The 112570-nt window shown below is 70.4% G+C and carries 111 protein-coding genes, 4 tRNA genes and 2 pseudogenes (2 of these 117 only partly in view); 62 read left to right on the top strand and 55 right to left on the bottom strand.

Annotation, left to right across the window (positions count from 1 at the left end):
• The 4 genes from ACQP09_RS21575 to ACQP09_RS21560 form a co-directional block, all read left to right on the top strand.
• Positions 1–155: the 3' portion of a hypothetical protein gene (locus ACQP09_RS21575; protein ID WP_053559776.1), read on the top strand. 256 nt of this gene lie to the left of the window's left edge; only the last 155 of its 411 coding nucleotides appear in the window; the start codon falls outside the window, past its left edge; the stop codon is at positions 153–155.
• 209 nt (positions 156–364) lie between these two features.
• Positions 365–973, top strand: a complete 609-nt coding sequence (locus tag ACQP09_RS21570) for a phage tail protein (protein WP_432147180.1) — start codon at positions 365–367, stop codon at positions 971–973.
• 115 nt (positions 974–1088) lie between these two features.
• Positions 1089–1379, top strand: a complete 291-nt coding sequence (locus tag ACQP09_RS21565) for a hypothetical protein (RefSeq protein WP_019765136.1) — start codon at positions 1089–1091, stop codon at positions 1377–1379.
• Between the two features lie 65 nt (positions 1380–1444).
• Entirely contained in the window at positions 1445–1777 is a 333-nt protein-coding gene (locus tag ACQP09_RS21560; RefSeq protein WP_433402044.1) for a hypothetical protein, read from the top strand.
• A gap of 25 nt (positions 1778–1802) precedes the next feature.
• Here the strand turns inward: ACQP09_RS21560 and ACQP09_RS21555 are convergent, their stop codons facing one another.
• Entirely contained in the window at positions 1803–2207 is a 405-nt protein-coding gene (locus tag ACQP09_RS21555; RefSeq protein WP_433402042.1) for a hypothetical protein, read from the bottom strand.
• Between the two features lie 61 nt (positions 2208–2268).
• Here ACQP09_RS21555 and ACQP09_RS21550 point away from each other — a divergent pair, with 61 nt between their 5' ends.
• The 11 genes from ACQP09_RS21550 (at position 2269) to ACQP09_RS21500 (ending at position 13180) form a co-directional block, all read left to right on the top strand.
• Positions 2269–2940, top strand: coding sequence for a hypothetical protein (locus tag ACQP09_RS21550; RefSeq protein WP_433402040.1), 672 nt, complete (start codon positions 2269–2271; stop codon positions 2938–2940).
• Positions 2941–2999: 59 nt separating this feature from the next.
• The gene (locus tag ACQP09_RS21545; RefSeq protein WP_433402038.1) at positions 3000–4199 is read left to right on the top strand and encodes a phage tail protein; all 1200 of its coding nucleotides are present in this window, start codon (positions 3000–3002) and stop codon (positions 4197–4199) included.
• Positions 4196–5482: a tape-measure protein gene (locus ACQP09_RS21540; protein WP_433402036.1), complete on the top strand. Its 1287-nt coding sequence runs from the start codon at positions 4196–4198 to the stop codon at positions 5480–5482. The genes ACQP09_RS21545 and ACQP09_RS21540 overlap by 4 nt, the downstream gene beginning before the upstream one ends.
• Positions 5483–5524: 42 nt before the next feature.
• A complete protein-coding gene (locus tag ACQP09_RS21535) occupies positions 5525–6490 on the top strand; it encodes a phage distal tail protein (protein WP_433402034.1) in 966 nt (321 codons plus the stop codon).
• Positions 6491–6545: 55 nt separating this feature from the next.
• On the top strand, positions 6546–7748 hold the full coding sequence (locus ACQP09_RS21530; RefSeq protein WP_433402032.1) for a hypothetical protein: 1203 nt from the start codon (positions 6546–6548) through the stop codon (positions 7746–7748).
• A gap of 8 nt (positions 7749–7756) precedes the next feature.
• Positions 7757–8878: a hypothetical protein gene (locus ACQP09_RS21525; RefSeq protein ID WP_433402031.1), complete on the top strand. Its 1122-nt coding sequence runs from the start codon at positions 7757–7759 to the stop codon at positions 8876–8878.
• A 3-nt stretch (positions 8879–8881) separates the two neighbouring features.
• Complete coding sequence (locus ACQP09_RS21520) at positions 8882–9595, top strand: hypothetical protein (protein ID WP_433402029.1); 714 nt, start codon at positions 8882–8884, stop codon at positions 9593–9595.
• Between the two features lie 573 nt (positions 9596–10168).
• Entirely contained in the window at positions 10169–11629 is a 1461-nt protein-coding gene (locus tag ACQP09_RS21515) for a phage tail protein (RefSeq protein ID WP_433402027.1), read from the top strand.
• Positions 11630–11746: 117 nt separating this feature from the next.
• Positions 11747–12676: a peptidoglycan-binding protein gene (locus tag ACQP09_RS21510; RefSeq protein WP_433402025.1), complete on the top strand. Its 930-nt coding sequence runs from the start codon at positions 11747–11749 to the stop codon at positions 12674–12676.
• 19 nt (positions 12677–12695) lie between these two features.
• Positions 12696–12923: a hypothetical protein gene (locus ACQP09_RS21505; protein ID WP_019765124.1), complete on the top strand. Its 228-nt coding sequence runs from the start codon at positions 12696–12698 to the stop codon at positions 12921–12923.
• On the top strand, positions 12920–13180 hold the full coding sequence (locus tag ACQP09_RS21500; protein ID WP_432147192.1) for a hypothetical protein: 261 nt from the start codon (positions 12920–12922) through the stop codon (positions 13178–13180). Before ACQP09_RS21505 ends, ACQP09_RS21500 begins: the two co-directional genes overlap by 4 nt.
• Positions 13181–13260: 80 nt before the next feature.
• Here ACQP09_RS21500 and ACQP09_RS21495 read toward each other — a convergent pair whose 3' ends face one another.
• The 9 genes from ACQP09_RS21495 to ACQP09_RS21455 form a co-directional block, all read right to left on the bottom strand.
• Positions 13261–17160, bottom strand: coding sequence for a DNA-directed RNA polymerase subunit beta' (locus ACQP09_RS21495; protein ID WP_326704073.1), 3900 nt, complete (start codon positions 17158–17160; stop codon positions 13261–13263).
• A gap of 130 nt (positions 17161–17290) precedes the next feature.
• A complete protein-coding gene (gene rpoB, locus ACQP09_RS21490; protein WP_433402022.1) occupies positions 17291–20776 on the bottom strand; it encodes a DNA-directed RNA polymerase subunit beta in 3486 nt (1161 codons plus the stop codon).
• 622 nt (positions 20777–21398) lie between these two features.
• On the bottom strand, positions 21399–21782 hold the full coding sequence (gene rplL / locus ACQP09_RS21485) for a 50S ribosomal protein L7/L12 (RefSeq protein ID WP_010058811.1): 384 nt from the start codon (positions 21780–21782) through the stop codon (positions 21399–21401).
• A gap of 84 nt (positions 21783–21866) precedes the next feature.
• Positions 21867–22424, bottom strand: coding sequence for a 50S ribosomal protein L10 (rplJ, locus tag ACQP09_RS21480; RefSeq protein WP_018510603.1), 558 nt, complete (start codon positions 22422–22424; stop codon positions 21867–21869).
• A 401-nt stretch (positions 22425–22825) separates the two neighbouring features.
• Positions 22826–23548 (bottom strand): 50S ribosomal protein L1, encoded by a 723-nt coding sequence (gene rplA / locus ACQP09_RS21475; protein ID WP_355880213.1) that lies wholly within the window; start codon positions 23546–23548, stop codon positions 22826–22828.
• A gap of 80 nt (positions 23549–23628) precedes the next feature.
• Complete coding sequence (rplK, locus tag ACQP09_RS21470) at positions 23629–24063, bottom strand: 50S ribosomal protein L11 (protein ID WP_003967000.1); 435 nt, start codon at positions 24061–24063, stop codon at positions 23629–23631.
• A gap of 175 nt (positions 24064–24238) precedes the next feature.
• Positions 24239–25117, bottom strand: a complete 879-nt coding sequence (nusG, locus tag ACQP09_RS21465; protein WP_433402019.1) for a transcription termination/antitermination protein NusG — start codon at positions 25115–25117, stop codon at positions 24239–24241.
• 74 nt (positions 25118–25191) lie between these two features.
• The gene (secE, locus tag ACQP09_RS21460; protein ID WP_030561924.1) at positions 25192–25479 is read right to left on the bottom strand and encodes a preprotein translocase subunit SecE; all 288 of its coding nucleotides are present in this window, start codon (positions 25477–25479) and stop codon (positions 25192–25194) included.
• A gap of 106 nt (positions 25480–25585) precedes the next feature.
• Positions 25586–25658 (bottom strand) — tRNA-Trp (locus ACQP09_RS21455).
• A gap of 212 nt (positions 25659–25870) precedes the next feature.
• Here ACQP09_RS21455 and ACQP09_RS21450 point away from each other — a divergent pair.
• Together ACQP09_RS21450 and ACQP09_RS21445 are read left to right on the top strand one after the other, a co-directional pair.
• Positions 25871–27097, top strand: a complete 1227-nt coding sequence (locus ACQP09_RS21450) for a pyridoxal phosphate-dependent aminotransferase (protein ID WP_018510607.1) — start codon at positions 25871–25873, stop codon at positions 27095–27097.
• Positions 27098–27212: 115 nt separating this feature from the next.
• A complete protein-coding gene (locus ACQP09_RS21445; RefSeq protein WP_018510608.1) occupies positions 27213–28226 on the top strand; it encodes an adenosine deaminase in 1014 nt (337 codons plus the stop codon).
• Here ACQP09_RS21445 and ACQP09_RS21440 read toward each other — a convergent pair.
• Positions 28219–28809: a TetR/AcrR family transcriptional regulator gene (locus ACQP09_RS21440; RefSeq protein ID WP_433402016.1), complete on the bottom strand. Its 591-nt coding sequence runs from the start codon at positions 28807–28809 to the stop codon at positions 28219–28221. The two genes, ACQP09_RS21445 and ACQP09_RS21440, sit on opposite strands and share 8 nt — an antisense overlap.
• A gap of 61 nt (positions 28810–28870) precedes the next feature.
• Between ACQP09_RS21440 and ACQP09_RS21435 the strand changes: the two are divergent.
• A pseudogene (locus ACQP09_RS21435) lies at positions 28871–29107 on the top strand (NAD(P)H-binding protein); the annotation flags it as partial.
• A gap of 32 nt (positions 29108–29139) precedes the next feature.
• Here ACQP09_RS21435 and ACQP09_RS21430 read toward each other — a convergent pair.
• The 6 genes from ACQP09_RS21430 to ACQP09_RS21405 form a co-directional block, all read right to left on the bottom strand.
• Complete coding sequence (locus ACQP09_RS21430) at positions 29140–30195, bottom strand: UDP-N-acetylmuramate dehydrogenase (protein WP_433402014.1); 1056 nt, start codon at positions 30193–30195, stop codon at positions 29140–29142.
• Positions 30196–30346: 151 nt separating this feature from the next.
• Complete coding sequence (locus tag ACQP09_RS21425; protein ID WP_432147196.1) at positions 30347–30775, bottom strand: MaoC family dehydratase; 429 nt, start codon at positions 30773–30775, stop codon at positions 30347–30349.
• On the bottom strand, positions 30775–31227 hold the full coding sequence (locus ACQP09_RS21420) for a MaoC family dehydratase N-terminal domain-containing protein (protein ID WP_018510613.1): 453 nt from the start codon (positions 31225–31227) through the stop codon (positions 30775–30777). Before ACQP09_RS21420 ends, ACQP09_RS21425 begins: the two co-directional genes overlap by 1 nt.
• Positions 31228–31344: 117 nt before the next feature.
• Positions 31345–31509: a 50S ribosomal protein L33 gene (gene rpmG, locus ACQP09_RS21415; RefSeq protein WP_003956487.1), complete on the bottom strand. Its 165-nt coding sequence runs from the start codon at positions 31507–31509 to the stop codon at positions 31345–31347.
• Between the two features lie 88 nt (positions 31510–31597).
• Positions 31598–31670 (bottom strand) — tRNA-Met (locus ACQP09_RS21410).
• A 45-nt stretch (positions 31671–31715) separates the two neighbouring features.
• Positions 31716–31788: transfer RNA gene (locus ACQP09_RS21405), tRNA-Thr, on the bottom strand.
• Positions 31789–32075: 287 nt separating this feature from the next.
• On the opposite strand from ACQP09_RS21405, the gene ACQP09_RS21400 reads away from it, so the two are divergent.
• From ACQP09_RS21400 to darG, 4 genes are all read left to right on the top strand, one after another.
• Positions 32076–33353, top strand: a complete 1278-nt coding sequence (locus tag ACQP09_RS21400; protein WP_433402011.1) for an amidohydrolase family protein — start codon at positions 32076–32078, stop codon at positions 33351–33353.
• A 34-nt stretch (positions 33354–33387) separates the two neighbouring features.
• Positions 33388–34044, top strand: coding sequence for an SDR family oxidoreductase (locus ACQP09_RS21395; protein ID WP_432147199.1), 657 nt, complete (start codon positions 33388–33390; stop codon positions 34042–34044).
• A 244-nt stretch (positions 34045–34288) separates the two neighbouring features.
• A complete protein-coding gene (gene darT / locus ACQP09_RS21390; protein WP_161264889.1) occupies positions 34289–35005 on the top strand; it encodes a type II toxin-antitoxin system toxin DNA ADP-ribosyl transferase DarT in 717 nt (238 codons plus the stop codon).
• Positions 35006–35037: 32 nt separating this feature from the next.
• Positions 35038–36102: a type II toxin-antitoxin system antitoxin DNA ADP-ribosyl glycohydrolase DarG gene (gene darG, locus ACQP09_RS21385; RefSeq protein WP_161264888.1), complete on the top strand. Its 1065-nt coding sequence runs from the start codon at positions 35038–35040 to the stop codon at positions 36100–36102.
• 149 nt (positions 36103–36251) lie between these two features.
• Here the strand turns inward: darG and ACQP09_RS21380 are convergent, their stop codons facing one another.
• Positions 36252–37001 carry a hypothetical protein gene (locus ACQP09_RS21380; RefSeq protein ID WP_433402008.1) on the bottom strand — a complete coding sequence of 250 codons (750 nt, stop codon included), beginning with the start codon at positions 36999–37001 and terminating at the stop codon, positions 36252–36254.
• A 211-nt stretch (positions 37002–37212) separates the two neighbouring features.
• On the opposite strand from ACQP09_RS21380, the gene ACQP09_RS21375 reads away from it, so the two are divergent.
• A complete protein-coding gene (locus ACQP09_RS21375; protein WP_161264886.1) occupies positions 37213–37989 on the top strand; it encodes an NUDIX domain-containing protein in 777 nt (258 codons plus the stop codon).
• Here the strand turns inward: ACQP09_RS21375 and ACQP09_RS21370 are convergent.
• Positions 37973–39106, bottom strand: coding sequence for a helix-turn-helix domain-containing protein (locus ACQP09_RS21370; protein WP_433402006.1), 1134 nt, complete (start codon positions 39104–39106; stop codon positions 37973–37975). The genes ACQP09_RS21375 and ACQP09_RS21370 overlap by 17 nt on opposite strands.
• 624 nt (positions 39107–39730) lie before the next feature.
• On the opposite strand from ACQP09_RS21370, the gene ACQP09_RS21365 reads away from it, so the two are divergent.
• The 9 genes from ACQP09_RS21365 to ACQP09_RS21325 all read left to right on the top strand — a co-directional run bounded on the left by ACQP09_RS21365 (position 39731) and on the right by ACQP09_RS21325 (position 45346).
• On the top strand, positions 39731–40000 hold the full coding sequence (locus tag ACQP09_RS21365) for a DUF6284 family protein (RefSeq protein WP_161264885.1): 270 nt from the start codon (positions 39731–39733) through the stop codon (positions 39998–40000).
• Positions 39997–40863 carry a protein spdB gene (locus tag ACQP09_RS21360; RefSeq protein ID WP_433402004.1) on the top strand — a complete coding sequence of 289 codons (867 nt, stop codon included), beginning with the start codon at positions 39997–39999 and terminating at the stop codon, positions 40861–40863. Before ACQP09_RS21365 ends, ACQP09_RS21360 begins: the two co-directional genes overlap by 4 nt.
• Positions 40863–41207, top strand: coding sequence for an RRQRL motif-containing zinc-binding protein (locus ACQP09_RS21355; protein WP_433402002.1), 345 nt, complete (start codon positions 40863–40865; stop codon positions 41205–41207). Before ACQP09_RS21360 ends, ACQP09_RS21355 begins: the two co-directional genes overlap by 1 nt.
• Positions 41208–41226: 19 nt before the next feature.
• The gene (locus tag ACQP09_RS21350; protein ID WP_433406700.1) at positions 41227–41622 is read left to right on the top strand and encodes a DUF3307 domain-containing protein; all 396 of its coding nucleotides are present in this window, start codon (positions 41227–41229) and stop codon (positions 41620–41622) included.
• Positions 41623–41829: 207 nt separating this feature from the next.
• Complete coding sequence (locus ACQP09_RS21345; protein WP_433402000.1) at positions 41830–42201, top strand: DUF6251 family protein; 372 nt, start codon at positions 41830–41832, stop codon at positions 42199–42201.
• 75 nt (positions 42202–42276) lie between these two features.
• Positions 42277–42600: a hypothetical protein gene (locus ACQP09_RS21340; RefSeq protein WP_161264882.1), complete on the top strand. Its 324-nt coding sequence runs from the start codon at positions 42277–42279 to the stop codon at positions 42598–42600.
• A gap of 79 nt (positions 42601–42679) precedes the next feature.
• Positions 42680–44755 (top strand): cell division protein FtsK, encoded by a 2076-nt coding sequence (locus ACQP09_RS21335; RefSeq protein WP_433401998.1) that lies wholly within the window; start codon positions 42680–42682, stop codon positions 44753–44755.
• Positions 44756–44906: 151 nt separating this feature from the next.
• A complete protein-coding gene (locus ACQP09_RS21330) occupies positions 44907–45167 on the top strand; it encodes a hypothetical protein (RefSeq protein ID WP_433401996.1) in 261 nt (86 codons plus the stop codon).
• A complete protein-coding gene (locus tag ACQP09_RS21325) occupies positions 45158–45346 on the top strand; it encodes a hypothetical protein (protein WP_161264880.1) in 189 nt (62 codons plus the stop codon). Before ACQP09_RS21330 ends, ACQP09_RS21325 begins: the two co-directional genes overlap by 10 nt.
• Here ACQP09_RS21325 and ACQP09_RS21320 read toward each other — a convergent pair.
• Positions 45343–46359 carry an HNH endonuclease gene (locus tag ACQP09_RS21320; RefSeq protein WP_433401994.1) on the bottom strand — a complete coding sequence of 339 codons (1017 nt, stop codon included), beginning with the start codon at positions 46357–46359 and terminating at the stop codon, positions 45343–45345. The two genes, ACQP09_RS21325 and ACQP09_RS21320, sit on opposite strands and share 4 nt — an antisense overlap.
• Positions 46360–46465: 106 nt before the next feature.
• Between ACQP09_RS21320 and ACQP09_RS21315 the strand changes: the two genes are divergently transcribed.
• The 6 genes from ACQP09_RS21315 (at position 46466) to ACQP09_RS21290 (ending at position 52262) form a co-directional block, all read left to right on the top strand.
• Positions 46466–47161 carry an SAM-dependent methyltransferase gene (locus ACQP09_RS21315; RefSeq protein ID WP_433401992.1) on the top strand — a complete coding sequence of 232 codons (696 nt, stop codon included), beginning with the start codon at positions 46466–46468 and terminating at the stop codon, positions 47159–47161.
• A complete protein-coding gene (locus tag ACQP09_RS21310) occupies positions 47158–47823 on the top strand; it encodes a DNA cytosine methyltransferase (protein WP_345942978.1) in 666 nt (221 codons plus the stop codon). The genes ACQP09_RS21315 and ACQP09_RS21310 overlap by 4 nt, the downstream gene beginning before the upstream one ends.
• Entirely contained in the window at positions 47820–48647 is an 828-nt protein-coding gene (locus ACQP09_RS21305) for a DNA primase (RefSeq protein WP_433401990.1), read from the top strand. Before ACQP09_RS21310 ends, ACQP09_RS21305 begins: the two co-directional genes overlap by 4 nt.
• A 3-nt stretch (positions 48648–48650) precedes the next feature.
• The gene (locus ACQP09_RS21300; RefSeq protein WP_433401988.1) at positions 48651–50135 is read left to right on the top strand and encodes an ATP-binding protein; all 1485 of its coding nucleotides are present in this window, start codon (positions 48651–48653) and stop codon (positions 50133–50135) included.
• Positions 50136–50594: 459 nt separating this feature from the next.
• Positions 50595–50783 carry a helix-turn-helix transcriptional regulator gene (locus tag ACQP09_RS21295; RefSeq protein ID WP_010056813.1) on the top strand — a complete coding sequence of 63 codons (189 nt, stop codon included), beginning with the start codon at positions 50595–50597 and terminating at the stop codon, positions 50781–50783.
• 66 nt (positions 50784–50849) lie between these two features.
• Positions 50850–52262: a tyrosine-type recombinase/integrase gene (locus ACQP09_RS21290; RefSeq protein ID WP_433401986.1), complete on the top strand. Its 1413-nt coding sequence runs from the start codon at positions 50850–50852 to the stop codon at positions 52260–52262.
• Between the two features lie 134 nt (positions 52263–52396).
• On the opposite strand, the gene ACQP09_RS21285 is transcribed toward ACQP09_RS21290, so the two are convergent.
• Positions 52397–52478, bottom strand: a tRNA-Tyr gene (locus ACQP09_RS21285).
• 167 nt (positions 52479–52645) lie between these two features.
• Here ACQP09_RS21285 and ACQP09_RS21280 point away from each other — a divergent pair.
• From ACQP09_RS21280 to ACQP09_RS21270, 3 genes are all read left to right on the top strand, one after another.
• Positions 52646–53134: a YajQ family cyclic di-GMP-binding protein gene (locus ACQP09_RS21280; RefSeq protein WP_018510616.1), complete on the top strand. Its 489-nt coding sequence runs from the start codon at positions 52646–52648 to the stop codon at positions 53132–53134.
• A 260-nt stretch (positions 53135–53394) separates the two neighbouring features.
• Positions 53395–53925, top strand: a complete 531-nt coding sequence (locus tag ACQP09_RS21275) for a methylated-DNA--[protein]-cysteine S-methyltransferase (RefSeq protein ID WP_433401984.1) — start codon at positions 53395–53397, stop codon at positions 53923–53925.
• A 50-nt stretch (positions 53926–53975) separates the two neighbouring features.
• Positions 53976–54623, top strand: coding sequence for an alpha-ketoglutarate-dependent dioxygenase AlkB family protein (locus ACQP09_RS21270; RefSeq protein ID WP_433406698.1), 648 nt, complete (start codon positions 53976–53978; stop codon positions 54621–54623).
• A 13-nt stretch (positions 54624–54636) separates the two neighbouring features.
• On the opposite strand, the gene ACQP09_RS21265 is transcribed toward ACQP09_RS21270, so the two are convergent.
• From ACQP09_RS21265 to ACQP09_RS21195, 15 genes are all read right to left on the bottom strand, one after another.
• On the bottom strand, positions 54637–54909 hold the full coding sequence (locus tag ACQP09_RS21265) for a GlsB/YeaQ/YmgE family stress response membrane protein (protein WP_433401982.1): 273 nt from the start codon (positions 54907–54909) through the stop codon (positions 54637–54639).
• A gap of 106 nt (positions 54910–55015) precedes the next feature.
• A complete protein-coding gene (locus ACQP09_RS21260) occupies positions 55016–55582 on the bottom strand; it encodes a nucleotidyltransferase domain-containing protein (RefSeq protein ID WP_433401980.1) in 567 nt (188 codons plus the stop codon).
• 52 nt (positions 55583–55634) lie between these two features.
• Complete coding sequence (locus ACQP09_RS21255; protein WP_433401978.1) at positions 55635–56027, bottom strand: YccF domain-containing protein; 393 nt, start codon at positions 56025–56027, stop codon at positions 55635–55637.
• Positions 56024–56887, bottom strand: a complete 864-nt coding sequence (gene htpX, locus ACQP09_RS21250) for a zinc metalloprotease HtpX (protein ID WP_433401976.1) — start codon at positions 56885–56887, stop codon at positions 56024–56026. Before htpX ends, ACQP09_RS21255 begins: the two co-directional genes overlap by 4 nt.
• Positions 56888–57174: 287 nt before the next feature.
• Positions 57175–57630, bottom strand: coding sequence for a large conductance mechanosensitive channel protein MscL (gene mscL / locus ACQP09_RS21245; protein WP_433401974.1), 456 nt, complete (start codon positions 57628–57630; stop codon positions 57175–57177).
• A gap of 116 nt (positions 57631–57746) precedes the next feature.
• Entirely contained in the window at positions 57747–59315 is a 1569-nt protein-coding gene (locus tag ACQP09_RS21240; RefSeq protein ID WP_433401972.1) for an NADH-quinone oxidoreductase subunit N, read from the bottom strand.
• Complete coding sequence (locus ACQP09_RS21235; RefSeq protein WP_433401970.1) at positions 59312–60997, bottom strand: NADH-quinone oxidoreductase subunit M; 1686 nt, start codon at positions 60995–60997, stop codon at positions 59312–59314. Before ACQP09_RS21235 ends, ACQP09_RS21240 begins: the two co-directional genes overlap by 4 nt.
• Entirely contained in the window at positions 60994–62994 is a 2001-nt protein-coding gene (locus tag ACQP09_RS21230; protein ID WP_433401968.1) for an NADH-quinone oxidoreductase subunit 5 family protein, read from the bottom strand. The genes ACQP09_RS21235 and ACQP09_RS21230 overlap by 4 nt, the downstream gene beginning before the upstream one ends.
• Positions 62991–63392: an NADH-quinone oxidoreductase subunit NuoK gene (nuoK, locus tag ACQP09_RS21225; protein WP_433401966.1), complete on the bottom strand. Its 402-nt coding sequence runs from the start codon at positions 63390–63392 to the stop codon at positions 62991–62993. The genes ACQP09_RS21230 and nuoK (ACQP09_RS21225) overlap by 4 nt, the downstream gene beginning before the upstream one ends.
• Positions 63392–64051: an NADH-quinone oxidoreductase subunit J family protein gene (locus ACQP09_RS21220; RefSeq protein ID WP_433401964.1), complete on the bottom strand. Its 660-nt coding sequence runs from the start codon at positions 64049–64051 to the stop codon at positions 63392–63394. The genes nuoK (ACQP09_RS21225) and ACQP09_RS21220 overlap by 1 nt, the downstream gene beginning before the upstream one ends.
• Positions 64048–64632: a NuoI/complex I 23 kDa subunit family protein gene (locus tag ACQP09_RS21215; protein ID WP_433401962.1), complete on the bottom strand. Its 585-nt coding sequence runs from the start codon at positions 64630–64632 to the stop codon at positions 64048–64050. Before ACQP09_RS21215 ends, ACQP09_RS21220 begins: the two co-directional genes overlap by 4 nt.
• Entirely contained in the window at positions 64632–65600 is a 969-nt protein-coding gene (locus tag ACQP09_RS21210) for a complex I subunit 1/NuoH family protein (RefSeq protein WP_404064824.1), read from the bottom strand. The genes ACQP09_RS21215 and ACQP09_RS21210 overlap by 1 nt, the downstream gene beginning before the upstream one ends.
• Positions 65597–66982, bottom strand: a complete 1386-nt coding sequence (locus ACQP09_RS21205) for an NADH-quinone oxidoreductase subunit C (protein ID WP_433401960.1) — start codon at positions 66980–66982, stop codon at positions 65597–65599. Before ACQP09_RS21205 ends, ACQP09_RS21210 begins: the two co-directional genes overlap by 4 nt.
• Positions 66979–67656, bottom strand: coding sequence for an NADH-quinone oxidoreductase subunit B (locus ACQP09_RS21200; RefSeq protein WP_433401958.1), 678 nt, complete (start codon positions 67654–67656; stop codon positions 66979–66981). Before ACQP09_RS21200 ends, ACQP09_RS21205 begins: the two co-directional genes overlap by 4 nt.
• Positions 67647–68063, bottom strand: coding sequence for an NADH-quinone oxidoreductase subunit A (locus ACQP09_RS21195; RefSeq protein WP_432147620.1), 417 nt, complete (start codon positions 68061–68063; stop codon positions 67647–67649). The genes ACQP09_RS21200 and ACQP09_RS21195 overlap by 10 nt, the downstream gene beginning before the upstream one ends.
• Positions 68064–68366: 303 nt before the next feature.
• Here ACQP09_RS21195 and ACQP09_RS21190 point away from each other — a divergent pair, with 303 nt between their 5' ends.
• The 5 genes from ACQP09_RS21190 (at position 68367) to ACQP09_RS21170 (ending at position 75412) form a co-directional block, all read left to right on the top strand.
• Positions 68367–69557, top strand: a complete 1191-nt coding sequence (locus ACQP09_RS21190; protein ID WP_433401956.1) for a sensor histidine kinase — start codon at positions 68367–68369, stop codon at positions 69555–69557.
• Positions 69558–69721: 164 nt separating this feature from the next.
• Positions 69722–71113 carry a sensor histidine kinase gene (locus ACQP09_RS21185; RefSeq protein WP_433401954.1) on the top strand — a complete coding sequence of 464 codons (1392 nt, stop codon included), beginning with the start codon at positions 69722–69724 and terminating at the stop codon, positions 71111–71113.
• Positions 71114–71374: 261 nt separating this feature from the next.
• The gene (locus tag ACQP09_RS21180) at positions 71375–72034 is read left to right on the top strand and encodes a LuxR C-terminal-related transcriptional regulator (RefSeq protein ID WP_404065511.1); all 660 of its coding nucleotides are present in this window, start codon (positions 71375–71377) and stop codon (positions 72032–72034) included.
• A gap of 350 nt (positions 72035–72384) precedes the next feature.
• On the top strand, positions 72385–74346 hold the full coding sequence (locus ACQP09_RS21175; RefSeq protein ID WP_433401952.1) for a 2-oxoacid:acceptor oxidoreductase subunit alpha: 1962 nt from the start codon (positions 72385–72387) through the stop codon (positions 74344–74346).
• Entirely contained in the window at positions 74339–75412 is a 1074-nt protein-coding gene (locus tag ACQP09_RS21170; RefSeq protein ID WP_433401950.1) for a 2-oxoacid:ferredoxin oxidoreductase subunit beta, read from the top strand. Before ACQP09_RS21175 ends, ACQP09_RS21170 begins: the two co-directional genes overlap by 8 nt.
• Before the next feature lie 111 nt (positions 75413–75523).
• Here ACQP09_RS21170 and ACQP09_RS21165 read toward each other — a convergent pair whose 3' ends face one another.
• Entirely contained in the window at positions 75524–75946 is a 423-nt protein-coding gene (locus ACQP09_RS21165) for a winged helix-turn-helix transcriptional regulator (protein ID WP_433401948.1), read from the bottom strand.
• A gap of 93 nt (positions 75947–76039) precedes the next feature.
• Between ACQP09_RS21165 and ACQP09_RS21160 the strand changes: the two genes are divergently transcribed.
• The 3 genes from ACQP09_RS21160 to ACQP09_RS21150 all read left to right on the top strand — a co-directional run bounded on the left by ACQP09_RS21160 (position 76040) and on the right by ACQP09_RS21150 (position 78563).
• The gene (locus tag ACQP09_RS21160) at positions 76040–76900 is read left to right on the top strand and encodes an SDR family oxidoreductase (RefSeq protein ID WP_433401946.1); all 861 of its coding nucleotides are present in this window, start codon (positions 76040–76042) and stop codon (positions 76898–76900) included.
• Positions 76901–77054: 154 nt separating this feature from the next.
• Positions 77055–78029 (top strand): EamA family transporter RarD, encoded by a 975-nt coding sequence (gene rarD / locus ACQP09_RS21155; protein ID WP_433401944.1) that lies wholly within the window; start codon positions 77055–77057, stop codon positions 78027–78029.
• 66 nt (positions 78030–78095) lie between these two features.
• Positions 78096–78563, top strand: a complete 468-nt coding sequence (locus ACQP09_RS21150; protein ID WP_433401942.1) for a hypothetical protein — start codon at positions 78096–78098, stop codon at positions 78561–78563.
• A gap of 13 nt (positions 78564–78576) precedes the next feature.
• Here the strand turns inward: ACQP09_RS21150 and ACQP09_RS21145 are convergent, their stop codons facing one another.
• Together ACQP09_RS21145 and ACQP09_RS21140 are read right to left on the bottom strand one after the other, a co-directional pair.
• Positions 78577–78966, bottom strand: a complete 390-nt coding sequence (locus ACQP09_RS21145) for an SRPBCC family protein (RefSeq protein ID WP_433401941.1) — start codon at positions 78964–78966, stop codon at positions 78577–78579.
• A gap of 68 nt (positions 78967–79034) precedes the next feature.
• Complete coding sequence (locus tag ACQP09_RS21140; RefSeq protein WP_433406697.1) at positions 79035–79610, bottom strand: CGNR zinc finger domain-containing protein; 576 nt, start codon at positions 79608–79610, stop codon at positions 79035–79037.
• Positions 79611–79692: 82 nt separating this feature from the next.
• Here ACQP09_RS21140 and ACQP09_RS21135 point away from each other — a divergent pair, with 82 nt between their 5' ends.
• The 7 genes from ACQP09_RS21135 (at position 79693) to ACQP09_RS21105 (ending at position 84011) form a co-directional block, all read left to right on the top strand.
• Positions 79693–80148 carry a VOC family protein gene (locus tag ACQP09_RS21135; RefSeq protein WP_433401939.1) on the top strand — a complete coding sequence of 152 codons (456 nt, stop codon included), beginning with the start codon at positions 79693–79695 and terminating at the stop codon, positions 80146–80148.
• A 50-nt stretch (positions 80149–80198) separates the two neighbouring features.
• Positions 80199–80588 (top strand): VOC family protein, encoded by a 390-nt coding sequence (locus ACQP09_RS21130; RefSeq protein ID WP_433401937.1) that lies wholly within the window; start codon positions 80199–80201, stop codon positions 80586–80588.
• A gap of 278 nt (positions 80589–80866) precedes the next feature.
• On the top strand, positions 80867–81355 hold the full coding sequence (locus ACQP09_RS21125) for a hypothetical protein (RefSeq protein ID WP_433401935.1): 489 nt from the start codon (positions 80867–80869) through the stop codon (positions 81353–81355).
• 43 nt (positions 81356–81398) lie between these two features.
• A complete protein-coding gene (locus tag ACQP09_RS21120) occupies positions 81399–81626 on the top strand; it encodes a DUF397 domain-containing protein (RefSeq protein ID WP_433401933.1) in 228 nt (75 codons plus the stop codon).
• Between the two features lie 77 nt (positions 81627–81703).
• Positions 81704–82177 (top strand): hypothetical protein, encoded by a 474-nt coding sequence (locus ACQP09_RS21115; RefSeq protein WP_433401931.1) that lies wholly within the window; start codon positions 81704–81706, stop codon positions 82175–82177.
• Positions 82178–82252: 75 nt separating this feature from the next.
• A complete protein-coding gene (locus tag ACQP09_RS21110; protein ID WP_433406695.1) occupies positions 82253–83059 on the top strand; it encodes an HAD family hydrolase in 807 nt (268 codons plus the stop codon).
• A gap of 49 nt (positions 83060–83108) precedes the next feature.
• A complete protein-coding gene (locus ACQP09_RS21105; protein WP_433401929.1) occupies positions 83109–84011 on the top strand; it encodes a DUF4240 domain-containing protein in 903 nt (300 codons plus the stop codon).
• A 7-nt stretch (positions 84012–84018) separates the two neighbouring features.
• Here ACQP09_RS21105 and ACQP09_RS21100 read toward each other — a convergent pair whose 3' ends face one another.
• From ACQP09_RS21100 to ACQP09_RS21070, 7 genes are all read right to left on the bottom strand, one after another.
• Positions 84019–86112 (bottom strand): SpoIIE family protein phosphatase, encoded by a 2094-nt coding sequence (locus tag ACQP09_RS21100; protein WP_433401927.1) that lies wholly within the window; start codon positions 86110–86112, stop codon positions 84019–84021.
• Between the two features lie 205 nt (positions 86113–86317).
• Complete coding sequence (locus ACQP09_RS21095) at positions 86318–87403, bottom strand: barstar family protein (RefSeq protein WP_433401925.1); 1086 nt, start codon at positions 87401–87403, stop codon at positions 86318–86320.
• A 247-nt stretch (positions 87404–87650) separates the two neighbouring features.
• Positions 87651–88241 carry a TetR/AcrR family transcriptional regulator gene (locus ACQP09_RS21090; protein WP_433401923.1) on the bottom strand — a complete coding sequence of 197 codons (591 nt, stop codon included), beginning with the start codon at positions 88239–88241 and terminating at the stop codon, positions 87651–87653.
• A 272-nt stretch (positions 88242–88513) separates the two neighbouring features.
• Positions 88514–89458, bottom strand: a complete 945-nt coding sequence (locus ACQP09_RS21085) for an ABC transporter permease (protein ID WP_433401921.1) — start codon at positions 89456–89458, stop codon at positions 88514–88516.
• Positions 89445–90458, bottom strand: a complete 1014-nt coding sequence (locus tag ACQP09_RS21080) for an ABC transporter ATP-binding protein (RefSeq protein WP_433401919.1) — start codon at positions 90456–90458, stop codon at positions 89445–89447. Before ACQP09_RS21080 ends, ACQP09_RS21085 begins: the two co-directional genes overlap by 14 nt.
• Before the next feature lie 188 nt (positions 90459–90646).
• Entirely contained in the window at positions 90647–91903 is a 1257-nt protein-coding gene (locus tag ACQP09_RS21075; RefSeq protein WP_433401917.1) for a LolA family protein, read from the bottom strand.
• A 290-nt stretch (positions 91904–92193) separates the two neighbouring features.
• Entirely contained in the window at positions 92194–93204 is a 1011-nt protein-coding gene (locus ACQP09_RS21070) for a polyprenyl synthetase family protein (RefSeq protein ID WP_404064884.1), read from the bottom strand.
• A 158-nt stretch (positions 93205–93362) separates the two neighbouring features.
• Between ACQP09_RS21070 and ACQP09_RS21065 the strand changes: the two genes are divergently transcribed.
• The 4 genes from ACQP09_RS21065 (at position 93363) to ACQP09_RS21050 (ending at position 99048) form a co-directional block, all read left to right on the top strand.
• Entirely contained in the window at positions 93363–94862 is a 1500-nt protein-coding gene (locus ACQP09_RS21065) for a peptide MFS transporter (protein ID WP_433401915.1), read from the top strand.
• A 65-nt stretch (positions 94863–94927) separates the two neighbouring features.
• Entirely contained in the window at positions 94928–96922 is a 1995-nt protein-coding gene (locus ACQP09_RS21060) for a CocE/NonD family hydrolase (protein WP_433401913.1), read from the top strand.
• Positions 96923–97099: 177 nt separating this feature from the next.
• Positions 97100–98329: a fumarylacetoacetase gene (gene fahA / locus ACQP09_RS21055; protein WP_433401911.1), complete on the top strand. Its 1230-nt coding sequence runs from the start codon at positions 97100–97102 to the stop codon at positions 98327–98329.
• A complete protein-coding gene (locus tag ACQP09_RS21050; RefSeq protein WP_433401909.1) occupies positions 98326–99048 on the top strand; it encodes a GOLPH3/VPS74 family protein in 723 nt (240 codons plus the stop codon). Before fahA ends, ACQP09_RS21050 begins: the two co-directional genes overlap by 4 nt.
• 25 nt (positions 99049–99073) lie before the next feature.
• Here the strand turns inward: ACQP09_RS21050 and ACQP09_RS21045 are convergent, their stop codons facing one another.
• Positions 99074–99766, bottom strand: a complete 693-nt coding sequence (locus ACQP09_RS21045) for a response regulator transcription factor (protein WP_433401907.1) — start codon at positions 99764–99766, stop codon at positions 99074–99076.
• Positions 99767–99968: 202 nt separating this feature from the next.
• Positions 99969–101087, bottom strand: a pseudogene (locus ACQP09_RS21040) (sensor histidine kinase); the annotation flags it as partial.
• 344 nt (positions 101088–101431) lie between these two features.
• Between ACQP09_RS21040 and ACQP09_RS21035 the strand changes: the two are divergent.
• Together ACQP09_RS21035 and ACQP09_RS21030 are read left to right on the top strand one after the other, a co-directional pair.
• The gene (locus ACQP09_RS21035) at positions 101432–102895 is read left to right on the top strand and encodes an alpha/beta hydrolase (RefSeq protein ID WP_433401905.1); all 1464 of its coding nucleotides are present in this window, start codon (positions 101432–101434) and stop codon (positions 102893–102895) included.
• A 107-nt stretch (positions 102896–103002) separates the two neighbouring features.
• Positions 103003–103611, top strand: a complete 609-nt coding sequence (locus ACQP09_RS21030; protein WP_433406694.1) for a Uma2 family endonuclease — start codon at positions 103003–103005, stop codon at positions 103609–103611.
• Positions 103612–103638: 27 nt separating this feature from the next.
• On the opposite strand, the gene recQ is transcribed toward ACQP09_RS21030, so the two are convergent.
• The 7 genes from recQ to nuoI form a co-directional block, all read right to left on the bottom strand.
• Entirely contained in the window at positions 103639–105708 is a 2070-nt protein-coding gene (gene recQ, locus ACQP09_RS21025; RefSeq protein ID WP_433406693.1) for a DNA helicase RecQ, read from the bottom strand.
• A gap of 184 nt (positions 105709–105892) precedes the next feature.
• Complete coding sequence (gene nuoN / locus ACQP09_RS21020; protein ID WP_433401903.1) at positions 105893–107557, bottom strand: NADH-quinone oxidoreductase subunit NuoN; 1665 nt, start codon at positions 107555–107557, stop codon at positions 105893–105895.
• Positions 107554–109125: an NADH-quinone oxidoreductase subunit M gene (locus ACQP09_RS21015; RefSeq protein ID WP_433401901.1), complete on the bottom strand. Its 1572-nt coding sequence runs from the start codon at positions 109123–109125 to the stop codon at positions 107554–107556. Before ACQP09_RS21015 ends, nuoN begins: the two co-directional genes overlap by 4 nt.
• A gap of 4 nt (positions 109126–109129) precedes the next feature.
• The gene (gene nuoL, locus ACQP09_RS21010) at positions 109130–111025 is read right to left on the bottom strand and encodes an NADH-quinone oxidoreductase subunit L (RefSeq protein ID WP_433401899.1); all 1896 of its coding nucleotides are present in this window, start codon (positions 111023–111025) and stop codon (positions 109130–109132) included.
• Between the two features lie 13 nt (positions 111026–111038).
• Positions 111039–111338, bottom strand: a complete 300-nt coding sequence (gene nuoK / locus ACQP09_RS21005) for an NADH-quinone oxidoreductase subunit NuoK (RefSeq protein WP_031127582.1) — start codon at positions 111336–111338, stop codon at positions 111039–111041.
• Positions 111335–112201, bottom strand: a complete 867-nt coding sequence (locus ACQP09_RS21000; protein WP_433401898.1) for an NADH-quinone oxidoreductase subunit J — start codon at positions 112199–112201, stop codon at positions 111335–111337. Before ACQP09_RS21000 ends, nuoK (ACQP09_RS21005) begins: the two co-directional genes overlap by 4 nt.
• Positions 112198–112570, bottom strand: the 3' portion of a protein-coding gene (gene nuoI, locus ACQP09_RS20995; protein ID WP_432147254.1) for an NADH-quinone oxidoreductase subunit NuoI. It continues 308 nt past the right edge of the window; the window shows 373 of its 681 coding nt (coding positions 309–681); the start codon falls outside the window, past its right edge — the gene reads right to left on this strand; it ends in the stop codon at positions 112198–112200. Before nuoI ends, ACQP09_RS21000 begins: the two co-directional genes overlap by 4 nt.

The raw sequence follows: 112570 nt of genomic DNA, 5'->3' as shown, positions 1-112570 counted from the left end.
CCGAACTGCTCGCCGCGGTCGGCCGGCGGTACGGGACGAACATCGTGATCAGCGATGTCGTCGAGTCGGACGGCCCGCGCTGGCTGCCCGAGTACCTGTACCCGGCGGCCAACCGCTACCTCTGCGTCCTGCGCGTCTCGCTGCGCATCGGCTGACGCGGTACGCCGGTCCCGTACGCGTCGGACCGGTCCCGTACGCCTTCGAGGCCGTACGCCGGCAAGTCCCCCCGTACGGCCACCGGCCCGTACGCCCCACAGACCAGGCCCTGCCTCTCCGGCGGGGCCTTTGCCGTACCCGGTACGGCACGCACCACCCGGCACCACACCCGCCCCTACTCAGGGACCAACCACCCAAGGAGCCATCCATGGCAGGCAACAACGCCTCCGAGATCCGCGTGGCCGGAACCGGCCGCATCCTCGTCGCCGAGATCGACGCGCCGCTGCCGGAGGCCTTCTCCGACAACCCGGCGGCCGACTGGGGCCCGGCCTGGACCGACCTCGGCTACACCTCCACCGAGGGCGTGACCTTCGCCAAGAAGGACAAGCTGGACCCGGTCGAGACGTGGCAGTCCATCAGCCCGGCCCGGTTCGTCTACGCGGACCGCGATCTGACGCTGAAGTTCGCGATGCTCCAGTTCAACGAGGACACGCTGCCGTTCTTCCTCGGCGGCAAGTCCACGGACATCCGCAAGGACGGCGACGCCGCGAACGTCTTCCAGTTCGACGTCCCGGACGGCCCGACCTTCGACGAGCGGGCCCTCGGCCTGGAGTTCACCGACGGCTCCGAGGTCACCTACCGCTTCGTCATCCCGCGCGGCCAGGTCACCGCGACCGACGACATCAAGCTCGCCCGGAAGGCGGCGGCGCAGCTGGGCGTCACCTTCACCGCGCTGTCGCCGGGCGACGGCCAGGCGCTGGCGACCTTCGTCATGAAGGACGCGGCCTACACGGTGCCGACGGTCCCGGCGCCGTAACACCCGTACGCCCGCAACACCCGCCGGGGCGGGGCCGGTTCACGCCGGCCCCGCCCCGGCACCTCACTCCCCACACCCCCGCACCCGAACCCCGCACCTGAGACGGAGACACCGCATGGCTTCCTTCGACGTGAACGCGGCGCGCGCCCAGCGCCTGGAGGCGCTCGGCCGCACCTGGTCCTTCGACCTGGACGGCGACACCTTCGAACTGCCCACCGAACTGACCCGCGCCACCGCCGCCGCGCTGCGTTCGCTGGACGACAACGACGTGGACGGGCTGCTGCGGCTGCTGCTCGGCGAGGAGCAGTTCGGCCGCTTCGAGCGCCACGACATCACCATGCAGGACATCGCGGCGCTCCTGGAGGCGTACGGCAAGGAGACCGGGCTCGGCCTGGGGGAAGGCTGAGCCTCGACGCGTTCGTCACCGAACACGCCGAGGCCCTCGAAGCCGACCTGCTGCGGCACTACGGCGTGGACCTGCTGGACTGGCACCGCGGCCGGCTGACCTCCCGCCGGCTCGCGGTGCTGGTCAAGCACATGCCGCGCGACAGCGCCGTCTCCCGCGAACTGGACGGGGACGGCGCGGAGTGGACCGTGACCGACTACCTGCTGGCCGCGGCGGTGGACCATCTCGCCGCCGCCAACTGGATGTTCGCCTCGGTCAACACGGACGAGGACAGCGAACCGCCGGAGGCGCCGGTGCCGGTGCCGAGACCGGGCGACCGTACGGAGCCCGAGGAGACGCCGGAGACGCTCAACGCCGGGCTGCCTGGCCGCACCGAACTCATGAAGTTCTTCTCATGACCCTGCGGAATTCCCTGCCCAGCGGTCAGAAGATCAAGGATACGACCGCCACACAGCCGGGGACCACGAAGAGCACAAATATCCCCACCGCCAGTACGCTCCAGCGGAATTCCCGCTTGATCTCCGCAGCAAGCTTGGCATTTCCTGGCCGTTTGGGGTCGTAAACAACGTCCACCTGGTCCCCCTCATCCAGCGCGGAAATGAATCTGCCCCCTCCGATCACTCGGCAGATACTCCCGTCCGGCCGGGAGAATTCGACCACGGGGCTCGAGCCGTAACGTCCGTAGGCGCGGTCCACACAGGTACCGACCGTGCCGATCCCCCTCCTCCCCAACTGGATCACCCCCACCATGTTCCACAGAAATCCCCCGAAACAGAGAACCAAGGTTCCGAGAACCGCGACGACTACCCAGACCTCCACCAGTTGCATGGCCGGACTTTAGCAGCCCAGAATTCATTTCGGAATCTTTCACGCCAAGGCAGGAGCAGCTATGCCCCTCGAAGACGCAACTCCTTCTCCCTCGCCAGGCCCTCCACCCACGCCACCCTCTTCCTCGCAGCGGGAGGAGATATCTGATATCCAGAAGGCGATCACCGAGGCAAAGGAGGCACAGAAGAGGATTTCGGCCACCTACCAGGATATTTACTGGAGCATCCAGACCTGGAAGGTCGACCCAAGCATCGGAACGTTCGCGCCGGAGGTCATGACCTTTGACCCGACCGCTCTGGAAGTGGATCCGAATCTCATCAGAGTCAACGAGCGCGGGCTGTCGATCGCGGGTGTCGAGGTTCTCAAGAACCCTCTGACGACATGGCTGGAGGGAACGGCCCTCGCATCGGACACCCGCACCCGACACAGGGAAGGCGAGCCTCCGACCAGTGGCTGGCGACAGGGGATCGACGACAAGCTGGCCGAAGCCTTCGCCACCCTGCGTGCGCACGGCCGGCGAATCGAGACCCTGGCTCGCGGGCAACAGACGCTGGCCAGGCACGCCGGGTCCGGTGTAGCCGAGCGCCGGTCCGCCGCGGAGAGCCGCCGTCAGGCCACTCGATTCCGAGGCAGGCCAACGCCCGCTGCGCAGGAGGCCCAGCGTCTGCGACAGCTCGAGTCCGCGCTCGCCGGCGTCGAAGCGCAAGCGAAACAGCTGGCGCGCGCCCTGTGACGGACTCGCCTCCCGCCCGTCGCCTCTCACCTGCGCCCAGCGCACCATGGAGTTGACCCATGTCTCTTTCCTCAGCAGCAGGGCGGGCCTCGACCGCCCTGCAGCGGCTCAAGGGCCAGACCGACGCCGCCGCCCGCTCCGCCCAGGGGCTCGGGCGTTCCGCGCAGACCGGCGACCGCGAGCTCAAGAAGATCCGCGCCTCCGCCCAGACCTCCGCCCGCGAGCTGACCACCCTGCAGCGCTCCGCCGACAAGGCCGAGCGGTCGCTCGCCAAGGCCGGGACCACCGGGCAGAAGAGCGGTACGCAGATCGGGACGTTCAAGTCCGGCGCCGACAAGGCGTCCAAGGGCATGAACGGCCTCAACAAGTCGATGCGCGGGAACATCGTCGGGCAGCTGCTCTCGCTGCTCGCCCCGCTCATCGAGCGGGTCGTCGACATGGCGGCCCGTTCCAAGACCCTGCAGAAGGTGCTCAAGGTCGCCTTCGACGCGATCAGGAAGGTCATCAGTACGGTCATGAAGGCCGTCGGGCCGATCATGACCAAGGCCGGCGCCCTGATGAAGTCGGTCTGGAACGGCATCAAGAAGGCCGTCACCGTGGTCGTCAAGGCCGTCGCCACCGTCATCACGACCTACTTCAACGCCTGGCGCAAGCTCATCACGACGGTGATGAACGCCATCCGGAGCGTCATCTCCAGCGTCTGGAACGGGATCCGGAAGGTCATCACCCCGGTCGTCAACTGGATCCGCAACACCGTCCCGCAGGCCTTCAGCCGGGTCAGGGAGCGGCTCTCCGCCGTCTGGGGCGGGCTGAAGGACATCGCGGGCCGGGCCTTCGGACGGATCACGGGAGCGGTGAGGGGGCCGGTCAACGCGGTGATCCGGCTCATCAACTCCGCGATCGACCGGCTCAACCGCATCAAGGTCTCCATCCCCGGCTGGGTCCCCGGCGTCGGCGGCAAGAGCTTCGGCATCAGCCTGCCGAAGATCCCGCAGCTCGCGGCCGGCGGCATCGTGCAGCCGCGCAACGGAGGCGTGCACGCCATCGTCGCGGAGGCCGGTGAGGCCGAGGCCGTCCTGCCGCTCTCCAAGCTGGACCGGCTGCTGCGCCACACCGCCCGCCGCTCCCGGGCGGACTCCGTCAACGCCACGGCCGGCGCGGTCTCCGGCTTCCAGATCGAGCACTACTACGAGGCGTCCTCCGCCGACCTCCAGGAGACCGCCGCCGCCCTGCTGTTCCTCTCCAAGGCGCGCGGATGAGTACGGCGGCGATCAGGGCGGGTGCCGACCCGCTCGCCGGTGTGGCCGGTCCGCTCTCCGCCTTCCGCACTCAGCTCGGCGCGGCCGGCACGTCCCTCCGGAACGCCCTGCGGGACATCGGCCGGGCCAGGTCCGCCGCCGACGGCATCCGGGGCGGCGCGGCCTCCGCCGACCCGGCGCTGCGGCAGCTGAGAACCGGCGCGGACGCGGCCGGGAAGGCGGTCGCGAAGACCGGCCGCACCGCCGGGGTCACGGCGACCCGGCTCCGTACCGGCAGCGGCGGGGCCCGGTCCGCCTCCGCACCGCTCGGTCCCCTCTCCACCGGCTCCACGGCCTTCGGAGGCGCGGCCGGGATCCTCGGCAAGGGCACCGGCACGGTCTCCGGGCTGATGGGCTTCTTCGGCGGGGCGCTCACCGTCGCCGGCGGTGCGGTGATGGCCGTCAACGTGGCGATGCGGGCCAATCCGTTCGGGTTCGTCCTCGGTCTGATCGTGCCGCTCGCGGGCTTCCTGATCGAGTACGCGCTCAGCTCGCAGACCGGCCAGAAGATCATGAAGCAGGTCTTCGACCAGGTCCTGGCGGTCTTCCGGACGATCGGAAAGTTCCTCGGGCCGGTCGTGCAGGCGTACGCCAAGGTGGTCTCCGCGCAGTTCACCGCCGTACGCACCATCGTCACCGCGGTGCTCAAGGGGATCGGCTCCGCCCTGTCCGCCGGCTTCAACGGCACCCGTACGGCGGTCGGTTCGGCGACCCGGGCGGTGACCGGGCTGGTCAGCGGGGCCTGGAACGGCTTCCGGCGGGTGATCCAGCCCACCCTGGACTGGATCACCCGGCGCATCCCGGCCATGTTCACCCGGGTCAGGGACGCCACCTCGCGCACCCTGCGCGGCATGGGCGACTTCGTCTCCACCGGCATGCAGGGCGTCATGGCCGCCGTCACCGGGCCGGTCAAGGCGCTGATCTCCTTCGCCAACTGGGTCATCGACGGCCTCAACAAGCTGAGCTTCTCCGTCCTCGGCAAGAAGTTCGGCGTGGACCTGCCCAAGATCCCGCAGCTCGCCGAAGGCGGTGTCGTCCAGCCCGCCGGCCGCTCGGGCGCCGCCTCCGTCCAGCCGCTCTCCGCGCTGAGCCGGCTGCGCCCGGCCGAGGCCGGCCCGCGACCGGACCGTACGGCCGCGGGATCTCCGGAGCGGGCCCGGCTGCACACGTACCACGCGTCCGGGCGCGGCGGCCCGCTCGCCATCGCCTCCGACCTGCTGTTCCTGTACGGGGCGGCGGCATGAGCCCCCAACCGCCCCACGAATGAAGCGAGGTGACGGCCCCTCATGGCCGAGACCACAACCACATACGCGTACGAGACCGCACCCGGCTCACTGATCACCCGCGACGGGCAGATCCAGTGGGCCGGACTGCTGATGGGCCCCGGTACCCCGTACGAGATCGACCGCACCGGCATCACCGGCTGGGACGACCTGCCGACGCTCGACAGCGGCGATGTCTCCCGTCCCGACCGGCACGGCGCCTGGCCCGGCGCGCAGTGGGCGCAGTCCCGGCTCGTCGGGGCGACCGTCTGGCTGCTGCCCCGCACCGCCGGGGAGGCCCGGGCCGTGTCCGCCGCGTTCCGGGACGCGACCGGGGCGGACGGGGCCGAGGACTGGCTGGCGGTACGGCTGCACGGGGAGACCCTGGCCGTACGGGCCCGGATCAGCCGGAAGGTCGTACCGCAGGACCGGTCCTTCCTGGTGCACGGCGCCTCGAAGACCAGCCTCCAGTGGACGGCCACCGACCCCCGCCGCTTCGGCGCCGTACTCCTGGAGTCCCGCGCCCGGCTGCCGGTGCCCGAGCCGGGGCTGCTCTGGCCCGAGGAGGCCGGGGAGGACGGGATCGGCCTGCGGTGGCCGCTGGAGTGGGGGGTCGCGGACCCGACCGGGACCGGGGCCAACGCCTCCGGCTCCTGCACCGCCGTCAACGGCGGCTCGGCGACGGCCCACCCGCTGATCGAGTTCCGGGGGACGGTCCGGCAGCCGACGCTGACCCGGCTCACCGACGGCCGGCAGCTCCAGTACGACATCGTGCTCGGTCCGCAGGACGTGCTGAGCGTCGACACCGAAGCCGGGACCGTCCTGCTCAACGGGACCGCGTCCCGCCTCTACACCGCCACCTCCGCCTCCGCGCCCGAGCAGCTGTTCGGACTTGCGCCGGGCGCCACCGAGCTGGCGTTCCGCTCCAACGACACCACCCCCGACCCGGGGGCCTCCGTCACCGTCCGGTGGCGCGACGCCCACTGGTGAGCCGCGCTCCGGCCCACCACGACCACCTCATCCGTCTTGTTCCCAGGAGGACCCCATGCCCGTACGCAGCGCCTGGCTGATCAACCGCACCGAGACCGAATCCGGCCAGTCCCGCGCCGACACCCGCCTCTCCCCGCTCGGGACGATGGCTCCGACCGGCCCGCTGACCAGCGCCGGCGGGGTGATCCCCGGCGCCGAGAACGGCGCCTACCTGATGTCCGGGCTCTATGTGTACGGCGAGACCGCGGGCATGCGGGCCACCGTCGTGCCGGGCCGGGCCGTGATCCAGGGCCAGGGCCGGGCCGGGGCCTACCCGGTCGTGCTCACCGACTACACCGACGTCGGCTTCGACGACGGCGACGCCGCCAACCCGCGGATCGACCTGGTGGTCCTGCGCGTCCGCGACGCCCAGTTCGACAGCGGCAGCAGCAGTACGGAAGCCACTCTGGAGGTCGTCAAGGGCGAGGCGAAGAGCTCCCCCGAGCCGCCGCTTGTCCCGGAGGCCTCCCTCCCGCTCGCCCGGGTCCTGGTCCCGGCGGGCGCCTCCGTCGGCACCGGCGGCATCGACTGGGCCAACGCCGTGTACGACCTGCGCGTGCCCACCGTGGCCGTCGGCGGCATCCTGCCGGAGTCCTGGAACCGCGACGTGCCCGGCGGTTACGTCGGCCAGTACCGGGACACCACCCGGGAGCTGCAGCGCTGGGACGGCACCCGCTGGGCCGCCTACCCGCGCCAGACCGGCGGCGTCGCCCCGCAGGGCGCGCTCGCCCGGGGCGAGTACACCGGGCAGTACCGCGACGAGGGCGGGCGGCTCCAGCGCTGGGACGGCACCGTGTGGCGGGCCGCCGCCCCGGCCTCCGTCTGGGCCGAGAACACCGACGGCGGCTACTGCGCCAGCACCACCTGGGTCGAGGCGGTGGCCGAGACGGTCGGCCCCACCATCACCGCCGCGTTCACCGCCCCGGTCTCCGGCGCGGTCTTCGTGACCGTGGGCTTCCTGGGGAACACCGCGGTGGAGGGCCAGTGGGCCCGGATGAGCGCCAACATCCGCAAGGACGGTGTGCTGGTCGTCCCCGCCGACGAGCGGCGTACGGCCCAGGTCGGCACCAAGTCGTCGGTCTCGGTGTCTTCGACGTTTCGGGTCACCGGGCTCCAGGCCGGTGCCGCCTACACGGCGGTCTCCGCCTACTGCACCTCCGCGACCACCAGCCGGGGCTGGTACGACAACCGCTTCATCCGCGTCGACCCGGTCCTGTGAGGCGGCTGATGACTCCTCCCTCCTCCTCCCTCTCCTCCCCCGAACCCGTCTACCGGGCCCTCTTCTGCGATCTGCGCACCGACCGGCTGCTGGACGTCCTGCCCCTGACCGAGACCAAGTTCGACGACTTCATCGGCAAGCCGGGCTCCCTCTCCGCCACCGTCCCCCTTCCGCAGGGGGCGCTCGCGGCGCGGGCCCGGGAGGCGCTGCGGCCCGGCCGCACGGCGGTCTGGCTGGAGCGGGACGGGGACATCTGGTGGGGCGGGGTGCTGTGGACCTGTACGCCGGCCTCGGACGAACAGGGCCGGCTCACCGTGCAGTTCCAGGCCGGGACCTTCGACTCCTACCTGGACCACCGCATCCTGAGCCAGGACCTGGCCGGCACCGGGCTGGACCAGTTCGACATCGCCCGGCTCCTGGTCGCCCACGCCCAGGAGCAGCCGGGCGGGGACATCGGGATCAGCCTCGGCCATGAGCGGTCGGGGATCGTACGCGACTACGCCCACGCCTACTCGGCGCTCGCCCGTATCCGCGAACTCCTCGACAAGGCCGGTCAGTTGAACGACGGCTTCGAGTGGCGCATCCACTGCTACCGGGATGCCGAGGGCAACCGCGTCAAGCGGCTCCAGCTCGGCCACCCGCAGATCCGCTCCGGCCACAACGATCTCGTACTGGACCATCCCGGTCCCGTCCTCACCTACAGCCTGCCCACCGACTCGACCGTGCAGGCGAACGTCTGGGTGGCCCGGGGCGAGTCAGCCAACACCGACCAGTCCCAGGAGTCCGAACCGCTGACGGTCTCCGAGGAGCTGCCCGAGGAGTTCGCGCAGGGCTGGCCCCGGCTGGAGCTGACCTCCGACCACGGCGGGGTGGCCGACGCGGCGACCCTGCGCTCGCTGGCCCGCGCGGAACTGGCCCGGCAGCGGCGGCCCGAGGTCATCCCGGAGCTGACCGTACGGCTGGACGGGCGGGTCACCCCGGCGCTGATCGGCTCCCGCATCCGGCTGCGCGTCCACGACCTGTGGCACCACGAAGGGCTGGACGCGCACTACCGGATCGTCGGGATGGCGGTCACCCCGCCGCAGCGCGCCAAGCAGGAGACCGCCGTCCTCTACCTGGAAGGAGTGTGACCCGTGGCGATCATCCCCACCGACCTGCTCGACCGCATCCGCGCGCTGGAGCGCCAGGTCAGGGAGTTGATGGGCAGCGCCAACACCACCCCGGCGCTGAACAGCATCGCGGGCGGCGAGGTGGTCATCGGTGAGCGCGGCCGGCTGCGGGTGCGCACCGCGGGCGACCAGGACCTGCTCTACCTCGGCCGGGTCGCGCCCGACCGCGACGAGAAGACCCCGCAGCAGGGGCTGGTCGTCCGCCGCGACGACGGCTCGCTGGCGCTGACGGTCTGGACCGGGGCGCCGGACCAGCAGGCGGTGCAGCCGGTACGGGTCCTGGACCGGCGGGGCAACGTGGTCCTCGCCGACGACACCGTACGGGGCGGCCTGGCCCGCCCGTACATCCCCTTCGCCCTGCCGGCCCCCGTCGGCACCGCCCGCTGGGAGTCCACCGGCGCCACCACCTGGACCACGCTCCACCGGGGCCCCGGCCTCGTCCAGCACCCGCGCCTGCACTGCGAGATCGCGGCGGACGGCGCGCCGGGCGAGGTCCGTCTGCTGGTGGACGGCGTCCAGCTGGGCCCGGTGGGCGGGCCGGGGGCGGGGCTGGTGCTGACGGAGCGGGTGGGGGCGGAGTACGGGGCGACGGTGACGTTCGAGATCCAGGCCAGGGTCACGACGTCCGGCACCACACTCCGCTGCCAGCCCCTGACCCTGTACGGCCTGGAGTCGTAGGGCCCCCGCCCCCACCAGCACCCCCACGTCCAGCCCGCCCGACGAGCCCCTTTCCAGCCCGCCCGACGAGCCTCTTTCCAGCCCGTCCGACGAGCCCCTTTCCAGCCCGTCCGACGAGCCCCTTTCCAGCCCGTCCGGCGTTTGAGGACGGAACCCCGGCGGGGGACGAGCCCGCACCTTCCCAGACCGGGACACGCATCTCCAGCCCGTCCGGCGCTTGAGGACGGAACCCCCGCGGGGGACGAGCTCGCACTCACACCCGCCCGCCCGCAGGGACCTCCCTCCCCCACCCCCAGGCTTCCGTCCTCAAACGCCGGACGGGCTGAGGGCGGCCGCCCTCCCCCGAACACCGGACGGGCTGAAGGGGGTGCCGGTCCGCCGGCAAACGCCGGCCGGGCTGAGGGCGGCCGCCCACCCCCGAACACCGGACGGGCCGGGGGTGGCCGCCCACCCCCAACCGCCGGACGGGCCGAGGGTGGCCGCCCACCCCCAAACACCGGACGGGCCGAGGGCGGCCGCCCACCCCCGAACGCCGCCCAGGCCAGGGCCCCGCACACCACCCAAGGAGCCACCGTGCTGCCAGAAACCATCCCCACCGTCACCGTCACCGCCCGCTACCTCACCCCCGACGGCCGCCCCATGAGCGGCACCGTCGACTTCCGGCCGCCCGCCCTGCTCACCCACGCCGAGGAGGACCTCTTCCTGGGCGGCCCCACCCGCGCCACCCTCGACTCCGAGGGCCGCCTCCACGTCGTGCTGCCGGCCACCGACGCGCCGGGCTGGAACCCCGCCGTGTGGACGTACACCGTCACCGAACGGCTCTCCGGCCTCGGCCGCACCGCCCGCAGCTACCAGATCGTGCTGAGCGCCGGCCACCCCACCGTGGACCTGGCCGACATCGCCCCGGCCGACCCGGCCAACCCGCAGTACGTCGCCGTACCGGGCCCGGCGGGACCGCCCGGCGAACTCGGCCCGCAGGGACCCGCCGGCCCCGCCGGAGCCGTGCACTCCGTCAACGGGAAGACCGACGCGGACATCGTGCTCACCGCCGCCGACGTCTCCGCCGTGGACGCCACCCGGGCCGGCGCCCCCGGCGGAGTCGCCACCCTCGGCGCCGACGGCCTGGTCCCGGCCGCCCAGCTCCCGGCCGGCGGCGGTGCCGTGGCCTCCGTCAACGGCAAGACCGGCAACGTCACCCTCGCCGCCGCCGACGTCGGCGCCCTCTCCCAGGCCGCCGGAGACGCCCGCTATCTGGCCGTCGACGGCTCCCCCGTCACCTCGGTCAACGGCCACACCGGCGCGGTCGTCCTCGACGCCACCGACGTCTCGGCCGTGGCGAGCGGCGACGCCGTCCTGCTCACCGGCAACCAGACCGTCCAGGGCACGAAGACCTTCACCGCTCCGCCGCTCACCACGGCCGCCCCGACCACCGCCGACCAGCTCACCCGCCGCGGCTACGTGGACGCGGTCGCCTCGGCCGGCAGCTGGTCCCCGTCCGCCGTCGGGTTCGCCGGCTGGGCCTTCGACCCGGCCTGCGGCTCCGCCACCAGCGCGCAGTACTGCATCAACGGCTGGGTCTACCTGATCGGCGTCCCGCTGCACGCGCAGACGGTCGTGAAGAACATCGCCTTCTACGTCCCCGGCTACGTCGGCAACACCCTGGGCGCCGCCTCCTTCGCCGGCCTCTACACGAGCGCCGGAGCCCTCGTCGGCGCGACCGCCGCGCTGAACACCCTGTTCACCGCGACCGAGGGCCGCACCGTCGTCTGCCCGCTCACCGCCCAGTACACCGCCGCCCCGGGCAACTACTGGGTCGCCCTGCTGATCAACGGCCCGAACCCCAGCAACACCGGCCCCGCCTTCCTGCGCGGCGCCAGCGTGGGCCAAGCCCCGGGCGGCAGCGCCCGGATGCCGAACCGCTTCATCCGGCACGGCCGCCTCAGCACCACCGGCCAGACCTCGCTGCCCGGCAGCTTCACCCCGAGCACCGTCGTCGCCGACTCCAACGCGATCTGGGCCGCGCTCGCCCCCTGACCCACCCGCACCCCGAGCCCCGTACCGGACGAACCCCCTCCGGTACGGGGCTCCGCCGTGCCCGCGCCCCGAACGCAACCCCGTACCCACTCCCGTACACCGGAAGGACCGCCACCCGTGGCCACACCACTCACCGCCGACCGGCTGCTCGCCGCGCTGCGCGCCGAAGGCGTCACCGTCGTCGAGCACCCGGGCTGGCGCACCCACCACCGCAACCACAAAGGCGCCTGGGGCCCCGTCAACGGGGTGATGATCCACCACACCGTGAGCAGCGGAAGCGCCGCCTCCGTCGCCCTCTGCCGCGACGGCTACGCCGCCCTGCCCGGCCCGCTCTGCCACGGCGTCATCGACAAGGCGGGCACCGTCCACCTGATCTCGGCCGGCCGCGCCAACCACGCGGGCGGCGGCGACCCGGCCGTGCTCCGGCGCGTCGTCGCGGAGGACTACGGCGACCGCCCGCCCGCCCCGCGCGCCCACGACGGCAGCGCGGGCGCCGTCGACGGCAACGCCCGCTTCTACGGGTTCGAGTGCGTCAACCTCGGCGACGGCAAGGACCCCTGGCCCGCCGCCCAGCTGGAGGCGATCGAACGCGCCTCGGCGGCCCTCTGCCGGGCCCACGGCTGGAGCGCCCGCTCGGTCATCGGCCACGCGGAGTGGTCGGCCGCCAAGATCGACCCGCGCGGCTTCACCATGCCGTCGATGCGCACCCGCGTCACGACCCGCCTGACCACCGCACCGGGAAAGCAGCCGGCGCGGCCCTCCACGCCGGAAAAGCCCGCCACCCCCCGCCACCAGCCCTTCCCCGGCGCCTCCTTCTTCACCGCCCGCACCAGCTCGCCCGTCATCACCGCCATGGGCCGCCGGCTGGCCGCCGAGGGCTGTGGAACGTACGCCGTCGGGCCCGGCCCCCGCTGGACCGAGGCCGACCGGCGCTCGTACGCCGCCTGGCAGCGCAAGCTCGGCTTCCGCGGCGCGGACGCCGACGGCCGGCCCGGCCGCACGTCCTGGAACGCGCTGAAGGTCCCGTACACCACCAAGGTGCCGTAGAGAGAGTGAGGAACCTGCCATGTCCGACGCCGCCCGGCGTACCGCCCGTACCGTCCTGCAGACGGCCCTCGCCCTTGCCGTGCTCCTGCCCGCACTCGTGGACGCGTCCGGCGTCCCCGCGACCCTGCCCCGGGTCGCCGGGGCCCTGGCCGTCGCGGGGGCGGTGACCCGGGTGATGGCCGTGCCGGGCGTCCAGGCCCTGCTGCCGCGCTGGCTGCGCACCGAACCGCCGGAGGGCCGCCCATGACCGATACCGACCCGAACAACCCCGTGGCCGTCGCCCTGGAACTGGAACGCATGCGCGGCAGCCTGGAGGCCGGCTTCGCCCGCGCCGACGGGCAGCTCGCCCTGCTGGTCCAGCGCAGCGACCAGACCGACAAACAGCTCGCCGACCACGAGGCCCGCCTCGACCTGCTGGAACGCTCCCGCTGGCCGCTAGCGAGCATCGCCGCGCTCACCGCGACGGCCGGATTCGCCATCGCCGTCTGGGAGACGCTCCGCTGAACCGGCCGGCCCCGCACACGCCGAAGGGCGGCCACCCCGTCACGTACGGGATGACCGCCCTCAGGCGTCAAGCGACTCGCTTACTGGTTGTACGGACCGTAGTCGTAGTCCTCCAGCGGGACGGCCTGGCCGGAGCCGGTGCCGAACGGCGAGTAGTCGATGTCGTCGTAGCCGACGGCCGAGTACATCGCGGCCTTGGCCTCCTCGGTCGGCTCGACCCGGATGTTGCGGTAGCGGGACAGGCCCGTACCGGCCGGGATGAGCTTACCGATGATGACGTTCTCCTTGAGGCCGATCAGGGAGTCCGACTTGGCGTTGATCGCCGCGTCGGTCAGAACCCTGGTCGTCTCCTGGAAGGACGCCGCCGATAGCCACGACTCGGTGGCGAGCGAGGCCTTGGTGATACCCATCAGCTGCGGACGGCCGGAGGCGGGGTGACCGCCCTCGGTGACCACACGACGGTTCTCGGTCTCGAACTTCGACCGCTCGACCAGCTCGCCCGGAAGCAGCTCCGCGTCGCCGGACTCGATGATCGTCACGCGGCGGAGCATCTGCCGGATGATGATCTCGATGTGCTTGTCGTGGATCGACACGCCCTGCGAGTTGTAGACCTTCTGGACTTCGCCGACCAGGTGGACCTGGACCGCACGCTGGCCGAGGATGCGCAGCACGTCGTGCGGGTTGGTCGCACCGACGGTGAGCTTCTGGCCCACCTCGACCGGGTCGCCCTCGCCCACGAGCAGACGGGCACGCTTCGAGATCGGGAACGCCGTCTCGTCGCTGCCGTCGTCCGGGGTGACGACGAGCTTCTTGGTCTTCTCGGTCTCCTCGATCCGCACGCGGCCCTTGGCCTCGGAGATCGGGGCGACACCCTTCGGCGTACGGGCTTCGAAGAGCTCGACGACTCGGGGCAGACCCTGGGTGATGTCGTCACCGGCCACACCACCGGTGTGGAAGGTACGCATCGTCAGCTGGGTGCCGGGCTCACCGATGGACTGGGCGGCGATGATGCCGACCGCCTCACCGATGTCGACCAGCTTGCCGGTGGCGAGCGAGCGTCCGTAGCAGAAGGCACAGGTGCCGACCGCGGACTCACAGGTCAGGACCGAGCGGGTCTTGACCTCCTCGACGCCGGCGCCCACCAGGGCGTCGATCAGGACGTCACCGAGGTCGACGTTGGCAGGCGCGATGACCTTGCCGTCCACCACGACGTCCTCGGCGAGCATGCGGGCGTAGACCGAGGTCTCGACGTCCTCCGTCTTGCGGAGCACGCCGTCGGCGCCCTTGACCGCGATCTTCAGCTTGAGGCCGCGCTCGGTGCCGCAGTCCTCCTCGCGGATGATCACGTCCTGCGAGACGTCCACCAGACGACGGGTCAGGTAACCCGAGTCGGCGGTACGCAGGGCGGTGTCCGCCAGACCCTTACGGGCACCGTGCGTGGAGATGAAGTACTCCAGAACGGTGAGGCCCTCACGGAAGGACGCCTTGATCGGACGCGGGATGGTCTCGTTCTTCGCGTTCGACACCAGACCACGCATACCGGCGATCTGCCGCATCTGCATCATGTTTCCTCGGGCACCCGAGTCAACCATCATGAAGATGGGGTTGGTCTTGGGGAAGTTCGCGTTCATCGCCTCGGCGACCTCGTTGGTCGCCTTGGTCCAGATCGCGATGAGCTCCTGCGTGCGCTCGTCCTTGGTGATCAGACCGCGCTCGTACTGCTTCTGGACCTTCTCGTCCTGCTCCTCGTACCCCTTGACGATGGCCTTCTTGGCCTCGGGGACGACGATGTCCGCCACGGAGACGGTCACGCCGGAACGGGTGGCCCAGTGGAAGCCCGCCGCCTTCAGGTTGTCGAGCGTCGCCGCCACGATGACCTTGGGGTAGCGCTCGGCCAGGTCGTTGACGATCTCGGAGAGCTGCTTCTTGCCCACCGAGTAGTCGACGAACGGGTAGTCCTCGGGCAGCAGCTCGTTGAAGAGCGCACGGCCCAGGCTGGTCCGCAGCCGGAAGGTGTCGCCCGGCTGGTACTCCGGCTCGCCCTCCTCGGCGACCGGCGGCACCCAGCCACGCGGCGGCATGGTGCCGACCGGGAAGCGGATGTCGACGGACGACTGGAGCGCCAGCTCGCCGGCGTCGAACGCCATGATCGCCTCGGCCGTGGAGCCGAACGCGCGGCCCTCGCCCTTGGTGTCACGGAGCTCACCGTCGGTGGTGAGGAAGAACAGCCCCAGCACCATGTCCTGGGTCGGCATGGTGACGGGACGACCGTCGGCCGGCTTCAGGATGTTGTTCGAGGACAGCATCAGGATGCGGGCCTCGGCCTGCGCCTCCGCGGAGAGCGGCAGGTGCACGGCCATCTGGTCACCGTCGAAGTCCGCGTTGAACGCGGTGCAGACGAGCGGGTGGATCTGGATGGCCTTGCCCTCGACCAGCTGCGGCTCGAAGGCCTGGATGCCGAGGCGGTGCAGGGTGGGCGCACGGTTCAGCAGCACCGGGTGCTCGGCGATGACCTCTTCGAGGACGTCGTACACGACGGTGCGGCCACGCTCGACCATGCGCTTGGCCGACTTGATGTTCTGCGCGTGGTTCAGGTCCACCAGGCGCTTCATCACGAACGGCTTGAAGAGCTCCAGCGCCATGGCCTTCGGCAGACCGCACTGGTGCAGCTTGAGCTGCGGACCGACGACGATCACGGAACGCGCGGAGTAGTCCACACGCTTGCCGAGGAGGTTCTGACGGAAGCGTCCCTGCTTGCCCTTGAGCATGTCGGACAGCGACTTCAGCGGACGGTTGCCGGGGCCCGTGACCGGGCGGCCGCGACGGCCGTTGTCGAAGAGCGCGTCGACGGCCTCCTGGAGCATGCGCTTCTCGTTGTTCACGATGATCTCGGGCGCACCGAGGTCGAGAAGGCGCTTCAGGCGGTTGTTGCGGTTGATCACGCGGCGGTACAGGTCGTTCAGGTCGGAGGTCGCGAAGCGGCCACCGTCCAGCTGCACCATCGGACGCAGGTCCGGCGGGATGACCGGCACGCAGTCGAGCACCATGCCCTTGGGCTTGTTGCTGGTCTGCAGGAACGCGGAGACGACCTTGAGGCGCTTGAGCGCACGGGTCTTCTTCTGGCCCTTGCCGGTACGGATGATCTCGCGGAGGCGCTCGGCCTCCTCGTCGAGGTCGAAGGACTCCAGGCGCTTCTGCAGCGCGGCGGCGCCCATGCAGCCGTCGAAGTACGTACCGAAGCGGTCACGCAGCTCGCGGTAGAGCAGCTCGTCGCCCTCCAGGTCCTGGACCTTGAGGTTCTTGAAGCGGCTCCACACCTCGTCGAGACGGTCGATCTCGCGCTGCGCACGGTCGCGCAGCTGCTTCATCTCGCGCTCGGCACCTTCGCGCACCTTGCGGCGTACGTCGGCCTTGGCGCCCTCGGCCTCCAGCTCGGCCAGGTCGGTCTCGAGCTTCTTGGCGCGGGCCTCCAGGTCGGAGTCGCGGCGGTTCTCGGTCTGCTGGCGCTCGACGGAGACGTGCGCCTCCAGGGACGGCAGGTCGCGGGTACGACGCTCCTCGTCCACGAACGTGATCATGTACGCGGCGAAGTAGATGACCTTTTCCAGGTCCTTCGGCGCGAGGTCCAGCAGGTATCCGAGGCGCGACGGGACGCCCTTGAAGTACCAGATGTGGGTGACGGGAGCGGCCAGCTCGATGTGGCCCATCCGCTCACGACGCACCTTGGCGCGAGTGACCTCGACGCCGCAGCGCTCACAGATGATGCCCTTGAAGCGGACACGCTTGTACTTGCCGCAGTAGCACTCCCAGTCCCGGGTCGGACCGAAGATCTTCTCGCAGAAGAGTCCGTCCTTTTCGGGCTTGAGCGTGCGGTAGTTGATGGTCTCCGGCTTCTTCACTTCGCCGTGGGACCAGGTCCGGATGTCGTCCGCGGTGGCAAGGCCGATCCGCAGCTCGTCGAAGAAGTTGACGTCGAGCACTTGTCGTCAATCCCTCTTTCGGGGGTTCGAGCCCCCTCGCTCGGAAGCGAGAAAACGGGGCACTTCAGCAATGGTCTGAACGGGTCCGGGGAGAGCCGGCCGGATCACGGGGATCCGGCCGGCGAACCCGTCAGACCTCTTCGACGCTGCTCGGCTCTCGCCGGGACAGGTCGATACCGAGCTCCTCCGCTGCGCGGAAGACGTCCTCGTCCGTGTCGCGCATCTCGATGGACATGCCGTCCGAGGACAGCACCTCCACGTTGAGGCAGAGCGACTGCATTTCCTTGATGAGCACCTTGAAGGACTCGGGGATGCCCGGCTCGGGGATGTTCTCGCCCTTGACGATGGCCTCGTAGACCTTCACGCGGCCGGTCACGTCGTCGGACTTGATCGTCAGCAGCTCCTGGAGGGCGTACGCGGCGCCGTATGCCTCCAGCGCCCACACCTCCATCTCACCGAAGCGCTGTCCACCGAACTGGGCCTTACCACCCAGCGGCTGCTGGGTGATCATGGAGTACGGACCGGTCGAACGCGCGTGCAGCTTGTCGTCGACCAGGTGGTGGAGCTTGAGGATGTACATGAACCCGACCGAGACCGGGTCCGGGAACGGCTCGCCGGAGCGGCCGTCGAACAGCTTGGCCTTGCCCGAGGGCTGGACCAGGCGGTCGCCGTCGCGGTTGGGGATCGTGGCCTCGAAGAGACCGGAGATCTCGTCCTCGCGCGCACCGTCGAAGACGGGCGTGGCGACGTTGGTGCCGGGGGCGACCTGGTCGGCGCCGATGGACTGCAGGCGCTTGGCCCACTCGTCACCGAGGCCGGAGACGTCCCAGCCGCGGCTGGCGAGCCAGCCGAGGTGGATCTCCAGGACCTGCCCCGGGTTCATTCGGGACGGGACACCCAGCGGGTTGAGGATGATGTCGACCGGGGTGCCGTCCTCCAGGAACGGCATGTCCTCGATCGGCAGGATCTTCGAGATGACGCCCTTGTTGCCGTGACGGCCGGCGAGCTTGTCACCATCGGTGATCTTGCGCTTCTGCGCGACGTAGACGCGGACCAGCTGGTTCACGCCCGGCGGCAGCTCGTCGCCCTCTTCGCGGTCGAAGACGCGGACGCCGATGACCTTGCCGATCTCACCGTGCGGCACCTTCAGCGAGGTGTCGCGCACCTCGCGCGCCTTCTCACCGAAGATCGCGCGGAGCAGGCGCTCCTCGGGGGTCAGCTCGGTCTCACCCTTGGGCGTGACCTTGCCGACGAGGATGTCGCCGGCGACGACCTCGGCACCGATACGGATGATGCCGCGCTCGTCGAGGTCGGCGAGGACCTCTTCGGAGACGTTCGGGATGTCCCGGGTGATCTCCTCGGGGCCGAGCTTGGTGTCACGGGCGTCGACCTCGTGCTCCTCGATGTGGATCGAGGAGAGGACGTCGTCCTGCACGAGGCGCTGCGACAGGATGATCGCGTCCTCGTAGTTGTGACCCTCCCACGGCATGAACGCCACGAGCAGGTTCTTGCCGAGGGCCATCTCACCGTTCTCGGTGGCCGGGCCGTCGGCCAGCACCTGGTCGGCGATGATCCGGTCGCCCTCGGAGACGACGACCTTCTGGTTGACCGAGGTGCCCTGGTTGGAGCGCATGAACTTGGCGATGCGGTACGTGGTGTACGTGCCGTCGTCGTTCGTGACGGTGATGTAGTCCGCGGAGACCTCCTGGACCACACCGTCCTTCTCGGCCTTGAGGACGTCACCGGCGTCGGTGGCGCAGCGGTACTCCATGCCGGTGCCGACGAGCGGGGCCTCCGACTTGATCAGGGGCACCGCCTGACGCATCATGTTCGCGCCCATGAGGGCACGGTTGGCGTCGTCGTGCTCCAGGAACGGGATCATCGCGGTGGCGACGGACACCATCTGGCGCGGCGAGACGTCCATGTAGTCGACGTCCGTGCCGGGCACGTAGTCGACCTCTCCGCCACGACGGCGGACCAGGACGCGCGGCTCGGTGAAGCGCAGCTCGTCGTTGAGGATCGCGTTCGCCTGGGCGATGACGAAGCGGTCCTCCTCGTCGGCGGTGATGTAGTCGACGTCGTCGGTGACCTGGCCTTCGACGACCTTGCGGTACGGCGTCTCGATGAAGCCGAACGCGTTGACGCGGCCGTACGAGGCGAGCGAACCGATCAGGCCGATGTTCGGGCCTTCAGGGGTCTCGATCGGACACATGCGCCCGTAGTGGGACGGGTGCACGTCACGGACCTCGAAGCCGGCCCGCTCACGGGAGAGACCACCCGGGCCAAGAGCCGACAGACGGCGCTTGTGGGTGAGACCCGACAGCGGGTTGTTCTGGTCCATGAACTGCGACAGCTGGCTGGTGCCGAAGAACTCCTTGATGGAGGCGACGACCGGCCGGATGTTGATCAGGGTCTGCGGCGTGATCGCCTCGACGTCCTGGGTCGTCATGCGCTCACGCACGACGCGCTCCATCCGCGCCAGGCCCGTACGGACCTGGTTCTGGATGAGCTCGCCGACGTTGCGGAGGCGACGGTTGCCGAAGTGGTCGATGTCGTCGGTCTCGACGACGATCTCCCGGCCCGACTCACCGATCGTCTCGGTCTCACCGGCGTGCAGCTTGACCAGGTACTTGATGGTCGCGATGACGTCGTCGGTGGTGAGCACCCCGGCGTCCAGCGGCTCATCGGCGCCGAGCTTCTTGTTCACCTTGTAGCGGCCGACCTTCGCGAGGTCGTAGCGCTTCGGGTTGAAGTAGAGGTTCTCGAGCAGCGTCTGAGCGGCCTCGCGGGTGGGCGGCTCGCCCGGGCGCAGCTTGCGGTAGATGTCGAGCAGCGCGTCGTCCTGGCCCTGGGTGTGGTCCTTCTCCAGGGTGGCGCGCATCGACTCGTACTCGCCGAACTCCTCCAGGATCTGCTCGGTGCTCCAGCCGAGAGCCTTGAGGAGGACGGTGACGGACTGCTTGCGCTTGCGGTCGATGCGGACACCGACCATGTCGCGCTTGTCGATCTCCATCTCCAGCCAGGCACCCCGGGACGGGATGATCTTGGCGGAGAAGATGTCCTTGTCGGACGTCTTGTCGATGGAGGAGTCGAAGTAGACACCCGGCGAGCGGACCAGCTGCGACACGACGACACGCTCGGTGCCGTTGATGACGAAGGTGCCCTTGTTGGTCATGAGCGGGAAGTCGCCCATGAAGACCGTCTGGGACTTGATCTCGCCGGTCTCGTTGTTGGTGAACTCGGCCGTGACGAAGAGCGGCGCGGCGAACGTGAAGTCGCGCTCCTTGCACTCGTCGATCGAGTTCTTCGGGGGCTCGAAGCGGTGGTCGCGGAACGTGAGCGACATCGACCCGGAGAAGTCCTCGATCGGTGAGATCTCCTCGAAGATCTCCTCCAGGCCGGACTTGGTGGGGACGTCTTGTCCACTGTCCAGAGCAGCCTCGACGCGAGCCTTCCAGGCGGCGTTGCCGAGGAGCCAGTCAAAGCTCTCGGTCTGCAGCGCGAGGAGGTTCGGAACCTCGAGGGGCTCCTTGATCTTTGCAAAAGAGATGCGCAGCGGGGCGGTGCTGGCACCGTTGTTCGTATTCGCGGTCGAGGCGTTGCGCGAGGCGGCCAAGAGGGGGTCCTTCCGAGGGCTCGGACTCACTACGCGCGTACCGGTCCCGCATTGGACACCCAGACACACCGTCCCGAACCGGCCGAAAGGGCCAGCTCAGCGAGGGTCGGTCATCGATGCTCAAGTGCGGGCATGCCCCTGGTGACGGGCAGGAGGCAGCTAACAGGCAGCGCAAAGGGTCAGTGTAGCCAAGCGGCACACTGATGTCCAGTCGGGGTTCTCAGAGACCCACGTCGCTCTCAACAGCTGTTCTCAACTACCTATGTGTTCAGGCCCTCGCGCGGGGTGCGCGCTTCTTTACTTCCCTCTTCACTCCCGATCCATGCCTCGGATCCGGATCGAAGTGATGACGCGTCCTGAGAATTGCGCGCCTCGTGCCGTTCGTCAAGGCCCACCGGTCCGAACGGGCCTCCAGGGGCTCGCTCCGGCCGCCCCCGGGAAGCCCTCAGGAGGCCCCTGGGCGTCCTGCGGGAGGCGCACGGCGAAGATCACCCTACTCGTCACCGGCGGAAGTTCAAGGCAGCCGCCACGGGTACGCCGAAGGGCGACCACCCGGTTGGGTGATCGCCCTTCGGTGCGGGCGCGTGACGCGCCCACGGGGAGTCCGCGGACTCCCGGGGTGTTACTTGACCTCGACGGAAGCGCCGGCGGCCTTGAGGGACTCGGCAGCCTTCTCGGCGGCCTCCTTGGCGACCTTCTCGAGGACCGGCTTCGGGGTGCCGTCGACGAGGTCCTTGGCCTCCTTCAGACCCAGCGAGGTCAGCTCACGCACGACCTTGATGACCTGGATCTTCTTCTCGCCGGCGCCGGTGAGGATGACGTCGAACTCGTCCTGCTCCTCAGCGGCCTCGGCAACGGCGCCCGGGCCGGCCGGACCGGCGACGGCGACGGCCGCGGCGGCGGTGACGTCGAACTTCTCCTCGAAGGCCTTCACGAACTCGGAGAGCTCGATGAGGGTCATCTCTTCGAACTGCGCGAGCAGGTCGTCCTGGGACAGCTTCGCCATGACAGGCGTCCTTCCACTATTCGGCAGGTGCCGGATGTATATGTCGGCGGGCGTACGTGGAGCCCGCTGGACCGCTGAGCGAAATTACTCGGCGGCCTCGGCGGGAGCCGGAGTACCGGCACCGCCCTGCTCTTCCTTCTTGGCGCGAAGAGCTTCCGCGGTGCGGACGAACTTGGAGGGCAGGGCCTGGAAGACCTGCGCCGCCTGCGTCTGCTTGCCCTTGAAAGCACCGGCCAGCTTGGAGAGCAGAACCTCGCGGGACTCGAGGTCCGCGAGCTTCTTGATCTCATCGGCGGACAGCGCCTTACCGTCAAGGACACCGCCCTTGATGATGAGGTTGGGGTTGTCCTTGGCGAAGTCACGAAGACCCTTCGCCGACTCCACCGGGTCACCGGTGACGAAGGCAACCGCCGTCGGACCCGAGAACAGGTCGTCCAGCGTGTCGATCCCGGCCTCGTTGGCCGCAATCTTGGTCAGCGTGTTCTTCACCACGGCGTACTGGGCGTTCTCACCGAGCGAACGACGCAGCGTCTTGAGCTGCGCCACGGTGAGACCCCGGTACTCGGTCAGCACGGCGGCGTTCGAGCTGCGGAACTGGTCCGCGAGCTCGGCTACCGCGGCAGCCTTGTCGGGCCTTGCCATGAGCGTCGGCCTCCTTCCGGGTGATGAGGACCGCTCAGAAGGGGCCGGGAAAGACGAAACGCCCCAGCACAAGTGCCAGGGCGCGGCTCGACCGGACAGAGTCCGGGAGCAGTTCCACAGTCACCTGCGCAGGTCGTCCGATCTAGCGGAACCTTCGGTCACCGTCACCCTTACGGGAGCGCAGCGACGACCAGCGGTCTTTGGCTTCGTGACGAGAGTACGCGACCGAGGGCGCGCCGGGCAAATCCGGCGTCGACCACCCCGGCCCGGAGGGTTTAGCCGCAGTTCAGCAGAGCTCCCGCGGTGCGCGGATACGGGAACGGGCCCCGCACCTCGAAAGGGTGCGGGGCCCGTTCACACCGTGCACGCGTACGACGCGGCTACCGGGTGAGCGCGGTGGCTCAGACGGCGGCCGGGTCCTCCTCGACGAGGAGGTTGCGGGTGCGGTTGGCGTCCAGCGGGATGCCGGGGCCCATCGTGGTGGCCAGCGCGGCCTTCTTGATGTAGCGGCCCTTGGCGGCGGACGGCTTCAGACGGAGGACCTCGTCCAGCGCCGCTGCGTAGTTCTCCACCAGCTTGGTCTCGTCGAACGAGACCTTGCCGATGATGAAGTGCAGGTTGGAGTGCTTGTCGACGCGGAACTCGATCTTTCCGCCCTTGATGTCGGTGACAGCCTTGGCGACATCGGGGGTGACGGTGCCGGTCTTCGGGTTCGGCATCAGACCACGCGGACCGAGCACGCGGCCCAGGCGGCCGACCTTGCCCATGAGGTCCGGGGTGGCGACGACGGCGTCGAAGTCCAGACGGCCCTTCGCCACCTCGTCGATGAGCTCGTCGGCGCCGACGATGTCGGCTCCGGCGGCTTCCGCGGCCGCAGCACGGTCACCGGTCGCGAAGACCAGGACCCGGGCGGTCTTGCCGGTGCCGTGCGGGAGGTTCACGGTGCCGCGGACCATCTGGTCGGCCTTGCGCGGGTCGACACCCAGGCGGAAGGCGACCTCGACGGTGCCGTCGAACTTCGTGGAGGCGGTGTCCTTGGCGATACGGACGGCCTCGAGCGGGGCGTACAGGCGCTCCCGGTCGATCTTGGCGTCCGCAGCGCGGAGGTTCTTGCTGCGCTTCACTTCTACTCCTGTGGTTTCAGAGTGTGGAGTCGTGGTGCGGACCAGCGCTTGGTCCTACCACTGAGGGCTACGGGGCTGAATCAGCCTTCGACCGTGATGCCCATGGAACGGGCGGTGCCGGCAATGATCTTCGACGCGGCGTCGAGGTCATTGGCGTTCAGGTCGGGGAGCTTCGTCGTGGCGATCTCGCGGACCTGGGCGGCCGTCAGCTTGGCGACCTTGGTCTTGTGCGGCTCGCCGGAGCCCTTGTCCACACCCGCGGCCTTGAGGATCAGCTTGGCGGCCGGCGGAGTCTTCGTGACGAAGGTGAAGGAGCGGTCCTCGTAGACCGTGATCTCCACCGGCACGACCATGCCACGCTGCGACTCGGTCGCGGCGTTGTAGGCCTTGCAGAACTCCATGATGTTGACGCCGTGCTGACCGAGCGCGGGGCCGACCGGCGGGGCCGGGTTCGCCGCACCGGCGTTGATCTGGAGCTTGATAAGCCCCGTGACCTTCTTCTTCTTGGGAGGCATTGCTCTCTCCGGGTCCTATGAGAGTGTTTCGCCGCCGATTCCGGTCATCCGGATGGAGGCATACCGCACAACGATAACGGGTATAGCTGTGCGACCAAAAACCAACAGGTCAGAGCGGCCGCGAAGCCCCTCTGACCTGCTGGGTAGGCATGTGTCCAGAAACTGGCGGGAAGCGCTAGTTCTTCTGGATCTGGTCGAAGCTCAGCTCGACCGGGGTCTCGCGGCCGAAGATCTCGACGAGGCCCTTGACCTTCTTCGAGTCGGCGTTGATCTCGTTGATCGTGGCCTGCAGCGTGGCGAACGGGCCGTCGGTGACGGTGACCGAGTCGCCGACCTCGAAGTCCAGCACCTGGACCTCGACCTTGCGGGACGGAGCCGGCTTGCCCTCGGCCTCGGCGGCCTCGCGGGCGGCCTTCTCCTCGGCCTCCGGGGCGAGCATCTTGACGATCTCGTCCAGGGTCAGCGGGTACGGGTCGTAGGCGTTGCCCACGAAGCCGGTGACGCCCGGCGTGTTCCGCACGACGCCCCAGGACTCGTTCGTCAGGTCCATGCGCACCAGCACGTAGCCGGGGAGCTTGTTCTGCCGGACGTTCTTGCGCTCGCCGTTCTTGATCTGGACGATTTCCTCTTCAGGCACCTCGGCCTGATAGATGAACTCCTCCACGTTGAGCGAGACGGCGCGCTGCTCCAGGTTGGCCTTCACGCGCTTCTCGTAACCGGCGTACGTGTGGATGACGTACCACTCGCCGGGGAGGGTGCGGAGCTCGTCGCGGAGGGCCGCCACGGGGTCGACGGGGGCGGCCGGCTCGGCCTCCACCTCGTCGGCGCTCTCGTCGTCGGCCTCGGCCTCGGCGGCTTCCGCGACCTCGGCGTCCTCGTCGGCCTCGACCGTCTCGTCCGCGTCGGCGTCCACAGCGATGTCGGTGGCCTCGGCGGCCGCGGCCTGGTCGGCCTTCTCGGAATCAGCAGCCTCAACGATGCCGAGCTCGTCCTTGGCGGACTCGAAGGCGCCAGCCTCGGGCTCGACGGCGTCGTTCAGGTTCGGGTCAGACACGATGGCTGCTTCTTCCTGGATACAAAGGGTGGAACGTGCGGTGGGGGCGCCGGTTTCGGACGCCTTCCGCCGGCTCAGCCGAAGACGTACTTGATGACCCGCGCGAACCCCATGTCAAGAACGGTAACAAGACCAATCATGACAACGACGAACACAATCACCACACTGGTGTATGTCGTCAGCTGGCTGCGAGTCGGCCAGACAACCTTACGGAGTTCGGCGACGATCTGGCGGTAGAACAGCGCGAGACGGCCCAGAGGACCCTTCTTGCCGCGCTTGCCGCCCTTCCGAGTCTTCTTGCTGGACTCGGGGGATTCATCCTCAGCATCAGGCATGTCGATGGAGCCCACGGCGTCCGTCACGCTTCTCACCTGATTCCGGGTCGTGGCCGTGCCGCGCCCGGTGGAGCCGCACGGCTGTGCAATGAAGTACGTACATGCGCACACATCCTGGCGAAGGAGTGTGTAGCAGGGCCGGAGGGACTTGAACCCCCAACCGCTGGTTTTGGAGACCAGTGCTCTACCAATTGAGCTACGACCCTTTGTGGTTTCCACCAACCTACCGCATCTTCCCCGGTACCCGGGTGCAGGAACAGTGCGGCTGGTGAAGGCCAACGACAGGTGAGTGTACGTGTTCAGGGCCGCTGCGTCGAACAGACAACTACCGACCGGTCCTGTCCGGTTCCCGCACGCGTCCTGTCCGGTCCCTGAAACCCGTGTGCCGACGGGTTTTCCGGTCTGGGAGCATGGGCCCATGAGCGCTGCAACTTCTCCGTCCGAGCGCCGGGTCTCCGCCCGCATCGGTGCGATCTCCGAGTCCGCGACCCTCGCCGTCGACGCCAAGGCCAAGGCCCTCAAGGCCGCAGGGCGCCCGGTGATCGGCTTCGGTGCCGGCGAGCCCGACTTCCCGACCCCCGGCTACATCGTCGACGCCGCGGTCGAGGCCTGCCGCAACCCGAAGTACCACCGCTACACCCCGGCCGGCGGGCTCCCCGAGCTCAAGGCCGCCATCGCAGAGAAGACGCTGCGGGACTCCGGCTACGAGGTCGACGCCAGCCAGATCCTGGTGACCAACGGTGGCAAGCAGGCCATCTACGAGGCCTTCGCCGCGATCCTCGACCCGGGCGACGAGGTCATCGTCCCCGCCCCGTACTGGACCACCTACCCCGAGTCGATCCGGCTGGCCGGCGGTGTCCCGGTCGAGGTCGTCGCCGACGAGACCACCGGCTACCGGGTCTCCGTCGAGCAGCTGGAGGCCGCGCGGACCGAGCGGACCAAGGTCGTCCTCTTCGTGTCGCCGTCCAACCCGACCGGTGCCGTCTACAGCGAGGCCGACGCCGAGGCGATCGGCCGCTGGGCCGTCGAGCACGGCCTGTGGGTCATGACCGACGAGATCTACGAGCACCTCGTCTACGGCGACGCGACGTTCACCTCGCTCCCGGCGATCGTGCCCGAGCTGCGCGACAAGTGCATCGTCGTCAACGGCGTCGCCAAGACGTACGCGATGACCGGCTGGCGCGTGGGCTGGATCATCGGCCCCAAGGACGTCGTCAAGGCCGCGACCAACCTCCAGTCGCACGCCACCTCCAACGTCTCCAACGTGGCCCAGGTCGCCGCGCTCGCGGCCGTCTCCGGCCCGCTGGACGCCGTCGCGGAGATGCGGACCGCCTTCGACCGCCGCCGCAACCTCATCGTGCGCATGCTCAACGAGATCGACGGCGTGCTCTGCCCGGAGCCCGAGGGCGCGTTCTACGCCTATCCGTCGGTCAAGGGCCTGCTCGGCAAGGAGATCCGCGGCAAGCGCCCGGCCGACTCGGTCGAGCTCGCCGCCCTGATCCTGGACGAGGCCGAGGTCGCGGTCGTCCCGGGCGAGGCCTTCGGTACGCCGGGCTACCTCCGCCTCTCCTACGCGCTCGGCGACGACGACCTCATCGAGGGCGTCTCCCGGCTCCAGAAGCTGCTCGGCGAGGCCAAGGCCTGACAGCCCGCGCGATTGTGCCCCCGGCCACCACGGCCGGGGGCACTTTCTGTTCCGGACCCACTCCAAAGAGGACAGCGACTTCCGCTCCGGCCCGCCCGTGCGGCAGGATCTTCCGATGGAGCGTGATGTACGTCTGTTGCCCAAGGCCCACCTGCACCTGCACTTCACCGGGTCGATGCGGCCCACCACCCTGCTCGAACTCGCCGACAAGTACGGGGTCCACCTCCCCGACGCACTGACCGGCGGCGAGCCGCCCAAGCTGCGGGCGACCGACGAGCGCGGCTGGTTCCGCTTCCAGCGGCTCTACGACATCGCCCGGTCCTGCCTCCGGTCGCCCGAGGACATCCACCGCCTGGTCCGCGAGAGCGCCCAGGAGGACGTCGCGGACGGCTCCGGCTGGCTGGAGATCCAGGTCGACCCCACCTCGTACGCGCCGCTGCTCGGCGGGCTGATCCCGGCGATCGAGATCATCCTCGACGCGGTGGACAGCGCCGCCCGGGACACCGGGCTCGGGATGCGCGTGGTGATCGCCGCGAACCGGATGAAGCACCCGCTGGACGCCCGGACGCTGGCGCGGCTGGCCGTGCGGTACGCGGACCGGGGCGTCGTCGGGTTCGGGCTCTCCAACGACGAGCGGCGCGGTATGGCCCGCGACTTCGACCGGGCCTTCGCCATCGCGCGGGAGGGCGGTCTGCTGGCGGCTCCGCACGGCGGGGAGCTGGCGGGCGCCTCCAGTGTGCGCGACTGCCTGGACGACCTGGACGCCTCGCGGATCGGCCACGGCGTGCGGGCTGCCGAGGACCCCCGGCTGCTGGAGCGGCTGGCCGAGCGCCAGGTGACCTGCGAGGTGTGCCCGTCCTCCAATGTGGCGCTCGGCGTCTACGAGAAGGCCGCCGATGTCCCCTTGCGCACTCTGTTCGACGCGGGGGTGCCGATGGCGCTGGGCGCGGACGACCCGCTGCTGTTCGGATCCCGGCTGGCCGCGCAGTACGAGCTGGTACGCCGCGACCACGGGTTCACCGACGCGGAGCTGGCCGAGCTGGCCCGCCAGTCGGTGCGCGGTTCGGCCGCGCCCGTCGACGTACGGGACAAGCTGCTGTCGGGGATCGACGACTGGCTGGCTAGCTGATTCCGGCGAGCAGCGTGCGGGCCAGGGAGGCGACGAACTCCTCCAGCGGCTGCGGGGGCGTTCCGCCGGGGAGCGCGTCGTAGGCGAAGGCCCGCTGGGCGCAGGCGCCGAGCAGGAGTGAGGCGGACGCGTAGGTGTCGGCGTCCGCGCGGACCCGGCCCGCCCGCTGTTCGGCGCGGAGGTAGGCGTCGAGCCCCTGGATCGGCTTGTGGGGGCCGGTGCCGAGTTCGCGCATGCCCTGTTCGTGGCTGCTCTTGAGCTGCGGTTCGGCGTACAGGGAGGCGGCCATGGGGAACGTCTGCGCGTAGAAGAGTGCGGCCTGCCGGGCGACCTCGGTGAGGTTGGCCTCCACGGTGCCCTCCCCCGCGACCAGGCCGTCGAGCAGCCCGCCGAGCTTCGGGAGCCGCTCCTTGAGGACGGTCACGAAGAGCTCTTCCTTGCTGGGGAAGTACTTGTAGAGCGCCGCCTCCGAGCAGCCGGCGGCCCGCGCGATCTCTTTGGTGGTGGTGTGGGCGAGGCCGAAGGAGCCCATCAGCTCGTGAGCGGCGTCGACGATACGGACGCGGGCGGGCTTCGGCTCCATGCGGCTGCCTCTCCTGCTTGACGGCTGGATGATCAGCCACTCACCCACCCGAGGAGGGCGTATGCGGCTCACGGTGTTCGGAGCGACCGGAGGTGTCGGCCGGGAGGTCGTGGGCCAGGCGCTCGCGGCGGGCCACGAGGTGACGGCCGTGGTCCGCGCCCCAGCCAGGCTCCCGGAGGCGCTCGACGCCCTGGCCCTGCACGGGGTCGTCACGCTGGACGACCCGGTGGCGGTGCGCGCGGCGGTGGCGGGGCGGGACGCGGTGCTCTCGGGGCTCGGCGCGCGGGGCCGGAGGGCGTGGGCGTCGCGCACTGAGGGTCGCCGCGTTCCCTACAGGGCGACGCCGACCGTCACCGGTTCGTTGACCAGAGTGACGCCGAACGCCTCGTGGACGCCGGCGACGACCTCGCGGGCCAGCGCGAGGAGGTCCTCGGTGGTGGCCTCGCCGCGGTTGGTGAGCGCGAGGGTGTGCTTGGTGGAGATCCGGGCCGGGCCGCTGCCGTACCCCTTGGTGAAGCCGGCCCGGTCGATGAGCCAGGCGGCGGAGGTCTTGGTACGGCCGTCCTCGGCGGAGAACGCCGGCGGCGTCACGTCCGGGCCGAGGCGCTCGTGGACCCGGGCCAGGAACTCCTGGAACGCCGCCTCGTCGAGGATCGGGTTGGTGAAGAAGGAGCCGGCGGACCAGGTGTCGTGGTCGTCCGGGTCGAGCACCATGCCCTTGCCGGCGCGCAGCTTGAGCACGGTCTCCCGGGCGGCGGAGGCGGGCACGCGCTCGCCCTGCCCGACGCCCATGGCCCTGGCCGTCTCCGGGTACGCGAGAGGCGCGGAGAGCCCTCCCGCCTCCTCCAGTTCGAACCGGACCCGGAGCACCACGAAGCGGTCGGGCTCCGCCTTGAAGCGGCTGTGGCGGTACGAGAAGGAGCACTCCGCGTTCGGCAGGGTCACCGTCTCCCGGGTGTGCCGGTCGTAGGCGACGACCTCCGTGATGGTGGAGGACACCTCCTGCCCGTACGCCCCGACGTTCTGGATGGGCGTCGCACCGGCGGAACCGGGGATTCCGGCCAGGCACTCGATGCCCGCGAGACCCGCCTCCACGGTCCGGGCGACGGCGTCGGTCCAGACCTCACCGGCCGCCAGCTCCAGCGACGTACCGGAGAGCGTGAACCCCTTGGTGGCAACCCGCAGCGCCGTGCCGTCGAAGCCCTTGTCGCCGATCACCAGGTTGGAGCCGCCGCCGATGACCAGCAGCGGGGTGCCGCTCGCGTCGGCCTCGCGTACGGCGTCGACCACCTCGGCGTCGGTGGTGGCCGTCAGGAGCCGGGTGGCGGGGCCGCCGAGCCGGAAGGTGGTCAGGGGGGCGAGGGGGGCATCGTGGAGTTCCTGCACGGGACAAGGGTACGGTCCGTGGCTCCGCCGCTCGGGCGGGGCCACGGACCGTACGGGTTCCGCGTGACCTACAGGGCAAGCGCGAGGACCGGACAGCTTCCGCGTGACCTACAGGGGCGGGCGCGAGAGCCGTACAGCTGACGCGTGACCCTCAGGCGAGCCGTACGACGGCGCGGGACATCCCCAGCACCTTCTTGCCGTCGCTCACCGCCACCAGGTCCACCCGGACCAGGTTGTCGTCCAGCTTGGCCGCGACCTTGCCGCTGACCTCGATGAGCGCGCCCTTGTCGTCGTTGGGCACGACGACCGGCTTGGTGAACCGCACCCCGTAGTCGACGACCGCGCCCGGGTCCCCGGCCCAGTCCGTGACCACGCGGATCGCCTCGGCCATGGTGAACATGCCGTGCGCGATCACGTCCGGCAGGCCGACCTCCAGCGCGAACTTCTCGTTCCAGTGGATCGGGTTGAAGTCGCCCGACGCACCGGCGTACTGCACGAGCGTCGCCCGCGTCACCGGGAACGACTGCGCGGGCAGCTCCGTACCGACCTCGACCGACCCGTAGGAGACCTTCGCCGTCATCACGCCTCCTCGGCGGCGCGCGCCACCAGCTTCGTGAGCGCCGTGACGACCAGCTCGCCGGCCTCGTCGTGCACATCGCCGCGGATGTCCACGATGTCGTTGCCCGCCATGGACTTGATGGTCTCGATCGTGGAGGTGACCGTCAGCCGGTCCCCCGCCCGCACCGGACGCACGTAGGAGAACTTCTGGTCGCCGTGGACGACCCGGCTGTAGTCCAGGCCCAGCTGCGGGTCCTGCACCACTTCACCGGCGGCCCGGTAGGTGATGGAGAAGACGAAAGTGGGCGGCGCGATCACATCGGGGTGGCCGAGCGCGCGGGCCGCCTCCACGTCGACGTACGCCGGATGGGTGTCACCCACCGCCTCGGCGAACTCGCGGATCTTCTCCCGGCCTACCTCGTACGCCGGGGTGGGCGGATACGTCCGGCCCACGAAGGACTGGTCGAGCGCCATGAGCTCGCTACCTCCTGCTGGAAATGACGAATAAGGGCACGCCCCTGCGCGGGGAACCACCCCGTACAACGACACGAGGCCGCCCCCAGAGGGGGCGGCCTCGTGTACGAGCCTGATTCAGCGCGTTTCGCGGTGCGCGGTGTGCGAGTTGCAGCGCGGGCAGTGCTTCTTCATCTCAAGACGGTCCGGGTTGTTACGCCGGTTCTTCTTGGTGATGTAGTTCCGCTCCTTGCACTCCACGCAGGCCAGCGTGATCTTCGGGCGGACGTCGGTGGCAGCCACGTGAGTGCTCCTTGGACGGACGATGGACGGATGAACGCATAAAAGAGTAGCCGATCGAAGGACCGACCCAACAATCGGCTACCGTTAGTAGCGGTGACCGGACTTGAACCGGTGACACAGCGATTATGAGCCGCTTGCTCTACCGACTGAGCTACACCGCTTTGATGATGAGTCCCCCCGCCGAAGCGGGGTTTCCCGATCACCAGAGCCCCAATGCGGAATCGAACCGCAGACCTTCTCCTTACCATGGAGACGCTCTACCGACTGAGCTATTGGGGCGAGCGAGGAAGACATTACACGGTCTCCGGCCGATCGCCCAAATCCGTTTCGGCACCACGCTCCGGCCGTCGGTCCGGGCCCGCCCACACCTCCTGATCAGGCCTTGATCCAGCTCGCGCGCCGTTCCGGAAGGACTCCTTCGGGGCGTCGACTCGGGGGCACCGGTACGACTAATGGGCTCCTCCCGGAAGCCGCCGTGCCACACGTCGCGGACCCGGCCATGATCGACGGGACCACCCCTCCAGGCTCGGCCGCTCCGCGCGGCCGTGCACCCTCCCAGGAGCGCGATGCCCGACAGCCAGCCGCGGCGGCCCGACGACAGCGCGCCCGGCGGCGCCGAAGCGGCCACCACCGACCCGGCCCCCGCCCTCGTCCTGAGCGGCGCCCGCCTGACCGACGGCCGGGCGGTCGACGTACGCCTGAGCGGCAGCCGTATCGAGGCCGTCGGCACCGCGGGCAGCCTCGCCACCCGAGGCCCCCGCATCGACCTGCGCGGCTACCTCCTGCTCCCCGCGCCGGCCGAACCCCACGCCCACGGCGACACCGCCCTCACCGCGGACGACGCCGGGCCCGCATCCGACCACCCCGAGGACATCCAGCGCCGCGCCACCGAGGCCGCCCTCCTCCAGCTCGGCCACGGCGCCACCGCCCTGCGCGCCCACGTCCGCATCGGCGACGTTCAGGGGCTCGCCGCGCTGGAGGCCGTCCTCCAGGCCCGCCGGGCGCTGCGCGGCCTCGCCGACCTGACCGCGGTCGCCGTCCCCCGCCTGCTCACCGGCGCCGCCGGGGCGGAGGGCCTCGCCCTGCTCCGGGACGCCGTGAAGATGGGCGCGGCGGTGGTCGGCGGCTGCCCCGACCTGGACCCGGACCCCACCGGCTACACCGCGGCCGTCCTGGAGGTCGCCGCCGAGCACGGCTGCCCGGTCGACCTGCACACCGACGGCGACGACCCGGCGCGCCTGGCCCGCCTCGCCGCCATGGCCGGCGGGCTGCGCCCCGGGGTCACGCTCGGCCCCTGCGCCGGCCTCGCCCATCTCCCGCTGGAGACCGCGGGCCGGGCCGCCGACCAGCTGGCCGCCGCCGGGATCACCGTCGTCTGCCTCCCCCAGGGCGGCTGCGCGGGCTCGGAGCGCCGTACGAGCGCTCCTGTACGCCTCCTGCGCTCCGCGGGCGTACGCGTGGCGGCGGGCAGCGGCGCACTCCGCGACACGGCCAATCCGGTGGGCCGCGGCGACCCGCTGGAGGCCGCGTACCTCCTCGCCTCGCAGCACGGCCTGCGCGCCGAACACGCCTACGCCATGGTCTCCACCACCGCCCGCGCCGCCCTCGGCCTGCCCGAGGTCCGCGTGGAAGCGGGCTTCCCGGCCGAACTCCTCGCCGTACGCGGTGAACGGCTCTCCGGCGTGCTCTCCCTCGCCTACAGCCGGATCGTCGTCCACCGCGGCCGGATCGTCGCCCGCACCAGCGCCGTACGCGAGTACTGCGACTCCGATCCCGACACCGCCGCCGGCCCCGATCTCCCGCGTCAGGGACGACCCGACTCCGGCGGCGGGCCCGGGAGCTGAGCATCCGGCGGCCGCCGGGCGTACGGTCGGAGGTATGCGCATTGTCATCGCAGGTGGACACGGACAGATCGCACTGCGGCTGGAGCGGCTGCTCGCCGCACGCGGGGATGAAGCCGTAGGGATCATCCGCAACCCTCAACAGAGCCAGGACCTCACCGATATCGGCGCCGAACCCGCCGTACTGGACCTCGAATCGGCCACCGTCGACGAGACCGCGGAGGTGCTGCGCGGCGCCGACGCGGCCGTCTTCGCGGCAGGCGCGGGACCGAACAGCGGCACCGCCCGCAAGGACACCGTCGACCGGGGCGCCGCCGTCCTCTTCGCCGACGCCGCCCAAGCCGCGGGCGTACGCCGGTACATCGTCGTCTCCTCCATGGGCGCCGACCCCGACCACCCCGGCGACGAGGTGTTCGACGTCTACCTGAGGGCGAAGGGCGCGGCGGACGCCGACGTACGCTCCCGCTCCGCGCTCGACTGGACGATCCTGCGCCCCGGGATGCTCACCAACGACGCGGGCAAGGGCCAGGTCCTGCTCGCCGCGAAGACCGGCCGCGGCCCGATCCCGCGCGACGACGTGGCGGCGACGATCGTGGAGCTCCTGGACACCCCGGCGACGGCGGGCCTGACCCTTGAGGTCATCTCCGGGAACGTGCCGGTCACGGTGGCCGTGAAGGACGTCGCGGGTAACTGAGCCGGAGCCCTGAGGGGCTGACCACTGCCGGAACGAGGAAGCCCCCGACCAGAAGGACTGGTCGGGGGCTTCGTTCGCGTGGCGGCGCCAGGGTTCGAACCTGGGTAGGCTGAGCCGGCAGATTTACAGGGGGCTGGCTACAGGTGCCCTGACCTGCTGATTCTCAGGCTGACTCCCCCGATGGGGACCACGTGGGGGAATCGATTGGCGAAGCCCTCCGAGACCGCGAAGCAGCCTCCCTCATGTGCCCGCCGTGCAGGGGGAGTTCACAGTGAAACAGAGGCGTACGCGCCGTCTACATGTGGTGTACTCATCTCTTGTGATGAACGTTGGGGGACAACAGCTGTTCCACTTCACGCATGTGGAACACCTGCCAGCCATGCTCGCGGAGAAGCAGTTGGTCTCGGATAGCGCGATGCGGAGGAGGGGCGGGGTACCTGTCGAGTGCGGCGATCAAAGCGTGAAAGCCGAGCGGCGCGAGCGCGTCATCACGGTCCCGCCCTACGGTCACCCCGCCGACTACGTGCCGTTCTACTTCGCGCCTCGATCTCCGATGATGTACGTGATCAGCAGAGGAGGGGTCGCGACCTACCGTGGGGGGCAGCCCCCACTGGTGTACCTAGTGACCACCGTGAATGAGGTTGTCGCGACAGGGAACCCCTACGTCTTCAGCGACGGTAACTGCGCCAATGCGATCACTGCGCACTTCACTGACCTCGCCCAGATGCCCCGCAGGGTGGACTGGGAGATCATGGCAGCAACGTACTGGGCGAACACCACCGACGATGGTGACCGGATGCGACGACGCATGGCCGAGCTCCTTGTGCATGAGTCGCTGCCTGTTTCAGCTCTGACAGAGATCGGTACGTACGATCGCGTCCACGCACAGCAAGTGCAAGACGCACTTAACGCGGCGGGGGTAGACCTCCGGGTCACTGTCAGACGTGAGTGGTACTACTGACTTAGAGACCAACCGCTCAGGGAAGGAAGAAGATGATCACGCGTGGCACCGGCAACCTGCTCCTCGCGGATGTCGATGCCCTTGTGAACACGGTCAACACCGTGGGCGTCATGGGCAAGGGCATCGCCTTGCAGTTCAAGCGGGCTTTCCCGGATAACTTCAGCGACTACAAAGCGTCCTGCGAGCGCGGTGAAGTTACTGTCGGCCGCATGCATGTGCACGACCTGCACCAGGTGAGTAACCCTCGCTTCATCGTCAACTTTCCGACCAAGCGGCATTGGCGATCATCGTCTCGCCTGGAGGATATCGCTTCCGGACTCGTCGCCCTTCGCGATGAGATCGTCAAGCGGGGCATCGAGTCCATTGCCGTACCACCACTCGGATGCGGCAATGGAGGACTTTCATGGAGCGACGTAGAGCCCATGATTCGCCAGACCCTCGGAACAATTCCGGGGGTTGAGGTGCGAGTCTGGGAACCCGCTGGGGCACCCAGCCCCAACTCCATGCCCAATGTCACCCCCACCCCGCCAATGACTAAAGAGCGAGCCGCTTTTCTCGCCACGCTGGACAGATATATCCGTAGCGGCATTGCGCGTGGGCTAGCTTTTGAGCCTCGCGTTTCACTGTTGGAAGCGCACAAAGTAGCTTACTTTCTGCAGAAGCTACAGCTACCCCTTGGCTTGAGCTTCGAGAAAGGTCCATACGGCCCCTACTCGCAACCGCTAGATCGAGCGGTTTCCAGCATGGAGGGGCACTTCATCACAGGTTTTGGTGATGGCACCAGCGGGGCTCAGGCGATTCTAGAGCTGAACAAGGATTCAGTTCACGACGCAGAATCAGTACTGCGCGACTATCCTAATTTCAAGGACGTTGCCGCTAGCTTTGACAAGCTAGTTTCAGGATTTGAAGATGCTTTCGGCATGGAGCTCCTGAGTACGGTTCTCTTCGCCGCCCAGGAACTCGTGACACCTCCTCCCACTCCTGAATCAGTAACCGAGTGCATTCAGGGATGGAATTCTAGGAAGCAGCGACTCTTCACCGAGTCCCACGTTCAAACAGCGTGGCACCGTCTCTCTCAAGCGGGTCTGCTAGTTTAATCCGACTGTCAGCAAAACTCCCCGACCCACGGCGTAGAACTGAGCACACGGCCCGGGCGAGCACCGCAAGATTCGACAGAATTCCTGCTCATGCCGTACGCCAGGCACTGGCCTTGCTCGCAGCAGCGGGAAACGGCGAAAGGGCCGAGCTATTCTGAGGTTGGAGGCGTCGGATCAGGTGCGGGAACCGCAGTCAGCAGAGACAAGCATTCCTCACCGAAGGGCGTAAGTGCCCACCTCTCACCGCCGCCTCCAAATGTTTGATAGCTGAGATCTCGCACCATCCCTTGAGCTGTCAATCGCGAGATCAGGGCATCCAGGACTGTCGCAAATTCGGAATGATGAGCGACAATGTCCTCCCTTTTCCAGCCGGAAAGATTATCCCTTCGCTCACCCTCCGCCGTCTCTTCCGTAACGCGGCGAGGATCGCCGGAGCCGATAATCTCCATTAGCTTCACTTCAAAAGTCTCAATTGCAGTCACTCCTCGAACTTTCACAAATTCGGCGTCAACTGCAGCTTGATCCCTCACGCCGCGCCCAAGGCTTCGTCCGAGCGCGACGATTTTTTCTTCTAGCGGCGTTTCTGCTGCGGCCTGAACTACCTGCGCCATGAGGGTGAGAAGTTCCGGACTCTCTTCGATGGTCGACGTCAAGCGACTGACCGAAACCCCGGCCTCTGAAGCGGCCTCGCTGATAGCTGCTTGAGCTCGCTGCTGACGAAGTGCTCCGATCCGACTTAGCATGCGTTCGACCATAGGATCGGCAAAATCTTTGGCCACAGCTGCCGGAATGGCCAGCACGGGATAGTGGGTGGCGACGACACCAATAAGGGCTGACGTCGTTGCTGCTACGACTGCGCCCTTCGGTACCTTGGACTCGGTATCCTCTTCGTTGCTCACTTACGCGAGCTTAGCTGCAAGCTCTATCTGTGCGAAGAGAAACGTCGACCTTCCGTTCAGTCCACCGCCGGGTTTCCTGATTTTCTGGCCCTACGCCTCAGTTCACAACCACACACCCACGGAAGTGAGAGATGGCATGATTGAGCCGCCGGCGCTCCGCCCCCGTTACGCTGTGAAACATCAGCCGTCGATCTGGGGGTGTGCACCAAGGATGGGGCCCAAGACGCAGAGGGTCTACGAGACGATCCGATCCTGGATCGAGACGGGCAGGTATGCGCCCGGTGACAAGCTGCCCTCAGAGCGCACGCTGAGTACCGAGCTGGACATTGGCCGCACAGCTCTGCGGCAGGTGCTGGCACGCCTTGCGAACGAGCGGTTCATTAAGGCGCATGATCGAAGTGCCTACCGAGTGGCTGGCGGTACGGGCGTGCCGACGCCTAGCGACCTGCCGGCGTGGCGGATCGGGGGCAGCCGCCGCATCTATGAGAACCGCTGGGTCAATCTCGACCTGGTTGACGTCGAACCGCCTGGTGTCGAGCGCTTCGAACACCACGTCGTGCGGCTTCATCACGTCGCTATTACCGCTGTGGTGGACGATCAGAACCGCGTGCTCATGCTCTGGCGCTATCGCTTCGTACCGGAGCAGTGGGGCTGGGAGCTGCCCGGCGGCATCGTAGACGCGGGGGAAGACCCGGCTGCCACAGCAGCACGTGAGACGGAAGAAGAGACCGGGTGGCGCCCGGCCAAGGTGGAGCACGTGGTGACATACCAGCCAATGATTGGCATGGTCGATTCACCGCATGAAGTCTTCGTGGCGAGAGGTGCCACTCAAGTCGGCGAACCAACCGACACCGAGGAGGCTGGCCACGTCGCCTGGGTGCCCCTGGACGAGATTCCCAGACTGATGAGCGAAGGCAAGCTGATGGGCTCCGGAACAATCGTCGCCCTTCTCCACCTGCTGTCTTCTCGACCTACAGCCGCCCAGTAAGCAGCTCCACCCGCTGGCGATACCGCACGGACCCCGTGCGGTTCGCTGCCAGCCTCGCCCGCTGCAGGTGGCTGCGCGCCTGGTCCAACTCGCCGCGCGCAAGATGAGCCTGCATGAGATCGCAGTGCACACCGGCGCTTGCGCGCACGAATGAGGGGTCGGCGCTGTTCAGGGAGTTGTACAGCTCATCCATGGCTGACTCGTCACCGAGCTTGGCCAGCACGTTTCCACGCCAGCGTGTGAGGTGGCCGGCGTTGAGGAAGATGCTCAGCATGTCCGGATCACGCACCTCACCATCGTCCGGCAATAGAGCTTCCGCCCGTTCTAGCGCGGCGCGCGCCTCGGATGCCATGTCCACGCCAGCGCTGGCACAAAGCTCGGCCTCAGCGGCAGCGAGCCAAGCACGAAGCCGCGGTGACTGACGCTCAGCCTGTGTCCGCTGCGCGTCCCGTACCAACTCGATCGCCAGCAGCGGGCGGCCCGCGTCCGCCAGTACGTAAGCCTGCTCCCCCATCGCGTGGGCCAGATACAGCGGAGACCCGGCATCCTGCGCCGCCTTCTTCGCCAGCTCGTACCGCCGCCACGCGCGCTCCACAGCACCAGCGTCCAGAGCCTGCCAGGCCGCGAGGGTGGAGGCTCCAGCAAGCGCAGCCGCGATAGGACGCCTCGCTCCTGGAAGGACAGCGAAGGTCAACGCATCCTCCATCGCCGCCAGATGTCCGTTCATCTGGTCGACCAACCCGGCCGCTCCCATCTGCCGGTCCATCGTGCGCAACAACTCTGTCTGATCGAGAAAAGACCCGACCATGCCCTCACTGAGGCTGCTCGACGAGTCGATCCGGCTCAGCAGTTCGTCGTAACCGCCTGCCGCAGGTTGCAACTCGGCCACTTCGCAACGGAGTTCAGCATCCGTGACGCCTAGCAGCGGCCGGAGGAGCGTCGCGTACCGGTCAGTGATGGCACGGCGACCGTTTTCCCACTCCGAAATGTAGACCTTGAGGCTCGCCGATGACGCGACGTCGAGAAGTCTCTGCTCCGCGTACCGGCGCATCTCATGGATGAGTTTCTCCTGCGACCACCCCCGCGCCTTCCTGGCCGCCCTTAACCCTGTCGCCACGCCGCCTCCCTTAAAGCCGCAGGTGAGAGCTGGTTAACCCTTCTGACATTAACCCGAGTTGGCTACCAAGGCACCCCTCTTTGGCCGTTCTCTGGAGAGGCACACAGACGCCGGTCGCGCCGAAGGGCTTGCATCTGGTGCGCACCAGATGCTTACCTATTGGTGCGCACCAGATGGGCTCGGGAGAGACCGTCTGGCACGCGTGCAGGACAACTCAACAGCGTGATCCACCGCAGTACGGCGGCCGTGACCGTTCCGGCCGAGGCGAGTGGAGACCAGTCGGCCGAGAAGGGGCCCCCGTCACACCGGGGCCCAACACCCCTCATGGGGGACACGCCACCGACTTGAAAGAACCGCTACGGCACACCTTGAAGCTGCCACCTCAGACGTCCGGGACTTCGGATCTCCCCGGACCGAGCAGCGCCGAGCGCACACGAGAACCGAAGCACCAGCGCTCACGGTGCCCGGCACCCCACACCCGCCCTACCCGGCGGGTTGGTAGTGCCGGGTCGCCGTGGTCGCTCGTAGCCCACGAACGACCTACACCAGACGGCGCGAGGCCCCGGTGCTGGAACACCGGGGCCTCAGTTCGGGCCGTCGCACCTGCTAGGGAGAACACGACCCATGAAGAACATCGCAGCACTTCAGGCCGCTGTTACGGCCACCCCGTCCGAGCGTGAGCCGTCGGACGCCGAGCTGGACGCGATCGAGACCGAGTCGCCGCTGATCCTCGCGGACGTCGCTCTCCTCGACGCGCAGATCATGACCATCGACCGCACCCCGACCGAGCTGGACCAGCAGCGCATCCGCCGGGCCCGCCGCCGAGTGCTGGCCGCCCGCCGGGACCTCGCCAACCGCGCCGCCACCGTGACCGTCTCGGGCGGTGCGGCATGAGGACCAGGGCGGCGAAAACGGTTCTGCCGGCCGTCGCGATGACGGCGGTATCGATGGTCCTCACCCTGGCCGTGGTCTTGATGTGGCTCGGCACGGCAATGCCCTGGCCCATCGCCCTGGTCGTCGGTCTCGGGATCGACGGAGGGTGGCTCGCCACCCTCGCCTACGAACGTCGCCTCGCCGCGCAGGGCGACCACTCCACCCCCGTCACGGCCGTGGGCTGGGGCTTCGGCCTCGTCGCCACCGGCGTTCTGATCGCCCACGCAGCCACAGCCGACGGCAGTGCCGGCGCGTGGCTCGCGGTTGCCTGGCTGCCCCTGGCCGCGAAGGCCCTGTGGCTGGTCCACGGACTTTGGGAGCGGACCGCGCTGACGGGGTCCGCGCTGGAGGCGATCCAGGGCATCCAGCAGGAAGCCCGCGACGAAGCCGCCGTTGCCCGTGCCCGGCTGCGGGCCGAGGCGGGGACGGAGGAGACGCGGCTGGCGGCTGTGACGCAGGCGGGTGCGCGCGTCGCACGCGTCCAGGCACAGACCGCCACCACCCTCGCCCGCGCCTGGTCGACACTGGAGAGCACCCGGTCCGGGAAGGACACCGGCAGGGCCCTGACCAGCGTGACGGCCCGTGTCACATCCGGCGTCACACCCACCTGGGAACTCCCCGTCTGGGGCCCTACCAACCCCCTTCCCGCACTCGACGCCGCCCCGCCGCTGTCCGATGGGGAGCTGGACCGGCTGGTGGATGAGATCCGGCACAGCGAGACCCCGGCCCTGTCCTACCGGGAGATGTCCACCCGGTTCCGGGCCGCCGGCCACGCCGCCTCCGAGGTCCGGCTGCGGGCCGCGTGGAAGCGCGTCGCAGCTTGATGACCACCGTCTACCGCTGGCATCTCGCCCCCGACGGGTTGGCCACCCGCCGCCAGCTCCGCGCGCTGGGGCTGCGGCCGGGTGGTCAGGACGTCGTCGCGGAACTCCACCGTCCCCGGCGTCGGGGGCGGGCTCCGCTGGTCGCCTACCTCTACCGCGTCGACCGCGCCCGCCCTGTCCGGCCCATGACTCCGGGCCGTGCCGTCGCCTTGGCGGCGGCGATGAGGGCCCGCCGTACCTGCCCCAACTGCCGCACCGACGTCGGGTACTGCATCCCGCCATCGCTCGGCATGTGCGTCCCCTGCCACGACACCCCCACCCCTGCCCCTGTCTCGTTCCGGTGACCGGAAGGACCCTGCTGTGCTGTTCCCCTCCCTGTTCGTCCTGCTCTACCTCGGTCACCTGTTGGCGGACTACCCGCTCCAGACCGACCACCAGGCCGCCCACAAAGCCGGCCGATGCCCTGCCGGATGGGCCGCCAACCTGCGCCACGCCGCCACCCACGTAGCCACCTGCGCCGTCGCCCTCGCACTCGGGGTCCTGGTCCTGGACGACGTGACCATGTCGCTCCCGGACGCCGTGGCCGCACTGCTGTGGATTGGCGCGAGTCACGCGTTCATCGACCGCCGGTGGCCCGTTGCCCGGTGGATGAAGTTCGCCCGCCAGCAGAAGTGGGCCCAGCACGGCGGGGCCGCGCACGTCGATCAGACCGCGCACATCCTCGCTCTCGTCCTCGCCGCCCTCGCGCTGGCGGCATGATCCGTGGCCGAGAGCTAGTCGAGGACGAACTCCACGATCTGGACTACCCGGTACTTCACCGGTGCCAGTTGCCGCAGAAGCGCTTCGGTGCCCACCACCGGCGTTGTTCGAGCGGTCGACGGCACCACTTGCACGGCAACGGATCGACCTCGATCTCTATGACCCCCATGCCGCGACTCTAGCGGCCCCCTCACCAGGGAGAACCCCGTGAACAACTTGCCTGAGCCGGTCCGGGTGGTGCAGCTCCCGGACGGAACCCCCGCCTACTCCGACCACCTCCCCGCCACCTACCAGCCCATCAACACGGCACCGCAGGTCATCCACGTCCACCAGGCACCCCCGGACCGCACCGTGCAGCGCCTCACCCTCGGCTCCGGTATGGGTGCCGGAGCCGTCGCCGCCGGCGTCTACTTCGGCCCGCTCTTGGTCGGCGTCCTCACCGCGATCGCCGCGAACCTCGCCCTGCTCGCCTTGGTCGCCTCCGTGTGCGCCTGGGGCGTGGTCACGGTCGTGAAGTCGGTCAGTGGCTCGGATGGCAAGGCCGCCACCTCCTCTCCGCGTAAGGGCCGCCGTCGCTGACGGCCCTCTGTCTGCCCGGTCTCGTACCGGGCGGGTGGAGGGCCGGACAGACCGGCCCCACCAGGGAGGTTCACCGTGTACAGCTACACCCGAGCCGAGTCCCGCGAGCGTTCCCGTCTGTTCCGCAAGGGCTTCAAGCAGGCCCTTGCCGACTGCGTCGACAGCAAGGTCACCGCCCGTATACACGCCATCGACCAGGCCGCCGCCGAGCGCGGGCAGCGTGAGCTGAGGGCGCTGCACGAGGTGCAGGCCACCGCCCGGCAGGAGTTGGCCAGGGCTAAGGCCGCCGAGCGCACCGCCCCCCGCACCGACAGGACCGCCGCTCGCCAGGCCCGCAAGGACGCCGAAGAGCGCGTGCGCCTGGCGGAGCGGGCCGTGCACAAGGCCGAGCGCGGCTGAGCGGGGGCGGCCGGACCCGGCCAAGGAAACCGGCCGCCCCTCTTTCCTCTCCACCCATCGAGCAGGAGGAAGTACCAGCATGACGGACACCGCTGCCCCGGCCGCGCATCTGCGGCCGGTCCCCGACCTGGACGACACCGAGACCGCCGCGTCGGTCGCGGTTGACAACCCCGCCCTGCCGGAGCCGAGGGTGAGCGTGGAGAAGCGCAAGCCGGTCCTGGCCGGGTGGTTGACCGACCGGCGCGACTTCACCGCCACCGCCCGCCACGCCGGCGCGAACGCCGGATACAGCGCCCTGTTCCACGGCGTCAGGCTCCCGGTCTACGCCGGGCGTCTCGCGCTGATGTCGCCGCGGGGAGCCTGCCGGTTCATCGCCACCAGCAACCGGTGGATCTGGGACCGTGAAGCCGCCCCCCTGCGGGCGGCGGCCGTCCGCGCGGAGGACGTGGAGGAGTACATGCGCCTGGCCCGGCTGCGCGCGGGCCGGGTGCGGCTGCGTGGCCTGGTCGCCCTGGTCGCCGCAGTGTTCGGCGTCGGCTTCGCCCTTTGGCTCTACGTCATGGCGCCCGCGCTGATGTACGCGTTCGCCGCCGGTGGGGTGCTGCTCCTCGGTATGGCAGGCCAGCAGCCCGACGCCCCGGTCATCGGCCCTGCTGTCCTGAAGACGGAGGTGCAGAAGCTCACCGGCAGCATCGTGCTGCGCGGTCTCGACTCCGTCGGCAACAGCCGAATCAGCGCCGCTATCAAGAAGGGCGGCGACATGAACGGGCTGCGCTTCACCAGCGAAATCGTCCGTGACGGCCCCGGCTACCGTGCCGATCTCGATCTCCCGTACGGGGTAACGCCCGAGGACATCATGGAGGCCCGCAAGCCCCTGGCGTCCGGGCTGCGCCGCAAGGTCGGCTGCGTCTGGCCCTCCCCCGACCCCACCGAGCACGAAGGACGCCTGGTGCTGTGGGTCGGGGACAAGCCGATGAACGAGACCACCAAGCCCGCCTGGCCGCTGCTGAAGTCGGGCACGGTGGATCTGTTCCGGCCGGTGGTGCTCGGCAACGACCAGCGCATGCGCGACGTGTCCGTCACGCTGATGTTCGCCGCCGTAGTCGTCGGCTCCATCCCCCGCATGGGCAAGACGTTCCTCATGCGGCTGTTCCTCCTCATCGCCGCACTCGACCCGCGCGCCGAGCTGCACGCCTTCGACTTCAAGGGCACCGGCGACTTCGGCGCCCTGGAGCCCGTCTGCCACCGCTACCGGGCAGGCGAGGAGAACGACGACATCGAATACGTCCTGGACGCGCTGCGGGAGCTGAAGGAGGAGCTGCGCCGGCGGGCGAAGGTCATCAAGTCCCTGCCGCGCTCGCGCTGCCCGGAATCCAAGGTCACCCCCGAACTGGCCAGCGACAAGAATCTGGGGCTGCACCCGATCGTGGCCGGGTTCGATGAGTGCCAGGTGCCCTTCGAGCACGAGGAGCACGGCAAGGAGATCGAAGCGATCTGCACCGACCTCGTCAAGCGCGGCCCGGCCCTCGGGATCGTGACCCTGTTCGGGACGCAGCGACCGGACGCGAAGTCGCTGCCCACCGGGATCAGCGCGAACGCGGTGCTGCGGTTCTGCCTCAAGGTCATGGGGCAGCCCGCCAACGACATGGTGCTGGGAACCTCGATGTACAAGGCCGGTTACCGGGCCACCATGTTCTCCCGATCCGACCGCGGCATCTGCTGGATGGCCGGTGAAGGCGACGACCCGCGCATCGTGGCATCAGCGTTCGTAGACGCGGTGGCGGCCGAGCAGATCGCCGCCCGCGCCCGCCAGGTCCGCGAGGAGTACGGCAACGTCACCGGCCACGCCATCGGCGCCGGCCCCGAGAAGTCCGGGCACTCCGATGTCCTAGCCGACGTCCTCTCGGTCATCGCCCCCGACGAGAAAGCCGTCTGGTGCGAGCGCCTGGCCGCTCGCCTCGCCACCGCGCAGCCGGAGGTCTACGGCGGGTGGAAGGGCGAGAACGTCACCGCCGCCCTCAAGCCCCACGGCATCAAGGCCGGGCAGGTCTGGGGCCAGACCGACACCGGCGAGGGCAAGAACCGGCGTGGCATCGACCGCGCCGACATCACCACCGCCATCACCCGCCGTAACCAGAACAAGGCCGCTGCCTGACCCAGCGCGGTTGCTAGACCTAGCACCCCCGGCTGCTAGGTCTAGCACCCCCGCTAGCACCCCACAACCGCCCTGAGCTGCGACCTAGCGTCTAGCAGCCCACCTGCGGAAACACCCGGAAACCCGCCTGCCGAAGGGATGTGAGCCCCTCGTGGCGCTCGCTAGCCTCCTCGCCCTCCTCACTGCCGCTGGTTACGCAGTGTTGTGCGCGGTGAAGCCGTTCGCCCCGTGCCGGAAGTGTTCCGGCTCGGGCGTCCGCACCCGCCGCAGCACCGTCACCCTCTGCCGCCGCTGCCACGGCGACCGCGCCCGCCTCCGCATCGGACGCCGGCTACTCAACAACAGCCGCAGCATCCACGCCCACGGCACCCGACCCCACGCCACCAACCGGAAGGCCACCCCATGGCAGTGACCCTCTCCCTCGTCGCCCTCTTCGGACTCGTCCTCTTCTTCCTGCTCCGGTCCGGCAGCCTCACCCCAGGTAGCGCGTTCACCGCCGCCGGGTTCGGGTTCTTCCTCGCCTCCACCGGAGCCGCCGGACCCATCAACGAGATGGCCGCGGCCATCGTCGACGCCATCCCGCCCGTCTAGGACACAGGCTGCGGGGCCCGGCTGGCGGGCACGGTCACGCGCGCGGTCCAGTGCTGGCGCCAGTGGGCAGCGAGCCACACCTGATGCTCAGGCCTCAGGCTGACGTGCGGAGCCCTGCCGTGCAGTTCGGCGTACGCCGGGTAGCCCAGGAGTTCGTCGTCGACCTCGATGCACCCGGTGCCGGGGTTGACGCCGATCTGGCCGCGGTCGAAGAGGCTGTGGACGTCGTTGCGCAGGAGCAGGCCGCCCCATTCGTGGTGCTCTTCCTCGTCGGCATAGCTGTACAGGTGTGCCGCCTGAAGAGCTCCAGCCGGTGCGGGCCCGGTGAACGCGCACACCTGGCCGTAGTCGTTCAGCAGCTGCTGCCGGAAAGGCTTCTGGCCTACGCGGGTGCGGACTTTCGAGATGCGGTGCCCGCCCGCGATCTTCCTCCGCTGCTTGCTGTCCGCCGTGCTCCCGCCGCTGTCCTGGCTCTTGTCGTCGTCCAGGTCCAGGTCGCTGAAGTCGATTCCGTCGAGCGCGAGGAGGGCGTCGCGCAGCCTTTCCCAGCGGGCAGGGCGCATGCTCAGCTGGGAGTCAGGCGAATCACACAAGGCCCGCAGCTGCCTGCCGGTAAGCAGGCCCCGTCCGTCCATCCAGGTCTCACCGTGGCGGGACCGGTAGGTGACCACCCGTTTCTGCTTGCTGCCGGGTTCCTCGAACATGGCGGGGCACTTGTTGCAGCGCCATGTCGGCTTCAGCCGCTTGCGCCGCTTGAAGTCGGCCTTCTTGCACTCCGGGCAGAAGTAGAGCGTCTTGATCTCGCTCCCGGTCTCGATTTCGGAAATCACTCCGAGGCCGAGCAGCTGCTTCTTGTCCCACAGCGCGATCACGTCCCCCACGGCGATACGCGCGTGGTGGTGGACCGTGTCGTCCCAGCTGTAGTGCTGCGACGGGTCGTCGTCATACCCGTCATTACCCCCGTGCTGCCGGTCCTCGTCGCCCACAGCCAGCACCAGCCATGCCGTCGTCACTGCGCCCCCCTCACGTGCCAATGAGCCGGGGCAGCCACCCCTCTCACCAAAGAAACGCGGCTGCCCCACACCCCCAGCCCACTCAACAGAACTGGAGAACACCAGGATGCCGTACCCCACTGACACCCGGGCCCGAACAAGGCCCAAGCCGCGGTTACTCGACCTGTTCTGCTGCCAGGGCGGCGCGGCCAAGGGCTACGACGATGCCGGGTTCGACGTGACCGGCGTCGACACCGCACCCCAGCCCCGCTACCCGTTCCGGTTCGTCCAGGCTGACGCCATCGCCTATGTCCTGGAGCACGGGGCGGAGTTCGACGTGATCCACGCGTCGCCGCCATGCCAGCACGACAGCGACTGCCAGCGCCTCCAGGGCAACACCCACCCCGACCTCATCACCCCCACCCGCACCGCCCTGAAGGCCACCGGGCGGCCGTGGGTACTGGAGAACGTACGCGGCGCGGTGCCCAAGCTGAACCGGCCGGTGATGCTGTGCGGGCCGATGTTCGGGGTGAAGACCTACCGGCACCGGTACTTCGAGACCGGCGGCGGCCTCATCCTCACCCAGCCCCACCACCCCCCGCACCTGGCCCCGCAGGCGAAGATGGGCCGCCCCATCCCGCCCGGCCACTACGGCCAGTTCGTCGGCAACTTCTCCGGCGTCGACCTCGCCCGCCGCGTAATGGGGGTGCCGTGGATGAACCGCGACGGCATCCGCGAATGCATCCCCCCGGCCTACACCCACCGCATCGGCACCACCGCACTCGCATTCCTCGGTGCGGCTGGTCTGGGGGTGGTCGCGTGAACGCCCGTGTGCTGCCGCTGCGGAAGCCGAACGGGCTGCGGGTGCTGGATCTGTGCTGCGGGGCCGGTGGCCTGTCCATGGGCTACTACCTCGCCGGATACGACGTCACCGGCGTCGACCTGCACCCCATGCCGAACTACCCCTTCACCTTCCACCAGGCCGACGCCCTCGACTACCTCGCCACCATCACCGCCACCGGGGAGATCGAGCGCTACGACCTGGTCCACGCCTCCTGGCCCTGCCAGAACAAGGCCCGCGTCACCGCCTGGCGCGGCAGCCGCGACGACCACCCCGACCTGATCACCCCCGGCCGCGAACTCCAGCGTGCCTGCGGCAGGCCATGGCTCATCGAGAACGTCCCCGAAGCCTCCTGGGACGGCACCCTGCGCCCCGACTACCTGCTGTGCGGCTCCCAGTTCGGCCTCAACGTCCGCCGCCACCGCGTCTTCGAGACCTCCTGGGGCGGCGGCGGTGACCTGCTCCCGCCCTGCTGGCACCACAAAGGACTGCTCGCCTTCGAGCACAAAGGCGAGCGGGCCTACGCGGACGCCATGGGCTGCACCTGGATGACCAACGTCGAAGCCCGCCAAGCCGTACCCCCCGCCTACACCCAATGGATCGGCCACCAGTTCCTCACCCACGAAAGGACGGCCGCCGCATGAACCCCCACCTCACCACCGCCCTCGACCTGGCGAACCGGTCCGTCCCCGTCCTCCCCCTGCGGGCAGGCAAGGTCCCGTTCGGGAACTGCCCCGCCTGCCGGGGCAACGCGTGCGGCGGCCGGCCGAACATGAAGACCCCCGGCCCCTGCACCTGCCCCCGCCCCTGCCACGCCTGGGCCGCCGCCACCACCAACCCCGACGTCATCACCGGGGCCGCGTGGTCGACGGCGTGGAAGCAAGCCGCGGCTGTTGCCTATCACCCCGGCGGTATCGGTCTGACCGTCGTCGACCTCGACCACGCCGACGCGGTCGCGTGGGCCCGCCGGACGCTCCCCGCCACGCGGACGGTGCCGACGACGCGGGGCGAACACTGGATCTACCAGGGGGCCATGCCATCCGCGAACGCGGTGCGGGACGGTGTCGACATCAAGTCGACCATGGTCTACGCCCGGTGGCTCGGCCCCGGCACCGGCACCATGACCACCCTGCCCGACGCGGTGCGGGCCCTGATCGTGAAGAAGCCGTCGCCCGTCCGACCTGTCATCGCGCCTGTTCCTGCTGGGGGTGGGGAGTGCCGACACCGCACCCCCGCCTACCTGGAGCGCGGGATCGCCATGGCGGAGCAGCGGATCACCGCCGCGACGAGTGGTGTGCACGCCACGGTGTACCGGACGTTCCTCGCCGTGCTGTCCGCACACGGCCGGTGCGGGTGCCTCACCGACTCCCACGCCGCTCGGCTTTTCGCCGCCGCGCAGACCAAGGGCGAAACCGTCCGGCACTGCACCGATGCGTGGTCCAACGCCCGCACCGCTCTGGGGATGTGAGTCATGTCCGAGGACGAGAAGAACCCGGCGCGTGAGGTCATCAGCGACTACGCGCAGTCCCACTTCCGGTACTTCCGCACCGCCGACGGCACCGTCTACGCACAGAAGAACGGCCACCCCGTCGCCCGCCCCATCCGCTCGCAGGGCACCACGGGAAGCCACCGGCAGGAACTCATGGTCGGCATGTTCAAGGACGGGGTCGGCGTCTTCAACGGGACCGCGCTCAAGGAGGCGTTGGACTTGATCGAGGCGCTGGCGATGACCGAGACCACCCAGGCCGTGCACATTCGCGTCGCCCCCGGCTTCGACGGGGCCACCTGGCTGGACCTCGGGCGGGCCGACGGGCAGTCGGTCCGTATCCGCCCCACCGGGTGGGACATCAGCGTCCCCGACCCGCGGGAGGTGTGCTGGCGGCGCACCCAGCTCACCGGGGAACTGCCCCTGCCGGCCAAGGACACCGACGGCAAGGGCATCGACCTCCTGATGCGGCTGTGCAACTTCGCCAACGCCGAAACCGAGTGCCTGGCCATCGCGTGGCTGATCGGATGCCTGGGGCCGGGCGTGCCCGTCCCGGCGCCGTTCCTCACCGGCCCGCAGGGCGCGGGGAAGTCGACCGGGGGCCGGATGCTGGTACGGATCGTGGAAGGCATGAGCGGGGACCTGCGCCGGGCCCCGAAGGACGAGGAGAACCTGATCGCGGCCGTCGCCGCCGGATGGGTCACCGCCCTGGACAACCTCTCCCACATGACCCCGGACCTGTCCGACGCCATGTGCTGCATCGTCACCGGCGCCGAATCCGTGAAGCGGGCGCTGTTCACGGACGGGGACGTGCACCGGGCCCGCTACCGCCGGCCGCTCCTGCTGACCGGGATCGACGTCGGTGTCATCCGCCCGGACCTCGCGGAACGGCTCCTGCCCTTGCGGCTGGAGCGGCCCACGGTCCGCAGGACCGAGGCGGAGCTGTGGGCGGAGTACGAGGAGGTGCTGCCCGTGGTCCTCGGCTCGCTCCTCGACCTCACGGTCAAGGTCCGGGCCGCCGTGGCGGAGACCCCGACGGATCTGCGGATGGCGGACTTCGCCCACCTCTGCGCCCAACTCGACACCGCCACCGGCCTCGGGGCCCTGCCCGCGTACCGGGCGAGCCTGGACGACCTCAACGACGACGTCATCGAAGGCGACCTGCTCGCGCAGACCGTCCTTCAGCACGCTGAAACCCTCGACCCCGGCGGCGAGCAGCGCATGACGTCCACGGAATGGCTGCACGCCCTGAGCCGCCTCTACAGCGGCGAGGAGCTACGGCCCCTGCCGAAAGGGTGGCCGACCACCGGCAAGGTCCTCTCAGACCGCCTCAAGCGCCTGCAACCCACCCTCGCCGCCCGGGGCGTCCTCATCGACACCGGACGCACCAAAGCGGGCCGCTACCTGGAAATGACCCGCCAGGCAGCATCCCCGCCCCCTGAGCAGCCGGAGCAGGCGGCAGCGTTCTGACCGCGCCCCGGCCCCGGGGGACAAGCAAGAGGAGCACCCCGCGCCACGCCGGCGGGTGCTCCTCTTGCTGTTCGGCGGCACCGCCGCCCAACAGGCGTGCCCGAAGGGCCCCTCACTTCGCCCGAAGGACCACCGCCACTACTACAGACACCCGTTCTTCTTTTCCTAAGTAGGGAAGGTCTGCGTCACCTGCGTCACCAGGGACTGAAAACGGCCCCTGACCTGCACCGGCCGGGGTGACGCAGACGGCCAATCCTGCGTCACCCCTGCGTCACCCGCGTCACCCCCACGTCACCGGTGACGCAGAAGGTGACGCACGGGTGACGCACACCCAACCCGCTGCGTCACCCAAACCCGCAGGTCACAGCCCCAGATGACGCGGGTGACGCGGTGACGCAGAAATCCACACCTCGGACAACCACGCCCCCGCACCCTCCAAGCCTCCGAAGGAGTCGCACCGTGGCCCGCCCCAAGATGCTCAAGCTCCGCGAAGTCCTCGAAGAGATCGACATCAGCCGCGCCGCCTTCTACCGCATGCGCGCCCGAGGCCAGGCACCCCGTCTTCAGAAACTGCCGAACGGGCACGTCCGCGTCAGCCGCGCGGACCTGGACGCCTGGTGGGGGACCTGCGAAGAGCGCGCCGCCTAACCACGACAACCGAAGCGAGGGTCGCCTCCGGCGGAGGCGGCCCTCCCCTGCCGAGCACGGAGCACCATGCCCCTCACCTATGACGTCCGCATCTACAGCATCGAGACGCGACGCGACCGTCCGAAGCCCTACCGAGTCCGCTGGCTCGTCGGGCCCCAGAAGCATTCGAAGAGCTACACCGTCAAAGCTCAAGCCGACGGTCGACGGTCGGAACTGATGACCGCTCTCCGCAAGGGTGACCAGTTCGACGTGGAGACCGGCCTCCCGGCCGCCGAGCTACGCATCCAGGGCAGCCGCGTGACCTGGTACGAGCACACGCGAGCGTACGTGGACCGCAGGTGGGACCGTCTCCCCGCCAAGTCTCGCCGCAACGATGCCGATTCTCTCGCCACGATCACGCCGGCGCTCATGAGGAGCGTCACCGGTCGCCCGTCGCCCGGCGCTCTCCGTGCCGCTCTGTACGGGTGGGCGTACAACAGGAGCCGTTGGGACCAGGAGCCTCCTGCCGAGGTCGCGAGCGTGCTGCGCTGGGTGGAGAAGAACTCCTTGCCTATCGCCGCGCTCGAAGACCCCGCCACGCTCCGTCTGGCGCTCGACGCGCTATCGACGCTCCAGAACGGCTCCCCCGCCGCCGGGAGCACCGCACGCCGCAAGCGGGCCTGCTTGAGTGACGTTCTGGGGCTCGCAGTCGAGCGGCGGCATTTCAGTGTCCCCGTCAATCCGCTGTCCACAGTGAAATGGACGGCTCCGAAGTCCGTTGAAGAAGTCGATCCGGCGAGCGTCGCCAACCCCCGGCAGATTCGGGAACTCCTGTCTGCCGTCCGGAATCAAGGCGAGCGGGGCGCTCACCTCGAAGCCTTCTTCGGGTGCCTCTACTACGCCCTTATGCGCCCCGCAGAGGCGACGGGACTCACCGAGGCTCAGTGCTACCTGCCCAAAGACGGCTGGGGCGACATCACCCTCCGTGGTGGCATTGTCCACGCAGGCCACGCCTGGACCGACGACGATCGGGCCCACCAGGCCCGCCACCTCAAAGCGCGGGCCGAACGGGACTCCCGGGTGGTGCCGATTCCCCCCGTCTTCGTGGCCATGCTCAGGTCGCACATCGAGCGCTTCGGCACCGCGCCCGACGGCCGCCTGTTCCGGACCAGCCGAGGAGGTGTGATTCAAGACACGGGATACGGCGAGGTCCTGGCCGCCGCTCGCGCAGAAGCCCTGACTCCGCACGAATTCGAGTCGCCTCTCGCCCGACGTGCGTACGACTGGAGGGCTGCCGGGGTCTCGTTCCTGGTCTTCCTCGGGGTCGATCCGATGGAGGTCGCGCGCCGGGCCGGGCACTCAGTCGCGGTGCTTCTGCGGGTCTATGCCAAGGTCTTGGCGCGGGCGCAGGAGCGAGCGAATCAGAAGATCGAGGCTGGCCTGCGCGAATGGGACGGAGAAGCCCCGTCCCCCGGGGGACGCCTGGGGGACACGCGCTGATCAGGGTTGGTCCACACCCGGCACAGGGTGAGACAACTCGCGCATTTCGCCCCCGGCCAACGCCGCAGGCTCGAACACGAAAAAGCCCCCTCCCAGACTGCGTTTCCGCAGTTCAGGAGGGGGCTCCACTCGCGTGGCGGCGCCAGGGTTCGAACCTGGGTAGGCTGAGCCGGCAGATTTACAGTCTGCTCCCTTTGGCCACTCGGGCACACCGCCTCGAACGACGCGTCGGATCTCAGCGGGTGAGCTCCTTGGCGACGACGTAAACAATACCTGATGGCCAGGGGTGCTCCGCCACCTCATTGATCAGCAGCCGGAGGGTGCGGCGGTGGCTAGGCTTTGCGTTGTATCCCACGCACATTCGACGCAAGGAGCCACACGTCATGGCCGACTCCAGTTTCGACATCGTCTCGAAGGTCGAGCGGCAGGAGGTCGACAACGCCCTCAACCAGGCCGCCAAGGAGATCTCCCAGCGTTACGACTTCAAGGGCACGGGTGCCTCGATCTCGTGGTCCGGCGAGAAGATCCTGATGGAGGCGAACGGCGAGGAGCGGGTCAAGGCGATCCTCGACATCTTCCAGTCCAAGCTGGTCAAGCGGGGCATCTCGCTGAAGTCGCTGGACGCCGGCGAGCCGCAGCTCTCCGGCAAGGAGTACAAGATCTTCGCCACGATCGAGGAAGGCATCTCCCAGGAGAACGCCAAGAAGGTGGCGAAGATCATCCGCGACGAGGGGCCCAAGGGCGTCAAGGCGCAGGTCCAGGGTGACGAGCTGCGCGTCAGCTCGAAGAGCCGGGACGACCTTCAGGCCGTGCAGGCGCTGCTGAAGGAGAAGGACCTCGACTTCGCCATCCAGTACGTGAACTACCGGTAGGACGATTCGTGCACCAGTAGGGCGATTCGTCAGCATGAAGGGGCACGTCGTCGGGGGCATCCCGGTGACGTGCCCCTCCGCATTCCGGGGCGCTCCACGGCTGCTCCCTGTCCGAAAACCGCCAGCCGGGGTGCGGGGCGCGGAGCAGACTGGCTGGTGTGAGAGCAGTCGGCCGGTTGTCGCAGCTCGGTCGCTGGTTGGCCGTCGGTTGTCCGTCGGTTGTCCGTCGGTTGTTCGTCGGTTGAGGGAAGTGAGCGGTCGTGACGACGGTGTACACGCGGGTGGCGAGCCCTCTGGGTGAGCTGCTGCTGGTGGGTGAGTCGGACGGGACGGCCGACGGGCTGCGTCTGGTGTCGCTGTCCGTGCCCGGGCAGAAGGGCGGCGCGGTCGTCCAGGACGGGTGGCGCCGGGCGCCCGAGCCGTTCGCCGGGGTCCTCGCGCAGATGGAGGCGTACTTCGCGGGGCGGTCGACGCGGTTCGAGGTGCTGTTCGCCGAGGGCGTGGGTACGGAGTTCCAGCGGCGCGTCTGGAAGGTCGTGGAGTCGATCCCGTACGGGCAGACCCTGTCGTACGGGGAGGTCGCCGCGCAGGTCGGGGCCTCGGGTGCCGGGGTGCGGGCGGTGGGGACGGCGATCGGGCGGAACCCGTTGCTGGTCGTGCGGCCGTGCCACCGGGTGATCGGTGCGGACGGGGCGCTGCGGGGGTACGCGGGTGGCCTGGAGCGCAAGCAGTTGCTGCTGGGGCTGGAGGGGGCGGCGTGCGTGGAGCCTGTTGCGCGGGCCGGGCGTTGAGGGTGGTGTGACAGGTGGCCTCGCGTGAGGTTCCCGCGGCTTCGGGCGGGTTGTTCCCTCGGCCCCGCCAGGTGGTCGCGCCGGGTGCCGTGCACGTACCGGAATGGCTCTCCGTGGCGCGGCGGCGGGAGTTGGTGACGGCGTGCCGGGAGTGGGCGCGAGGGCCGGTTCCGCTGCGGCACACGGTGTTGCCGGGCGGCGGCGTGATGTCGGTGCGGACGGTGTGCCTGGGGTGGCACTGGCAGCCGTACCGGTACACGCGTACCGCCGACGATGTGAACGGCGCCCCGGTGGCCGCGCTGCCGCGGTGGCTGGTCGACCTGGGGCGGGCGGCGGTGGCGGAGGCGTACGAGGACGAGAGCGCGGCGGAGGCGTTCACTCCGGACACCGCGCTGATCAACTTCTACGACGACGCGGCGCGGATGGGGATGCACCAGGACAAGGAGGAGCGGTCGGGCGCTCCGGTGGTGTCGTTGAGCATCGGGGCGACGTGCGTGTTCCGTTTCGGCAACCCTGAGGGGCGCGGGCAGCCCTATAAGGACGTCGAGTTGGTCTCCGGGGATCTCTTCGTCTTCGGCGGCCCGTCGCGCTTCGCGTTCCACGGGGTGCCGAAGGTGTACGCCGGTTCGGCCGACCCGGATGCGGGGATGCGGGCCGGCCGGCTGAATGTGACGTTGCGCGAGACCGGGCTGAGCTGAACCCCGGGGGCGGTCAGCGGCGTTCGCGGGAGTTGCCGAAGAGCAGCCGGTAGAGGATCAGCAGGACCAGGGAGCCGGCGATGGCGGCGAGCCAGGTGGCGGTGTCGTAGAAGTCGTTGCTGATGGGCCGGTCGAGGAACTGGCTGGAGAGCCAGCCTCCGACGAAGGCACCGGCGATGCCGATGACGGTGGTCCCGATGATGCCGCCCGGGTCGCGGCCCGGGAGCAGGATTTTGGCTATGACTCCGGCGAGCAGCCCGAGAATGATCCAACCGACAATGCTCATGTCGCTGCTCCTACCCTTTGCTTGGTCTTGGAACACAAGACGCAGCGAGCAGGCGTTCGGTTGCCGAGCGGAACGGTCGCCTCCCCGGGAGAGGCAAGCCGCGCACCTACCGCAGCAGGTCGCCGCGTGGCTCCCGGTCCGGTCCGCCGCTCTCCCGCAGGGCCGTCTCCAGTACGCGGATGTCCTCGGCGTCCTTGGCCCGGCGCGGGCGGCCGGGGACCCAGACCGGCATCATCCGCTTGATCTCGATCTGGGCGGCCGGGCTGATGACCGGACAGGCCGTCGCGCCGATACGGCCGAGCGGGCCGTCGAGCATGCCGTCCGGCCACCGCTCGCCGGCCCAGGGGCCACCCGCGACCACGGCATGGCCGGAGCCGTCCTCGTCGAGCAGCGCGAAGCTGCTTTCCTCGCCTTGCTTGCCGAAGTCGAGCTGCTGGTCGCGAGGGGGGCCGGGGAGGCGTTCCCAGCCCGACTGCAGCAGCTCACGGGTGAGCTGCTCGGCGTCCTGTTTCCGGGCGAACCAGTCGATGTCCGTGTGGTCGCGGGTGGCTGAGCCGAGGAAGAAGTCCATGGCCCAGCCGCCGCGGAGCCAGAGGTCCACGCCGAGTGCGTCGGCGATGCGGCTGGTCTCGGCGATCAGCCGGAGTTGGCGGTCCGTGCGCTGCCTGTCCACGAGCCCGGAGCGTACGCGGCCGCTCCGGGGCCGTCAGCTGCTTTCCCGGGGCCTAACGGGCGGTGAACGGCTGGTCCGTGGGGATGATCTCCTTGCCGAACGGCATCAGGGAGACGGGGATCAGCTTGAAGTTGGCAATGCCCAGGGGGATGCCGATGATCGTGATGCAGAGGGCGATGCCGGTGGTGATGTGGCCGAGGGCGAGCCACCAGCCGGCGAGGATCAGCCAGAGGACGTTGCCGACGCAGGAGGGCGATCCGGCGTCCCTGCGGTCGACGACCGTGTGCCCGAAGGGCCAGAGCGCGTACACACCGATCCTGAAGGCGGCGACGCCGAACGGGATGCCGATGATGGTGATGCAGAGCAGGACGCCTGCGAGAAGATAGCCGAGGAACATCCAGAACCCGCACAGGACGAGCCAGATGATGTTCAGGATGGTTTTCATGGGCGGCGACCTGCCATCTGTTCCAGTCGGGCGATGCGCTCCGCCATCGGCGGATGGGTGGAGAACATCTTGGCCATTCCCTGTCCGGGACGGAAGGGGTTAGCGATCATCATGTGGCTCGCGGTCTCGATCCTGGGCTCCGGGGGTAGCGGGAGCTGTTTCGTTCCTGCTTCCAGTTTGCGCAGGGCGCTGGCGAGGGCGAGCGGGTCTCCGGTGAGCTGGGCTCCGGAGGCGTCGGCCTCGTACTCACGGGAGCGGCTGACGGCGAGCTGGATGACGGAGGCGGCGAGCGGGCCCAGGATCATGATCAGGAGCATGCCCAGGAGGCCCGGGCCTTCGTCGTCGTTGGAGCGGCCGATGGGGATCAGCCAGGCGAAGTTGACCAGGAACATGACGACGGAGGCGAGCGCTCCGGCGACGGAGGAGATGAGGATGTCCCGGTTGTAGACGTGGCTCAGCTCGTGGCCCAGGACCCCGCGCAGCTCCCGCTCGTCGAGGATCTGGAGGATGCCCTCGGTGCAGCAGACGGCCGCGTTGCGCGGATTGCGGCCGGTGGCGAAGGCGTTGGGCGCCTGGGTCGGCGAGATGTAGAGGCGGGGCATCGGCTGGCGGGCCGCGGTGGAGAGCTCGCGGACGATCCGGTAGAGCTGTGGCGCTTCGAATTCGCTGACGGGGCGGGCCCGCATGGCGCGCAGGGCCAGCTTGTCGCTGTTCCAGTAGGCGTAGGCGTTGGTGCCGACGGCCACGACGAGCGCGATGAGGAGGCCCGTACGTCCGAAGAAGCTGCCAATGACGATGATGAGTGCGGACAGGCCCCCGAGGAGTACGGCGGTTTTCAGCCCGTTGTGCCGGCGGTGCACGGTACGCCCTCCAAGTGGTGCAGCAGGGGAACCCTTTGCATGGTGGTGCTCCACTCCCCCAGTGGAGCCTCCCGTACTGGTCAACGCCAGGCGAGGGGAGCTAGTTCCCTTGTGCGTGCGGGCGGAGGGCGGGGCCGCTCCGGCGTGATCCGGCCGGTTCCGGCCCCTGGCCCGTACGGCGGGGCGCTGGGCCGTACGGGTGTCGGGGCGTGCGTGCGTCAGCGCTGGACGGGCGGCGGGCTCAGCGCTGGACGGGCGGCGGGCTCAGCGCTGGACGGACAGCGGGCTCAGCGCTGGACGGGGAGCTTGGCGAGGGAGAGGGCCTCGGGGTCGGGCTCGACCTCGCTGGTGCAGTGGGCGCAGCGGGAGGCGACGGCCGGGATCGGGCTGAAGCAGCGCGGGCAGTCGCGGAGGGCCGCCTTGATGTCGACCTCCTCCTCCTTGGTGAAGCGGTTCTGCACCTTGGTCATGGGGACCACGACGCAGAAGTAGAGGACCGCCGCGGTGATCAGGAAGGCGATCGCGGCGGCGAGGAACTTTCCATACGGGAAGATCGCGCCCCTGACGGTGAACTCGGCCGCGCTGAAGTCACCGACCGAGCCGGTGGCGAGGCCGATCAGCGGCGTGATGAAGGCGGTGCTGAAGCCGGTGACGACGGCGGTGAAGGCTGCTCCGACGGCGAGGCCGATCGCCATCGAGATGACGTTTCCTCGCAGGATGAAGTCCTTGAACCCGTTCAGCACTGCTCTCTCTCCTCTGTGGATTTCGTACGTCTTCGTCGTGTACGGGACGTAGGCAGCCACGACCTTGCCCTGTGGCGGGCGCCCTGGGCAAACCGATCTTTCGCCTCCGGAGAGCGTCAGAAGAGGGTGACGGCGGCGAACCTCAGGACGAGCTGCGGGGCTCCGGAGAGGAGGACGCCGGCGGCGGCGGTGAGGAAGATCGCCGTGGCGAGCGGGGTGGGGGCCCGGAATCGGCGCGGCGTCCCGGAGTCCGGTGTTCCGGTGGCGGCTTCCGCGGTTTCGGGGCTCCTGAAGAGGATCGCGGTCCACTGAAGGTAGTAGTAGAGCGCGATCACGACGTTGACGGCCATGACGACGGCGAGCCAGCCGAGCCCCGCGTCGACGGCCGCCGAGAACACGGTGACCTTCGCGAAGAGCCCGATGATGCCCGGCGGCAGTCCGGCCAGGCAGAGCAGGAAGAAGCCGAGCGTGAGGGCGGCGAGGGGCCGGGTGGCGTACAGGCCCCGATGGTCGGCGATGCGGTTGCCGGGCTTCGTACGGGCGACGAGGGCGGCGACGGCGAAGGCGCCGAGGTTCACGACGGCGTACATGAGGGCGTACGCGACGGTGGCGCCGATCTGTTCGTCGCTGGAGTACGCGGCGGCGGCGATCGGGACGAGCAGGTAACCGGCCTGGGCGACGGAGGACCAGGCGAGGAGCCGGACGGTGCTGCGGGCGCGGTCGGCCTTCTGGCGGAGGGCGGCGACGTTGCCGACGGTCATGGTGAGGGCGGCCAGGACGGCGACCGCGGGGCCCCAGACGTCGGCATAGGAAGGGAACGCGATGACGGTGACGAGGATGAGGCCCGAGAAGCCGACGGTCTTCCCGACGACGGACAGATAGGCGGCGATCGGGAGGGGCGCGCCTACATAGGTGTCGGGAACCCAGAAGTGGAAGGGTGCCGCGGCAGTCTTGAAGGCGAAGCCGACGAGGGTGAGGACGACGCCGGTCTTGGCGAGGGTGTCGAGCACCGGAGGGACGTCGTCCAGGTGGGCGGCGATCTCGGTGAGGTGCAGGGTGCCCGTGGTCGCGTACACGAAGCTGACGCCGAGGAGCATGACGGCGGTGGCGACGACGGAGGAGAGGAAGAACTTGAGCGCGGCCTCGGAGGAGCGCCGGTCGCCGCGCTTGATGCCGACGAGCGCGAAGGCGGGCAGTGAGGCGACCTCCAGGGCGACGACGAGGGTGGCGAGGTCGCGAGAGGCGGGCAGGAGAGCCGCGCCCGCCGTGGAGGCGAGGAGCAGGAACCAGTACTCGCCCGCCGGCAGCTTCCGTGTGTCGTCGAGCGAGAGCAGCGCCGTGAGGAAGGCCCCGCCGAGGACGAGGGCCTGGATGACCAGGGTGAAGTGGTCGGCGGTGTAGCTGCACGGCTGGGTGCCGGTGGTGACGCAGAAGGTGGCGCGGTCGCCGGCCCGGAGGGGGATGAGGAGGGCCAGGGCGGCGGCGAGGGCGGTGAGGGTTCCGTAGCCGAGGAGCTTCTTGCGGTGCTCGGGGAGGAAGAGGTCGGCGACGAGGACGAGCAGGGCGGCCAGCGCGGTGAGGGTGGGGGGCGCGATGGCGAGCCAGTCGACGGTCTGGACGACGCTGGGGGCGCTGTCGGCCGCCGCGGTGAGGGCGCCCGGGGCGGTGCTGAGGTCCGCGGTCACGACTTGCCTCCTGCGAGGAGCTTCTGCACGGCCGGATCGGTGAGGCCGAGGAGGATCGCGGGCCAGAGTCCGGCGAGGACGGTGAGGGCGGCGAGCGGGGTCCAGGCGGCGGCTTCGTAACCCTGGATGTCGGCGAGTTGCGGGGTGCTTCGGGCCGGCTGAGGGCTTCCGGCGGCCGCGGACCGCTCAGGGCCGTCCGCCGGCTGCGGGGCGGTGGCGGCCTGCTGTGAGGTGGCTGGCGAGAGCTGGGAGTGCGGTGTGTGCTCGCCCATGCAGACGCGGCGGACCACGATGAGCATGTACGCGGCGGTGAGCAGCGTGCCGAACGCGCCGATGGCCATGAACGTACGGAACGCCGGGCGGCTGAGGCCCTCGGCAGGGCTGTAGGCGCCGAAGAGCGTGAGCATCTCGCCCCAGAATCCGGCGAGTCCAGGCAGCCCGAGCGAGGCGACGGCGGCGAAGGCGAGCAGGGCACCGAGGCGGGGGGCGCGGCCGTAGAGGGCGGCTCCGGTGGCGCCGGCGAGGGTGTCCAGGTCGGCGGTGCCGTAGCGGTCCTTGATGGCGCCGACCAGGAAGAACAGCAGGCCGGTGATGAGGCCGTGGGCGATGTTGGCGAAGAGCGCGCCGTTGACCCCGGTGGGGGTCATGGTGGCGATGCCGAGGAGCACGAAGCCCATGTGGCCGACGGAGGAGTACGCGATGAGCCGCTTGAGGTCGCCCTTGGCGCCGTTGCGGGCGAGGGCCAGGCAGGCGAGCGACCCGTAGACGATGCCGACGACGGCGAACGCGGCGAGGTAGGGCGCGAAGGTGCGCATGCCGTCGGGTGCGATGGGGAGCAGGATCCGGACGAATCCGTACGTTCCCATCTTCAGCAGGACGCCCGCCAGGAGCACCGAGCCGACGGTCGGCGCGGCGGTGTGGGCGTCGGGGAGCCAGCTGTGCAGGGGCCACATCGGGGTCTTCACGGCGAGCCCGACGCCGATCGCGAGAACGGCGATGACCTGCACGGATGTGGTGAGGCCACGGCCGTTGTCAGTGGCGAGTGCCACCATGTCGAAGCTGCCGCTCTTCAGTCCGATGAGGAGCAGGCCGAGCAGCATGACGACCGAGCCGAGCAGCGTGTAGAGGATGAACTTCCAGGCGGCCGCCTGCCGCTGGTCACCGCCCCAGCGGGCGATGAGGAAGTACATCGGGATGAGGACCATCTCGAAGGCGAGGAAGAAGAGCAGCAGGTCGAGGACGGCGAAGGTGGCGAGGGTGCCGGATTCCAGGACGAGGACGAGGGCGGTGAACGCCTTCGGTGAGGGGCCCGCGGGCAGCTTGAAGTAGCTGTACAGCGCGCAGAGGAAGGTCAGCAGCGCGGTCAGGAGCAGGAGGGGGAGCGAGATGCCGTCGATGCCGAGGTGGATGCGGACGTCGAGTGCCGGGATCCAGCTGATGTCGGTGGTCGCCTGCATCGTGGCGGGGTGGTCGTGGTCGAAGCCAACGGCCAGGACGATCGCGGCGATGAGGACGGCGCCGGTCACGGTCACGCCGTGGCGGAGCACGGCTTGGTCGGGGTTCCTGCCCTTGAGGCCGGGCGGGGCGGGGAGCAGGGCCGCGACGGCGCCGAGGAGCGGGGCGCCGACGATGAACGCGAGAAGGAACTGCATCACGGACGGGCTGATATCGATCACGGTCACGACCCCGCGTTGACGTTGGCGAAGACGACGGCGGCGATCGCCAGGACGAGGGAACCGGCGAGCAGGACGCTGAGGTAGGTCTGCACGTTCCCGGTCTGGGCGCGGCGTACGGCGGTGCCGAGGAGGCGGGTGACGGCACCCGAGCCGTTGACGTAGGTGTCGACGACCGTGCGGTCCAGGAAGCGTACGAGGCGGGCGGCCTGCTGGACCGGCCGGACGAACACCGCCGTGTACAGGGCGTCGAGGTGGAAGCCGGTGACCGCGTGGCGGTGGAGCGGGCCCAGCAGGAGGCGTCCGGGGTCGGCCGGGTCGGCGGCGTCCGCGATGGTGCCGTAGGCGGCGGTGTGGGACGTCATGGACTCGGCTTCGACGAGGGCGGGTTCGGCGCCGGGGTGGGCGGCGACGGCACCGATGGGGGTGCGGGCGGCGAGCGCCGTGGTGTGACGCCAGGCGCCGTAGGTGACCAGGCCTCCGACGAGGCCGACGCCGGTGGAGAGGACGGCGGTGGTGAGGGACGGGGTGAGGGCGTGTCCGTCGAACCAGTCGCCGATCGCGCCCGCGGTGAGGCCGAAGGCGATGGTGGGGACGGCCAGGATCCAGAGGACGGAGGTCATGGCGAGGGGCTGGCGGCCGTGGTCGGGGAGTTCGGTGCCGCGGCCCTTGAAGGTGAGGAGCCAGAGGCGGGTGGCGTAGGCGGCGGTGAGGGCGGCGGCGAGCAGCCCGGCGACGAGGATCGTCCAGCCCGCGGCGGCGGGGGCGACGGTCCGGTCCCCCATGGCGGTGTGCTCGGCGGCGACGAGGACGGCTTCCTTGGAGAAGAAGCCGGCGAACGGCGGGATGGCGGCGAGCGCGAGGAGGGCGACGGTCATCGTCCAGTAGGCGTCGGGGATCCGGCGCGCGAGGCCGCCCATGCGGGACATGGCGGCCAGTGAGTTGGTGCCGGCGGCGTGGATGACGACGCCGGCCGCGAGGAAGAGGACGGCTTTGAACGCACCGTGCGAGATCAGGTGGAAGACGGCGGCGCCTCGGTCGGCTACGGCCAGGGCGCCGGACATGTAGCCGAGTTGGCCGATGGTCGAGTAGGCGAGGACGCGCTTGATGTCGTCCTGGGCAAGGGCGGCGAGTCCGGAGCCGATCATCGTCACGGCCGCCATCACGGCGAGGACGACCAAGGCCGCGCCGGAGGCGGCGAAGACGGGGAGCAGTCGGGCCACGAAGTAGATCCCGGCGGCGACCATCGTCGCGGCGTGGATGAGCGCGGAGACGGGGGTGGGGCCGGCCATCGCGTCGGGCAGCCAGGTGTGCAGGGGGAACTGCGCGGACTTCCCGGCGACGCCCGCGAGGAGCAGCAGCGCGATGAGGGTGGGGTGGTCCAGGCCGCCGTTGGTGACGGCCGCCAGGATCTTGGTGATCCGGAAGCTGCCGGTGTCGGCGGCCAGGGCGAACAGGCCGATCAGGAAGGGGACGTCGCCGAGCTTGGTGACGAGGAAGGCTTTGAGGGAGGCGGCGCGGGCTTCGGGCGTCTCCCAGTAGTGGCCGACCAGGAAGTACGAGCAGATACCCATGATCTCCCAGCCGACCAGGAGCACCATCACGTCGCCGGAGTAGACGACGAGCAGCATCGCGGAGGTGAAGAGGGAGACCAGGGCCGCGTAGGAGGGGTAGCGGGCGTCGCCGCGGAGGTACGCCGTGGAGTAGAGCTGTACGCAGGTGGCGACGGTGGTGACGAGGACGGCGACCAGGACCGCGAAGCCGTCCAGGTGCAGCGCCAGGTCGATGGGGACCGACCCGGTGGGGGTGAGCTGGGTCGCGGCGTCGATGGCACGGCCGCCGCCCTGGCGGACGGCGACGACCACGGCGAGTACGGCGGCGGTGAGCGTCGGCAGGATCGCCAGGGGGCGGACGAAGCCGGGGGCGGTGCGGCCGAGGGCCAGTCCGGCGACGGCTCCGAGGAAGGGGAGGAGCGGGACGAGGGCGGCGAGGGTCGTCGTGGTCACGAGGTGGCCTCTGCGTTCTTGGTGTGCCCTGGTGTCGCAAGGTGGCCGTCGGTCTCGGCGTCACCCGTACGGGAGGTGTCACCGGTGCCGTCGCTCTCGGCGGTGTCGCGGAGCCGGTCGACGGCGGAGGAGCCGCTGTTGCGGTGGACGGCGAGGACGATCGCGAGGCCGATACCGATCTCGGCCGCGGCGATGGCGATGGTGAAGAGGGTGAGGGCCTGACCGGAGTGGAGGGTGTCGCGGAGCCAGACGTCGAAGGCGACGAGGTTGAGGTTGACGGCGTTGAGCATCAGCTCGACGGACATCAGGACCAGGATCGCGTTGCGGCGGGCAAGGACGCCGTAGAGGCCGGTGCAGAAGAGGAGGGCGGCGAGTACGGCGGGATAGGCGAGGTGCATCAGCGCTGCTCCTCCTGGCCCTTGCCGCTGTCCTGCTGCCGCCGGGCGGTGGCGCCCGGCCGAACCTCCGCGTCCGTGTCGTGCTTGCGGGACAGGACGATGGCGCCGACGAGGGCGGCGAGCAGGAGGACCGAGAGCGCCTCGAACGGGAGGACCCAGTTCCGGAAGAGGAAGGCCCCGGTGACGGCGGTGGAGCCCTGGGCCGGCCCTTCGAGGTCGATCCAGGTCGTACGGAAGGCGTCCACGACGACCCAGACGAGCGCGGCCGCCGAGGCGAGGGCCACACCGAGGGCCACCCACCGGTTGCCCGAGTCGGCGTCCGGGGAGCGGCCGATGGGGGCCCGGGTGAGCATCAGGCCGAAGAGGAGGAGGACGACGATGGAACCGACGTAGATCAGTACCTGCACCCAGGCGATGAACTCCGCGGTGAGCAGGAGGTATTCGACGGCCAGTCCGCCGAGCGCCACGACGAGCCAGAGGGCGGCGTGCACCAGCTGCTTGGTCGTGACGGTGATGACGGCGGCGCCGAGGGTGGCGAGGCCGACGAGGACGAAGGCGATCTCGACGCCGGTCGGGGAGAGGAAGCCGGGGTGGTCGGCGGCTGCGGCCAGGGTCGATGCGGACGCGGACGCGGACGCAGATGCGATGGAGTACGTCACGGGGTTCCTCCCTCCTCACTCCGCTGAGCCTGCTGGGCTTGCTGCGCCTGCTGCGCTTGCTGCGCGGCGAGTTTGTCGGCCGTCTTGCGGGCGGCGGCGATCTCCTTCGGCTCCTCCGCCCCGGGGTCGAGCGCGGGCGGCTCCGGCACGGTCCACATCCACTCGCGGAGCTTGTCCCGCTCATGGGTGAGCTCGTGGATGTCCGTCTCCGCGTACTCGAACTCGGGCGACCAGAAGAGGGCGTCGAAGGGGCAGACCTCGATGCAGATACCGCAGTACATGCAGAGGGAGAAGTCGATGGCGAAGCGGTCCAGGACGTTGCGGCTGCGCTCGCGTCCGCCGGGCGCGGCGGGCGGCACCGTCTCCTTGTGGGAGTCGATGTAGATGCACCAGTCGGGACACTCGCGGGCGCAGAGCATGCAGACCGTGCAGTTCTCCTCGAACAGCCCGATGACACCGCGGGAGCGGGGCGGGAGTTCGGGCTGGGTGTCCGGGTACTGCGCGGTGACGGTCTTCTTCGTCATCGTACGGAGGGTGACGGCGAGGCCTTTGGCGAGGCCGGACCCAGGGATCGGGGGCACTAGTTGATCGCCACCTTCACGATGCCGGTGAGCGCGATCTGCGCGAGGGCGAGAGGGACGAGCGTGGTCCAGGCGAGCTTCTGCAACTGGTCCTCCCGCAGACGCGGGTAGCTGACGCGCAGCCAGATGACGACGAACGCGAGGAGGGCGGTCTTGAGGAGGGTCCAGAGCCAGCCGAGTCCGTCGGCGCCGAACGGGCCGTGCCAGCCGCCGAGGAAGAGGACGGTGGTCAGGGCGCAGAGGATGACGATGCCGGCGTACTCGGCGAGCAGGAACAGGGCGAAGCGCAGCCCCGTGTACTCGGTGTACGCGCCGAAGATGATCTCGGAGTCGGCGACCGGCATGTCGAAGGGCGGGCGCTGGAGTTCGGCGAGGCCGGCGACGAAGAAGACCAGGGCTCCGACGATCTGCCAGGGCAGCCACCACCACGCGAAGGCGTCGAGGATGCCGGTGAGCGAGACCGTGCCGGCGGCCATGGCCACGGAGGCGGCGGCGAGGAGCATCGGGAGTTCGTAGGAGAGGAGCTGGGCGGCGGTGCGGAGGCCGCCGAGCAGGGAGAACTTGTTGGCCGAGGCCCAGCCCGCCATGAGCGAGCCGAGGACGCCGATGCCCATGACGGCGAGCACGAAGAAGATGCCCGCGTCGATGACCTGGCCGACCGCGCCGTCGCCGGGGCCGATGGGGATGGCCACGAGGACGAGGAGGTACGGGAGGAGGGCGACGGCGGGGGCGAGCTGGAAGACGCGGCGGTCGGCGGCGGCCGGGACCACGTCCTCCTTCTGCGCGAACTTCACGCCGTCCGCGACGAGCTGGGCCCAGCCGTGGAAGCCGCCCGCGTACATGGGGCCGAGGCGGCCCTGCATGTGGGCCATCACCTTGTGCTCGGTCTGGCCCACGAGGAGGGGGGCGACCAGGAACACGACGAAGACGATGGCCAGGCGGAGGGCGACGTCGAGTACGTCGTTCACTCGGGATCGCCTCCGGCGGGGTGGTCGGGGTCGGGGTCGGGGTCGGGGTTCGGTTCCGACTCGGGCTCGGGCTCGGTGGGGCCGCTGCGCGGGGCTTCTCCCCTGCCCGCCCCTTCCCGACCCGGGGGCTCTGCCCCCGTGCCCCCGCTCCTCAAGCGCCGGAAGGGCTGAGAAGACGCGTCACCGCTCTCCGAAGGCTTCGGGGGGCGGGAGGGGGCCTCGGCGCCGTCGTCGGAGGACCGCTGGGACCGGGCAGGGTCCTCAGGGCCACCCGATGAGACGTCCGGGTCGTCGAACGCCGGTTGGGCGTCGTGCCAAGGGGCGTCCGTGGCGCGGGCGCGCTGGCTCGCCGAGCCCTGGGATGCCGAGCGGGAGCGGCGCGGCGGGCGCGTCGCGTCGGCCTCCGGGGGCTGCTGCTGGCTCGCCGAACCGTCGGACGCGGAGCGGGAGCGGCGCGGGCGAGCGGCCGGGGGCGATCCGGGCGGTACGTCGCCGGGCGACGCGCCTCCCGGAGGTGTGGTCGCGGGTGGGGGCTGTACGGCCTCCGGCGCAACCGCGCCCGAGGGTCCGGACGCGGCGCCCCCGGACGCGGGAGTACCGGGCGCCGGAGTGCCAGGTGCGAGGCCCTCGGATTCCGGAGCCCCCGGGCCCGAAGCCTCCCGCGCCCCCGGCTGCGGGCGTTGTGCCGCCGAGCCCTCGCTCGCCGAGCGGGTACGGCGCGGCGGGCGGTCGGCCGCGCCCGCCGGGCGGGGTGCGCGGGCCGGACGGGCCGTGGCTGGCGGGAGCTGGCCCTTGAGCGGGCCCCATTCGTTCGGGTCCGGGACGCCGGGGGGAAGCATGGCGCGGCGCTTGGGGCCGCCGTGTTCGGACTCGCCGGGCTCCTTCGCTCCGGGCCAGGCCTTGGCGACCCGGGCGGCCAGGACGAAGTCCTTGCGGAGCGGGTGGCCTTCGAAGCCCTCCGGCAGCAGGAGCGGGTCGAGGCCGGGGTGGTCCGCGAAGGCGACGCCGAACATCTCGTGCGTCTCGCGCTCGTGCCAGGCCGCGCCCGCGTAGACGTCGATCGCGCTGGGCAGGACGGCCGTGTCGTGCGGGACGGTGGTGCGCAGCATCAGCCGGCGGACCGGGCCGCCGCCGAGCGCCGCGACATGGGCGCAGACCCGGAAGCCGGTGCCCGGCTCGTCCACGGCGCTGAGCCAGTCGAAGTACGTGCAGCCGAGTTCGTCGCGGGCGGTACGGAGCGCGGTGATCCACTCCGTGGCGGGGACGTCGACGGTGAGCAGGTCGTAGGCGGATTCCGCCGTCGCCTCCTTGCCGAAGAGCTCCGTGACGGCGTCCGGCAGCAGGTCGTACGGGTGGGTCGCTTCGGGCTGGCGCTCGCTCACCGCCGCTCCTCCCCCGGCTCCGTTCCCGGTGCCGTCAGTGCGGCGACCAGGCCGCTGCGCAGCGCCGCCGTGGAGGGGCCGCCGGCCGGGCCGGCCGCGTACCGCTCCGCCAGGGACTCGCGCGCGATCTTCTCCTGGAGCTTGAGAATGCCCTGGAGCAGCGCCTCGGGCCGGGGCGGGCAGCCGGGTACGTACACGTCGACGGGGATGATTTGGTCGACGCCCTTGGTGACGGAGTACGAGTCCCAGTAGGGGCCGCCGCAGTTGGAGCAGGCGCCGAAGGAAATGACGTACTTCGGTTCGGGCATCTGCTCGTAGAGGCGCTTGACCGCCGGGGCCATCTTGTCCGTCACCGTGCCGGAGACGATCATCAGGTCCGCCTGGCGGGGGCCCGGCGCGAAGGGGATCACGCCGAGCCGGATGAAGTCGTGGCGCGCCATGGAGGCGGCGATGAACTCGATGGCGCAGCAGGCGAGTCCGAAGTTGAAGACCCAGAGGCTGTAGCGGCGGCCCCAGTTGAGGACGACCTTCATCGGTTCGGGCGCGAGCCGGGAGAGGAGGCCGAGGCGCTGGGGCTCCGGGAGCGGCACCGGTTGCGCGGCGGTCGCCGCCGACAGGTCGGCCGAGGGCTCGGAGTGCTGTTCCTCGGGGGTCGGCCGGCTCGTCAGGCCCATGCGAGGACGCCCTTCTTCCATGCGTAGAGCAGTCCCACGGCGAGGAAGCCGAGGAAGATGAACATTTCCACCAGCGTGGTGGCGCCGTATCCGGGTGCCGCGAAGACCGTGGCCCACGGGAACAGGAAGATGGAGTCGACGGCGAAGATCACGTAGAGGAAGGCGTAGACGTAGTAGCGGACCTGGGTGTGGGCCCAGCCCTCGCCGACCGGGTCGACGCCGCACTCGTACGTCAGAAGCTTCTCGGGCGTCGGCACCACGGGCCGCAGGAGCCGTCCCGCACCGAACGCGACGGCGACGAACAGGACGCCGATCAGCGCGAGCAGGCCGACCACCGAGTAGCTCTGGAAGTACTCCGACGCGAGGGTGGCCGATGCGTCGGCCGACAGGCCCGGTGAGTCCGGCACGTACGCCACGTGCGGCACTTCCGGCACGTACGCCACGTCCTTCACGTCCGCCCCTCACTCCTCGTCATCCAGTTCTGGCCCCGCCCGTTCCCCGGGGCCCCTTCGTACGCACGGGAGTCTAGGCCCTGATAAACGCACAGTAAGCAGCCGCGTCGCACCGAGAGTCTTTCGTCGGTCCTTCCTTCGGATCAGCCCGGCGTGATCCGAAGGAAGGACCGACGAAGACCTAGGTGGGGTTATCCCTACTTCACGCCACCTACGAGCCCCATGGCGTGCGCGAACACGGCCCGGCAGGCTGGTTCCATGACCATGAGCCCTTCCGCACCTGACCCCGACCGGCCGCCGCCCGCCCGCCTCGCCCTCGACCGGTGGACCTGGCGGGAGATCGCGCACCTGCTGGTCAATCTGCCGATGGCCGTCGCCGGATTCGTCTACGCGCTGCTCGTGATCGCCGTCGGTGTGGGCCTCTCCGTCACCGTGGTCGGACTGCCGGTGCTCGTCAGCGGGTTGTGGGGCGCGCGGTGGCTGGGCCGGGTGGAGCGGGGGCGGGCGCGGTCGATGCTCGGGGTGCGGATCGAGGAGCCGAGCCCGCTGGCGCTCGGGCGTCGGGACAAGGGGGTCTTCGCCTGGCTCTGGTCGGGGCTGAAGGATCCGGTGGGGTGGCGTTCGCTGCTCCACGCGTTCATCCGACTGCCGTGGGGCGTCCTGACGTTCGCGGTGACGCTGGTGAGCCTGATCGTCCTGTGGCCGGTGCTCCCGTTCATCGCGCGCGGGCTGACGGCGGTCGACCGGGCGATGGTGCGGTGGTTGTTGTCGCCCTCCGACGAGCTGGAGCGGCGGATCGCGGAGCTGGAGTCGGACCGGGGCGTGGTCGTGGACACGGCCGCCGCCGATCTGCGCCGGATCGAGCGTGACCTCCACGACGGTGCGCAGGCCCGGCTGGTGGCCCTCGCGATGGGGCTGGGGCTGGCGAAGGAGAAGCTGACGGACGATCCGGAGGCGGCCGCGCGGATGGTGGAGGAGGCCCACGGCGAAGTGAAGGTCGCTCTGCAGGAGTTGCGTGACCTCGCCCGGGGTATTCATCCCGCTGTCCTCACCGACCGCGGTCTCGACGCGGCCCTCTCCGCCGTCGCCTCCCGCTGCACCGTCCCCGTCAGGGTTTCGGTGGATCTGCCGGGGCGTCCGGCGGAGGCGATCGAGGGCATCGCCTACTTCACCGTGTCGGAGCTCCTCCAGAACGTCAGCAAGCACAGCGGTGCCCGGTCCGCCTCCGTCGAGGTGTGGCGGGCGGGGGACCGGTTGCTGATCCAGGTCACGGACGACGGTTCCGGCGGCGCGCGGATGGACGGCGGTACGGGCATGGCGGGCCTGGCCGAGCGGCTGGGCGCGGTGGACGGGCTGTTCGCCCTGGACTCCCCGGTGGGCGGGCCGACGGCGGTCACCGCCGAGCTGCCCTGGCGCGACCGGGCCCCGGCGGGCAGCCGGTCCTCCTGAGCCTTCCGGGCGCGTACGGGGGTGGGGAAAACCCCCGTACGGATACGGAGACCGGCCACATGGTGCCGGAGAGAGCGGCCGAGCACCCTTGAAGGAGCAGGCACCACAGCGCTCGACGACTCGGCAGAAGAGCTCGACAGAAGAGACGGAAACGGACGGCACTCATGGTCACGGCATACGGACCCGACACCCGGGACCACAAGGCACCGGGCGCGCGCGGCCACACAGGCCAGGGCGTCGGACCTCAGGGGCAAGCCCCGGGGCAGGTCCCGGTGAAGCACTTCCTCCCGGCGGCGCTGCGCGCGCCGCTGGAGGCCCGCAGCTGGCGCGAGCTCCTCTATGTCGTGCTGAGCCTGCCGCTGAGCACGGCGATCTTCGTCTTCGCGATCACCATGACGTCGGTCGGCGCCGGCCTGCTCGTCACCTTCATCGGTATTCCGCTGCTGGCCGTCGGCCTGGCCGCCTGCCGGGGGTTCGGGGTGCTGGAGCGGGCCCGGGCTCGCGGGCTGCTGAAGCTGGACGTGGCGGAGCCGGTGCGGGTGCGCGGGAAGAGCGGCGGCCCGATGTCATGGGTGGGCGCGGTTCTGAAGAGCGGCGTCTCCTGGCGTCACCTTCTTTACGCGCTGCTGCACTTCCCGTGGGCCGTGTTCACGTTCTGCGTGTCGGTGACGTTCTGGTCGTACGGCCTGGCGGCGCTGACGTATCCGCTGTGGCAGTGGGTCTTCCCGGTCTTCGTGGGGGCCGACGGCATCCAGCTGTACGGGGACCGCACCCACGCGTACTACCTGGACTCGCCCGTTGAGCTGGCGGCGACGAGCGCGGTGGGCCTGGTGCTGGTGCTGGTGTCGCCGTGGATCGTGCGGGGGCTGGTCTCGGTGGACCGGCTGATGGTGTCCGGCCTGCTGGGCCCGTCGGCGCTCTCCGCCCGGGTCACCGAGCTGGAGTCGGACCGGGGCGTGGTCGTGGACACGGCCGCCGCCGACCTGCGCCGGATAGAGCGGGATCTCCACGACGGCGCGCAGGCCCGGCTCGTGGCCCTGGCCATGGACCTGGGGCTGGCGAAGGAGAAGTTCACGGATGACCCGGAGGCGGCCGCGCGGATGGTGGACGAGGCCCATGGCGAGGTGAAGGTGGCGTTGCAGGAGCTGCGTGACCTCGCCCGGGGCATCCATCCCGCCGTCCTCACCGACCGCGGTCTCGACGCGGCTCTCTCCGCCATCGCCTCCCGCTGCACCGTCCCCGTCACGGTCGAGGTGGACCTGGACGCCCGGCCCGCGCAGGCCATCGAGGGCATCGCGTATTTCACCGTGTCGGAGCTGCTGCAGAACGTCAGCAAGCACGCGCGGGCGACCCGGGCCACGGTCGATGTGTGGCGGACGTCCGACCGGCTGATGCTCCAGGTCACGGACGACGGGCGGGGCGGCGCGTCCGCCTCGGCCGGCAGCGGCCTGGCCGGGCTGACGGGGCGGCTGGACGCGGTGGACGGCGTCCTGGTGGTGAACTCACCGCCCGACGGCCCGACGACGATCACCGCGGAGCTCCCCTGGCGCGGCTGACCCCGACGGCCCGCCGCCCCGGCCGCCTCGCCGCGCGGCCCGGCCGCCTTACCGCCCGCCCCGCCGCCCGGCCCCGCCGCCTCGCCGCCCGCCCGGCCCCCGGCCCGACGGCCCGCCGCCCGGCCCCGCCCCCGCTGTGGCCGGCAGGTTATCCACAGGGGGTCCATCCGTGGGGCGGGCCTGGGATGCTGGAGGTGTCGGGCGCAGGGCGCACAGCAGACCAGCGGGGGACAGAGCAACGTGGAGCACGTGGAGAACAGAGTGCGGGTGGTCATCGCCGAGGATTCGGTCCTGCTGCGGGAAGGGCTCACCCGTCTGCTCACCGATCTCGGGCATGACGTGGTCGCGGGGGTGGGCGACGCCGAGGCGCTGCTGAAGACCGTGGCGGACCTCGGGGCGGAGCAGGCGCTGCCCGATGTGGTGGTGGCCGATGTGCGGATGCCGCCGACCCACACCGACGAGGGCGTACGGGCGGCGGTGCGGCTGCGGAGGGAGTATCCGGGGATAGGGGTGCTGGTCCTCTCGCAGTACGTGGAGGAGCAGTACGCCACCGAGCTGCTGGCGGGCAGCAGCCGGGGCGTGGGGTATCTGCTCAAGGACCGGGTGGCCGAGGTCCGCGAGTTCGTCGACGCGGTCGTACGGGTGGCGGGTGGCGGGACGGCGCTGGACCCGGAGGTGGTGGCGCAGCTGCTGGGCCGCAGCCGTAAGCAGGACGTGCTGACGGGGCTGACGCCGCGCGAGCGGGAGGTCCTGGGACTGATGGCCGAGGGGAGGACGAACTCGGCGATCGCCCGGCAGCTCGTGGTGAGCGACGGGGCGGTGGAGAAGCACGTCAGCAACATCTTCCAGAAGCTCGGGCTCTCCCCCAGCGACGGGGACCACCGGCGCGTCCTCGCCGTACTGACCTACCTGAACTCCTAGCGATCTGACACCCTGTCAGTTGGCGGCCTGAGCCGCCGATGGGCGCCCGATGAGCACCCGGCGTGCACCCTATGGATCTCCGCGGGAAGTGTCCGGCGATCGCCCGCCGGGCAGTCCTGGGCGGAAGGGCCTAGCACCGAAGACCTACGAGCAGAGCACTTCCATCCAACGGTCATCCAGCGATCGGAGGGCTTGAGAAAGATGGCAAAACGGGCTAAAAGGGTGTCTCAAAACAGTGTCCACCATATGATCGGCCCCTGGAGGGCGAACCGCACGGACGTAGGGTTGCCTCTGGGACCGCCGGCTGGCCGGACGGTTCCGAACCGCCGCCCCAAGGGAGGTCCAGTTCAGTGACGAGCCAGGTCAGTAGCGCGGAGAAGGCCGATGAGGCCAACGACGCCGTCCTCGGGGGCCAGCGCGCCCCCTTGTCAGGAACGACGGGAACCACCGGCGGCGACGGGAAAGAGGTCCGCCGCCTGGACCGGGTGATCATCCGCTTCGCGGGCGACTCGGGTGACGGGATGCAGCTCACGGGCGACCGGTTCACCTCGGAGACGGCATCGTTCGGGAACGATCTCTCCACCCTGCCGAACTTCCCGGCCGAGATCCGGGCCCCCGCAGGCACTCTGCCCGGGGTTTCTTCCTTCCAGCTCCACTTTGCCGATCATGACATCCTCACCCCCGGCGACGCTCCCAACGTCCTGGTCGCGATGAACCCCGCCGCCCTGAAGGCGAACATCGACGACGTGCCGCGCGGCGCCGAGATCATTGTGAACACCGACGAGTTCACCAAGCGCCCGATGGCGAAGGTCGGATATGCGACCAGTCCGCTGGAGGACGGGTCGCTGGAGGCGTACAACGTCCACCCGGTGCCGCTGACGACGCTGACGATCGAGGCGCTGAAGGAGTTCGGGCTCTCCCGCAAGGAGGCCGAGCGGTCGAAGAACATGTTCGCGCTCGGGCTGCTGTCGTGGATGTACCACCGGCCGACCGAGGGGACGGAGACGTTCCTGCGGCAGAAGTTCGCGAAGAAGCCGGAGATCGCCGAGGCGAACGTGGCCGCCTTCCGGGCGGGGTGGAATTTCGGCGAGACCACCGAGGACTTCGCGGTCTCCTACGAGGTCGCTCCGGCCGCGCAGGCCTTCCCGACCGGCACCTACCGCAACATCTCGGGGAACCTGGCCCTCTCCTACGGCCTGATCGCCGCCGGGCAGCTGGCGGACCTGCCGCTCTACCTGGGCTCGTACCCGATCACCCCGGCCTCGGACATCCTGCACGAGCTGTCCAAGCACAAGAACTTCGGCGTGCGCACGTTCCAGGCGGAGGACGAGATCGCCGGGATCGGGGCGGCGCTCGGTGCGGCGTTCGGCGGGGCGCTCGGCGTGACCACGACGTCGGGGCCGGGTGTGGCGCTGAAGTCGGAGACCATCGGGCTCGCGGTCTCGCTGGAGCTGCCGCTGCTGATCATCGACATCCAGCGCGGCGGGCCCTCCACCGGGCTGCCGACCAAGACCGAGCAGGCCGACCTGCTCCAGGCGATGTACGGGAGGAACGGCGAGGCCCCGGTGCCGATCGTGGCCCCGCGGACCCCGGCCGACTGCTTCGACGCCGCGATCGAGGCGGCCCGGATCGCGCTGACGTACCGGACCCCGGTGTTCCTGCTCTCCGACGGCTATCTGGCCAACGGTTCCGAGCCGTGGCGCATCCCGGAGACCGACAGCCTGCCCGACCTCACCACACCGTTCGCCACCGGCCCGAACCACACCCTGGCCGACGGCACCGAGGTCTTCTGGCCCTACAAGCGCGACCCGCAGACCCTGGCCCGCCCCTGGGCCGTCCCCGGCACACCCGGTCTCGAACACCGCATCGGCGGCATCGAGAAGCAGGACGGCACCGGCAACATCTCCTACGACCCCGCCAACCACGACCTGATGGTCCGCACCCGCCAGGCGAAGGTCGACAACATCGACGTTCCCGACCTCACCGTCGACGACCCCGCCGGAGCGGCGACACTGGTGCTCGGCTGGGGCTCGACGTACGGGCCGATCACCGCCGCCGTCCGCCGGCTCCGCGCCGCCGGGCAGCCCATCGCCCAGGCCCACCTCAGACACCTCAACCCCTTCCCGAGGAACCTCGGCGAGGTGCTGAAGAGTTACGACAAGGTCGTCGTCCCGGAGATGAACCTCGGACAGCTCGCGATGCTGCTGCGGGCGAAGTATCTGGTGGACGCGCACAGCTACAACCAGGTCAACGGCATGCCGTTCAAGGCCGAGCAGCTCGCCACAGCTCTCAAGGAGGCCATCGATGCCTGACACCCGGGAACTGCTCCACAACGAGCTGTTGCAGCTGGTGCCCAAGGCCGAGGCGAAACAGTCCATGAAGGACTTCAAATCCGACCAGGAAGTGCGCTGGTGCCCGGGGTGCGGCGACTACGCCGTCCTCGCCGCGGTCCAGGGCTTCATGCCGGAGCTGAGCCTCGCGAAGGAGAACATCGCCTTCGTCTCCGGCATCGGCTGCTCCTCCCGCTTCCCGTACTACATGAACACGTACGGGATGCACTCCATCCACGGCCGCGCCCCGTCCATCGCGACCGGCCTCGCCACCTCCCGCCGCGACCTCTCCGTATGGGTCGTCACCGGTGACGGCGACGCGCTCTCCATCGGCGGCAACCACCTCATCCACGCGCTGCGCCGCAACGTCAACCTCAAGATCCTGCTCTTCAACAACCGGATCTACGGGCTGACCAAGGGCCAGTACAGCCCCACCTCCGAGGTCGGCAAGATCACCAAGTCGACGCCGATGGGTTCGCTCGACGCGCCCTTCAACCCGGTGTCCCTCGCCATCGGCGCGGAGGCCTCGTTCGTGGCGCGCACGGTCGACTCCGACCGCAAGCACCTCACCGGCGTGCTGCGCGCGGCGGCCGAGCACCCGGGCACGGCGCTCGTGGAGATCTACCAGAACTGCAACATCTTCAACGACGGCGCGTTCGAGGTCCTCAAGGACAAGGAGCAGGCCGCCGAGGCCGTCATCCGCCTGGAACACGGAGAGCCGATCCTCTTCGGGGCCGACGGCTCCAAGGGTGTCGTCCGCAACCAGGCCACCGGTGATCTGGAGGTCGTCGCCGTCACCGACGAGAACCGCTCGCAGGTCCTCGTCCACGACGCCCACGCCGACTCCCCGACCACGGCGTTCGCGCTTTCCCGCCTCGCCGACGCCGACACCCTGCACCACACGCCCATCGGGGTGCTGCGCAGCGTCCAGCGGCCGGTCTACGACACGCTCATGTCCGACCAGGTGGACGCCGCCGTGGAGCGCGACGGCAAGGGCGACCTCGGCGCGCTGCTCGCGGGGGCCGACACCTGGACCGTCGTCGGCTGAGAAGCACCAGCGGTACGGCAGCGGCCCGGGCCCGATCCCCAGACCAGGACACGACCTGGACGACCTAAAGAATCAGGCCCGGGCCTCGTCGTACGCCGAGGACGCTGCGGGTCAGGCCCGGGCCTCGTCGTACGCCGCGCGGGCCGCCTGTACCGCGTCCACCTGGCGTTCGGTCCAGCGGGCGAGGGCCCACACCTGTTCGGCGGCCTCGGTGCCGAGCGGCGTGAGCGAGTAGTCCACGCGAGGCGGGATCACCGGCTTCGCGTCCCGGTGGACGAAGCCGTCGCGCTCCAGCGTCTGGAGGGTCTGGGCGAGCATCTTCTCGCTGACCCCGCCGATCGTGCGGCGCAGCTCGCTGAAGCGGTACGAACGCTCCAGCAGGGCCGCCAGGACGAGGACGCCCCAGCGGCTCGTCACATGCTCCAGCACGAGCCGGGACGGACACATCGGCTGGTTGACGTCCTGAACGGGCTTCGGCAGACCCGCCAGACCGACCGGAGCCACACTCCCCGCGCTTCCATCACTCACTCCCATGCCAGTACCTTACTTCAAAGTGGGTACTTTCCATTAGTTAGCGCTCCGCCTACGCTCGGTCGGGAACGACATCACCCACCGCAGGAGCCCCCCATGAGCATCGTCGTCACCGGAGCCACCGGAGAACTCGGCCGCCTCGTCATCGATGGACTGCTGGCCACCGTCCCGGCCGGCGACGTCGTCGCGGTCGTCCGCAACAAGGAGAAGGCCGCCGCGCTCGCCGCGCGGGGCATCGAGCTCCGGATCGCCGACTACGACCGCCCCGGGACACTGGCCGACGCCTTCCGGACCGGCGACCGGGTGCTGCTGATCTCCGGCAGCGAGGTCGGCAAGCGGGTCGCGCAGCACGCCGCGCTCATCGAGGCGGCCAAGGCGGCGGGCGTGGCGCAGCTCGCGTACACCGGCATCCTCGGCGGACCGGACGCGGACTTCGCGCTGGCCGACGAGCACAAGGCGACCGAGCGGCTGATCCTGGACTCCGGGCTGCCGTACACGTTCCTGCGCAACGGCTGGTACACGGAGAACTACACCGCCAACCTCGCCCCCGTCCTGGAGCACGGCGCGGTCGTCGCCAACGCGGGCGAGGGCCGGATCGCCTCCGCCTCGCGCGCCGACTTCGCGGCCGCCGCCGCGGCCGTGCTGACCGGCGAGGGCCACCTCGGCCAGGCCTACGAGCTGAGCGGCGACACCGCCTGGTCGCTCGCCGAGTACGCGGCGCTGCTGTCCGAGGTGACCGGCAAGGAGATCGCGTACAAGAACGTCCCGGCGGCCGTGCACCAGGAGATCCTGGTCGGCGCGGGCCTGCCCAAGGGGTTCGCCGCGATCCTCACCGACGTGGACGAGGCCATCGAACGCGGACGGCTCGCGGGGACGAGCGGCGACCTGGCCCGGCTGATCGGCCGCCCGACCACCCCGCTGGCCACGACCGTACGAGCGGCGCTCGCCACCGCCTGACCCCCACCGCCGCCCCTCCCGAGCCCGGCATGAGCGCCGACCAGGAGCGCCTGTCATGAGTGTTTACCTGAAACGGCTATGACACGAGGCCCTTCCGGCGTTACCGTCATCCCGTCGGGCAGACGCGCCGACGCAGGTAGTCCGGGAGGGGCCCGTGAAGGGGAAGAACGAACAGCGGGCCGGCCTGCTGTACGGAGTCGGCGCGTACGGGATGTGGGGCATCGTCCCCCTCTTCTGGCCGCTCCTGAAGCCGTCCGGGGCGGTCGAGATCCTCGCGCACCGGATGGTCTGGTCGCTGGCCGTCGTCGGGATCGCGCTGCTCGTGGTCCGGCGCTGGGCCTGGATCGGCGAGCTGGTCCGCGACCGGCGCAAGCTGGGTCTCGTATCGGTGGCAGCGGCGACCATCACCGTCAACTGGGGCCTCTACATCTGGGCCGTCAACAACGGCCAGGTCGTCGAGGCCTCGCTCGGCTACTTCATCAATCCGCTGGTCACCATCGCCATGGGCGTCCTCCTGCTCGGCGAGCGGCTGCGGCCGGCCCAGTGGATGGCGGTCGCCACCGGCCTGGCCGCCGTACTCGTCCTGGCGATCGGGTACGGGCGGCCGCCGTGGATCTCGCTGGTGCTGGCGTTCTCCTTCGCCACGTACGGCCTGATCAAGAAGAAGGTCAACATGGGCGGTCTGGAGTCGCTGGCCGCCGAGACCGCCGTCCTCTTCCTGCCCGCGCTCGGCTTCCTGCTCTGGCTGACGGCCACCGGCGCGTCCACGTTCACGGCCGGGGACGCGGGGCTGGGCCACGGGGCGCTGCTCGCCGCGACGGGCATCGTCACGGCGGTCCCGCTGATCTGCTTCGGCGCGGCGGCGATCCGGGTGCCGCTCTCGACGCTGGGGCTGCTCCAGTACCTGGCACCGGTCTTCCAGTTCGTGCTGGGCATCGTCTACTTCCACGAGGAGATGCCGCCCGAGCGGTGGGCCGGCTTCGCGCTGGTCTGGCTGGCCCTCTCCGTCCTGACCTGGGACGCCCTGCGCAACGCGCGCCGCAACCGGATCCTGGCCACCCAGCTCCTGGCCACCGCGGCGGCGGCCCCGGCGCCCACCGAGCCTCCCGCCCAGCAGAAGGTCACCTAGGACCTCTCGTTCCACCCGGCATCCGGCACGGTGGACGCGGTGCGATAAGGCTGATTGAGTGCCCGGATGGGGACTGTCCTGGGCGGGATGAGGAACGTGCGGTGGCACGAGCTGCAACATGCGTACGGCTCCGCGTCCCAGGTTCCCGGGATGCTGTCGCGGATCGCCTGGGGTGACGGCCCGACCGCCGGGGACGCGCTGAGCGACCTGGACCGGTGGATCGGCGCACCGGCCGTGTTCGATGCGACCGTGGCCGCGGTGCCGTTCCTGTGGGAGCTGGGGGCGACGGAGGCGGTCAAGAACCGGGCCGGTGTGCTGGACCTGCTCGCCACGATCCTCGCCGCGGACCACGCCGGGCGCCCGGAGTGGACCCGCGCCGCGCACGAGGCGGTGGCGGAGGGCCGTTCCACCGCGGCCCGGCTGGCCTCCGCGCCCGAGACGAAGGAGACGCCGGCCGTACGGGACGCCGCCGCGCGGTTGCTGGCCGCGCTGGACGGGCACAGTTGCGCGGCCTGCCGACCGCGTACGGACTGAAACCGCAGACCGGTTAGGACAGCTCCGCCGCCACCCGGTCCATCACGCTCTTCCAGTACGTACGCCGTTCCTCCCGCTCCTCCGCGCTCACCAGCCGTTCCTGGTGGAAGCGGAGCACCGACCGGTCGTCCGAGCTGCCCGGCGACACCGCGACCTGGACCGTCGACGTGCCGTACGTGAGGCGGACCCGGTCACCCGGGCGGTAGCTGCGGATCTCGCCTTCCGTGCCGCCGGCCGTACGGTACGCAGCGCCCTTCTCCGTCGGCAGCGGCCCCTCCACGCCGAGCCAGAGCGCGACGCCCTCCGGGCCGGTGATGAACTCCCACACAGCCTGCGGCGGTTGCCGGATCGTACGGGAGACACCGATCTCCCAGCCGGCGTCCTGAGTGAGTCCGGTAGGCATGGCACGCTCCTTCGATCGGTGGTCGGTGGTCGGTGGTCGGCAATCGGTGGCCGGTGGCCGGTCGGTGATCAGTCCGTGGTCAGCCGGGCGCGGTGGGCCCGGACCTTGTGGCGGTTTCCGCACCGCTCCATCGAGCACCAGCGCCGCCTGCCCGGCCGCGAGGTGTCGACGAACAGCAGGCGGCAGTCGTCGGCGCCGCACGTGCGGATCCGGTGCGCGTACGGCCCCGTGAACAGCTCGACGGCGTCCCGCGCCACGGTGGAGAGCAGCCCGGTCCCCGTCGCGCCCGCCGCCCACGCGCGCGTCCCCTCGGCGGTCAGCCGGGCCGTCAGCGGCGGGTGCGCCGCCGCGTCGTTCACCGCGGCGAGGTCGTCCGGCCCCGGCTTCAGCGCGGACACATGGGCCTCCGCCAGCCGCCAGAGCGCGTCGCGCAGTCGGCGCGCGTCCACCACCTCGGCCGGGTCCACGGTGAGGCCGAGCCCACCGGGCAGCCGGCTCTCGTCCGCCCAGCGCACCAGGTCCTCGGCCCCGTGCAGCACCTCGAAGTACGCGAGGCGCCCGGGCCCACCGGTCGGCAGGAGCTCCAGACACAGCGCGCCCGGGTCGAACCGGAACGAGCTGCCGTCCGGATGCCCCAGCAGCATCCCCGAAGGCGCGGTCCGTCCCGCACCCACTCCCGGCGTGTCCATTGCGCTCGCACTCATGTAACCACTATAAACGGTTTCCATGACTCGCACACTGTCCTGGAAGCTCGTCATCGACAGCGCCGACCCGCACCCGCAGGCCGGATTCTGGGCCGAGGCCCTCGGCTATCTGATCGAGGACAACAGCGTCCTGGTCGAGCAGCTGCTCGCCGCCGGAGCCGTCCCCGACTCCATCACCACCCACGCCCACGGCCGCCGCGCCTGGCGCGACCTCGCGGCGGTCCGGCACCCTGACGATCCGTACGACGAGAAGAGCGGTACGGGGCTGGGGCGGCGGCTGCTGTTCCAGCGCGTCCCGGAGCCGAAGTCGGTGAAGAACCGCCTCCACATCGACGTCCACGCGAGCCCCGGTGAGCGCGACGCGCAGGCGGAGCGGCTGGTGGCGCTGGGCGCGCGCATCCTGCACGCGGTCGACGAGCCGGGCGGGAGCTGGCTCGTACTCTCAGATCCTGAGGGCAACGAGTTCTGCGTGAACTGACGGCGCACGAGGACCGCCACTCCCCCGCCGACCAACGGAAAAGGAACCCCATGAAGATCCACCTGACCAGCGTCTTCGTCGACGACCAGGAGAAGGCCCTCCGCTTCTACACGGACGTCCTCGGCTTCGTGAAGAAGCACGACGTGCCGCTCGGCGGCCCGGACCGCTGGCTGACCGTCGTCTCCCCGGAGAACCCCGACGGCACCGAACTCCTCCTGGAACCGGACCGCCACCGCGCGGTCGGCCCCTACAAGACGGCCCTGTTCGCGGACGGCATCCCGGCCGCAGCCTTCGCCGTGGACGACGTGCGGGCGGAGTTCGACCGGCTGCGAGGCCTCGGCGTGCGGTTCACGCAGGAGCCGCTGGAGATGGGCCCGGTCACCACGGCGGTCCTGGACGACACCTGCGGCAACCTGATCCAGCTCGCACAGAACGGATAGCAACGGACGGCAACGGACAGGCCAGACGGGACGGGCAGGACAGGCAGGACGGGCAGGACGGGCAGAGGACAGGAATGCGGCGCCGGGTGCCGGTCGTAGAGGAGGCACGCCTCCTTCTCGCCGGTGGCCAAGGTGCGCATGACCGCGAGGCACGGCGGAAGTTCGGCGAACCGGAACTTGCGGCGTACGCCCTTGTCCGTGTCCTCGTCGGTCCAGAACATCCACAGGTCCCGCGCCGCCGACATCTTCGGCCTCTCCGCCTGAACGGCAACGCGCCGGTGCACCACCACGGTTACGCCTGGCTCGGGGAGAAGCGGACGTTCGACAAGGAGAGCATCCGCAGACCTCCGGGCCAGGCCCCGACGCCGACCAGCGACCCGGATGTGCACGACCGCCACCGGGAAGCGGTGACGGTGTTCCCCGCCTCCGACGTACCGCCGCTCCAGACCGCGCACTGGCTCAGGAAACCGGAGTCGACGGTCCGGGGCACATGGGACGAGCCGAAGGAGGCGGGTGCGTGGCTGGGGCTGCAACTCACTGAGTTCGCGCCCCGGTTCGCCTCCGCGCAGGACCGGGAGGCGACGCGGCTGGTCCTCCTCGTGGCGGCCGCCGTCGAACGGCTCGCGTGGGGCGGAGACGTGTCGCTCGGCCATTACCTGCGAAGCACGCTGTTCCACTCCGTCACCGTGGTGACCTGCTCGCCGAACCGGGGCTCGCCCGAACTGCCCTGCCCTGTACGGCGGACGGCGCGTTCATCACCGTCTTGATGGGTAGCAAGAGCGGAGAGCACCCTCCACGGAAGGGCACCCCGTGACGACCGAGACCAAGACCGTGACTCCGTGCTGGTTCACGTCCTCGTACAGCGACAACGGCGGCGCGTGCGTCGAGGTCGCCACCAACCTCGCCGCCCCGCACGGCATCGTGCCCGTCCGCGACTCCAAGAACGACACCGCCACGGGCCCGGTCCTCACCGTCCCGGCCGCCGCGTTCACGACGTTCGTCGCGGGCGTCCGCGCCGGCGAGTTCAACGCGATCTGAGCCGTTCACCTCACAGCACGGCGTAGTGACCGCAGGACGCAGGCCACAGGACGCAATCGACATCGACGGAGGCGCTGATGGAGGAGGCCGACCCGCTGCCGTACCTCGACGAGCACACCACCGTCATCGCCGCCGAGGCCGACGACGTGTGGCGTGGTCTCTGCGCGGCGCTGGAACGGTCCTTCTCGCGGGCTCCGGCCGCCGCCTACGCACGGCTGGTCCGGGCGGCCGACACCCGGCCGTCCGGGCCGCGCCCGCTCGCGGAGGGATCGGTGCTGCCGGGCTTCCGGGTGCGCGCCGCCTCTCTCGGGGAGCAGCTGATCCTCCACGGCCGCCACCGCTTCTCCTCGTACGCGCTGATCTTCCGGCTCGAACCTCTCGGACCGGGCCGCACACGGCTGCGCGCCGAGAGCCGGGCCGCGTTTCCCGGGGTGGCGGGAGGCGCGTACCGGCGGCTGGTGTTCGGGTCGGGCGGGCACGCGGTCGGGATGCGGCGGCTACTCGCCGGGATCCGCCGTACGAGCGAGGCTTCGGGCCGACCGCTCCCGTAACGCCCCCGCCCCTACCGGATCCTCACCTCCCGCGCAAGCGGCCATCCGGGCCCTTCTAGGCTGTGGCCCATGCCCATGCCCATGCCACCCGCCTATGCCCTCGTCGCCACCGACCTGGACGGCACGCTCCTGCGCCCGGACGACACCGTCAGCGCCCGTTCCCGCGCCGCGCTCGGCCTCGCCGTCTCCGCAGGCGCCCGGCACCTGATCGTCACCGGCCGGCCGGTCCCCGGGATACGGGCGCTGTTGGCGGACCTCGCGTACCGCGGGCTCGTCGTGTGCGGTCAAGGCACGCAGCTGTACGACGCCGACAGCGCGCGGCTGCTGCGCTCGGTGACCCTGGACCGGGAGGCCGCCGACACCGCGCTCGGAAAGATCGAGGCGGAGGTCGGTGCGGTGTTCGCGGCCGTGGACCAGGACGGCGTGGACGGCGTCACGCTGATCGAGAACGGCTACCGGATGCCGAACCCGACACTCCCCGCCCTCTGCGTGGACTCCCGGGACGCGCTGTGGGAGCGGCCGGTCATCAAGGTGCTGGTCCGCCACCCGGAGCTCGGCGACGACGCGCTGGCCGCCGCCGCGCGCGGGGCCGTGGGAGATCTGGCGAGCGTGAGCATGGCGGGGCCCGGCACGGTCGAGCTGGCTCCGTACGGCGTGGACAAGGGCACCGGCATCGCGGCGGCGGCCGAGCTGCTGGGGGTCGGCCCTGAGCGGACGGTGGCGTTCGGGGACATGCCCAACGACCTGCCGATGTTCCGCCGCTCGGGCCACCGGGTGGCCATGGGCAACGCACACCCGGAGCTGCGGGCGGCGGTGGACGAGGTGGCGCCGACCAACGCGGAGGACGGGGTGGCGGCGGTGCTGGAGCGGCTGTTCGGCTGAGCGGGCAAGGGGGAACGGGAGCGGACGGAAAAGCGGGAGGGGCGGGCCGATGACCGACGAGGAGTTCTGGAGCCTGATCGACCGGCTCGGCGGTGCGGCGAACTCACGCACCACTCGGAGGCTGGTGAGAGCCCTTGAACGTGCCGGTGTCGACGTCATCGAGGAGTTCGGGGACCGGCTGTCGGAGAAGGTGAGTGAGCTGAGCACGGCGCCTCTGGCGGGCGTGCCGGTCCTCGATCTCCATGATCCGCCCGGGTCACCGCTCGTCCCCGTGCCCGGCGATGCGCTGATCCATCTGCACCTCGCGGTCATCCCCGCCGGCCGGTCCGTCTTCGACGGTGTCCTACGCGACCCCGCGCGTATCGCGGCGCGGCCCTGGGACTTCAGCGAGTCGGACGAGCTGGCGGATGCCGCCGCCACCGCGTACACGAAGGTCACCGACCTCCCGTGGCCCGGCCCGGTACCCGGATTCTCGGACGCCGACGAGCGGAGTGCCGATGCGGACGGAGACGTTTCCTGGATCACCTTCACGCTGTACGGCGAGCCCACCGTGCCCGCCGCCTACGTCGACGCTGCGGGCGCGATCGTCGAATCCCTCGGGGACGACCCGGCGTGGACCGCTTGGTGGGCCGGTTTCTCGTCCGGCGTCCTGCACATCGACATCGAGTACACGCCCGGCGACGAGCGCGGCGGCGTGTCCAGCAGGAAGGGGCACGGGCGGGCCTCCTTCCGCAGGGACTCCCGGAAGTTCCGTGGGCTCACCCCGGGGAACCTCGCGCATCTTGCGTACGCCGATCTCGACCACGTAGGCGCGCAGGTGGCCGCCGCGCTCGGTCTGCCCGGGCCGCCGCCCACGCCGCGTCCGGCCGGTGCTGTCGCTCCGACCGAGCGCGCCGTCGCGTCCCGGGAGCGTCTGGCCGAGCTGCGAAGGCGGCACCGGGAGGGCCGGTGAAGGCCCGTCACTCCTTACCGCCGCCGCTCCCCGGAAGGTCCTGTTCCGTCCAGAGCACCTTGCCGTCCGGGCCGTGGCGGGCGCCCCAGTGGGCGGCTAGGCGGGAGACGATGAACAGGCCCCGGCCGCCCTCGTCGACCGTGCGGGCGTGGCGCAGGTGCGGTGAGGCCGTGGAGCCGTCGTGGACCTCGCAGGTGAGCGTGGTGTCCAGCAGGAGGCGGAGGCGGAGCGGCGGGGTGCCGTAGCGGACGGCGTTGGTGACCAGTTCGCTGACGATCAGCTCGGTCGAGTCGACGGTGTCCTCGTCGAGCCCCCAGCCCTGGAGCCGGTCGCGGACGAGCAGCCGGGCCGTGGCGGGGGTCGTGTGCTCCTGGGCCAGGTCCCAGGTGGCGACGCGGTGGTCGGAGACCGTACCGGTACGGGCCAGGAGCAGCGCCGCGCCGGCGGAGCGGGTGTCGTCGGGGAGCTCGTACACGATGTCGTCGCCGAGTTGCTGGAGGCTGCGGCCGGGGTGGGCCAGGGTGCGGGTGATGCGTTCCTCGGCGCGGGCGTCGGCGAGCAGTTCGGCCGTGCAGAACGCGAGGACGCTGCCCTCCTCCAGGGTGACGGTGGCGGGTGCGAAGAGGTCGCTGTCGGCGTCGAAGAGGCCGGGGCCTTCGGGAACGTCGAGCCGGACGACCCGGCCGTCGGGGCCGACGATCAGGGGTGCCGGGTGCCCGGCGCGGGCGACCGTACAGGTCCGGGTGAACGGGTCGTAGACCCCGTACACGCATCCCGCTCGCAGCGGTTCGCCCTGGAGCGAGTCGCTCGGCGGGAGGGCCGCGCGTTCGCCGGCCAGGCGGTCGGCGGTCTCCTTGAGGCGGGCCAGGACCTCCTCCGGCTCCAGGTCGAGACCGGCCAGCGCCTGGATGACCGTACGGAGCTGGCCCATCGCGATCGCCGTCTGGAGCCCTTCCCCGGCGACCCCGCCGACGACGAGTGCGGTACGGGCCCCGGAGAGCGCGATCGTGTCGAACCAGCAGCCGCTGTCCCGGCCGGGCAGCAGCACGTGCGCGGTCTCCACGGCGGCCTGGTGGCGTTCGGCCTGCGGGAGGAGGCGGCGCTGGACGGTGGAGGCGATGACGTGCTCGCGCTCGTACCGGCGGGCGTTGTCGATGGCGAGGGCGGCGCGGGTGGTCGCGGTGGCGGCGAGGGAGACGTCCTGCTCGTCGAAGGGTTCGGAGGCCCCGCACCGGTACAGGCTGACCAGCCCGAGGACGGCTCCCCGCAGGGTCAGGGGCACGACGATGAGGGAGTGCGCGCCGGTCTCCACGAGGACGCGGGACCCGTCGGGGTCGGCGTCCAGCCACGGGGTGCCGGCGGTGAGCGGTTCGAGGCGCGGGCGCAGGTCGGCGACGGCGCGTGCGTACGACGTACGGAGCGGGAGGCGGCGGATCCCGCCGGCCGGGCGTCCCGCCGCGTCGCCGCCGAGGGTCCCGCAGCGGCCGCTCGCCGCGCGGCGCAGCGGAGTGCCGGACGGGAGCGGGCCCACCGGCGGGTCGGCGCCGCGCAGGACCTCGTCCACCACCTCGATGACGGCGAGATCGGCGAACCGGGGCACCAGCGCGTCGATGAACGACCGGCAGGTGGTGGCCACGTCCAGCGAACCGCCGACCGCCTCCCGCACGGCGGCCAGCGCGGCTTCCCTGGCCCGGGCCCGCTCCCGCTCGGTGACGTCGACGACGGCGCTCAGGAGACCGAGGGCGGTATCGCCGGGGCCGTCCAGGCGGTAGGCGGAGACCAGGAAGATCCGGTCGCCGGGGATCTCGCGGAGCCGACCGCGTACGAGATGGTCGCGTGCGGGCCCCTCACCCGCGAGGACTCGTTTCAGCAGCTGCTCGGAGCCGTCCGGGTCGTCGAGCCGGAAGGCCTCGGTGAAGCGGCGGCCGATGTACTCCTCCGTGTCGATGCCCTCGACGAGGGAGTTGGTCCGGACGAGCCTGAGCTGCGGGTCGAGCACGAAGAGGCCGACGGCGGACTGGGTGAAGAGGGCCTTCAGCAGCGCATCGTCCAGGCCGCCCGGAGGGGTCCCGGCCCCGGCCGGGGTCTCGGCGTACGACACGGCTCCACCTGCCCCTCAGGCTCCGGCACACCGCTGCCCCGGAGCACCGGCACGTGCGGGACCAGCATCACCCGGCGGGGCGGGGGCGGCCACCGGGGGGCGGCGGCGGGCGGGGTGTGACGGGGCCCTGGCCGCCCGGGGAGGGGTGGCGGGGGTATGAGGGCTGGGTCGGTGCGGGGACGCAAGGGTGGCGAGCGGGGGCAGCTCACGCCAGGGTGACGTGCATGCCGCCCTGGGCCAGAGCATCGAGGACCATGCCGAACAGGTCGTAGGGCCGGCCGTCCGGTGTCAGGGCCTGGGAGAGGTGCTCACGGGCAGTCGCGGCTTCGCGCCAGAGCAGGGATGCGGGAGCGGTGTAGCCGAAGGCGCCGCCCAGGCAGTCGTCGAGGGCGGCTGGACAGCCGCCGAAATAGCCGCCCGGACCGTTAACCGCCTCGCCGAGCGCCAGGTAGAGGGCCGGTTCGTCGGTGACGTGTCGTCCGTCGAGTTCGTAGGCGTGACCGGCCGGGCGGTCACGACGGGTGCCTCGGCAGGCTCGCTCCCGGACGAGATCGAGCCAGGCATTGCGGAGCCTGGTATCGAGACCGCCCCAGACACCTTTGGTGTCCGGCGGGCCGGTGAACCACCGCTCCCAGATGGGCCGGGCGTATTCGGGAACGGGCGTGAAAGACCCTCCGTCGAGCTCCAGGTCGATCCGATCCGTCCCGTAGGAGGACGGCCGCCAGGCCCTGACTCTGGTCCGGAGCAGAAGCTCGGTGAGCGGCTCGCCACCGTCGTCCCGTATCTCCAGGGCTGCCTGCTCCAGTTCCAGCGCCCGCCGAGTGCCCTTGATCAGTGCCGCCCGCAGCTGATCGCCCTGGGCGAGCCCTCGCAGGACGAGCGGATGTGCCGACTGTTCGTCGGGCGGCAGCACGCGGACGAATTCCCGGCAGGCGCCCAACCAGCGGTGCCCGTCGTGCACGCGGACCCGGCCCCTGTGTGCCTCGGGTGGGCCTTCGTAGCCGTCCAGGCCGACGAGTACGAGACTGTCCGTCCCCGGGGACCGGCCCAGACCCTCCGCGTCCTCCACCAGCCAGGGACCGAGCGTCTCGTCGTCCGGCACCAGCCACACCCGGTCGCCGACCCAACCATGCACCTCGGTCCGCGGAACCCAGCCGAACAGCTTGTAGGTCCCCCGCTGAACCTCCCCGAACAGCCCTTCCACCTCGGCGCAGACGCCCCAGGCGTGCCCGTGCTCCTCCTCGGTCAGCGTGTACCGCGCGCGCCCTCGATGGCCCTCGTCCTCATGCATGGAGGGAATCATGCCGGAGCGTTTCCTCACAGCCTGCTCGTCCCTCTCCCCACGGTGCGCCCCTTCTCTCAACGGTTCGGCCGAGCTCAACGGTTCGGCCGAGCTCGGCGGTTCGGCCGAGCTCGGCCGTGGCCGACGTCGGCGTACGGTCGTCCGCCTCCGGAGAGTTCGCTCCTCGTCGACGCGGTGGGCGTCACGCTCGGTCCGGCGGCGCGGAGGTGCCGTACACCTGCTTCACCTGGTCCGTTCAGTACCCCGGCGCCCTCAGCGCGCGCAGCACATGGGCCACCAGGGCGGCGACCGTCTCCTCGTCCTGGACCGGCTTGCGCAGGACGTGGCGGTAGTAGAGGGGGCCGTACAGCATCTCCACGGCCAGCGGCAGGTTCGCGCCGGGCGGGATCTGGCCCTGGTCCTGGGCGCTGCGCAGCCGGGCCACCGCCTGTTCGACGCGCGGGTCGACCAGCTGGTCCTTGAGTGCCTGGGCGAGTACGTCGTCGTGGTGGAGCTCGGAGAGGATGCCCCCGTAGGCAGGTCCGAAGGGCGGCACGGTGAGCAGTTTCACCGCGCCCGCCACATGCGTACGCAGGTCGGCGCCGATGTCACCCGTGTCCACGAACGGCGTGGCGTCCACCAGCGCGTCCGTGAACGCCTCCAGGAGCACCGCTCCTTTTGACGGCCACCAGCGGTAGATCGTCTTCTTGCTGACACCGGCGCGGGCCGCGATGGCCTCTATCGTCGTGCGCCCGTACCCCCTCTCCGTACAGAGGTCGAGGGCGGCCTGCAGCGTCGCGCGGCGGGACTTCTCGCTGCGGCGCAGACTACTGGGCGGTGTGATCATCCGGTGAGCATAGGACGGTTTGAGCCATTCCTTATTGACAGGTAGTCGTCATAGGCCGAACAATACCCAAGCGGAAACGGAACGTACCGTGTCGGTTCGTTCCCACCTCCGCACGTTCGTGCCGTTCGTGCCGCGACGAGCCGATCGGGGGACGGCTCGCCCGGCCGACGGCGCGGACGACCGCTCACCGATCCGATCCGGCCATGGTCCCGCCACCGGACGATCCGGTGGTCCTGTGGCCCTGCAGTCTTGTGGCCCTGTGGTCCCGTGTCTCAGGCCGTGATGTCCTTCGTGGTGAAGCGCGCCCAGGCCGCCGAGCCGAACACCGCCGCGTACGCGCCCTGGAGCTGGAAGTTCTTCACCAGCTCGTCCCAGTGGACCGGCTCGCGCAGGACGTCAGCGAAGGACATCCAGTGGTGCGGGAACAGGTACGGGTGGATACCGCTCAGCTGCGGGATGCTGTCCAGGATCTGCACCGTGATCAGCAGCCCGATCGTCGCCGCCATCGCCGCGATCCCGCTGTTGGTCAGCGTCGAGACGAAGAGCCCGAGCGCGGCGAACCCGACCAGGGACGCCGCGACGACCGCCGCCGTCAGCGCGGCCCGCACCAGGCCCTCGCCGAAGCCGATCCGCGTACCGGAGATCGTCGTGACCTCGCCCACCGGGAAGAGCAGCGCGCCGACCGCCAGTGCCGAGGCCGCCACCACGAACGTCGCGACCAGACAGAAGGCCAGGACCGACGCGTATTTGGCCAGAAGTAGTCGGGTCCGGCCCGCCGGAGCGACCAGCAGATAGCGCAGGGTCCCGGCGCTCGCCTCGCCCGCGATCGCGTCGCCGGCCACCACACCGACGGCCATCGGGAGGAAGACCGGCAGGGTGGCGGCGAGGGCCGCGAAGACGAGGAAGAGGCCGTTGTTGGTGACCTGCGTCAGGAACGCCGGGCCTCCCCCGCCGTCCGGCCCGCCTCCTGCCCCGGAACCCGCTCCTCCGCCACCCGTCTCGATGCGGACCGCGATCCCGATCAGTACGGGGACGGCGGCGAGCACCGCGAGGAGCGCGTAGGTCCGGTGGCGGCGGAGGGTGGCGGTGATGATCTCGGAGCGGAGGATTCCGAGGGTCCACAGGGGGTTGCGGGGGTCACCAGGGTTACGGGGGCTCCGTCCCGTGGTTCCCGGGGACGGAACGGCTCCGGCCTCCGCCCTCTCAGCCTGCGACATCGAATCCCTCTCCCGTCAGTGCCACGAACGCGTCCTCCAGCGACCCGCCCTCGATCCCGAACGCCCGCACCCGCACCCCGCCGCCCACCAGCGCCGCGTTGAGGTCCGCGAGGTCCACGGCGGCGGGCGGGGCGTCGGCGGTCAGGCGGTCGCCGTCGACGGCCAGGCCGGTGAGGCCGTGTGCCTGGAGGACGCGGACGGCGTCGGCCGCGTCCGGCGTGGTGACGGCGAGGCGGCCGCGGGCGCTCGCGGCGAGGTCGGCGACCGAACCCTGGACCAGCAGCCGGCCCCGGGCCATCACCGCCGCGTGCGTGCAGACCTGTTCGATCTCGTCCAGCAGGTGCGAGGAGAGGAACACCGTGGTCCCCTCGGCCGCCAGCTCCCGGACCAGCGAGCGGATCTCCCGCATGCCCTGCGGGTCCAGGCCGTTGGTCGGCTCGTCCAGGACCAGCAGGCGGCGCGGCCGGAGCAGGGCCGCGGCGAGGCCGAGGCGCTGTTTCATGCCGAGGGAGTAGGCCTTCGCCTTCTTGGCCGACGCGGCGGCGAGGCCGACCCGGTCCAGGGCGTGGGCGACGCGGGTCCGGCGGGTGCGCGGGTCGGCGGTGGGGTCGGCGCGGTCGAACCGTACGAGATTGTCACGGCCGCTCAGATAGCCGTACAGCGCGGGCCCTTCGATCAGCGCGCCGACCTCCGGGAGGACCGTGCGGGCCGCCTGGGGCATGGGGCGGCCGAGGACCGCGGCCGTGCCGGAGGTGGGGTCGATGAGGCCCATGAGCATCCGGATGGTGGTGGTCTTGCCGGAGCCGTTGGGGCCGAGGAAGCCGAAGACGCTGCCGCCGGGGACGGTGAGGTCGAGGCCGTCGACGGCGAGCTGACCGCCTCGGAAGCGCTTGGTGAGGCCGCGGGTCTCGATGACGGGGGCCCCGATGGCGGGGGGCTCGATGGCGGTGCCGGGGCGGTCGCCGGCCCCGTACGTCGGGGCGGTCGCTGTCTCCGTCATGCCGGTCGCACCTCTCAGCACACGCGGGGGGGGGGGGAGGGAGCCGGACCGCCCCGCCGCGCGGGTGCGCGACGGGGCGGGACGACCGGGTGTTCCCGTCGGCCCTAGGACGACCGGGTGATCCCGTCGGCCCTAGGACGACCGGGTGATCCCGTCGGCCCTAGGACGACCGGGTGTTCCCGTCGGCCTTACTTGGCGCCGTCGGCCGCCCGTACCAGAGCGTCCTTCGTCACCGCTCCGACATATACCTTGCCGTCGTCCGTCAGCAGGGCGTTGACGAGGCGGGTCTTGAAGACCGTGCCCGAGCCGAACTTGCCGGTGACCTTGTCGCCGAGCGCGTCCAGGAAGCCCTGCGCCTCGGCCGGGACGTCGCCCGAGCCCGCCGTGGGCAGGCCCTTGCCGCCGGGGATCTCGATGGCGGCGATCGACGTCCAGCCCTTGCCGATGACGTTGACGCCCTCGGCGCCCTCCAGCCCCTCCAGGCCCGGGATCTGGCCGGAGAACTGCTCCGGGAGCGCCTTCTGCGCCTTGCCGTGCTCGTCCTTGCCGGTCTCCAGCTCGTCGGCCTCCGTCACCTTGGCGCCCTTCGGCGGGGTGAAGTCGAACGAGGAGGCGGCGGGCTTGGCGAAGTCCACCTTGGTGAAGCCCGCGTCGACCACGGCCTTGCCGCCGGCCGCCGCCGCCAGCGTGAACTTCAGCGGTACGCCGTTCTCCGCGTCCACCGCGATCCGGATCGAACCGACCGTCGAGCCTTCCTGCTTCGGCTTGATGACCAGCTGGTACGCGTCGCGGCCCGCGACCTGCGCGGTGCCGTCCACGGTGACCGACGTGGTGTCGCCGACCGCCGCGAGCGCCTGCTCGGCGAAGTCCTTCGGCGTGGCCGGCACGCCCTTGGGCGCCTTCGGGGCCTCCTTCTCGGCGCCAGCGCCCTCGGGCGCCTCGGCGTGGTAGACCTCGTCGGACTCCGAGTCGTACGCCCAGACCTCGCCCTGGTTGTGGACGACGCTGTACTCGGAGGCCTTGCCGAGGATGGAGAGCCGCTGCTTCTCCGGGCCGTCGACGGCCACCCGCAGCGTGTGCGTGCCGGACGTCAGCTCCATGAGCTTGTCCTCCGGCGCGGCCGCGCCGCCGTCCTTGCCCTCGCCGTCGGCGCCCGGCAGGAACGATCCCGCGAGGCCGTCGAGAGGCAGGCCGAGGTCCGTGCTGATCTTGAAGGTTCCGGAGAGCTGCTCCTCGTCGGAAGCGGCGATCTTCTCGATGAGTTCCTGTGCGCTGATCTTCGGCAGGTCCGGGTCGCCGGCGTTGGCGAGTGCCGGGACGAGCCCGATGGTCGCGGCCGCCACCCCCGCGACCGCGACGGGGACGATGTAGCGCGCCGCCTTCCGACGGCCCACGACAGTGCCCGTGGCCTCGCCGATGGTCTCTGCGCTGTCGTTCGGTGCCATGTGTGCCCTACCTCCGTGGTCGGCGGCTTCCGTCCGGTTGCCCGTCACTCCCTGCCGCCATTCTCACCCGATGTGGTCAGGAGTGTTGTTATCCATCTGACCAAATCGGGCGGCCTGAAGCGTCAGCCCCGGGGATCAACCTGACTACTGCTGCGGTATGACAACCGGACGGGGTACATCAGCCATCCCGTAGGGGTAGGGCCCGATACGAGGCCTATGGGACCTATGGGGTGACGCGTCGTCAACCAGGGGACGCGGCAGGCGACCGGGGAACTCAGGGCCGCGCGCTCTCAGCCCGCGCGGTGCACCACCGCGTCGCACAGCTCCTCCAGCGCCGACTTCGCGTACCCCTCCGGCAGCGGCGCGAGCGTGGCGCGCGCCTCCTGGGCGTAGCGGACGGTGTCCTGGCGGGCCTGCTCCAGCGCCGGGTGGGCGCGGAGCCGGCGCAGCGCTTCGGCGAGGGTGTCGTCGTCGCCGAGGTCGCCGTCGAGCAGCTCGACGAGCTCCAGGTCGTCGGGCTTGCCGTCCTCCGCCGCCTGGGCGCGCAGCCGCAGGACCGGGAGGGTCGGGATGCCTTCGCGCAGGTCGGTGCCGGGGGTCTTGCCGGACTCGTGGGTGTCGGAGGCGATGTCGAGGACGTCGTCGGCGAGCTGGAACGCGATGCCGAGCCGCTCCCCGTACTGCGTGAGGATGTCCACGGTCCGCTCGTCGGCCCCGGCCATCAGCGCGCCGAACCGGCCGGAGACGGCGACCAGCGAGCCGGTCTTGCCGCTGAGCACGTCGAGGTAGTGGTCGACCGGGTCACGGCCGTCGCGCGGGCCCGCGGTCTCCAGGATCTGGCCGGTGACCAGCCGTTCGAACGCCTCGGCCTGGATGCGTACGGCGTCGGGGCCGAGGTCGGCCAGGATGTGCGAGGCGCGGGCGAACAGGAAGTCGCCGGTGAGGACGGCCACCGAGTTGCCCCAGCGGGTGTTGGCGCTCTCCACCCCGCGGCGTACGTCGGCCTCGTCCATCACGTCGTCGTGGTACAGCGTGGCCAGGTGGGTCAGCTCGACGACGACGGCCGAGGGGACGACACCCGGCGCGTCCGGATCGCCGAACTGTGACGCGAGCATGACCAGCAACGGGCGGAACCGCTTGCCTCCCGCCCGCACCAGGTGCTGGGCGGCCTCCGTGATGAAGGGCACATCGCTCTTGGTGGCCTCGATCAGCCCTGCTTCGACAGCGGCCAGGCCCGTCTGGACGTCGGCCTCAAGAGCCTGGTCCCGCACGTGCAGTCCGAACGGCCCGACGACGGTCACGAGGGCATCTCCTGTCTGCTGACGATCACACTCATTGTCGATGTGTCGCTGTCTGTCGAATCAACTCAGCGTATCCGGTCTCCTATGGATCACCGTGGGCGGCTTCCCACCTCCGCCGGTATGTTCGTGATCAGCTCATACGATCAGGAGTGTCCACTTTGTCCCACGCGACCGCCGACACCGAGCCGGACCGGCCCCCGCCCGAGGACGACCGCGCCTTCTTCGGCCAGCCACGGGGCCTGATGACCCTGTCCGGCCTGGAGGTCTGGGAACGGTTCTCGTTCCTCGGCATGCAGGCGATCCTGGTGCTGTTCTTCGCCGACACCGTGGCCAACGGCGGCATGGGCATGAACCCCGGAACCGCCGCCTCCGTATCGGCCGCGTACGGGACCCTCGTCTACCTGGTCTCCGTGGCCGGCGGCTGGCTGGCCGACCGGATCCTCGGCTCGTACCGGGCCGTGCTGTACGGCGGCATCCTCATCGCCTGCGGCCACTACTCCATGGCCGTGCCGACCGACGCGATGACCTGGGTCGGACTCGGACTGATCAGCGCCGGAACGGGCCTGCTCAAGCCCAATGTGGCCTCCATGGTCGGCAAGCTCTACCGCACCGACGACGAGCGGCGCGACGCCGGCTTCGCGCTCTACTACATGGGCATCAACATCGGCGCCTTCGCCGGACCGCTGGTCACCGGCTGGCTCGGCGACCACTGGAGCTGGCACTGGGGCTTCTCGGCCGCCGCGATCGGTATGACCTTCGGCCTGATCCAGTACGTGGCGGGCCGCCGTCACCTGGTCGGGCGCAAGGAGGGCGCCGAATTCGCGCTCGCCCCGGCCGCCATGCGCCGCGCGGTCCGGCTGATCATCGGCGGGGCCGTCCTGGTCGCCGTCGTCGCCACCGCGCTGGCGCTGGCGGGCTGGCTCACCATCGACCGGTTCGTGGACGTGCTCACGGTGGTCTCGGTCATCGCGCCGATCGCGTACTTCGTGGTCATGTTCAAGAGCCCGCGCGTCACCGCCGAGGAGCGCGGCAGGCTCCGCCCGTACATCGTGCTCTTCCTGGGATCGGTCGTCTTCAACTTCATCCTGTTCCAGGCGTACTCCACGATGATCCTGCTGGCCTCCACCAACGCCCGCACCGAGGTCTTCGGCTTCACCTTCCCGGCCAGCTGGTACGCCTCCGCGCTCGGCGCCTTCGAGGTGGCGCTCGCGCCTGTGGTGGCCGCCACCTGGGTCCGGATGGGCCGGCGCCAGCCGCACGCCTCCAACAAGATCGCCTTCGGCGTGATCCTCGGCGGCCTGTCGTTCCTGCTGATGGTCCTGCCGACCTCGGGCCACGCCGACGACACGTACAAGATGGCGGCCTGGTGGATCGTCGGCTCCTACCTGCTGCTGGGCCTCGGTGACGTCCTGCTGGAGACCTCCGGCCTCTCGGCCAGCAGCAAGCTCGCCCCGAAGGCGTTCGCCAGCCAGACGATGGCCCTGTGGTTCCTGTCACTGGCCGTCGCCAACGGGATCCAGGCCCAGGTCGTGAAGTTGTACGGCGAGGTCTCCACGCCCGCCTACTTCGGCGTCAACGGTGCGATCGCCGTCGCCGCCGGCCTCGCGATGATCGCCGCCGCGCCCTGGCTGAAGCGCACGATGCACCCTGTCCACTGACCGCATCGCTATAGAGCGTCGCGTCCTCATAAGAAGGCGTCCCCCGTCCCCCACCGAGGTGACCCATGAACATCACGACCGAGTTCCCGTACGAGACCACCCGCGAGGACGTGTACATCCCGCTGTCCGGCGGGACCCGGCTCTACGCCCGCATCTGGCGGCCCCTGACCGACGAACCGGTCCCCGCGCTGCTGGAGTACCTGCCCTACCGGCTCGGCGACTGGACCGCCCCGCGCGACTGGCAGCGCCACCCCTGGTACGCGGGCCACGGCTACGCCTCCGTACGGGTCGACGTCCGGGGCCACGGCAACAGCGAGGGGCTGCCGGGCGACGAGTACGACGCGCAGGAGCTGGCCGACGGGGTCGCCGTCGTCCACTGGCTGGCCCAGCAGGAGTGGTGCTCGGGCCGGGTCGGCATGTTCGGGATCTCCTGGGGCGGTTTCAACTCGCTCCAGATCGCCGCGCTCGCTCCCGAGCCGCTGAAGGCGATCGTCACCGTCTGCTCGGCCGACGACCGGTACGACAACGACGTCCACTACATGGGCGGCTCGGTCCTCGCCGTCGACATGCACGCCTGGGCCGCGACCATGCTCGCCTTCGTCTCCCGCCCGCCGGACCCGGCGCAGGTCGGCGACGACTGGAAGGAGATGTGGCTGAAGCGGCTGGAGGCCGTCGAGCCCTTCACCCACACCTGGCTGGCCCACCAGAGCCGCGACGAGTACTGGAAGCACGGCAGCGTCTGCGAGGACTACGGCGCGATCAAGGCGAACGTGCTGGCGGTCGGAGGCTGGCACGACCCGTACCGGGACACCGTCCTCCGGCTCGTCGAGCACCTGGACCCGGGGCAGGTGCGCGGGATCGTCGGCCCGTGGTCGCACCAGTACCCGGACCGGGGGCTGCCGCCGGGGCCCGCGATCGGCTTCCTCCAGGAGACGCTGCGCTGGTGGGACCAGCACCTGAAGGGCAAGGAGACGGGCGTGATGCGGGAGCCGCTGCTGCGGTCCTGGATCAGCGGCTCGCACCGGCCCGCCACGGTGTACGAGACGCTGCCGGGCCGCTGGGTCGGGGACGCCTCCTGGCCTTCGGAGAACGTCAACCCGGTGGCGTACGCGCTCCAGGGCGGTGAGCGGATCGTCGCCTCGCCGCAGCAGACCGGGCTGGACGCGGGCCGCTTCTTCCCGTTCGGCAACGAGGCGGACCTGCCGCCGGACCAGCGGGACGAGGACGCGAAGTCGGTGTCGTTCGAGTTCCCGGTGGCGGACGCGCCGATCGAGATCCTCGGCCGCCCGCGGGTGAAGCTCCGCCTCCGGATGGACGTCCCGCGCGGCCAGGTCATCGCGCGGCTCTGCGACGTGGCCCCCGACGGCTCCTCCACGCTGGTCACCCGGGGCGTCCTCAACCTCGCCGCCCGGCACGGACGCGACCGCACCGACGACTGGACGCCCGGCGACACCGAGGACGTCGTCTTCGACCTCAACGGCATCGGCCACACCTTCCCGCCCGGCCACCGCATCCGGATCGCCGTCTCCTCCTCGTACTGGCCCTGGATCTGGCCGCAGGCCGGCTCGGCCGGGTTCACGCTCGACGCCGACGGCAGCCTCGTCGAGCTGCCGGTGCGCCGCCACACCGAGGACCCGGCGATCACCTTCGGCGAACCGGAACAGTCCGAACCGCTCGGCGTGGTCTACCCGGTCACCCTGGAGGAGCCGCGCCCCGAACGCCTCGTCGTCCGCGATGTCGCGAAGGGCGAGTGGCGGCTGGAGGTCGACCCGCGTTACGGCGGTACGCGGGTCTACCCCGACGGCCTCGAATTCACCGAGGACGCCCTGGAGACGTACACGATCCAGCAGGACGACCCGCTCTCCGCGCGCACCCGCAGCGACTGGCGGATCCGGCTGCACCGGCCGGAGATGGCCTGGGACGTGGAGATCGAGACGCGCTCCGAGATCGCCGCCGACGACGTCGACTTCATCACCTCCGACGAGGTGATCTGCAAGGACGGCGGCGAGATCGTCTTCCACCGCACCTGGGAGAAGCGGATTCCGCGTACGGCGGGGTGATCGTCCCCGATCGCCCCTGATGGTCCCTGTCACGTGGTCGGGTCCCCCGGATTTCCGGGGGACCCTTCGAACTTTCCGGGCAATAGGCACAGTTGGGGAGGGTCAGGGCACTGCCGTGGGGAAGGACCTCCGACGTAACGTGTCCTCCACACGACCTGGAAAGCGAGGCAGCACCACATGCCCGAGCAGAGCAGCCCGCTCGACCTGCCCGAAGGCGACCCCTTCGGCCCGCACAACCTCCCCTACGGTGTGTTCTCCACCCCCGGCCACCCCGAGGACCGCCGGGTCGGCGTCCGCATCGGCAACCACGTCCTGGACGCCGGGGCCGCCGCCCACGCGCTCGGCTCCCCGTACGCCGGGCTGCTGGCGCAGCCGAGCCTGACGCCGCTGCTCGCGGCGGGCCGCACCGCATGGAGCGATGTGCGCCGCGCGCTCACCGCCTGGCTGACCGTGCCGGGCCACCGCGCGGACATCGAGCCGCTGCTGCACCCGGTCGACGCGGTGACCCTGCACCTGCCGTACGAGGTCGCGGACTACGTCGACTTCTACGCCAGCGAGCACCACGCCACCAACGTCGGGCAGATGTTCCGGCCGGACGGTGACGCGCTGACCCCGAACTGGAAGCACCTGCCGATCGGTTACCACGGCCGCTCCGGCACCGTCGTGGTCTCCGGTACGGACGTGGTGCGCCCCAGCGGCCAGCGCAAGGCGCCCACCGACCCGGCGCCCGTCTTCGGGCCCTCGGTGAAGCTGGACATCGAGGCCGAGGTCGGTTTCGTCGTCGGCGTCCCCTCCGCCCACGGCACCCCGGTCCCGCTCGCCGACTTCCGCGAGCACGTCTTCGGGCTGTCGCTGCTCAACGACTGGTCGGCGCGCGACCTCCAGGCCTGGGAGTACGTGCCGCTGGGCCCGTTCCTCGGCAAGTCCTTCGCCACCTCCGTATCGGCGTGGGTCACCCCGCTGGAGGCCCTGGACGCCGCCCGCACCGCACCGCCGGCCCGCGACGTACCGCTCCTCCCCTACCTGGACGACTCCGGCGAGGAGGAGCACGGCGGCTTCGACATCCGGATCACCGTCGAGATCAACGGCCAGGCCGTCGCCGAACCGCCGTTCGCCACGATGTACTGGACAGCCGCCCAGCAGCTCGCGCACATGACGGTCAACGGCGCCTCGCTGCGAACGGGCGATCTGTACGGCTCCGGTACGGTCAGCGGCCCCGAGACCGGCCAGCGCGGCTCGCTCCTGGAGCTGACCTGGAACGGCCGCGACGCGCTGGAACTGCCCGAGGGCAAGCGGACGTTCCTGGAGGACGGCGACACGGTCACGCTGACCGCGTGGGCCCCCGGCCCGCACGGCACCCGCGTGGGCCTCGGTGACGTGACCGGCAGGATCGTCACGGCACCATGACGACTCCCGCACCTTCGGCACCTGGCGCTCCTACGCTGACGCTGCCCGAGGAACTGATCCTGCTCACCCTGGACCCGGGGCGCGGCAAGCCGATGTGCGAGGCCGCGGCCCTGGCGTACGGGGTGGCCGGGGCCGTCCTCGCGGAGCTGGAGCTCCAGGGGCGAATACGGGAGGAGCACGGCCGGGTCCAGGTGGTGAACCCGCTGGACCCGGCCGACCCGCGCCTCGCCGCCCTGCTGCGGACCCTGCCACAGGCGAAGGGCCGCCGCTCCGGGATGCGCGCCCGGCGCTGGGTGGGCGACTTCGACAAGCACGTACGGGACACCTACCTGGACTCGCTGGTCGAGCGCTCCGTGCTCTCCCGGGAGAACCGCCGCTTCCTCGGCCTGTTCCCGTACCACCGCCACTTCCCGGTCCAGCCGGACCTCGTACCGGGGATCCGCAGGCGGTTCACCCTGGCCGAGACGGCGGGCTACCCGGACCACCGCGACCGCCTCCTGGCCGCCCTGGTCTCCGCGATCGGCCTCGCCGCCCAACTGACCCGCAACGGCCGCCCGGGCCGCACGGCGATGAAGGTCCTGCGCCGCTCCGAGTGGACGGCGGCGGCGGTCCACCACAACGTCAAGCAGAACACCTCCGGCGGCGACGGTGGCGGCGACAGCGACGGCGGCTGGGGTGACGGCGGGGGCGGGGGTGGCTGCGGCGGGGGTGGTGACTGAGGGGGCGTCCGGCGGGGGTCCTGGCTCAGGACAGCGGCCCTGGGTACTCGGCATCCAGGACCAGCAGGGCGATCCGTACGCGGTTGTCCACCTCCAGCTTTCTGAACAGGCTGCTGGTGTGGGCCTTGACGGTGGCGACGGTGATGCCCAGCCGCTCGGCGATCTCCGGGTTGCCCAGCCCGTCGGCGATGGCCCGCGCGGTCTCCAGCTCCCGGCGGGTCAGGACGGACAGCCGCTTCCGGGCGGCTTCACGGACGGCCCCGCCGACCGCCGGGCTGTCGGCCGCCGTGGCCGCCGCGATGAGCCGCGTCGTGGCCTGCGGTGAGAGCGCGGGTTCGCCGTTCGCGACCGTCCGTACCGCGTCGATGATCCGGTCGGGCGGGGTGTGCTTGAGGACGAAGCCGAGAGCCCCCGCCCGCAGCGCGTCGAGAACCAGCGCGTCGGAGTCGAAGGCGGTCAGGACGATGACCCGCGGCGGGCGGTCCAGCGCCAGCAGCTCCCGGGTCCAGCTCACACCGTCCCGCCCCGGCATCCGTACGTCGATGAGCACGATGTCCGGCGTCTTCTCCCGTACGGCGACGAGGGCCTCCTCACCGTCCGCCGCCTCGGCCACCACGGTGAGATCGCTCTCGCCGTCGAGGACGAGGCGCACCGCCATCCGGATCAGCTGTTCGTCATCGACCACGACCACGCGCACCGGCGGCTTACCGGACTCCACGCTCAGTGCCTCCGCTGGGCTCGTCGTCGGGCCGGGGCGGCCGGGCGGGTTCGTCGTCGGGCTGTGGCGGCCGGGCGGGCTCGTCGTCCGGCCGTGGTGACCGGGCGGGCTCGTCGTCGGGCCAGGGTGACGAGGCGGGCTCGTCGTCCGGCCGTGGTGACCGGGCGGGCTCGTCGTCGGGCCGGGGCGGCCGGGCGGGCTCGTCCGGCCAGGGCAGTCGGGCGGAGAGGGAGAACCCGCCGTCGGGTGACGGGTGGTGGCCGATGGTCCCGCCGACCGCCTGGACCCGCTCGGCGAGGCCCGGCAGGCCGTACCCGGAGGCCGGCGGCCGGGCCCACGTACGGGCGGCCGGACCGTTGCCGACGGCGATACCGAGCGCGCCGCCGGGCTCCCCGTCCAGAGTGATCCGGACCGGGGCGCCGGGGGCGTGCTTGGCGGCGTTGGTCAGCGCTTCCCGCACGATGCGGTAGCAGAGGTCGCCCACCGGGTCCGGGGGTTCGCCGGTCGTGGCGACGGTGAGCGTCACGTCCATGCCGGAGGCGCGGGCGTCGTCCACCAGGGCCGGGACCCGGTCGTAGGAGGGGCGGGGCGGCTCCGGGCGGTCCGGCTGCTCGGCCCGGAGCACGCCGAGGACATCGCGCAGATCCTCCAGGGCCCGGTGCGAACCCTCCGCGATACCCCGTACCAGGACGGCGCGCTCCTCCTCCGCCAGGTCGGCCCGGTGGTCCAGCGCCCCGGCCTGCAGGGCGACCAGGGAGATCCGGTGGGCGAGGCTGTCGTGCATCTCGCGGGCGATGCGGTTGCGCTCCAGCACCCGGGCCCGGTCCGCCAGGGCGGCCTGTTCCCGTTCCGCGCTCCGGGCCCGCTCCCGGAGCGACAGGACTTCCGCGCGACGGGCTCCGACGGCCCATCCCGTGGCGATGGCGAACCCCGCCGTCAGCAGTTGCAGGACGAGTTGGATCCAGGGGGCGCCGGGCGGCCGCTCCACCGGATACAGCCCCGTGGTGAACAGCGGGGCGAGGACGAATGCGGCCACCACGGGCGCGATCTCGGCCGGACGCCGCCGGGCCGCCAGGGAGCCGATCGCCAGCAGCGCCGCTCCGGACGCGAGGGCAGAGGCGGCGGACGCGAGGGCGACGACGAGCGCCACGGGGACGGGGAACCGCCGCCGCCAGGCCACCGCGACCAGGCAGCCGAGCGCGATGAGCGGGTCACCGGTGACGAACCAGGAGCAGGAGTCGGCCGCGCAGCCGCGCGGCAGCAACGCTCCGGTGAGCAGCCAGAGCAGCACCCCCACAGCGGCGGCCGCCCCGATCCGCACCGCCTGCTGCCAAGGGCCCTGGGAAGGCGCGGGCTCTCGGGGAGGCGCAGTCGTGCGGGGAGGCGCGGTCGTGCGAGGTAGCACGGGCCCTCGGGGTGGCGCAGGCTCTCCGGGTGGCGCGGGCCCTTGGGGTGGCACGGCGTCCGTCTCCATCGGTTCATTATCGCGACGCCGTGCGCCCGGGACGTCCGCCCTGGGGAGGGGACCACCTTCGACTCCGGTCGAAGAGCCGCGTCCGCCCACCCGTCTCCGGTCCTGGGCACGACGGCCCGATCGGACGATGCGCCGACAGCCGCGCGGTCGGAAGACTGATGGCTTCTCACGGACGACGAGGAGGACTTCGTATGCGCCGGAAACCCCTGGCCCTGGCTCTTGCCGCCACCGCCGTCGTCGCGACCTGGGTCGCCCCGGCCTCGGGCGCGACACCGGACGCGGCGGCCACCGCACCGGCACCGCTGAAGTGGGGGCCCTGTCCGGGGGCGAACCCTCCGAAACAGCTCCAGTGCGGCACGCTGAAGGTACCGCTGGACTACCGCGATCCCGGGGGCCGCCGGATCGAGATCGCGGTCTCCCGGCTGCCGAGCCAGAAGCCCGCGCAGCGCCGCGGTGCGCTGTTCACCAACCCGGGCGGCCCCGGAGGCGCCGGCCTGGGCTACCCCTTGGGTCTCGCGGCGCAACTGCCCCAACAGGTGCTGGACACCTACGACATCATCGGCATGGACCCGCGCGGTGTGGGTCGCAGCACCCCGGTGACCTGCGATCTGACGCCGAGCCAGCTGAAGCGCGGCGCGTACCCCACGTACGCCCACGGCCCGGCCGACATCGTGCGCGAGGCACGGTACGCGCGCGGCCTCGCCCAGCAGTGCGCCGCGTCCGACACCGCGTGGATGCTGCCGCACACCACGACGGCGAACACCGCGCGGGACATGGACCGCATCCGGGCCGCCATCGGCGAGCCCAAGATCTCCTATCTCGGAGCCTCGTACGGCACCCAGCTCGGTGCCACCTACGCGCAGCTGTTCCCCGAGCGCGGCAACCGGATCGTGCTCGACAGCGTCCTCGGCCCGCGCGGCTACGACGTCACCGCGTTCCGGCTGCTGGCACGCGGCATGGAGGACCGGTTCCCCGATTTCGCGGCGTACGCGTCCCAGCACCCCGAGTACGGGCTCGGCACCACGCCCGCCCAGGTGGAGGCCACGTACTCCGCCCTCGCCCGCCGCCTGGACGCCGAGCCGCAAGGGAACATCACCGGAACCCTGTTCCGCGGGCTGACCCTGGAACTGCTCTACTCCGACGCGCAGCTTCCGGAGCTGGCGACGATGTGGCAGACCCTGAAGGCGGGGAAGCCCTACCCCTTCGAGCCGACACCGGACCAGGAGAACTCCGCCGCCTCCCGCCTCCACGTCCTGTGCGCGGACTCCCGGTGGCCCCGCCACCAGCTCAGCTACCAACTGAACGTCCTGGTCGACCGCGCGCGGTATCCCAAGCTCGGCGCCTCGACGGCGAACATCACCCCCTGCGCGTTCTGGCCGTCCGAGCACCGCGAGCCGCCGGTGCGCATCGGCGACCGGGGCCCGTCGAACATCCTGCTGGTCCAGAACGAACGCGACCCGGGAACCCCGCTGGCGGGAGCCCTGAAGCTCCGGCAGGCACTGGGCCAACGGGCCAGGATGGTCACCGCTGACCAGGGCGGCCACGGCGTCTACCCCTTCGGCGCCAACACCTGCGCCAACGAGGCGACGACCACGTTCCTCACCACGGGCAAGCGCCCGGCAGGCGATCTGCGCTGCGCCGCGAACACCCCCTAGACAGCGGTCAGCTTCGCGAGAACCGTTCACACGTTCAGGTCATCCGGATCCCGTTCCCGACGGATACGCTGGTCAGGCCCGCGAGACTCCTCCCCATGGGAGCAATGATGCGCATCGACCCCGAGGCCTCCGAGCCGCGGTGGGCGGTCCCGCCCGAGGGCGGCTGGACCGCCGATGACCTGGACACACTCCCGAATCTGCCTCCGCACACGGAGCTGATCGACGGGAGCCTCGTTTTCATGAGTCCGCAGACCTTGTTCCACACGCGGGCGGTCAGCTTCTTCGAGTGGCAGCTGCAGTCCCTGGCGCCGCCCGAGCTGGAGGTCGTGCGCGAGTTCACCATCGACATCGACCGCTACAACCGGCCCGAGCCCGATGTGATCGTCGTTGACGGCGACGTCATCCAGGACCCGAACCAGACCCGGTTCCCTGCCGAGTCGGTGCGTCTCGCCATCGAGGTGGTCTCCCCCGAGTCCCGGTCCCGCGACCGGGAGACCAAACCCGTGAAGTACGCCCGCGCGACGATCCCCCACTACTGGCGGGTGGAGAACCACGACGGGCGGGCTGTCGTGTACGTCTTCGAGCGGGAGCCGGCCACGGGGGCGTACACCTCGACGGGGATCTTCCACGACCGGATGAAGGTGTCGGTGCCCTTCCCCGTGGACCTGGACCTCACCGCGATCACGCCTCGGCGCCGGGCGGCGGCCCCGGAGTAACTCCCACCGCCCGGCCCGCCGCGCCTCTCACTCGTACTCCGGCGGCTCCTCGTCCCAGGCGAACTCGGGGTCGCCGGCCGGCTGGGCTGCGGGAGCTGCCGGGGCTGCGGAAGCCTTCGTACGGGCCGGGGCCGGGGCCTGAGCCGCCGCGCGGGGCGCGGGAGCCGTCGGTGCCGGGGCCTCCGGAGCAGCGGCCGTGGCCCCCGGAGCCGTCTCCGCCAGGACCTCCAGCACGCCCTCCCCGTACGTCGCGAGCTTCTTCTCGCCCAGGCCGCTGATCCCGCCCAGCTCCGCGAGCGACGACGGATGGACCGTCGCGATCTCCCTCAGCGTCGCGTCGTGGAAGATCACGTACGCCGGGACACCCTGCTCCTTGGCCGTCGCGCCGCGCCAGGCGCGCAGCGCCTCGAAGACCGGGACCGCGGAGGACGGGAGGTCGGCCGGGGCCGCCTTGCCCTTGGCGGACCTGGAGCCGCCGGCCGAGGACGACGAGCGGGACGTGGGCTTCTTCGGCTCCTTGCGGAGCAGGACCTCGCGCTCCCGGCCGAGCACCGTGGCGCTGTCGTCGGTGAGGACCAGCGTGCCGTACTCCCCCTCCACCGCGAGCAGGCCCTGCGCCAGCAGCTGGCGGACCACGCCGCGCCACTCCGCCTCGGCCAGCTCCTCGCCGATGCCGAAGACGGAGAGCTGGTCGTGGTCGAACTGGATGACCTTGGCGGTCTTGCGGCCGAGCAGGATGTCGATGATCTGGCCCGCGCCGAACTTCTGGTTCCGCTCGCGCTTGAGGCGGACCACCGTGGAGAGCAGCTTCTGCGAGACGACCGTGCCGTCCCAGGTCTCCGGCGGGGTCAGGCAGGTGTCGCAGTTGCCGCAGTTAGCGGCCGTGGGCTCCTGGCCGAAGTACGTCAGCAGCTGGGCCCGGCGGCACTGGACCGTCTCGCAGAGCGCCAGCATCGAGTCCAGGTGGGCGGCGGCCCGGCGGCGGTGGGCCTCGTCGCCCTCCCCGCCCTGGATGAGCTTGCGCTGCTGGACGACGTCCTGGAGCCCGTACGCCATCCAGGCCGTCGACGGCTCCCCGTCACGGCCCGCGCGGCCGGTCTCCTGGTAGTACCCCTCGACGGACTTCGGGAGGTCCAGGTGGGCGACGAAGCGGACGTCCGGCTTGTCGATGCCCATGCCGAAGGCGATGGTCGCGACGACGACGAGGCCCTCCTCGCGGAGGAAGCGCGCCTGGTGGGCGGCGCGCGTGGAGGCGTCGAGACCCGCGTGGTACGGCACGGCGTCGATGCCGTTGCGGCTCAGATACTCCGCGATCTTCTCCGTGGAGGCGCGCGAGAGGCAGTAGACGATGCCCGCGTCCCCGGCGTGCTCCTCCTGGAGGAAGGTGAGGAGCTGCTTCTTCGGGTCGGACTTCGGGACGATCCGGTACTGGATGTTGGGCCGGTCGAAGCTGGCGACGAAGTGTTTCGCCTCCGGCATGCCGAGGCGGCGGGTGATCTCCTGGTGCGTGGCGTCCGTGGCGGTCGCCGTCAGGGCGATGCGCGGGACGTCGGGCCAGCGCTCGCCGAGCACCGACAGGGCCAGATAGTCCGGGCGGAAGTCGTGGCCCCACTGGGCGACGCAGTGCGCCTCGTCGATCGCGAAGACGGAGATCTCGCCCCGGGCCAGCAGCGAGAGGGTGGAGTCCAGCCGCAGCCGCTCCGGCGCCAGGTAGAGCAGGTCCAGCTCGCCCGCGAGGAACTGCGCCTCCATCGACCTGCGCTCGTCGAAGTCCTGCGTGGAGTTCATGAAGCCGGCCCGCACACCGAGCGCGCGCAGGGCGTCGACCTGGTCCTGCATGAGCGCGATCAGTGGCGAGACGACGACGCCGGTGCCGCGCCTGACCAGGGACGGGATCTGGTAGCAGAGGGACTTTCCACCACCGGTCGGCATGAGCACGACGGCGTCACCGCCGGCCACCACATGCTCGATGACCGCGCCCTGCTCGCCGCGGAACGCGTCGTATCCGAAGACCCGGTGCAGCGTCCGCCGCGCCTCGGTCTCGGAAGGGTCGGCGGTGTCGGTGCCGTTGCCGGTTACCGTCCCGGTCACATCCATGCTCACGCTTCCCAATGCTCTGTCCCCCGGGGCCCGCGGCCGTCCGGTCCGTAGTCCCTGCCGTCCGCGCCGTCCGGCCCTTGTCCGTCTGCTCTCCGTCCCCGACCACGATAGGCGCCTCCTACGACAACGCCGGACGGTCTGTGGATAAAGACCGTCCGGCGCTGTTCGCTGTGCGTTCCGCCTACCGCACGAAGACCCCCGCCTGGCCCGCGAGGTCCAGGAAGTACTGCGGGGCCAGGCCCAGCACCAGCGTGACCGCCACGCCCACCGCGATCGTCGTCATCGTCAGCGGCGACGGCACGGCGACCGTGGGGCCGTCCGCCTTCGGTTCGCTGAAGAACATCAGGACGATCACGCGGATGTAGAAGAAGGCCGCGATCGCCGACGAGATCACACCGACCACGACCAGCGCACCCGCACCGCTCTCCGCCGCCGCCTTGAAGACGGCGAACTTGCCGGAGAAGCCCGAGGTGAGCGGGATCCCGGCGAAGGCGAGCAGGAACACCGCGAAGACCGCCGCGACCAGCGGCGACCGGCGTCCGAGCCCGGCCCACTTCGACAGGTGCGTGGCCTCGCCGCCCGCGTCCCGTACCAGCGTGACAACGGCGAACGCGCCGACCGTCACGAAGGAGTACGCGCCCAGGTAGAAGAGGACCGAGGAGACCCCTTCCGGGCTGGTCGCGATGACACCGGCCAGGATGAACCCCGCGTGCGCGATCGAGGAGTAGGCCAGCAGCCGCTTGATGTCGGTCTGGGTGATCGCGACGACCGCCCCGCCCAGCATCGTGATGATCGCGACCGCCCACAGGACCGGCCGCAGGTCCCAGGTGAGCCCGGGGAGCACCACGTACAGCAGGCGCAGCAGCGCGCCGAACGCGGCGACCTTGGTGGCGGCGGCCATGAAGCCGGTGACCGGGGTCGGGGCGCCCTGGTAGACGTCCGGGGTCCACATGTGGAACGGGACGGCGCCGACCTTGAAGAGCAGGCCGACCAGGATCATCGCGCCGCCGATGAGCAGCAGTGCGTCGTTGCCCATGGTGCCGGCGAGGGCCGGGTCGATCTCCAGGACCGAGCCGTCGACGACGTTGGCGATGGTGGCGTACGAGAGGGAGCCCGCGTAGCCGTAGAGGAGGGCGATCCCGAAGAGCAGGAACGCCGAGGAGAACGCGCCGAGCAGGAAGTACTTCACGGCCGCCTCCTGCGACATCAGCCGCTTGCGGCGGGCGATGGCGCAGAGGAGGTAGAGCGGGAGCGAGAAGACTTCCAGCGCGATGAAGAGGGTCAGCAGGTCGTTGGCGGCGGGGAAGACGATCAGGCCGGCCACCGAGAAGAGGGTCAGCGGGAAGACCTCGGTGGTGGTGAAACCCGCGCGGACGGCGGCCTTCTCGGCGTCGCTGCCGGGGACCGTACCGGCCTGGGCGGCGAAGGAGTCGACCCGGTTGCCGTGGGCCGTCGGGTCGAGCCGGCGTTCGGCGAAGGTGAAGACGGCCACCACGGAGACCAGGAGGATGGTCCCTTGGAGGAACAGGGTGGGTCCGTCGATTGCGATGGCACCCATGGCCGCGACCTGCGCCTTCGTGGTGGCGTATCCGCCGGCCGCGAGGGACACGACGGCGGCGAACGCGGCGGCCAGCGCCACCACGGTCAGCAGGAGCTGGGTGTGGTAGCGGGCCTTACGCGGGACGAAGGCCTCCACCAGGATGCCCAGGACGGCGCCGATCACGATGATCAGGACGGGCGCGAGCTGGGCGTACTCGATGGTGGGCGCCGTGAAGCGGTCACCCGGGGCTGCGAAGTTCACCCCGCTCGCCGTCGTCCACAGGCTGTGGACAGCTGTTGCGCTCACTTGGCGGCCTCCACCTGGGGCTGGGGGTCCTTCTTCTGTACGTCGGACATGGTGTGCTTGACCGCCGGGTTGACGACCTCGGTGAGCGGCTTCGGGAAGACGCCCAGCAGGAGCAGGAGCGCGATCAGCGGTACGGCGACCACCAGCTCACGCGCCTTGAGGTCGGGCATGGTGCGGACCGACTCGGCGACCGGGCCGGTCATCGTCCGCTGGTAGAGGACGAGGACGTAGATCGCGGCGAGCACGATGCCGGAGGTGGCGATGATTCCGGCCACCGGGTAGGCGCTGAACGTGCCGACCAGCACCAGGAACTCGCTGACGAACGGGGCGAGTCCCGGCAGCGACAGGGTCGCCAGACCGCCGATGAGGAAGGTGCCCGCCAGCACGGGGGCGACCTTCTGCACCCCGCCGTAGTCCGCGATGAGCCGCGAGCCGCGCCGGGTGATGAGGAATCCGGCGACCAGCAGCAGCGCGGCGGTGGAGATGCCGTGGTTGACCATGTAGAGCGTGGCGCCCGACTGGCCCTGGCTGGTCATCGCGAAGATGCCCAGGATGATGAAGCCGAAGTGCGAGATCGAGGCGTAGGCGATGAGCCGCTTGATGTCGCGCTGGCCGACCGCAAGCAGCGCTCCGTAGACGATGGAGACGAGCGCCAGGGCGATGACGACCGGGGTCGCCCACTTGCTGGCCTCCGGGAAGAGCCCGAGGCAGAAGCGGAGCATCGCGAAGGTGCCGACCTTGTCGACGATCGCGGTGATGAGCACGGCGACCGGTGCGGTCGCCTCGCCCATCGCGTTGGGCAGCCAGGTGTGCAGCGGCCAGAGCGGGGCCTTGATCGCGAAGGCGAGGAAGAACCCGAGGAAGAGCCACCGCTCGGTGGAGGTCGCCATCTCCAGGGAGCCGTCGGCACGGGCCGCCGCGATCTCGGTGAGCGAGAAGCTGCCCGCGACCACGTAGAGCCCGATGACGGCGGCCAGCATGATCAGGCCGCCGGCCAGGTTGTAGAGCAGGAACTTTACTGCCGCGTACGAGCGTTGCTTCGCGGCGTTCTCGTCGCTGCCCGCGTGCGCCCGGTCGCCGAAGCCTCCGATGAGGAAGTACATCGGGATGAGCATGGCTTCGAAGAGGATGTAGAAGAGGAAGACGTCGGTCGCGAGGAACGACAGGACCACCATGGCCTCGACCATGAGGATCAGCGCGAAGAAGCCCTGGGTGGGGCGCCAGCGCGAGGACTTCGTCTCCAGGGGGTCGGCGTCGTGCCAGCCGGCCACGATGACGAACGGGATCAGCAGCGCGGTGAGCCCGAGGAGGGCCACCCCGATGCCGTCCACGCCCAGTTCGTACCGGACGCCGAAGTCGGCGATCCAGGCCCGGGACTCGGTCAGTTGGTAGCGGTCGCCGCCCGGCTCGAAGCGAGCGGAGACGATGCCCGCCAGCACGAGCGTGCCGAGAGAGAAGAACAGCGCGACCCACTTGGCCACGGTGCGCTGTGCGGCGGGGACGGCGGCGGTGGCGATGGCTCCGATGGCCGGGAGCGCCGCCGTCGCGGTCAGGAGGGGAAAGGACATGTGATCAGACCGCCCTCATCAGCAGGGTCGCGGCGATGACGACCGCCGCACCGCCGAACATCGAGACCGCGTAGGAGCGGGCGTAGCCGTTCTGCAGCTTGCGCAGCCGGCCGGAGAGCCCGCCGACCGACGCGGCCGTGCCGTTGACGACGCCGTCGACCAGGGAGTGGTCGACGTAGACGAGCGAGCGGGTGAGGTGCTCGCCGCCGCGGACCAGGACCACGTGGTTGAAGTCGTCCTGGAGCAGGTCGCGGCGGGCCGCCCGGGTGAGCAGCGAACCGCGCGGGGCCACGACGGGCACCGGCTTGCGCCCGTACATCGTCCAGGCGATCGCGACCCCGATGAGCAGGGCGACGACGGTGGCTCCGGTGACGGTGGCCACGCTCAGCGGGGAGTGCCCGTGGTCGTAACCGGTGACCGGCTCCAGCCAGTTGACGAAGCGGTCACCGATGGCGAAGAAGCCACCGGCGAAGACCGATCCGACGGCCAGCACGATCATCGGGATCGTCATGGACTTCGGGGACTCGTGCGGGTGCGGCTCGCGGCCTTCGGCGTCGGGCTGCCAGCGCTTCTCGCCGAAGAAGGTCATCAGCATCACGCGCGTCATGTAGAACGCGGTGATCGCGGCGCCGAGCAGGGCGACGGAGCCGAGGATCCAGCCCTCGGTGCCGCCCTTGGCGAAGGCCGCCTCGATGATCTTGTCCTTGGAGAAGAAGCCGGAGAGGCCCGGGAAGCCGATGATGGCGAGGTAGCCGAGGCCGAAGGTGATGAAGGTGACCGGCATGTACTTCCGCAGGCCGCCGTACTTCCGCATGTCGACCTCGTCGTTCATGCCGTGCATCACCGAACCGGCTCCCAGGAAGAGCCCGGCCTTGAAGAAGCCGTGCGTCACCAGGTGCATGATCGCGAAGATGTAGCCGATCGGGCCGAGGCCCGCGGCGAGGATCATGTAGCCGATCTGCGACATCGTGGAGCCGGCGAGCGCCTTCTTGATGTCGTCCTTGGCGCAACCGACGATCGCACCGAAGATCAGCGTGACCGCGCCGACGATGGCGACGACCAGCTGGGCGTCCGGGGCGCCGTTGAAGATGGCGCCGGAGCGGACGATAAGATAGACACCGGCGGTGACCATGGTCGCGGCGTGGATGAGGGCGGAGACCGGGGTCGGGCCCTCCATCGCGTCACCGAGCCAGGACTGCAGCGGCACCTGGGCCGACTTGCCGCACGCGGCGAGCAGCAGCATCAGGCCGATCGCCGTCAGCGTGCCCTCGCTCGTCTCACCGGTCGCCTCCAGCACCGGCCCGAAGGCGAAGGTGCCGAAGGTGGTGAACATCAGCATGATGGCGATCGAAAGACCCACGTCACCGACGCGGTTGACCAGGAAGGCCTTCTTCGCGGCGGTGGCCGCGCTGGGCTTGTGCTGCCAGAAGCCGATGAGCAGGTACGACGCCAGACCGACGCCCTCCCACCCGACGTACAGCAGCAGGTAGTTGTCGGCGATGACCAGGATCAGCATCGCCGCGAGGAACAGGTTGAGATAGCCGAAGAAGCGGCGCCTGCGCTCGTCGTGCTCCATGTAGCCGATGGAGTAGATGTGGATCAGGGTGCCCACACCGGTGATGAGCAGGACGAACGTCATCGACAGCTGGTCGAGCTGGAAGGCGATGTCGGCCTGGAAGCCCTCCACCGGAATCCAGCTGAACAGGTGCTGGTGCAGGGCCCGGTCCTCGGCGCCCTTCCCCAGCATGTCGGCGAAGAGGACGACGCCGACGACGAACGAGGCGGCGGCGAGCGCGGTGCCGAGCCAGTGCCCGGTCTTGTCGAGCCGGCGGCCGCCGCAGAGCAGGACCGCCGCTCCGAGCAGGGGCGCCGCGACGAGCAGCGCGATCAGGTTCTCCACGATTCCGGTCCCCTTACAGCTTCATCAGGCTGGCGTCGTCGACCGAGGCCGAGTGGCGGGAGCGGAACAACGACACGATGATCGCGAGCCCGACGACGACTTCCGCGGCGGCGACGACCATCACGAAGAAGGCGACGATCTGTCCGTCGAGGTTTCCGTGCATCCGGGAGAACGTGACGAGCGCCAGGTTGCACGCGTTGAGCATCAGCTCGATGCACATGAAGAGCACGATCACGTTCCGCCGGATCAGCACCCCGGAGGCGCCGATCGCGAACAGCAGGGCCGCGAGGTAGAGATAGTTGACCGGGTTCACTTGGCGGCCTCCGAGTTCTCCGCCGCGGAGGCGGGGTTCGCCCCGCGTGCTACGGCGTCCGCGTCCTCACGTCCGAGCCGCTCGCCGGAGCGCTGCTCCAGGGCCTTGAGATCGGCGAGGGCCTCCTGGGAGACATCGCGGATCTGGCCCCGGTCGCGCAGCGTCTTCATGACGGTGAGGTCGGACGGGGTGCCGTCGGGCAGCAGGCCGGCGATGTCCACCGCGTTGTGCCGGGCGTAGACACCGGGGGCGGGCAGCGGCGGGAGGTGCTTGCCGCGCACGCGCTCCTCGGACATCTCCCGCTGGGTCTTGGCCCGTTCGGTGCGCTCGCGGTGCGTGAGCACCATCGCTCCGACGGTCGCGGTGATCAGCAGGGCGCCGGTGATCTCGAAGGCGAAGACGTACTTGGTGAAGATGAGGTTGGCGAGCCCCTCCACGTTGCCGCCGTGCAGGGCGTTGGCGGCGCCGAGCCCGTTGAAGGTGGACAGCGACGCGTTGCCGATGCCCGCGATCAGCAGGATGCCGAAGCCGAGGCCGCAGCCGAGGGCCAGCCAGCGCTGGCCCTTGAGGGTCTCCTTGAGGGAGTCCGCCGCGGTGACGCCGACGAGCATGACGACGAAGAGGAACAGCATCATGATCGCGCCGGTGTAGACGATGATCTGGACGATGCCGAGGAAATAGGCGCCGTTGGCGAGGTAGAAGACGGCGAGGACGACCATCGTCCCGGCGAGTGCCAGCGCGCTGTGCACGGACTTCTTCAGCAGGATCGTGGCCAGCGCGCCGATCACGGCGACGGTGCCCAGGATCCAGAACTGGACGGCCTCACCGGTCGAGGTGGTGGAGGCCGCGGCGATCGCGTTCATGCTCCGGCCCCCTTGCCCTGCTGTGCGCCGGCGGATCCGGCGGACTCGTCGGGCTTCTGCTCGCCCTTGGAGAGCGCCGGCTGGACCACCGTGCCGGGAGCGGCCTCGGTGACCAGGCCCCGGTAGTAGTCCTGTTCGTCCATGCCCGGGAAGATCGAGTGCGGGCTGTCGACCATGCCTTCCTCCAGCCCCGCGAGCAGCTCGTCCTTGGTGTAGATGAGGCTCTCGCGGGTGGTGTTAGCGAGCTCGAACTCGTTCGTCATCGTCAGCGCCCGGGTGGGGCAGGCCTCGATGCAGAGTCCGCAGAGGATGCAGCGCGCGTAGTTGATCTGGTAGACGCGGCCGTAGCGCTCGCCCGGGGAGTAGCGC

The sequence above is a fragment of the Streptomyces sp. CA-146814 genome (genome assembly GCF_050942385.1).
Classification (GTDB): domain Bacteria; phylum Actinomycetota; class Actinomycetes; order Streptomycetales; family Streptomycetaceae; genus Streptomyces.
This window is presented reverse-complemented; position numbering and strand designations above follow the sequence as displayed.

Bases quoted from the DNA above. Each gene is read 5' to 3' on its own strand.
- ACQP09_RS21570 (WP_432147180.1), top strand. From the start codon at position 365: ATGGCAGGCAACAACGCCTCCGAGATCCGCGTGGCCGGAACCGGCCGC.
- ACQP09_RS21565 (WP_019765136.1), top strand. From the start codon at position 1,089: ATGGCTTCCTTCGACGTGAACGCGGCGCGCGCCCAGCGCCTGGAGGCG.
- ACQP09_RS21555 (WP_433402042.1), bottom strand. From the start codon at position 2,207: ATGCAACTGGTGGAGGTCTGGGTAGTCGTCGCGGTTCTCGGAACCTTG.
- ACQP09_RS21550 (WP_433402040.1), top strand. From the start codon at position 2,269: ATGCCCCTCGAAGACGCAACTCCTTCTCCCTCGCCAGGCCCTCCACCC.
- ACQP09_RS21545 (WP_433402038.1), top strand. From the start codon at position 3,000: ATGTCTCTTTCCTCAGCAGCAGGGCGGGCCTCGACCGCCCTGCAGCGG.
- ACQP09_RS21540 (WP_433402036.1), top strand. From the start codon at position 4,196: ATGAGTACGGCGGCGATCAGGGCGGGTGCCGACCCGCTCGCCGGTGTG.
- ACQP09_RS21535 (WP_433402034.1), top strand. From the start codon at position 5,525: ATGGCCGAGACCACAACCACATACGCGTACGAGACCGCACCCGGCTCA.
- ACQP09_RS21530 (WP_433402032.1), top strand. From the start codon at position 6,546: ATGCCCGTACGCAGCGCCTGGCTGATCAACCGCACCGAGACCGAATCC.
- ACQP09_RS21525 (WP_433402031.1), top strand. From the start codon at position 7,757: ATGACTCCTCCCTCCTCCTCCCTCTCCTCCCCCGAACCCGTCTACCGG.
- ACQP09_RS21505 (WP_019765124.1), top strand. From the start codon at position 12,696: ATGTCCGACGCCGCCCGGCGTACCGCCCGTACCGTCCTGCAGACGGCC.
- ACQP09_RS21500 (WP_432147192.1), top strand. From the start codon at position 12,920: ATGACCGATACCGACCCGAACAACCCCGTGGCCGTCGCCCTGGAACTG.
- rplL (WP_010058811.1), bottom strand. From the start codon at position 21,782: ATGGCGAAGCTGTCCCAGGACGACCTGCTCGCGCAGTTCGAAGAGATG.
- rplJ (WP_018510603.1), bottom strand. From the start codon at position 22,424: ATGGCAAGGCCCGACAAGGCTGCCGCGGTAGCCGAGCTCGCGGACCAG.
- rplK (WP_003967000.1), bottom strand. From the start codon at position 24,063: ATGCCTCCCAAGAAGAAGAAGGTCACGGGGCTTATCAAGCTCCAGATC.
- ACQP09_RS21450 (WP_018510607.1), top strand. From the start codon at position 25,871: ATGAGCGCTGCAACTTCTCCGTCCGAGCGCCGGGTCTCCGCCCGCATC.
- ACQP09_RS21445 (WP_018510608.1), top strand. From the start codon at position 27,213: ATGGAGCGTGATGTACGTCTGTTGCCCAAGGCCCACCTGCACCTGCAC.
- ACQP09_RS21440 (WP_433402016.1), bottom strand. From the start codon at position 28,809: ATGGAGCCGAAGCCCGCCCGCGTCCGTATCGTCGACGCCGCTCACGAG.
- ACQP09_RS21425 (WP_432147196.1), bottom strand. From the start codon at position 30,775: ATGACGGCGAAGGTCTCCTACGGGTCGGTCGAGGTCGGTACGGAGCTG.
- ACQP09_RS21420 (WP_018510613.1), bottom strand. From the start codon at position 31,227: ATGGCGCTCGACCAGTCCTTCGTGGGCCGGACGTATCCGCCCACCCCG.
- ACQP09_RS21400 (WP_433402011.1), top strand. From the start codon at position 32,076: ATGCCCGACAGCCAGCCGCGGCGGCCCGACGACAGCGCGCCCGGCGGC.
- ACQP09_RS21395 (WP_432147199.1), top strand. From the start codon at position 33,388: ATGCGCATTGTCATCGCAGGTGGACACGGACAGATCGCACTGCGGCTG.
- darG (WP_161264888.1), top strand. From the start codon at position 35,038: ATGATCACGCGTGGCACCGGCAACCTGCTCCTCGCGGATGTCGATGCC.
- ACQP09_RS21375 (WP_161264886.1), top strand. From the start codon at position 37,213: ATGGGGCCCAAGACGCAGAGGGTCTACGAGACGATCCGATCCTGGATC.
- ACQP09_RS21365 (WP_161264885.1), top strand. From the start codon at position 39,731: ATGAAGAACATCGCAGCACTTCAGGCCGCTGTTACGGCCACCCCGTCC.
- ACQP09_RS21360 (WP_433402004.1), top strand. From the start codon at position 39,997: ATGAGGACCAGGGCGGCGAAAACGGTTCTGCCGGCCGTCGCGATGACG.
- ACQP09_RS21355 (WP_433402002.1), top strand. From the start codon at position 40,863: ATGACCACCGTCTACCGCTGGCATCTCGCCCCCGACGGGTTGGCCACC.
- ACQP09_RS21335 (WP_433401998.1), top strand. From the start codon at position 42,680: ATGACGGACACCGCTGCCCCGGCCGCGCATCTGCGGCCGGTCCCCGAC.
- ACQP09_RS21325 (WP_161264880.1), top strand. From the start codon at position 45,158: ATGGCAGTGACCCTCTCCCTCGTCGCCCTCTTCGGACTCGTCCTCTTC.
- ACQP09_RS21315 (WP_433401992.1), top strand. From the start codon at position 46,466: ATGCCGTACCCCACTGACACCCGGGCCCGAACAAGGCCCAAGCCGCGG.
- ACQP09_RS21305 (WP_433401990.1), top strand. From the start codon at position 47,820: ATGAACCCCCACCTCACCACCGCCCTCGACCTGGCGAACCGGTCCGTC.
- ACQP09_RS21300 (WP_433401988.1), top strand. From the start codon at position 48,651: ATGTCCGAGGACGAGAAGAACCCGGCGCGTGAGGTCATCAGCGACTAC.
- ACQP09_RS21290 (WP_433401986.1), top strand. From the start codon at position 50,850: ATGCCCCTCACCTATGACGTCCGCATCTACAGCATCGAGACGCGACGC.
- ACQP09_RS21280 (WP_018510616.1), top strand. From the start codon at position 52,646: ATGGCCGACTCCAGTTTCGACATCGTCTCGAAGGTCGAGCGGCAGGAG.
- ACQP09_RS21265 (WP_433401982.1), bottom strand. From the start codon at position 54,909: ATGAGCATTGTCGGTTGGATCATTCTCGGGCTGCTCGCCGGAGTCATA.
- ACQP09_RS21255 (WP_433401978.1), bottom strand. From the start codon at position 56,027: ATGAAAACCATCCTGAACATCATCTGGCTCGTCCTGTGCGGGTTCTGG.
- nuoK (WP_433401966.1), bottom strand. From the start codon at position 63,392: ATGCACCTCGCCTATCCCGCCGTACTCGCCGCCCTCCTCTTCTGCACC.
- ACQP09_RS21200 (WP_433401958.1), bottom strand. From the start codon at position 67,656: ATGGGCCTGACGAGCCGGCCGACCCCCGAGGAACAGCACTCCGAGCCC.
- ACQP09_RS21190 (WP_433401956.1), top strand. From the start codon at position 68,367: ATGACCATGAGCCCTTCCGCACCTGACCCCGACCGGCCGCCGCCCGCC.
- ACQP09_RS21185 (WP_433401954.1), top strand. From the start codon at position 69,722: ATGGTCACGGCATACGGACCCGACACCCGGGACCACAAGGCACCGGGC.
- ACQP09_RS21170 (WP_433401950.1), top strand. From the start codon at position 74,339: ATGCCTGACACCCGGGAACTGCTCCACAACGAGCTGTTGCAGCTGGTG.
- ACQP09_RS21165 (WP_433401948.1), bottom strand. From the start codon at position 75,946: ATGGGAGTGAGTGATGGAAGCGCGGGGAGTGTGGCTCCGGTCGGTCTG.
- ACQP09_RS21160 (WP_433401946.1), top strand. From the start codon at position 76,040: ATGAGCATCGTCGTCACCGGAGCCACCGGAGAACTCGGCCGCCTCGTC.
- ACQP09_RS21150 (WP_433401942.1), top strand. From the start codon at position 78,096: ATGGGGACTGTCCTGGGCGGGATGAGGAACGTGCGGTGGCACGAGCTG.
- ACQP09_RS21145 (WP_433401941.1), bottom strand. From the start codon at position 78,966: ATGCCTACCGGACTCACTCAGGACGCCGGCTGGGAGATCGGTGTCTCC.
- ACQP09_RS21140 (WP_433406697.1), bottom strand. From the start codon at position 79,610: ATGCTGCTGGGGCATCCGGACGGCAGCTCGTTCCGGTTCGACCCGGGC.
- ACQP09_RS21135 (WP_433401939.1), top strand. From the start codon at position 79,693: ATGACTCGCACACTGTCCTGGAAGCTCGTCATCGACAGCGCCGACCCG.
- ACQP09_RS21130 (WP_433401937.1), top strand. From the start codon at position 80,199: ATGAAGATCCACCTGACCAGCGTCTTCGTCGACGACCAGGAGAAGGCC.
- ACQP09_RS21115 (WP_433401931.1), top strand. From the start codon at position 81,704: ATGGAGGAGGCCGACCCGCTGCCGTACCTCGACGAGCACACCACCGTC.
- ACQP09_RS21110 (WP_433406695.1), top strand. From the start codon at position 82,253: ATGCCCATGCCACCCGCCTATGCCCTCGTCGCCACCGACCTGGACGGC.
- ACQP09_RS21105 (WP_433401929.1), top strand. From the start codon at position 83,109: ATGACCGACGAGGAGTTCTGGAGCCTGATCGACCGGCTCGGCGGTGCG.
- ACQP09_RS21095 (WP_433401925.1), bottom strand. From the start codon at position 87,403: ATGCATGAGGACGAGGGCCATCGAGGGCGCGCGCGGTACACGCTGACC.
- ACQP09_RS21090 (WP_433401923.1), bottom strand. From the start codon at position 88,241: ATGATCACACCGCCCAGTAGTCTGCGCCGCAGCGAGAAGTCCCGCCGC.
- ACQP09_RS21085 (WP_433401921.1), bottom strand. From the start codon at position 89,458: ATGTCGCAGGCTGAGAGGGCGGAGGCCGGAGCCGTTCCGTCCCCGGGA.
- ACQP09_RS21080 (WP_433401919.1), bottom strand. From the start codon at position 90,458: ATGACGGAGACAGCGACCGCCCCGACGTACGGGGCCGGCGACCGCCCC.
- ACQP09_RS21075 (WP_433401917.1), bottom strand. From the start codon at position 91,903: ATGGCACCGAACGACAGCGCAGAGACCATCGGCGAGGCCACGGGCACT.
- ACQP09_RS21060 (WP_433401913.1), top strand. From the start codon at position 94,928: ATGAACATCACGACCGAGTTCCCGTACGAGACCACCCGCGAGGACGTG.
- fahA (WP_433401911.1), top strand. From the start codon at position 97,100: ATGCCCGAGCAGAGCAGCCCGCTCGACCTGCCCGAAGGCGACCCCTTC.
- ACQP09_RS21050 (WP_433401909.1), top strand. From the start codon at position 98,326: ATGACGACTCCCGCACCTTCGGCACCTGGCGCTCCTACGCTGACGCTG.
- ACQP09_RS21035 (WP_433401905.1), top strand. From the start codon at position 101,432: ATGCGCCGGAAACCCCTGGCCCTGGCTCTTGCCGCCACCGCCGTCGTC.
- ACQP09_RS21030 (WP_433406694.1), top strand. From the start codon at position 103,003: ATGCGCATCGACCCCGAGGCCTCCGAGCCGCGGTGGGCGGTCCCGCCC.
- recQ (WP_433406693.1), bottom strand. From the start codon at position 105,708: ATGGATGTGACCGGGACGGTAACCGGCAACGGCACCGACACCGCCGAC.
- ACQP09_RS21015 (WP_433401901.1), bottom strand. From the start codon at position 109,125: ATGTCCTTTCCCCTCCTGACCGCGACGGCGGCGCTCCCGGCCATCGGA.
- ACQP09_RS21000 (WP_433401898.1), bottom strand. From the start codon at position 112,201: ATGAACGCGATCGCCGCGGCCTCCACCACCTCGACCGGTGAGGCCGTC.